The following is a 114,346-nucleotide window of genomic DNA, read 5'->3' as shown; positions in this document are numbered from 1 at the left end:
GTTGCTTCTCCTCATCGTCCCGCGCCCACAGCCGTCCCTGGATGTGCCCGCCGAGCGCCTTGATGGCGCACGCGGTGACGATGCCCTCGGGGCTGCCGCCGATCCCGACGCACATGTCGGTGCGGGCGTTGAAGCGCGCCGCGTTGATCCCGCCGGCGACGTCGCCGTCGCTCATCAGGCGGGTGCCGGCGCCGGCCTCGCGGATCTCGTCGATGAGCGTCGCGTGCCGCGGGCGATTGAGCACCGACACCACGAGCTCGTCGACGGGCTTGTCGAGCGCCTGCGCGAGCCGGCGGATGTTCTCCCCGATCGGCAGGCGGATGTCGACGACGCCCACGCCTGCCGGGCCGGTCACGAGCTTGTCCATGTAGAACACCGCCGACGCGTCGAGCATCGTCCCGCGGTCGGACACGGCGATGACCGAGAGCGCGTTGTTGCGGCCCTCGGCGGTCAGCGTGGTCCCGTCGATCGGGTCGACGGCGATGTCGCACTGCGGCCCGCGTCCGGTACCGACGTGCTCGCCGTTGAAGAGCATCGGCGCGTTGTCCTTCTCGCCCTCGCCGATCACGATGAGCCCGTCGAAGTTCACGGTGGACAGGAACGCCCGCATCGCGTCGACGGCGGCACCGTCGGCGAGCTCCTTCTTGCCGCGTCCGATGAACGGGACCGAGCGGATCGCCGCGGCCTCCGTGGCCCGGACGAGCTCGAGAGCCAGGTTGCGGTCCGGATGAAGCGGGCTCATGTCTGCAGTCAGGCTCACCATGTCGCCAGCCTACGACCCGCCCCCGGCCCGGACGAGGGCTTCGCCGCCCCGGAGCGCGAAGGATTCGCGATTCTTTCCACAGCGGCAGGAGCGCAGCGCGGGTTTGCACGGCTCCCCCGCTCACCGGGACGACCCCGCTTCGCTAGAGTGACCGTGGCACACCGAACCGCCACGCAACGCCCACTTGAGGAGCTGACATGCCCGTCGCAACCCCCGATCAGTACGCCGAGATGCTGGACCGCGCAAAGGCGGGCGGCTTCGCCTTCCCCGCGATCAACGCCGCGAGCTCGCAGTCGATCAACGCCGTCCTCCAGGGGCTCACCGAGGCCGGATCGGACGGCATCATCCAGGTGACCACGGGTGGCGCGGACTACTTCGCCGGCCACACCGTCAAGGGCCGCGCCCGCGGCGCGATCGCGTTCGCGAAGTTCGCGACCGAGGTCGCCAAGAACTACCCCATCACGGTCGCCCTGCACACCGACCACTGCCCGAAGCCCGCCCTCGAGGACTTCGTCCTGCCGCTGATCGCGGCATCCGAGGAAGAGGTCAAGGCCGGCCGCGAACCGCTCTTCCAGTCGCACATGTGGGACGGCTCGGCCGTGCCGCTCGACGAGAACGTGGCCATCGCGAAGGACCTGCTCCCGCGTCTGAAGGCCATCAACGCCATCCTCGAGGTCGAGATCGGCGTCGTCGGCGGCGAGGAGGACGGTGTCAAGCACGAGGGCTCCAACGACGCGCTCTACACGACGACCGCCGACGTGGCCAAGGCCGTCGAGGCGCTCGGCCTCGGCGACCAGGGCCGCTGGATCGCCGCCCTCACGTTCGGCAACGTGCACGGCGTGTACAAGCCGGGCAACGTCAAGCTCCGCCCGGAGCTGCTCGGCGAGATCCAGGCCGGCATCGCACAGCAGTTCGGCACGGGCGAGAAGCCCCTCGACCTCGTCTTCCACGGCGGCAGCGGCTCGACCTCGGAGGAGATCGCCCTCGCGGTCGCCAACGGCGTCGTGAAGATGAACATCGACACCGACACGCAGTACGCGTTCACGCGCTCGGTCGCCGGCTTCATGTTCCAGAACTACGACGGCGTCCTCAAGGTCGACGGCGAGGTCGGCAACAAGAAGGCCTACGACCCGCGTGCGTGGGGCAAGGTCGCCGAGTCCGCCATGGCCGCCCGCGTTGTCGAGGCGACGCAGCAGCTCGGTTCGGCGGGGCACTCCATCAGCGCCTGATCCGATCCACCTGCGATGCCCCGGCCCGGCGGTCCGGGCATCGTCGTGTGCGGCGCGCTACGGCGCGCGGTAGCCGTCCAGGATGCCGGGCGCGTCCTCCGGCCGGTGCTCCACGATGATCTCGTCGCCCGCCTGGACCATGCCGCCCTTCACGACACGCAGGTAGGGTCCCGGTCGCCGCGCGTCGAAGAAGCGCTTCACCCAGCCGCGCTGCTCCGCTCCGCCCATCCATCGGGCGAAGGTCTGGCACGGGGTGCGCGGCATCGTGACCTCGACGCGAACGATATCGCCGATCCGCCAGATCTCGCCGATGCGGGCGGCGTTCACGTCGATGCCGGCGGTGCGCAGGTTCTCTCCGAAGAAGCCCGGCGGGACGTCGCGGCCGAGTTCCCGCTCCCAGTACTCGGCGTCCTCCTGCGCGTACGCGTACAGCGCCTTGTCCCGTCCCCCATGGTGCTTGCGGTTCGCCTGCACGTCGGTGCGGACGCCGTAGGGCCCGATCCGCACCGCGGTCGCCATGGGGCGCTTGTCGATCGCGGTCACGCCCGCGGTCCCGCTGTCGGGCCGCAGCTGGTGCACGGCGCACACGGCGAGCAGTTGTGCCATGCCGTCAGTATCTCGTCACGCCGAGCACATCGCGCGGGTAGAGCGCGTAGCGGACGCCATCCACGGTCAGAGCGAGGTGCAGGTGCGGTCCCGTCGAGCAGCCCGTCGAGCCGACGGCGCCGATCTTCTGGCCCGCCTTGACGATCTGACCCGACGTCACGGAGAACGAGCTCAGGTGGGAGTAGGTCTGCTTGAAGACCGTGCCGTCGATCACCGTCTCGATGATGACGTCCTTCTGCCTCGTGTTGTTCGGGGCCCAGGCCGGGCAACCCGACGTGATCCACACCTCCCGCGTCGTGACCTTTCCGCCGCGCATGGCGTAGATGGCGGTGCCGGAGGCAGCGGGGAAATCGTCGCCGCTGTGCCCGGCGTACGTCGTCATCGTGGCGGAGGGGCGCAGAGGGTACGCCCAGCCGTTGCGGGCGGGGACACCGGCGGCGGGCGCCGACGCGTCGGAGAAGACGGCGAGCCGCGACTCATCCCAGGCGACGAGGCCGTCGATCTCGGACAGCGTCAGGGTCCCCTCGTCCGTGAGCGTGAGGGCGCTGACCGCACGACCCGCCGTGCCGCTGGTCCAGACGGTCTTCATCTCGCCGTCGTAGAGCGCGAGCGCGCCGCCCTCCTGCAGGGCGAACATCGGCGAGAGCGTTCCGGTGGTCCGCGAGGTGCGCAGCGGCGTCGTCCCGTCGGAGAGCACGACGTTGCCGTCTCCCAGCAGGCCGAAGCGGTATCGGCCGTTCGGCGAGGTGAGGTACACACCCGGGCGCATCGAGGTCCCGGGGCGGAGCGTGTCGCCGATCGCCCACGAGACGGACTTCGCGGTGGCGGTCCGCTTGACGGTGAGATAGCCCGACTTCGTCCCCGTCACGGTCGCGGTGATCGAGCGTCCGGCCGCCCACGGCGGAACCGTGAAGCTCTTGGCGGTCGCGCCCGCGACCGCGTTGCCGTCGACCCGCCACTGCACCTTGAGGGTGACCGGTCCCGGCGTCCACGTGCCGGTCGCGAGCGTCAGGACACGGCCCGCGGCCGGGGTGCCGTTGATGACGGGGGTGGGCGAGGCAGTGAAGGGGAACTTCACGTCCGCCGCCGCGCTCGTCTTGGCGACGGTGGTGTAGCCCGTCTTCCGCCCGGTCACCCGCACGGAGATCTTGTGTGCGGCGTCGGCCTTCACGAGCGTGTAGGTCGAGGCGGTGGCCCCGACGATGGAGGTGCCGTCGCGCAGCCACTGGTACGCGAGGGTGACCGGTGTCGGACCCCAGGTACCGGGCCGCGCCGTGAGCTTGGTTCCGACGGTCGCGATGCCGGCGAAGCTCACGTCGGTGGGCACCGTGAGAACGCGGGGAACCGAGACGGCGACACTCTTTCGGGTGATGGTCGTGTACCCGGTCTTGACGCCCTTCGTGCGGACGGACACCTTCTGCCCGCCGTCGGCCTTGACCAGCGTGTAGGTGCGCGCGGTCGCCCCGGCGATCGCCGCGGACCCGCGGTACCACTGGTAGCTCAGCGTCACGGGCGCCGGGCCCCACGTGCCGGGGACGGCCGTGAGCGTCTTGCCCACCGCGACCGTGCCGGTGATGGTCGGCGAGGGCTTCGACGTGTACGGGCGGCCGATCGTGACGGCGGTGGTCGTCTTCGCGACGGCGCCGTAGCCGGGCTTCGTGCCGGTCACGCGCACCGACACCTTCTGACCGAGATCGGCGGCGACCGGGACGTACGTGGTCTTCGTGGCTCCGGGGATCGCCGCGGTGCCGCGCAGCCACTGATAGGCCAGCGTCACGGGGCTCGGACCCCAGGCGCCGGGCGTGACGGTCAGCGTGGCGCCCATCGACGGCTCGCCGGAGAGCTTCGGCGCGATGGTCGTGAGGGTCGCCGCCGCGATCTTCGCGGTCGCGGCCGACGTCGCGGTGACGCTCGCGTACCCCGAGCGCGTGCCCGTGACGGCCACGGTGACGGTCTTCCCGACGGCGGCCGCCGTCACCACCCAGGTGGCCTTGGTCGCGCCGGCCACGGCGACGCCGTTGACGCGCCACTGGTAGGCGAAGGTCGGGGTCGGTGTCCAGGTGCCGGGCTTGGCGGTGAGCGTCGCGCCGAAGCGGGCGGTCCCGGTGACGGTGGGCGTCCCGGCGACGAGCCGCGCCGGGGTGGGCGTCGGCGTCGGCGTCGGCGTCGGCGTCGGCGTCGGCGTCGGCGTCGGCGTGACGGTCGGCGTCGGCGAGACCGTCACGGTCGGCGTGGGCGTCGGAGTCGTCGCCGCGACGGCGGGGACGACGGCGGAGATCGCGGTGGCCAGCGCCACGCCGAGGGCGCCCACCGTCCAGACGGTGCGGCGGAAGGCGCTGCGGGACACGGGGGTGCCTCCTCGGGGGGGAAGGTGCGCGACCGGGGGGCGACGCGCAGCGTCACGCTAGCACCCGACGCAGCGTCGGGGCAAAGGTCTCGGATCTAGCCTCCGAGGCCGGCGAAGTGCGACGCGATCGCGGGATCGCCCAGCAGCGGCACCGTCAGGACGGCGCTCACCGCCAGGAAGGTGATGATCGCGCCGACGAGCGGGATCCACCAGGTGAGCCGGCGGCGAGCCAGCGAGCGCCACGACAGCAGCGCCGTCACGACCCAGCCGACGACGAAGACGACGGCGCCGATGGCGCCGAACTGGGCGCCCTGAGCCGTGTTCGTGAACGGCTCCTCGACGCCCGCCATCTCCATCCAGGCCTCCGCGAAGCCCGCGAAGTCCAGCAGCTGCGGCACCGCCGTGATCACGGTCACGAGGCCGTATGCGAGAAGGGCGATCGTGATGATGCGGTCCGCCGTGCGCGAGGGGCGCGCGGCGGTCGTGGTCGCGGGCGCGGCGGGCGGGTGCGGGACGTACGGGGCCGGAGCCGCCGGCGGAGTGTGCGGCGACCCGGCGTCGGGCGCCGGCTGGAGGATGCGGGCACGCTGCTCCTCAGGGGTGGCGTACTCGCCGTACTGAGGACGCGGGCGCGACTCCTCCGGCGTGCTCACGCCGAGGCCTCTCCCTCGGGCGACGCCGCGGCACGGCCGCCGAGGGCGCGCTCGTCGCGGCGCCCGGAGGAGTCCTGACGCAGCTCCTTCGGCAGGGAGAACAGCAGGTCCTCCTCCGCGGTGCGCACCTGCTCGACGTCGCGATAGCCGGCCCCGGCGAGCTCGTCGAGCACCTCGCGCACGAGGACCTCGGGAACCGAGGCGCCCGATGTCACCCCGACCGTCTCGACGCCGTCGAGCCAGGACTGCTGGATCTCGTGCGCGTAGTCGACGCGGTACGCCGCGTGCGCGCCGTACTCGAGGGCGACCTCGACGAGCCGGACGCTGTTGGACGAGTTGGCCGAGCCGACGACGATCACGAGATCGGCATCCTTCGCGACCTTCTTGATCGCGACCTGGCGGTTCTGCGTCGCGTAGCAGATGTCGTCCGACGGCGGATCCTGCAGCTGCGGGAAGCGCTCGCGGAGCCGGCGGACCGTCTCCATCGTCTCGTCGACGGAGAGCGTGGTCTGCGAGAGCCACACGACCTTCGACGGATCCTTCACCTCGACGACGTCGGCGTGGTCGGGCGAGTTGACGACCGTGATGTGCTCGGGCGCCTCACCGGCCGTGCCCTCGACCTCTTCGTGGCCCTCGTGCCCGATCAGCAGGATCTCGAAGTCGTCCCGGGCGAAGCGGACGGCCTCGCGGTGCACCTTCGTCACGAGCGGGCAGGTCGCGTCGATGGCCTGGAGTCCGCGGTCGGCGGCCGCCGTCACGACGGCGGGCGACACCCCGTGCGCACTGAAGACGACGTGCGCGCCCGGCGGCACCTCATCCACCTCCTCGACGAAGATGGCGCCCTGCGCCTCGAGCTCCGTCACGACGTGGATGTTGTGGACGATCTGCTTGCGCACGTACACGGGGGCGCCGAAGCGCTCGAGCGCCTTCTCGACGGCGATCACCGCCCGGTCCACGCCCGCGCAGTAGCCGCGCGGTGCGGCGAGCAGGATCTTCTTGTGTCCGTTGACGGGGTTATCCTGGAGCCGCCCGCGCGGCCCCGGGATGCGGGGCAAAGGCAGACGGACGGCGGTTGTGCTCACACGTCGAGTCTACGGATGCCGTCCTGTGCGCGGGCCGAAGGGTGCTCATGACGACGTTCGAGGCTGCCGCCGGGGAGACCCCGCCGCCGGATGCCGTGCACCCGCGCGACTCCTCGCCCCAGACACCCACCTCGATCTCGCGGCTCGGCGAGACCGTCCGCGACTTCGTGCAGCGCTGGGGCGCCGTGTGGGTCGAGGGCGAGATCACGGCGTGGAACAAGCGCGGCGGGCACGTCTTCGGCCGCCTGAAGGACGCGGCGGGAGATGCCTCGATCTCGTTCCGGCTCTGGTCCTCGACGCTGCAGCGCCTCCCCGACGACCTCGCCGTCGGGGACCGGGTCGTCGCGTGCGTCAAGGGCGACTACTACGTCAAGAGCGGGGAGTTCAGCTACACCGTCTCCGCGATGCGGCACACGGGTCTCGGCGATCAGTTGGAGCGGCTGGAGCGGCTGCGCGCGACGCTCCGCGCGGAAGGGCTGTTCGATCCCGCCCGCAAGCGCCCTCTCCCCTTCCTCCCCCACGTCATCGGGCTCATCACGGGTGAGCGCAGCGACGCCGAGAAGGACGTGCACCGCAACGCCGAGCTGCGCTGGCCGCAGGTGCGCTTCCGCACGATCCACGCGGCCGTCCAGGGCGACCGGTGCGTCCCGGAGACGATCGCGGCCCTCGCCGCGCTGGATGCCGACCCCGACGTCGACGTCATCGTCATCGCGCGCGGCGGCGGCGACCCGCAGACGCTCCTCGGGTTCAGCGACGAGCGGCTGCTCCGTGCGGTGGCCGGCGCATCCACCCCCATCGTGTCGGCCATCGGCCACGAGAACGACCACCCCCTCCTCGACGACGTGGCCGACGTCCGCGCCTCGACCCCGACCGACGCCGCGAAGCGCGTCGTGCCGGACGTCTCGGAGCAGCGCGCGCTCGTGCAGCAGCTGCGCAGTCGCGCGCGCACGCGCCTGACGCAGCGCATCTCGCACGACATCGCCCAGCTCAAGCAGTTGCGGTCCCGCCCGGTCCTCCGCGACCCGGAGTCGATGCTGTCCGCCCGCGCGCAGGAGGTGTGGACGCTGCTGAGCCGCGGCCGCGACCAGTCGCGGCGGCGGATGGACGCCGCGACCCGGACCACCGCCGAGCTCCGCGCATCGCTGCGCGCCCTGTCTCCGGGCGCGACCCTCGCCCGCGGCTACGCCATCGCGCACATCGGCGACGGCGTCATCCTGCGCGACGCCGCGCAGGCGCCGGCCGGCGCACCGGTCGTCGTGACGGTCGCGCGCGGGTCGTTCGCCGCGCGATCGGAGGGCGAGGTGGCCGAGTCGGCGGCGCCCGACCTCCTCGACGACGCTGTCGACGAGGCCGCGGCGAGGCCGCTCTAGGATGGATGACATGACCAGCGAAGGCGCCGCCGACGTCTCGAACCTCACGTTCGAGCAGGCCCGCGACGAGCTCGTGCGCGTCGTGGCCGAGCTCGAGCAGGGCGCCCCGACCCTCGAGGAGTCCCTCCTGCTCTGGACGCGCGGCGAAGCCCTCGCGGCCCGGTGCGAGGAGTGGCTGCGCGGCGCCAAGCGCCGGCTGGACGAGTCCCGCCCCGCCGCCGACGCGGTGTCGTGATGCCCACGACGCCGCGCATCGTCGCCGAGTTGGGACGGCCCGAGACGCCCCAGGAGACCGCCGATCGGAAGGCCGCGTCCTCGCAGGCCTACCGCTCCAGCAAGACCTTCCGGAACCTCGTCACCGCTCTGCTGGTCACCCTCGCCGTCGTCGCCGTCATCGTGCTCGCGGTCCCGCGCGGGTCGCTCGCCGAGCCGGAGCCCGTCGACGTCGCCGCCGCCGCGGCAGAGGCTCAGGAGCGCATCGACCACCGCCTCATCGTCCCGGAGGTGCCGTCGGACTGGCGCGCCAACTCGGCACGCCTGGAGGGCAGCACATGGCGCGTCGTGTACGCGCCGCAGCAGGGCTTCGTGCGCATCGCGCAGGGCATCGGCGTCGACGACGGCTGGGTGTCGCAGACCCTCGGCGGCTTCGCCCCGTCCGGCGATGTCGCGATCGACGACCTCGACTGGGAGGTCTACGAGATCCCGGCGGCCGCCCGTGCCGACAACATCTCGTACGCCCTGGCCACCCGCGCGGGCGGCGACACGATCCTCATTTACGGAGCCATGGATGCCGACACGGCGGCCGTCGCCGCGGAGGGCATCGCCGACCAGGTCCGCCGACTGCAGGAGGAGACACCGTGAGCGATCGCCCCACCCCCGCCCAGGTCTGGGCCGAGATGCAGCGCGGCAACGCACGCTTCGTCGCCGGTGAACCCCGGCACCCGCGCCAGGACGTCGAACGCCGCAACGAGCTCGCGCACACGCAGACGCCCCGTGCCGCGCTCTTCGGCTGCGCGGACTCGCGCCTCGCGGCCGAGATCATCTTCGACAAGGGTCTCGGCGACCTCTTCGTCATCCGCAACGCCGGCCAGGTCATCTCCGACTCGGTCGTCGGCAGCCTCGAGTACGCCGTCGCGGTGCTGGACGTGCCCCTCATCATCGTGCTCGGCCACGACGAGTGCGGCGCCGTCCGTGCCGCGATCGACTCCACCTCGCTGGACTCCCCCGCCCTGCCCGCCGCGATCTGGCGCCAGATCGCGCCGATCGTGCCGGCCGTCCGCCGCGTGCTGCGCGCCGGCGCCGACACGGGCGTCACGACGTCCTCGGTGGACGCCGAGGAGGTCGGCCGCGAGCACCTCCGCGACACCGTGACGGAGCTGCTGCACACCTCCGAGCTCATCAGCACCGCCGTCGCCGCCGGGCGACTCGGCATCGTCGGGGCCAACTACCGGCTCGGCGAGGGCACCGCCGTGCCCGACGTGATGGTCGGCATCGCCGACTGAGTCGTCTGACCCGCCTTTCTTCACCCCACCCAGGAAACGAGGACGTGACCGCCATGGCCGACATCGAGTACCGCATCGAGCACGACACGATGGGAGAGGTGCGCGTTCCGAAGGATGCGCTCTACGCCGCGCAGACGCAGCGCGCCGTCGAGAACTTCCCCATCTCGGGCAAGGGCCTGGAGTCGACGCAGATCGCGGCACTCGCGCGCATCAAGAAGGCCGCGGCCCTCGCGAACAAGGAACTCGGCACCCTCGACGGCGCCATCGCGGATGCCATCGCGTCCGCCGCCGACGACGTGATCACGGGCCGCTACGACGCGCACTTCCCCGTCGACACCTACCAGACCGGCTCCGGCACGTCGTCGAACATGAACATGAACGAGGTCCTCGCGAACCTCGCGACGCAGAAGCTCGGCGCACCCGTGCACCCGAACGACCACGTCAACGCGTCGCAGTCCTCCAACGACGTGTTCCCGACGTCGGTCCACATCGCCGTGACGCAGGCCCTCATCGACGACCTCATCCCGGCGCTCGACCACCTCGCGGTGGCCCTGGAGGCCAAGGCGGAGCTGTGGAAGGACGCCGTCAAGTCGGGCCGCACGCACCTCATGGACGCCACCCCCGTCACGCTCGGGCAGGAGTTCGGCGGCTACGCGCGCCAGATGCGCCTCGGCATCGAGCGCGTGCAGTCCGTGCTCCCCCGGGTCGGTGAGGTGCCGCTGGGCGGCACGGCCGTCGGCACCGGCATCAACACGCCGCTCGGGTTCCCGCAGAAGGTCATCGCGCTGCTCGCGTCCGAGACCGAACTGCCGATCACCGAGGCGAAGGACCACTTCGAGGCGCAGGCCAACCGCGACGGCCTCGTCGAGGCGTCCGGGGCGCTCCGCACGATCGCGGTCTCGCTCACCAAGATCAACAACGACATCCGCTGGATGGGCTCGGGACCGAACACGGGCCTCGGCGAGCTGCACATCCCCGACCTGCAGCCGGGCTCCTCGATCATGCCGGGCAAGGTCAACCCCGTCGTCCCCGAGGCCACGCTCATGGTCTGCGCGCGCGTGATCGGCAACGACGCGACGGTGGCGTGGGCGGGCGCCTCCGGCTCGTTCGAGCTCAACGTCGCGATCCCCGTCATGGGCACGGCGCTCCTGGAATCGATCCGTCTGCTCTCCAACGCGATGCGCGTCCTCGCCGACAAGACCGTCGACGGGCTCGAGGCGAACCTCGAGCGCAGCGCCGCGTACGCGGGCATGTCGCCGTCGATCGTGACGCCCCTGAACAAGCTGATCGGCTACGAGGCGGCCGCGAAGATCGCCAAGCACTCGGTCGCCCGAGGCATCACGGTGCGCGAGGCGGTCATCGATCTCGGGTACCTCGAACGGGGCGAACTGACCGAGGCTCAGCTCGATGAGAAGCTGGATCTGCTCTCGATGACCCACCCTGGTTGATAATCAAGGTGTGAACCGCTCACCGGCGGACGATTCCCGTCGCTCCCGCACCCTCGGCCTGGTCCTCGCCGTCGTGTGCGCCGGCTACGCCGTGGCCGCGCTCGGCGTCGGGATCGTGCACGCGGTCATCGAGCAGCCGATCACCTGGACGGCCGTCGCGGTCTACTCGCTCATCGCCGCGCTCAGCGTGCTGGTGACCGGGATCGTCGGCTGGACGGTGTTCGCCGGCGACCCCGCCGACACGGGCAGCGGCGACTCGGCGGAGTCCTTCTTCGACGCCCAGCGGCGACTCCTCGACGATGTCCGGCACGAGCTGAAGACGCCCATCACGATCGTGCGCGGACACCTCGAGGTCATGGACCCCACCGACACCGAGGACGTCGCCGCCATCCGGGAGATCGGCATCGCGGAGCTGGACCGGATGACCCGCCTCATCGGCGACATCGACCTGCTCGCCGACGTCGAGATGGACCGCCTGCCGATGGGGGACGTCGACGTCGCCGGTCTCACGCAGCGCGTGTCGGAGCTCGTGGGGGTCATCCCCGGCCACACCTGGAGCATCGAGAACACGGCCGACGCCGTCATCCGGGGCAACTCCGACCGCCTGTTGCAGGCCTGGCTGCAGCTGGCCGACAACGCCGCCAAGTACACGCCGGCGGGCGCCGCCATCGAGGTCGGCAGCGCCGTCAACGCCGGCGGTGCGCAGCTGTGGGTCCGCGATCACGGCCCCGGCATCCCGCCCGCGATGCGCCACCGCATCTTCCGCCGCTTCGACCGCGGGACGGGAAAGCGGGCGGTCGGCGGCTCGGGGCTGGGGCTGGCGATCGTCGACGCGATCGCGAAGGCGCACGGCGGCCACTGCGCCGTCTCGGACACCCCCGGTGGCGGAGCCACCTTCACCCTCGAGGTCCCCATGGGCACCCGCGCGGCTCTGCCGACGCCTGTGCGCGCCGGGGACGTCGTCATGCAGAGAGAGGCCACCGGATGACCCGCATCCTCGTCGTCGACGACGAACCGCACATCGTCTCGCTCGTCACGCGCGGCCTCCACGTCGAGGGGTACGAGACCGTCACCGCCGACGACGGTCAGGCGGCACTGGACCGCGCGCTCGAGGGCGACATCGACCTCATCGTGCTGGATGTCGGCCTCCCGAGCCTCGACGGGTTCGAGGTGCTGCGGCACCTTCGCGCCCGAGGCAGCGGCATCCCGGTGATCATGCTGACGGCGCGCAGCGCGACCCGCGACGCCATCGAGGGGCTGGATGCCGGCGCGAGCGACTACGTGCCGAAGCCGTTCGCGGTGGCCGAGCTCCTGGCCCGCGTGCGCTCCCGGCTCCGCGAGCGCACGTCCACGACCGCTCCGGTCATCCTCACGCGCGGCACCGTGACGCTCGACATCCTCGGGCGGCACGCGAGCGTCGCGGGTCGCGAGGTCGACCTGTCGGCCCGCGAGTTCGCCCTCGCGGAGCAGTTCCTCCGCCATCCCGGCGAGGTGCTCACCCGCGAGGTCCTGCTGAGCCGCGTGTGGGGGCTCGACTTCGACCCGGGCTCGAATGTCGTGGACGTCTACGTGCGGTATCTGCGCTCCAAGCTCGGCGCCGACAACATCGTCACGGTGCGCGGCGAAGGGTATCGCTGGGACTGAACGCGAAGATCCCCGGGGCCTCGCCCCGGGGATCCCGCGTCGCCGGACCGATCAGCTGAGCTCGGCCGCCTCCAGGAGCTCGGTGACGAGCGCCGCGATCGCCGAGCGCTCGGACCGCATCAGCGTCACGTGTCCGAACAGGCCGTGGCCCTTGAGCGTCTCGATGACCGAGGCGATGCCGTCGTGCCGGCCGACGCGCAGGTTGTCGCGCTGACCGACGTCGTGGGTGAGGACGACGCGCGAGTTCTGTCCGATGCGGCTCAGGACCGTCAGCAGCACGTTGCGCTCGAGCGACTGCGCCTCGTCGACGATGACGAACGCATCGTGCAGCGAGCGTCCGCGGATGTGGGTCAGCGGGAGCACCTCGAGCAGCCCGCGCTCGACGACCTCCTCGACCACGTTGCCCGAGACGACGGAGCCGAGCGTGTCGAAGATCGCCTGTCCCCAGGGGTTCATCTTCTCCTGCGCGTCGCCGGGGAGGTAGCCGAGCTCCTGCCCGCCGACGGCGAACAGGGGCCGGAACACGATGATCTTCCGCTGCTGCTGGCGTTCGAGCACCGCCTCGAGCCCCGCGCACAGCGCGAGGGCCGACTTGCCGGTGCCGGCGCGCCCGCCGAGGGAGACGATGCCGACCTCGGGGTCCAGCAGCAGGTCGATCGCGATCCGCTGCTCGGCGGAGCGGCCGTGCAGGCCGAAGACGTCGCGGTCACCGCGGACGAGCCGGTACTCCCCGCCGCCGGTCACGCGGCCCAGGGCCGATCCCCGCTCGGAGTGGATGACGAGACCCGTGTTGACCGGCAGTCCGACGACGTCGGCGCTGGAGGCCACCTCGCTCTCGTAGAGGTCGCTGACGTCATCGCCGGACACGTCGATCGCGGCGATGCCGGTCCAGCCGGAGTCGACGGCCTGCTCGGCCAGATACTCCTCCGCGTGCAGGCCGAGCGAAGCGGCCTTCACACGCATCGGGAGGTCCTTCGAGACCACGGTGACCGACTGCCCCTCCTGGGAGAGGTGCATCGCGACGGACAGGATGCGCGTGTCGTTGTCGCCCAGACGCATGCCGGCGGGCAGGACGGTCGGGTCGGTGTTGGTGAGTTCGACGCGCAGCGTGCCGTCCTCCCCCACGGGGACCGGGAAGTCGAGGCGGCCGTGCTCGACCCGCAGCTCGTCGAGGTGGCGCAGCGCCTGGCGCGCGAAGTACCCGATCTCCGGGTCGTGGCGCTTGCCCTCCAGCTCCGTGATCACCACGACGGGGACCACGACGGAGTGCTCGGCGAAACGGAAGAAGGCCCGGGGATCGCTCAGCAGAACCGAGGTGTCCAGCACGTACGTGCGGAGATCCTGGTCCGAGGCGGCTTGTCCGTGATCGGACGCGCCTTCCTGAGTGACACGGTGCTGCTTCTCTGGTGCTCGTGTGGTCACAACCCACTCCCGCCCCGGGTGGTTCACCCGGCAGTCACGAGTCGACCATTGGCCACGAGTCGTGGAGCGGCCGACCCGACCGGGCACCGTGCCCGATGTGATGAACGTACGTCCGGGGTGCGACGCTCAGCGCAACCGACACGCCGCGCCGTATTGCGGGCCGGTTAACTTCCGGAGACGACGACGTCGGTGGTGCCGGAGGTCGCCGCCTCCAGCGACATGCGCCCGGCGGAGGCTTCGGCCAGCGCGTCGCCCAGCAGCACGAATGTGTCGGCTCCCGTGCCGATGTGGGGCGAGAGGCGTATCGTGCCGCCGCGCGCCGTCGCCGTGACTCCGTGATTGGCCAGCGCCGCGGCGAGATGACCCGCCTCGGCGGGCTCGGGAGCCAGCGCGACGATGCCGGCGTGGCGCTCGCGGTCGGTCAGCACGGGCACGCCGTAGCGGTCAGCGAGCGTCATGACATCCCGCGCGCGCTCGCGCAGCTGCGCGGCGATCGCGGCGACGCCGGCGGCCTGGATCTCGCGCAGCGCGGTCGCGAGGCGCGCCGCGGCGAGCGGATCGGCGGGCGAGACGGTATAGGCCGCTGCGGTGCCCACCGGTGCGGGAACCCCGACGCTGGACAGGTCACCGTCCATCCCGCTCACGCCGGAGAGGATCGGCTCGATGCGCTCCCGCGCGCGGTCGGAGAACCAGGCGAAGCCGGTGCCGCGGCCGGCGCGCAGCCACTTGTAGCCGTTCCCGCAGACGACGTCCGCGGCGGTCCAGTCGGCCTCCACGACCCCGAACGCCTGGATCGCGTCGACGATGAGCAGCCGGTCGCCGATGACGTCGCGCACGGCGCCCAGATCGGCGAGGTAGCCGGTGCGGTAGTCGACGAGGCTCAGGGCGACGGCGGTGGTTTCGTCGGTCAGCGCCGCGCGGACCGCATCCGGGGTGACCGGCCCGTCCGGCAGGTCGTGGACGCGGAGCAGGCCGCGGGCGTCCGCCGCGCGGCGCGCCGTGACGGTGAGCGCGGGGAATTCGTGCGGCGCGACCAGGAGCTCCCCCGAGACGCCGAAGAGCGCCTGCATGAGCCCGTACGTCGTGGACGGCTGCAGCGTGACCTCGTCGCCTGCGACGCCCAGCATGGCTGCCAGGAGCTCCCGCGCCTCGCCGATGCGGGATGAGACGAGGTCGATGCCGCCGCGGCGGCCCGTCCCGAGCAGCTCGGCATCGGCCTGCGCCTCGGCGCGGACCGCGGGCGAGAGCGGACCGAAGGACGCCCAGTTGAGATACCCGGACTCCGCGTCGAAGGTCTCGAGGTAGGGCTCCAGGTCGTTCACACCGTCCATTCTGTCACGCGGACGCCGTCGATCAGCTCCCGTAGCGGCGATCCCGGGAGGCATAATCCCTGATCGCACGCAGAAAGTCGACCTTGCGGAGGTCGGGCCCCAGCGCCTCCACGAAGTAGAACTCGGAGTGCGCGGACTGCCACAGGAGGAAGTCGCTGAGGCGCTGCTCCCCCGAGGTGCGGATGACGAGGTCGGGATCGGCCTGGCCGACCGTGTAGAGGTGCTCGCCGATCTGCTCGGGCGTGAGGTTCGCGGCGAGATCCTCGAGCGACCCGCCGTCCTTCTGGTGCTGCGCGAGGATGCTGCGGACGGCATCGACGATCTCGCTGCGCCCGCCGTAGCCGACCGCGAGGTTCACGTGCAGGCCGGTGTTCTCACGGGTGCGCTCCTGCGCCGTGGCGAGCACGCGGGCGAGCTCGGCGGGCAGGATCTCCGCGCGGCCCACGTGCTGCACACGCCAGCCGGGCTCCCGGGAGAGCTCGTCGGCGAGCTCCGCGATGATCTCGATGAGATCCGCGAGCTCCTGGGTGTCGCGTTTGGTGAGGTTGTCGGTCGAGAGGAGGTAGAGCGACACGACGCGGATGCCGAGGTCATCGCACCAGCGGAGGAAGTCGTGCATCTTCGCCGCGCCGGCGCGGTGGCCCTCGGCGACCGTGGGATAGCCGGCTTGCCGGGCCCACCGACGGTTGCCGTCGATCATCATCGCGACGTGGTGGGGCACGGTCTCCGGCGTGAGCGCGCGGCGCAGGCGGGAGCTGTAGAGACGGTAGAGGAATCCCCGTCCGTCTGCAGCGCCTGAGCGTGTCACCCCCCTACGCTATCGCGCCGCCTGCCGTATGTAGTGGCAGGCATACGTCGACGCGTAGAGTCGGGCCGTGACCCCACCTGCATCGGACGCCGGCGCCGAGATGCCGGAGCTGCCGCTCATCGAAGCGGCGGCCGTCGATGCGAACGTCGAGCTGAGACCGACCTGGCGCGGCTGGATCCACGCCGGCACGTTCCCCGTCGCGATCGCCGCCGGCATCGTCCTGGTCCTCCTCGCGGACGGCGTCGCCGCCACGTGGGCCTGCGTCGTGTTCGCCGCGTCCTCGCTGCTCCTGTTCGGCAACTCCGCGCTCTACCATCGCTTCGACTGGCGACCCCGCACGAAGGCGATCCTCAAGCGGATCGACCACGCGAACATCCTGCTGCTGATCGCGGGGACGTACACGCCGCTGTCCGTGCTGGCCCTGCCGCCGGAGAAGGGCAGCCTGCTGCTCATCCTGGTGTGGTCGGGGGCTCTGGCCGGCATCCTCTTCCGCGTCTTCTGGATCGGGGCGCCGCGCTGGCTCTACGTCGCGCTGTACCTGCTGCTCGGCTGGGCCGCGGTCATGTACATGGGCGACCTGCTGCAGGCGAACGTCGCGATGATGGTCCTCGTGATCGTCGGCGGTCTGCTCTACACCGCCGGCGCCGTCGTCTACGCCTTGAAGAAGCCCAACCCGTGGCCCGGCCACTTCGGCTTCCACGAGATCTTCCACGTGTGCACGGTCCTGGCGTTCCTCTGCCACTGGACCGCAAGCCTGCTCATCGCGCTCGACCCGGTCGTCCCGTCGCTCGGCGGCTGACCAGGCGGAGGAGCCGGAACCGTCAGCGGGCGGGGTCGATGTCCTGACCGTCGACGTCGGTGGCACGCTCGGCGTCGCGGGCCTCCGCCCCCGCCTTCTCCTCGGCATCCAGCTGCTCGTTGACGTCGGCGCGGTACCCCGCCCGGCGGATCCGCCGCAGCATGTCGATCAGCAGGAAGACGACGGCGACCGCGAGGACGGCGATGGCGACGAACCCGATGAAACCGGGGGTGACGTCCTCCGGGTCGACGCCCGGAGTCCCCGACGGCGTCGGGGTCGTCGCCAGCCACAACAGCACGTCCATGGGTCCTCGTTCCTCGTCGCAAGCGAATAGCCTGGAATCCCAGCCTAGATCGGATGCCGCATGACCACCGCCGCGATCGACCGCAAGCTCGCCGACCGCTACGGGCGTTCGCGCCCGGGCGCGCGGCGCGCCCGCTGGGTCGTCATCGGGCTGGTCGCCGCGGCGCTCCTCGGCTACATCGCATGGACGACCTGGAGCACTGCGGCCGGCACGGTCGACTACGACACGACCGGCTTCACCGTGCACGACGAGCACCGCGTCAGCGTCACCTTCCAAGTCACCGCGGAACCCGGCACCGCGTTCGCGTGCGCCGTGGAAGCGCGCGACGAGGAGCACGGCGTCGTGGGCTGGCGCGTGATCGAGTACGCCGCAGAGCCGACCCGGACGCGGACCTTCAGCGAGGACGTCCCCACGACGGCCGAGGCGACGACGGGATTGGCGACCTCCTGCTGGATCCCGTAGTCTGAGAGGCACCTTCGCGCCCCGGCTGCCTGCCGGGGCGTTCGGTTTACGCCCCTCGATGCAAGGAGATGACGTGTCCAGCGACAGCACCGCGCCCTTCCTCACCCAGGACGCCTACGACCGGCTCACCGCCGAGCTCGAGCGCCTGTCGACGACGGGCCGCGAGGAGATCGCCAAGCGCATCGAGTCCGCCCGCGAAGAGGGCGACCTCAAGGAGAACGGCGGTTACCACGCGGCCAAGGACGAGCAGGGCAAGCAGGAGGCGCGCATCCGCACGCTCCAGCAGCTGTTGAAGGACGCGAAGGTCGGCGAGGCACCGGAGGCCGGCGGCGTCGTGCAGCCCGGCACCGTCGTCACCGCCGTCGTCGCCGGCGGCGAAGAGGTCTTCCTCCTCGGCAGCCGCGAGATCGCGAGCGTCTCCGACCTCGACGTCTACAGCGAGGCCTCCCCCCTGGGCGCCGCCATCCTCGGCCTCAAGGAGGGCGAGAAGACGACCTACACGGCGCCGAACGGCCGCGAGATCACCGTCGAGGTCGTCAAGGTCGCGACCTACAACGGCGAGTAAGCCTCAGTCGCGCACGACCCGCGGCTCGTAGCCGGCATCCTGCAGGATCGAGATCACCTGCGCGCGGTGCTCCTCGCCCCGCGTCTCGACGCTCAGCTGCAGGATCACCTCGCTGATCTGCATCCCTTGGCCGTGCCGGGTGTGCAGCACCTCGATGACGTTGGCTCCGGCGATCGCGAGCAGCTCCGACACGCGCGCGAGCTGGCCGGGACGATCCGGCAGCGGCACCTGCAGCGTCATGTACCGACCGGATGCCGCCAGTCCGTGCGCGACGACGCGCTGCAGCAGCAGCGGGTCGATGTTGCCGCCGGAGAGGATCGCGACGGTCGGGCCGGTCGCCGTCACCTTGCCGGCGAGGATCGCCGCGACACCCACGGCGCCGGCGGGCTCGACGACCTGCTTGGCGCGCTCGAGGAGCACGAGGATGGCGCGGGCGATGTCGTCGTCGGTGACCGTGACGACCTCGTCGACGAGGTCGCGGATGATGTCGAAGGGGATGTCGCCGGGCCGCGCGACGGCGATGCCGTCGGCGATCGTCGGCGTCGTGGCGACCGTGCGGGGCGTGCCGGCGGCGAGCGAGGACGGGTACGCGGCGGAGTTCTCCGCCTGGACGCCGATCACGCGGACCGTGCGCCCCTGCGCGGCCGCGCGGGCCTTCACAGCGGCCGCGACGCCCGCGATGAGTCCGCCGCCGCCGATCCCCACGACCAGGGTGTCGAGGTCGGGCACCTCGTCCATGAGCTCGAGGCCGAGCGTGCCCTGGCCGATGATGATGTCGCGGTGGTCGTAGGGCGGGATCAGGACCGCGCCGGTCCGCTCGGCGAACTCCGCCGCGAGCCGCAGCGGCGTCTCGACCGTCGCGCCCTCGAGGATCACCTCCGCGCCATACCCGCGGGTCGCGAGGAGCTTCGGCACGGGGACGCCGAGCGGCATGAAGATCGTCGCGGGGATGCCCAGCTTCTGCGCGGCCAGGGCGACCCCCTGCGCGTGGTTGCCGGCCGATGCCGCGACGACGCCGCGCGCCATCTCCTCCGGCGTCAGTCGCGACAGGCGGTAGACCGCGCCGCGGATCTTGAACGATCCTGTTCGCTGCAGGTTCTCGAGCTTGAGGTGCACGGGCGCCCCGAGCACGTCGGAGAGATGCTCGGAATCCTCGAGCGGGGTGTGCACGATGACGCCGCGCAGCAGGGCTGCGGCGTCCTCGAACTCGGCCAGGGTGGGATGGGTCACTTTCTTCGTCTCCGTCACGCGGGACTCCTCCTGCTGCGCGGAACGGTGCTCCAGATGAGGTCGTCCGGCGGCGGCCGCAGGCCCGTCTCCCAGCCGCGGCGCGACAGGTAGATCCAGACGACGTTGAGGAACGCGGCGAGCGGCACCGCGAAGAGGGCGCCGGGGATGCCGGCGATCATGGCGCCGCCCGCGACGACGAGGACGACCGCGAGGGGGTGGACCTTGACGGCCGAACCCATGAGGAGCGGCTGGAGGACATGGCCCTCCAGCTGCTGCACGGCGAGCACGATGATCAGCATCCACAGCGCGATCCACGGCCCGTTGTAGACGAGGGCGAGGAACACCGCGAGCGCGCCGGTGATGACGGCGCCCACGAACGGGATGAACGCGCCGAGGAAGACGAGGACGGCCACGGGGATCGCGAGAGGCACGCCCAGGAGGAAGGCGCCGAGGCCGATGCCGGTCGCATCGATGGTCGCGACGAGCAGCTGCGTGCGGGCGTAGTTGACGACCGTGACCCAGCCCTCACGGCCGGCACCGTCGACCGCGGGTCGGGCGCGCTGCGGGAACAGGCGCACGGTCCAGCGCCAGATCCCGGCGCCGTCGGCGAGGATGCACAGCAGGATGAACAGCGTCAGCAGCGCGCCGGTCACGACGTGGCCGAGGGTCGAGCCGATCGCGAGAGCCCCCGACCACAGGAGCGATGCCTGCTCCTGCACGAGAGTCCAGCCCTGAGCCAGGAGGTCGTCGATCTGCGTGGCCGTCAAGTGCAGCGGCCCCGCGATCAGGTACTGCCGGAAGTCCTCGAGAGCGCCGACGGTGCGGGTCTGGACGCCCGACCACTCCCGCGTGATCTGCCAGACGACGAGCCAGACGAGACCCGTGACGACCGCGAGCGTGCCGAGGACCGTGACGACGATCGCGAGCCAGCGCGGAAAGCGCGCGCGCAGGAGGAATCCGAACGCGGGCCAGACGAGCGCCGTGACCAGGATCGCGACGAGGAGCGGGATGACGAGCAGCTTGAGCTGGATGACGAGCCAGATCGCGACGCCGATCGCGGCGGCGATGAGGAGGAACCGCCAGGAGTAGGCAGACGCGACGCGCAACCCGCGCGGAACGCTGTCCGCGGCGTCGGAGACCACGGCCCGGGGGCGCAGGGCATCGAAGAATCCGCCGCGCGGCTTGTCTTCCTGACCGGTCACCTCGTCAGTCTAGGCGCGCGCACGTTCCTCGTCGGGCATGCGTGACGGACCCCGTCGCTAGGCTGACCGCCGTGACCGCCTCTCTCCGCGCCGCCGACGCGCGCCGCATCTCCGTCGCCGCTCAGGGGTTCGGACGCGCCGTCCCGGCAGCCGTCGGGACGCGTCAGCTCGGTGCGGCGCTCGGCCGCATGGCGACACTGCAGATCGACTCGGTCAACGTCTTCGCGCGCTCGCACTACCTGCCCCTGTTCTCCCGGCTGGGGCCCTACGACCCCGCGGATCTGGACCGCCTGCTCTTCACGCGCCGCGCGCCGTTCACCGAGTTCTGGGCGCACATGGCCTCCTTCATCCCCCGGGAGGACTGGGGGCTGTTCGCCTTCCGCATGGCTGATGCACGAGAGCGGTACGGCGCAGCCGAGGACAGCTTCCTGCAGCGCCACCGGGACATCGCCCTGTGGGTGCGCGCCGAGCTCGCCGACCGCGGGCCGCTGCGCCCGGCGGAGTTCGACCACGACCTGCGGCGGGTCACCCGCGGGCCGTGGTGGGACTGGGATGTCGTGAAGGAGACGCTGGAGATCCTCTGGCTCTGCGGGGAGGTCGCCATCGCGGGGCGACGCGGCTTCGAGCGGACCTACGCCCTCGCCGAGCAGGTCATCCCGGAGACGGCCCGCACCCCGGTGCCGCGCGCCGACGCGATGCGCGAGCTCACCCGGCGGGCCGCCCGGGCGTACGGTGTCGCGACGGCCGCCGATCTCGCCGACTACTGGCGGATCCGCGACCGTCCCGCGCTGACGGCGGCGATCGGCGACCTCGTGGACGGTGGGGAGCTCGAACCCGTGACCGTGGAGGGCTGGACGTCGGCGGGGCGGCCGCTGCCGGCCTGGCGCCACCGCGACGCCGTGCGGCCCCGCCGCATCGACGCGACGGCGGTGCTGACGCCCTTCGACCCGCTCGTGTGGTTCCGCGACCGCGCTTCGCGGCTGTTCGGGTTCGACTACCGCATCGAGATCTACACGCCGGCCGCGAAACGGCGGTACGGCTACTACTCCCTGCCGGTGCTCATCGACGATGACGTCGTGGGACGCGTCGATCTGAAGGCCGACCGGGCCGCCTCCCGCCTGCTCGTGCAGTCGGCGTGGTGGGAGCATTCGCATCCGCCGGAGACCGCCGAGCGGCTCGCCGCGCATCTGCGGTCGGCGGCCGCGTGGCAGGGGCTGGAGACGGTCTCGGTGGGCCGCTGGGGCGATGCCGCGGACGAGCTGGCGGGGGCGCTCGGCGCAGACCGGCACGAGCGGGTCGCGACCGGCTGAGGCGTCAGCGGCCGACAACCTCGACCCCGAGCCAGCGCGCGAGCTCGGCGATCTCGGCATCCACGGCGTCGGAGGTGGCCGTGTCGAAGGGGAGATCCTCGTGCAGGGCGTTGACGCGGAGGACGCCGGCCTTGAGGTCGGTCTTCGCGTCGAGCTTCCCGACGAACCGGTCGCCGTGCAGGATCGGGAGGGCGAAGTAGCCCCAGCGGCGCTGCGCCGCCGGCTTGTACATCTCCAGGATGTACTCGTAGCCGAAGACGGCCTGCAGGCGCTCGCGGTCGAAGACGAGGGCGTCCATCGGCGAGAGCAGGGCGGTGCGCGGGGCGAAGCCGTCGAGGCGCTCGAGCGCCGCGGCATCCACACGCCATGTGCCGTCGACGCCGTCGACGACGGCCTCCTCCCCCACCGTCGACGGATCGATGTCCTCCGCCGCCGCGACGAGCGCCTTCGCGCGTGCGATGCCGAGCGCGCCGAGCCGGCGCTCGACGCGCTCGCGCACGGCATCCGCGGGATCGACGTCGGGGAGGTCGGCCGGATACACCCGTTCGGCGAGGTCGAACACCCGGCCCTTCGCATCGCGCGACGATACCGCGACCTCCCCGTTCGCGACGAGGATCTCGAGCATCTGCGAGCTGTTGCGGCTGTGGGTCCAGCCGGTCGAGCGCCACGAGACCTGAGCGGTGTCCGGGATCTGCGCGGCGCGCAGCGGGCCCTCGTCACGGAGCCGCGCGAGCACGTCCTGCCGGAACGTCTCGTTCGCGCGCAGCCACTCACGCGGCTCTGCGTAGCGCGGCGACGCCGCCATCTCGTGCCGCAGGAGCGGCAGGTCGCTCATGACACGATAGGCGCCCCGCCACTCGAACACATCACGGTCGACCTCGACGGCGCGGGCGAGGTCGGCGTGCTGGTACGGCCAGCCGAGGCGGCTCCACAGGATGTGGTCGGCGCTCGGCGCGATCGCCGCCGCCGGGTCGATGTTGACGGCCGTCAGGGCGTAGATCGTCTCGACGATCCCCGCGGGACGGTGATCGTCGAGCAGCTGCGCCGCGACGGCGACGCGGCGCGCATCGGCCGCGGAGAGCTGCAGCATCCTGACCCGAGCGCTACCGGGCCGGTCTCAGAACTGGATGCGCGGCGGCTCGGCGATCGCGGCCCCGTCGACGACCTCGAAGAACTCGCGCTCGGAGAAGCCGAGGTTGCGGGCGAAGAGATTGTTCGGGAAGACCTTGATCTTCGTGTTCAGCTCGCGGACGCCGCCGTTGTAGAACCGGCGGGAGGCCTGGATCTTGTCCTCCGTGTCGACGACCGACTGCTGGAGCTGGAGGAAGTTCTGGCTGGCCTGCAGCTGCGGGTACGCCTCGGCGACCGCAAACAGCGACTTCAGCGCCTGCTGCATGTGACCCTCCGCGACGCCCGCGTCGGCGGGCGAACCGGCGGTGAGGGTCTCCGCACGAGCGCGCGTCACGTTCTCGAAGACGGCCTTCTCATGCGCCGCGTACCCCTTGACCGCCTCGATGAGGTTCGGCAGCAGGTCGGCGCGACGTTTCAGCTGGACGGTGATGTCGCTCCACGCCTCATCCACCCGCACATTGAGCGCGACCAGCGAGTTGTACGTGGCCCACAGGTAGATCCCGACGATCACGATCAGACCGACGACGATCAATACCGGGATCAGCCATTCCATAGCACTCCCATCGATATGTTGTTCATCCTATCCACGGTGACGACAGGCGACCCACCCCGCTCGGGTACTCCCAGCCGTTACCCACCGAGTACGCGCGAGAGGTAGGCGTTGCGGAAGAGGCGGTCGGGGTCGAGGCGGTCGCGCAGCGCCACGAAGTCGTCGAATCGGGGGTAGCGCTCCCGGAGCGCGGCGGCGTCGAGAGTGTGCATCTTCCCCCAGTGCGGGCGCCCGTCGTGGGCGAGCATCACCTCTTCGACGGCCGCGAAGTACCGGGCCGGATCGGCCTTCGCGTAGCGGTGGACGGCGATGTAGCCGGACTCCCGGCCGTGCGCCGTGGACAGCCACAGGTCGTCGGGCGCGGCCGTGCGCACCTCGACGGGGAACTCGATCCGCCAGCCGCTCTCGGTGATGACCCGCTGCACGGCGCGGAAGGCGTCGGGCAGCCGCTCGAGCGGGACGGCGTACTCCATCTCGCGGAACCGCACGCCGCGCGAGGTCGCGAAGACGCGGTGCGAGCGGTCGGAGAAGGTGCGGTTCCCCCAGACCGACGCGGAGACCCGGTTGATCGTGGGGATGAGCGGGGGCACGACGTGTCCCAGTGAGCAGACGGCCTGGTGGAGCGTGTTGCCGAGCAGGCTGTCGTCGATCCACGCGCGGACGGGGTGCTGCGGGGCCACCGGCTCGTCGCCGGCCAGGCGTGTGTTGGTCTTGGTGAGCGCGGCATCCGTGTGCGGGAACCAGTAGAACTCGAAGTGATCGGCAGCGGCGGCCCGCGCGCGGAGGCCGCCCAGGACCTCGGCCATCGGCTCCGGTCGCTCGACGGCGCGCAGGCCGAACGCGGGGACGCACTGGAGGGTGACGTCCACGAGCACACCCAGAGCGCCGAGGCTCAAGGCGACGGCCGGGAGGAGGTCGCTGTTCTCGTCCTCCGAGACGGTGAGCAGCTCCCCGTCGGCGGTGACGAGGGTCGCCGCCACGACCTGCGTGGCGATGCCGCCGAAGCCGAGGCCCGTGCCGTGCGTCCCCGTCGAGATCGCGCCGGAGATGGACTGGCGGTCGATGTCGCCGAGGTTCGGCATCGCGAGCCCGTACGGCTTCAGCAGCGCGGGGATGCGGTGCAGGCGCGTGCCGGCGAGGAGGCGCACGCGGGAGCGCTCACGGTCGACGTGGATGAGACCCGAGAGGTCCGCGAGGTCGAGCAGCACTCCGGGCGCCACCGCGATGCCGCTGAAGCTGTGCCCCGCGCCGACCGCCTTGACCGACAGTCCGCGCACCGCGGCGGCGTGCACCGAGCGGCGCACGGCGGCCACGGTCGTGGGGAACTCCACGAGCACCGGGCGGACCCGTTCGGTGCGCCCCCAGTTCTCCCACATGCCGCCGGGTCGTGTCACAGGAAGCTCTTCCCTTCGCCTCGATACGTGGGCACGTCGCCGACGACCGCATCGCCGGCGACCAGGTGGAAGCGATCGACGCGCTCGGCGAGCTCGCCGCTCTTGGCGTGGCGGAACCAGACGCGGTCGCCGGCGGAGAGGGATCGCGCGGCCTCGCCGCGGAGCGGTGTCTGCACCTCTCCGGCGCCCTCACGACCCAGTGTCTGCAGGCCCTGCGGCCACGCCGGCAGCGGCTGGCGGGAGGCGAGCGGTGGGCCGGAGGCGATCCACCCGCCGCCGAGGACCGTGACGATGTCGGGTGCGGGCTTGCGGACGACCTCGAGGGCGAAGGCCGCCGCCGGCGCCGGGCTGAATGCGCGGTAGCCGTCGAAGAGATGGCCCGCGAGGAGGCCGCTGCCGGCCGTCGTCTCGGTGACGGCGAGGTCGGATGCCGTCGTCTCGAGCGAGCCGGTGCCGCCGCCGTTGACGAACTCGAGCGGAGCGATGTCGCGCAGCGCCGCGACGATCTCGCCGCGGCGGTGGCCGAGCTCGTGGCCGGAGCGCCGCTGCATCCATCGCACGACGGTGTCGCCCGAGCCGGCGGCATCCGGCTGGCCGGCGATCTGCGCCTCGTACATCATGAGCCCGACCAGCGCGAAGCCGTCGCGCCGGACGATCGCGCGGGCGAGGCGCTGCACCTCGGCGACCTCGTGCACGGGCGAGCGGCGTACGCCGATGTGCCCGAGGACCGGGGCGCGCCAGGACGCGTCCACGTCGATCGCCACCCGGAGGGCGGGACGCCGCGCCGGCGGGACGACGGCATCGATCAGGTCGAGCTGGGCGAGGTCGTCGACCATGAGTGTGATGCGCTCCGCCGCCACGTGGTCGGCGGCCAGTGCGGCGATCGCCGCGCGGTCGACGCTCGGGTAGCCGAGCACGACGTCGTCGTGGGACTCGGCGAGCCAGAGCGCCTCGGGCAGGGTGAAGGCGAGGATGCCGCGGTAGCCGGAGAGGGCGAGCGTCGCGTCGAGCACGTCGCGCACGCGGATCGACTTGCTCGCGACCCTGATCGGCACGCCGCTGGAACGGACCACGAGGTCGAGGGCGTTGTAGCGGAGCGCGTCCAGATCGATCGTCGCGATGGGTCCCGAGAGGTCGGCGATCGCGGCCGATCGGGCCGCCCAGTAGGTCGCGGGCTCGCGCCACGGCTCGGTGCCGGCGGGTCGGCCGAGGAGGTCGAGGCTCATGGGCGGGCGGGCTCCGTGACGTGGCGGTGGGCGGCGGGTTGGGACCCGGTCCGACGCACGGTGGTTCCCGGTGTCGATCGAGTCCGTGCGGCCACATTACCGCCCGCGCCGGACCGCGCGACGCGACGCATATGCACGGCGCGTGCATCCCGGCAGGGCGGGCACGGGCCGGTATCGTCGCACACGTGGACCAGACCGACCCCCCGCGACCTCAGGAGCCCTCGACCGAAACGGCCGTGTGCGTCGTCCTCGGGTACGACTGAACCCTGGCCGCGCGCCTGCCGTTCAGCTGCCGGGGCGCACGAGAAGCGAGTCGCCGACCGTCTCGGCATCCATGTCTCGGTCTACCTCGAGCGCGGGGTCGATGATCTCGACGGATGTTCCATCAGGTCCGGTGCCGCGCATGCCGAGGCCGCCGCACGCCACCACGCCCATCACGGCGGGTCCGAGAAAGCGGAGGCGATGTCGCATGCCGCGAGCATAGCGACAGCCCGTGCCCCCACTGGGACTCGAACCCAGACTGAAGCGATTTTAAGTCGCCTGCCTCTGCCGTTGGGCTATGGGGGCGTGGCCGGCGTCGCCGCCGGTCACGCCCCCACGCTAGCCGGTCAGCCGGCGGACTTCGCCGCGGCGGGAGTCTTCGCGGCGGCCTTCTTCGCCGGTGCCTTCTTCTCGGGCGCGGCGGGAGCCACAGCCTCCGGAGCGGCCGGACGCGGGCGTGCGGCGAACTCCTCGAAGACGTAGCGCGGGTTCTGCACCGTCTGCAGCGACACGTTGTCGCGCGTCAGCCAGAAGTTCTGCCACCAGTCGCCCACGACGCGGAACTTGCGCTCCCACGACGGCATCGCCATGCCGTGGTAGCCGCGGTGCGCGACCCACGCGACGAAGCCCTTGAGCGCGAGCTTGCCAGACTGGAAGACGCCGTTGTAGAGCCCGAGGCCGGCGACGGCACCGAGGTTCTTGTGGACGTACTCGCGGGGCAGCTCGTCGCGGAGGACCGCGGTGAGGTTCTTCGCGAGCAGCTTCGCCTGACGCACGGCGTGCTGTGCGTTCGGGACGCAGTAGCCGCCGACCCCGCCACCGGTGAGGTCGGGGACGGCGGAGACGTCGCCGGCCGCCCAGGCGCCCTCGACGATCTCCTCCGGCGTGCCGACACGGAGGTCGGCGCGGGTGCGGATGCGGCCGCGCTCCTCGACGGGCAGGTCGCTGCCGCGGACGACGGTGGGGTTGGCCATGACGCCCGCGGTCCAGATGATGAGATCGGTGGGCAGCACCTCGCCGGTGGAGAGCTCGACGTTGCCGTCGACGGCGCCGGTGACCTGGGTGTCCAGGTGCACGTAGGCACCGCGCTTGGCGAGGTCCTTGAGCACCCACTCGCTGGTCTTCAGCGAGACCTCGGGCATGATGCGGCTCATCGCCTCGATGAGGTGGAAGTGCGTGTCCTCGAAACGGAGCTGCGGGTAGTCCTTCAGCAGCGAGGATGCCAGTGCGCGGACCTCCGCGAACACCTCGATGCCGGCGAAGCCGCCGCCGACGACGACGACGGTGAGCAGGCGGTCGCGCTGCGGTCCGGGAGGCAGGTTGGAGGCGCGCTCGAAGTTCGTGAGGATGCGGTCGCGGATCGCGACGGCCTCCTCGATCGTCTTCAGCCCGATCGCGTTGTCGGCGATGCCGGGGATCGGGAAGGTGCGTGAGACGGCGCCGGCCGTGACGACGATCTGGTCGTACGGCTCCTCCCAGGAGTCGCCGACCTCGGGCGTGATCGTGGCGACGCGGTTCGCGTGATCGATCCCGGTGATCTTGGCCGTGACGACCCGGGTCTTCTTCAGGTGGCGGCGCAGCCCCACGATGACGTGACGCGCCTCGATCTCACCCGCGGCCACCTCCGGGAGGAAGGGCTGGTAGGTCATGTACGGGAGCGGGTCGACGATCGTGACCTCGGCTTCGCCCTTGCGGAGGTGCTTCTCGAGCTTCCACGCGGTGTAGAAGCCCGCGTAGCCGCCTCCGACGATGAGGATCTTGGGCACAGTGCTAGTCACAGTCGGAAGAACTCCTTGTATCAACGGCTCGGCGTACGCGACTCGCGCGCCGATCTGATGCGTCGGACAGCAGCGGTGACGCCGAGCGCCACCATTATAGCCGCCAGGGTTCCGGCGACGAGCGGGACAGTCCCGTAGCGGAGGGTCTCCGGGCTCGGCAGCAGGGGCGAGCCGGGCCGGGCCGCGGGATCTGCGACGGGCAGCGGCGGGATCTCCACGGGGGCGACGGTGGGTGTCGGCAGCGGCGTCGCCTCCGCCCGCCGGTACACCCGGATCCACTCCTGAAGGCTCCCCATCGGGTTGGCGCTCACGGCCGTGACGGGCGTCTTGACGGCGGCCGCGGCGTCGATGAGGCCGTAGCCGTACAGCGCGTTCGGGACGCTCGTGACCCCCGGCACGCGCTTGGCGGTGCGGATGAGCCGGTTGATGACGTTCGCCGCGTCGAGGTCGGGGTGCGCCGAGCGGACGAGCGCGGCGATCCCCGCGACGATGGGCGCCGCGCCGCTCGTGCCGTTCCAGAGCACCATCTGGCCGTCCGCGGAGACGCCGAGGAGCTCCTCGCTCGGCGCCGAGATGCCGATCGTGATGCCCTGCGTCGAGGCCTCGCGACTGGCCCTGCCGGCCTTGTCGACGCCGGCGACGGTGAGGACCCCGGGGATGGTCGCGGGCGCCCCGACGATGTCGGTGCCGCTGCCCTTGTTCCCGGCGGCGACGACCACGACCACGTCGTGCTCGAACGCGTACAGGAACGCGTCATCCCAGCTCTCGTCCCAGTCCAGCGTGTTGGTCGTGAACGACAGGTTGATGATGTCGGCCCCATGGTCGACGGCCCAGCGCATCGCGTCGGCGACCTGGTCGACGAAGGGGACGGATGCCGACGCGCCGAAGCCGATCGACAGCGACAGGAGGCTCGCCTCCGGAGCGACGCCGATCATGCCGGCGTCCGCGCTCGTGCCGCGTCCCGCGGCGAGGGATGCCACCCAGCTGCCGTGGTTCGCGTCGACGGCGCCGACGGGTGTCCGTCCGTCGGGCGAGCCGACCCCGGAGAAGTCCTTGCCGCCGGCGACGGCGCCGGCGAACTCGACGGGAGTCCGGCCGATCCCGGTGTCGATGACGGCGATCGTGACGCCCTTGCCCTTGGCGGTCTTCCAGGCCTCGCGCACACCGTAGTCGTCGAGCCAGTACTCGGCGGCGCGGGTCGGGTCGGTGTCGGCGGCGGGGGCCGCGGGCGCCTCGTCCACGGGCGCCGCGGTGGCCGCGGTCGATCCGACGGCACCGGCACTCAGTGCGAGCGTCACGACGAAGGCGGCCGCGAGCCGCGCGAGGCGCGCCGTCACGTCGCCGTCCGCGGGTTCGCGCACGTGCACCGCTCGCGGGACCAGTCGCCGCGTGCGAGGGCACGGTCGCCGATCGGGTTGACGCCGGGACCGGCGGCCAGGGCGTGCCCGGCGAGGGCGTGCAGGCACTTCACGCGGGTCGGCATGCCGCCGGCCGAGATGCCGGCGATCTCCTCGACCTCGCCGTAGGCCGCCCGGTCGGCCAGGTACGCGGCGTGCGCGGCGGCGTACTCGGCCTGCAGGTCGTCGTCGGCGGCGAGCTCGTCGGCGAGTTCGCGCATGACCTGCGTGGCCTCCAGCGCCGACATCGCCGCGGTCGCGCCGGGGTGGGTCAGGTAGTAGAAGGTGGGGAACGGCGTGCCGTCGGGAAGACGCGGTTCCGTGGCCACGACGGTCGGGTTGCCGCACACGCAGCGGGCCGCGACGCCGACGACGCCGCGCATGGGCCGGCCGAGCTGCTCGCGCATGACGTCGAGGTCGGCGGGTGTCGCAGGCGTCAGGTGTGGCACCCGTCCAGGGTACCGGCCGTCACCTGGCCGGACGCTGGGTCGGGCGGCCGCCGGGCGCGGTCCGGCTGTGCCGGGGTCAGTCCTCGACGGCGACGGAGCGGGCCAGGCCCGCGTTCGCGACGGAGCGCACGAACTGCGTCATCCAGTCGGTCGTCGTCTCTTCGACGTCCTCGCTCACGGGCGCCTGCTCGGGCGGGATGGTGCCCTGCGGGAGGTCGTCGTCGACGAGGTAGACCACCTCGCCGGGCTTGACGTAGTACAGGCGCTCGCGCGCCTGCGACGTGATGTAGGCGGGATCCGCCCAGCGGTCGCGCTCGGCCTCGAGGGCCACGACCTGCTCCTCGCTCAGCCGCACGCTCTCCTGCAGCGCGGCGATCTGCTGCCGCTGGTCGAGGTACGTGCCGATGGTCGGCACGAGCGCGAACGCGGCCAGCACGACGAGGCCCAGCATGATGCCGGAGAAGGCCGAGAGGCGCACTCCCCCGACCCAGTCGCGCACGTCGACCGTGCGGCGGGAAGGGGAAGGGGGAGCCGTCGTCTTGACCACGGCTCCCCCTCTCCTCGATCTGTCAGGCCTTGTAGCGCGGGAAGGCGGCGCGGCCGATGAACTCCGCCGCGTCACCCAGCTCCTCTTCGATGCGCAGAAGCTGATTGTATTTCGCGACGCGCTCGCTGCGAGCGGGCGCGCCGCTCTTGATCTGACCCGAGTTGACGGCGACCGCGAGGTCGGCGATCGTCGTGTCCTCGGTCTCTCCGGAGCGGTGCGAGAGCATCGTCGTGTAACCCGAGCGGTGCGCGAGATCGATCGCGTCGAGCGTCTCGGACAGCGTGCCGATCTGGTTCACCTTGACCAGCAGTGAGTTGGCGGCGCCGAGCTCGATGCCCTTCGCGAGGCGCTCCGGGTTCGTGACGAACAGGTCGTCGCCGACGAGCTGCACGCGCTTGCCGAGCTTCTCGGTCAGCGCGGTCCAGTTCTCCCAGTCGTCCTCGGCGAGCGCGTCCTCGATCGTGACGATCGGGAACGAGTCGACGAGGTCGATGTAGTAGTCGATGAGCTGGTCGGCGTTCCAGTCCTTCTTGTCGAGGCGGTACACGCCGTCCTTGAAGAACTCCGTCGCCGCGACGTCCAGGCCCAGGGCGATGTCGGCGCCCGGCGCGAAGCCGGCCTTCTCGATCGCCTTGACGAGGAACTCGAGGCCCTCGCGGTTGCTGGGGAGGTCGGGTGCGAAGCCGCCCTCGTCGCCGAGGCCGGTCGCGTAGCCCGCGGCCTTGAGCTCGCCCTTGAGGACCTGGTAGACCTCGGCGCCCCAGCGCAGCGCCTCGGAGAAGTTCGCCGCGCCGATGGGGGCCAGGAAGAACTCCTGCATGTCGATGCCGTTGTCGGCGTGCTCGCCGCCGTTGATGACGTTGAACAGCGGAACGGGCAGGACGTGCGCGTTGGGGCCGCCCAGGTAGCGGAACAGCGGCAGGTCGGCGCTGTCCGCGGCGGCCTTCGCGACGGCGAGGGAGACGCCGAGGATGGCATTCGCGCCGGTGCGCGACTTGTTCTCGGTGCCGTCGGTCTCGATGAGGATCTCGTCGATGATGCGCTGCTCGGCGGCATCCACGCCTTCGATGGCGGGGCCGAGCTCGTCGATGACGGCGGCGACGGCCTTCAGGACGCCCTTGCCTCCGTATCGGCTCTTGTCGCCGTCGCGAAGCTCATACGCTTCGAACGCTCCGGTTGATGCGCCGGAGGGGACAGCCGCACGCTGGACGATTCCGTCGTCGAGCAGCACCTCCACTTCGACGGTCGGGTTGCCACGCGAATCCAGGATCTCGCGTGCGCCTACAGCCTCGATCAGTGCCACAGGGGTACTCCTTGCTTGTGGAGGATGGATCACGGAGCGTCGTCGGTCCGCGTTCGAGTCTAGTGATGCCGGTGGCGGGGCCGCAGGGCACCGGCCGGATCAAAGGACGAGCGCGACGGCGACGCCGTCCCAGCCCTTCGCGTCGAGCGTCTGCAGCGCCGTCGCATCGAACCGCGGGTCGGTCCCCAGCATCCGGAGCCCCGCACGGACCCCGACGATCTGCGGGTCGTCGTCGCCGGCGTCTGCGATCCGGCCCGACCGCACGACGTTGTCGACGATGACGACGGTGCCCGGGCGGCCGAGACGCGCGGCCCAGTCCAGGTAGATCGTGTTGGACTCCTTGTCGGCGTCGATGAAGACCAAGTCGAAGGGCTCCTCCCCCACGAGGGTGGGGAGGACGTCGGCGCCCCGCCCGACCCTGATCTCGACGCGGGCGCCGACGCCGGCGCGGTCGAGGTTCTCCCTGGCGAGGGACGCGTTCCGCGGCTCGGCCTCGATCGTGACGACGCGGCCGTCTTCCGGGAGGGCGCGGGCCAGCCAGATCGTCGAGTAGGCGCCGAGGGTGCCGATCTCGAGCACACGGCGGGCGCCGGCGATGCGGGCGAGGAGGTGCAGGAGCTTTCCGTTCACGGGGGCGACCTCGATGGCGGGCAGATCGGCCGCGTTCTGCCGCCGCACGGCCTCTTCGAGGGCGGGGTCGTGGCCGACGAGCGTGTCGGCGAGGTAGCGGTCGACGGCGCGCCACGTGTCGCGGTGGGGCAGCGGATCGGTCATACGCCCAGCCAACCGCACGCTCGCGTCGCGCGCCAGGTGCGGGCGGGATTGTCGGGTGCGGACAAGCGACGTGCGCCCGGCCGGGCGGCCCGGCACACTGACCGGATGCGTGTGACCCCGCGCCGACTCGCCGTCGGCATGAGCCTCTGGTTCCCGAACCTCTTCAGCGGCATCCGCGTCAAGGAGTTCTCCGCCGACTGGACGAGCGCTCGCGTCGAGCTGCACGTCAATCCGGTGACCCGCAACTTCGTCGGCACCGCGTTCGGCGGGTCGCTGTCGGCGATGACCGATCCGTACTTCTTCATGCTCGTGATGCACCAGCTGGGCCGGGACTACGTCGTGTGGGACACGCGCGGCGAGATCGAGTTCCTGACGCCGGGGCGCGGCGTCCTGACGGCGGACTTCGAGGTCTCGCGGGAGAAGGCCGAGGAGTTGCGCGAGCGCGCCCGCGGCGGTGCGAAGGTGCTGGAGTGGTTCGAGACCGAGATCACCGACCGGTCCGGCACCGTCGTCGCGCGCGTCCGCCGCGAGGTGTACGTGCGTGAGAAGCGACGCGTGACGCAGGCGCGCGGCTGAGCGTCAGCCTCCGAGGTCGGCGACCGTGGTCGCGATGCGGCGCTCCCGGGTCTCCGGCCGCTTGGCCTCGGTGACGGCGCGGGCCAGCTCTTTGCGCTGCGAGGGCGGCAGCGCGTCGAACGCGGCGCGGACGCCGGCGGCGGCCAGCGCCGCCGCCAGGTCGTCGGGCAGCTCCACGGCGCGCTCGGCGGCATCCAGTTCGATGGTCGCCTCGACCTCGTCGCCGATCGCGACGCCGAGCTGATCGCGTGCGGCCTTCGAAAGCCCGATGAGGTTGCGCCCGCCCATGACCGCCAGCCGGAGGCGGGCCGAGCGGTCGCCGATCGCGACGAGGACGGCGGCGCGCTTCCCGCCCCCGAGCTCCGCGACCTGCGCATCGGTGAGCTCGATGGCGGTGGCGGGGCCGTTCGCGGGCAGGACGGTGCGGACGTGAAGCGACATGACGACGATCATGCCCGACCTGGCGAGCGCTCGGAAGGCGCCGGAGCGGGTGAGGTCAGGACAGGGGCTTGAGCTCCAGCCCGGCGCGCGACGCGCCGGCGGTGACGGCGGCGAACGAGGTGTAGCCGTCGGATGCGGCGCGCTCGAGCAGCGCCTTGAGGTTCTTGGTGCGCTGTTCGAGGCGCACGCGTGCGCCCTCGGCGACGAAGGCGGCCTTCAGCGCGATGAGCTCGGCGACCGGGACGTCGCGGTCGTGCACGAGGACGACGGCAGCCGCATCCACGCCCGCGGGATCCGGGACGAGGTCGACGATCCGCTCGAACCCGATCGAGAAGCCGACGGCGGGCACGTCCTGGCCGAGGAACCGGCCGATCATGCCGTCGTAGCGGCCTCCGCCGCCGAGCGAGGACTCGACGGACGGGTGCGCGAGTTCGAAGATCGTGCCGGTGTAGTACCCCATGCCGCGGACGAGGAACGGGTCGAAGAGGAGCGGGATGTCGCCCGCCCCGCCGCGCGCGGCGGCGACCGCCTCGCCGATGCCCACGAGGTGCGCCACGACGTCGTCGGCCGCTCCCTCGGGCAGGGCCTTGCGGATCTGCCCTTCCCCGTAGGGCCGGAACTCCCGCGTCTGCGGGCGGCGGAGGAAGGCCGCGAATGCGGCGACGGCGTCCGCGGTCGCGCCGCGGTCGGTGAGTTCGGCGATGACCCCGTCGGGGCCGATCTTGTCGAGCTTGTCGATCGTGATGAGGACGCCGGGGCGCTCGTCGGCGGTGAAGCCGAAGCCGTCCAGCATCCCGTCGAGGATGCGGCGGTCGTTGATCCGGATGCTGCCGCCTTCCAGGCCCAGCGCGTCGAGGGTGTCGAGGCTCGCGACGATGAGCTCGGCCTCGGCGCGTGCCGTGGCGTCACCGATGATGTCGATGTCGCACTGCACGAACTGGCGGTAGCGACCCTTCTGCGGCCGCTCGGCGCGCCAAACCGGCGCGATCTGGATCGAGCGGAAGACGGTGGGCAGGTCGCCCCGATGGGTCGCGTAGAAGCGCGCGAGGGGCACCGTGAGGTCGTACCGGAGTCCCAGGTCGCTGAGGGCTGCCGGATCCTCGGCGGCGGCGCGGATGCCGTCCGCGTCGAGGCCGCGGCGCAGCAGAGTGAACGCGAGCTTCTCGTTGTCGCCGCCGATGCCGGCGTGCAGCTTCGCGTAGTCCTCCACGACGGGCGTCTCGATCTCGTCGAACCCGTGCGCGCGGTAGCGCTCACGGATGACGGCGAGGACGCGCTCGCGGCGGGCCTTGTCGGCGGGGAGGAAGTCGCGCATGCCGCGCGGCGGGTTCACGGATGCCACACGACGATTCTCTCAGGTGGCGGTCGCCTCACGCGCCCGCGTCCCGTCAGGGGCCTGTGCCCAGCTCGGTCGCGCGGATCTCCGCCTCCAGCACGCGGAGGCGCTCGCGCAGGGCGCGCTCGGCATCCCAGCCCTGCGCCCGCGCGGCCCCGACGAGGGCGAGAAGCCGGTCGCCGAGCTCTGCCTCATCGCGCGGCGGTGGCGTGTCAGCGGAGGCGTCGTCGACGCCGGCCTGCGCGGCCTTGCCGAGGAGCTTCTGCGCGAGCGCGAGCGACGGCATGTGCCCGGAGACGCCGTCCAGGACGCTCGTGCGCGCGCTCTTCTCCGCGGCCTTGGCCGCGTTCCAGTGCACGAGCACCTCCTCCGGGGTCCGGGCGACCGCGTCGCCGAACACGTGCGGGTGCCGGCGCACCATCTTCTCGGTGAGGCCGCGCGCGACGTCGTCGATGTCGAACGGGTCGTCGGCGTCGCGGGAGGCGATCTCGGCGTGGAACAGCACCTGCCAGAGGAGGTCGCCGAGCTCTTCGCGGAGCTCTGAGCGCGTGCCGACCTCGACGGCGTCGATGAGCTCGGCCGCCTCTTCCACGAGGTAGGGCACGAGCGCGCGGTGGTCGATCTGCTGGGTCCAGACGCAGCGGTCGCGGACGGAGCGCATCGTCTCGGCGGCGGCCCGCAGCGGATCGGCGGTGGCCTCGGTCATGCGGCGGCTCCTTGGGGTCTCAGGCGGCGGGGGGCTCAGACGGCGGCGGCGCTCAGGCGACGATGGTACGCGGCCCGCCAGGCCACGAGGGCGGACGAGGCCACGACGGCGACCGCGGATCCCGCGAGGACGCCGAGCGTCGCGTGGTCGCGGACGACGGCGTCCGCCGGGAAGGCGAGGTTCGCGAGCAGCAGCGACACCGTGAACCCGATGCCGCCGAGCGCCGCCGCGGCGGCGAGGTCGCCGAGCGCGAGCCGCCCCGAGGGACTGCCGAACAGTCGCTGCGCGAGTGCGCCGCCCGCGACGATCCCGACGAGCTTGCCGACCGGCAGCGCGACCGCGACACCCCAGAACGCCGGCGACACCGCGCCGCCGACGGCCGGGATCGCGACGAGGGCGGCCGAGAGCGCGAAGAGCGGCAGCACCAGGCCGTTCACGAGCGGCTCGAGCGCGTGGCGGGCCCGCACCGCCGATCCCTGCGCCATCGCGAGCCCCAGCAGAACGCCGGCGATCGTCGCGTGCACGCCGGAGGCGAGGACGAAGAGCCAGGTGGCGATGGCGAGGACGCCGATGACGACCCAGAACGCCGGCGTCATCCTGTCGTCGCGCACGCGGGTGAGGACGGCGACGGCCGCCGTCGTGACGAGCGCGCCGAGGAGCCAGCCGGCCTGCACGTCGTGGGCGAACAGGACGGCGATGAGGAGGATGCCGATGAGGTCGTCGAGGATCGCCAGCGCCAGGAGGAAGACCCGGACGGCGCTCGGGAGGCCCCGACCGAAGACGGCCAGCACCCCGAGCGCGAACGCGACGTCCGTCGCCGTGGGGATCGGCCACCCGGCGGCCTGGTCCCCCGCCCCGCTCACGCCCACGATCGTCAGGTAGACCGCGACCGGGACGAGGACGCCGCCGAGGGCCGCGACGGCGGGCTGCGCGGCCCGGCGGATGCCCGCCAGCTCCCCCTGCGTGAGTTCGTACTGCAGTTCGACGGACACCGTGAAGAAGAACACGGCCAGCAGGCCGTCGGAGATCCAGTGTCCGACCGACAGGTCCAGGGGCGTCCCGGGGATGCCGAGGTGGGCGTTCTGGACGGCGAACGCCGCGTCGGCGAGCGGGCCGTTCGCAAGGACCAGTCCCGCCACGGCGGCGGCCAGAAGGAGGATGGCGGGGAAGCGGGCGGAGCGCAGCAGCGACATGCGAGCCTTTCGGGGGTCGGCGGACGAGCGCCGACCAGACTTCCCGGCTCACCTGCCCGCGAGTGTAACCGGTCACTCCGGAGCGCGCGGGGCCGTTAGCGTTGAAGGATGCGAGAACCCACGCGCACCGAGGCCATCGACCTGGTCGGCCGCGCCGACGCCGAGCAGGAGCTTCCCGAGCGGATGCGGGCCGACGTCCGCCTGCTCGGCGGCCTCCTCGGGCAGGTGCTGCGCGAGAGCGGGTCGCCGGGCCTGTACGACGACGTCGAACGGTTGCGCCTCGCGACGATCGCGGCGTACACCGACGAGTCGCCGGAGGCCTACGCCCGCGCGGCGGAGATCGCCGAGTCGTTCACGGTCGAGCGCGCCGACGAGGTCGCCCGTGCCTTCACGGTGTACTTCCACCTCGTGAACCTCGCCGAGGAGTTCCAGCGGGTCCGCGTCCTGCGCGAGCGCGACGGGCGGCCCGACAAGGAGGACGCCACCGACTCCGTCGCGGCGGCGTTCGTGCGCCTGGCCGCGGAGGTCGGCGACGACACGGCGCTCCGCCGCCTGCAGACCCTCCGCTTCCACCCCGTCTTCACGGCGCACCCGACCGAGGCTCGGCGCCGCGCCGTCTCGACGAGCATCCGCCGGCTCGCGGGACTCCTCCGCGAGTACGACGCGTCGCTGCGCGGCGGGGCGGACGAGCGCCGCGCCGGCCGCCGGATGCTGGAGGAGATCGACATCCTCTGGCGCACGGCGCCGCTCCGCGCAGAGAAGCCGTCGCCGACCGACGAGGTGCGCGCCATCATGGCGGTGTTCGACGAGACGCTGTACACCGCGGTGCCGCACGTGTACCGCCGCGTCGACGACGCTCTGCAGGGCCCCGCCGCGGGCGGGCGGGCGCCGGTCGTGCGCCCCTTCGTGCGACTCGGGACGTGGGTCGGCGGCGACCGCGACGGCAACCCGTTCGTGACGGCCGCCGTCACGAAGAAGGCCGCCGCCATCGCCTCCGAGCACATCCTGCGAGGCCTCGAGCGCACGGCCGACACGGTCGCCCGCGCACTGACGGTCTCGGCCGAGACGACACCGCCGAGCGCAGGGCTCACCGCGCTCTGGCAGCGGCTCGCGGCCGCCGACGAGGAGGGCGCCGCCGACGCGCTCAAGCGGGCCGCCGCGGAGCCGCACAAGCGCGTCCTCATGCTCCTCGCCCGGCGGATCGCGGCCACCCGGGCGCGCGACGCGGACCTCGCCTACCGCGACCCGGCCGACCTCCTCGCAGATCTGCGGACCGTCCAGGCCTCCCTCGTCTCCGGCGGCGCCCCGCGGCAGGCCTACGGCGGACTGCAGCAGCTGCTCTGGCAGGTCGAGACCTTCGGGTTCCACCTCGCCGAGCTGGAGGTGCGTCAGCACTCGGCCGTGCACGAGAAAGTGCTCGCCGAGTGCGAAGCCGGCGGCGCGCTCAGCGCGCAGGCCGAGGAGGTGCTGGAGGTCTTCCGCACGATCGCGCAGATCCAGAAACGCTACGGGCCCGGCGCCGCCGGTCGCTACATCGTCTCGTTCACCCGCACCGCCGCCGATCTCGCCGCCGTGCACGCGCTCGCGCGGCACGCCGTCGGCTCGGCCGGCCGGATGCCGGTACTCGACGTCATCCCGCTGTTCGAGACGTTCGCCGACCTCCAGGCCGCACCCGAGGTGCTCGCCGAGATCGTGGAGCACCCCGACTTCGCCGCCCGGCTGGCGGCGACCGACCGGCGCCTCGAGGTCATGCTCGGCTACTCCGACTCGTCGAAGGACGTCGGCCCGGTCGCAGCGAACCTCGCCCTGTACGAGGCGCAGGCGAAGATCGCCGCGTGGGCGCAGGAGAACGACATCGCCCTCACCCTCTTCCACGGCCGTGGCGGCGCCCTCGGTCGCGGCGGCGGGCCCGCGAACTCCGCGATCCTCGCCCAGCCCCCGCACTCCGTCGACGGCCGGTTCAAGCTCACCGAGCAGGGCGAGGTCATCTTCGCCCGGTACGGCGACCCCGCCATCGCGATGCGGCACATCGACCAGGTCGCCGCGGCGACCCTGCTGGCATCCGCCCCCTCGATCGAGAACCGCAACCGCGCCGCCGCAGAGCGGTACGCGGACGTGGCCGCGACGATGGACACGGCGTCGCGGGAGCGCTTCTTCTCGCTCGTGAAGGCGCCCGGCTTCGCGCCGTGGTTCGCCACCGTGACGCCCATGGAGGAGATCGGGCTGCTCGCTCTCGGCTCCCGTCCCGCCCGCCGCGGCCTGTCCGTGGAGTCGCTGGAGGACCTGCGGGCGATCCCGTGGGTGTTCGCGTGGTCGCAGGCTCGCATCAACCTCGCCGGCTGGTTCGGACTCGGCTCGGCGCTGGAGGCCGTCGGAGACGAGGAGCTGCTGCGCCGCGCCTACGAGGAATGGCCCCTCTTCCGGACCGTCATCGACAACGTCGGGATGAGCCTGGCCAAGGCCGACCAGCGCATCGCGCGGCGCTACCTGGACCTCGGCGACCGCGCGGACCTCGCCGATCTCGTCATGACGGAGATGGCGCTCACCCGCGACTGGGTCGTGCGGATCGCCGGCGGCGGAGACCTGCTGGCGAACAAGCCGGTGCTGCAGCGGGCCGTGAAGATGCGCGATCCGTACGTCGACGCCCTCTCGCTCCTGCAGCTGCGCGCCCTGCGGGCCCTGCGGACCGCGCCCGAGGGACAGGACGTGCAGGGCTGGCAGCGCCTGCTGCTCCTGTCCGTCAGCGGCGTCGCGGCGGGACTGCAGAACACGGGCTGATCAGCCGTCCTTCCGGGCGCGCCGGGGTTATCGTGTGCGCATGGACGGGAAGACAGCGGTATCCGCGGAGGTCTGCCCCTCGTGCGGCTCCTTCGACGTGCGGGCGATCGAGCCCCGGTGGTTCCAGGTCGACGTCGACCGGCGCTCCGAGCTCGACCGAGGGTGGGCGGAGCACATCGACTTCGCGTGCCGCGACTGCGGCCTCAGCTGGACCTGACCGGCGTCAGTCCACGCGCCGGTCGTCGGCGTGGCGCGCGAGCGACGAGCCGTAACGCTCGGTGAGCTGCATCATGAGGTCGGGCGTTTCGCGGTCCAGGCCGAAGACGTAGCCGGGGAAGTCCAAGTCGTGCTGCAGCTCCCAGATCTCGTCGTGCCGGTCCGGTGAGAGCAGCTGGGCGGGGTCCCCCACCGCGACCCAGCCGATCGGCACGACCGTCTCGGGGGGCAGCACCGTGCGGAGGTGCACGACCGCGTTGATGCGCACCTCGCAGCGCTCCCCCACGCGCGCCCCGTTGAACACGCGCGTCCCGGTCGCGAGGAACACCTCGTCGGAGATCGTCGCGCCGGAGATGCTCGCCATGGGCCCGACGAGCACGTGCGAACCGATGCGCACAGCGTTGACGGACGTCGCACGGATGAGGGCGTTCTCCATCACGATGACGTTCTCGCCCAGGATGACGGGGCCGCCCTCGGCCGTGATCACCGCGCCGTGGAGGACCTGGCATCCCGGGCCGATCGTGACATCGCCGGAGATGACGGCCGTGGGCGCCACCACGGCGTCCGGATGGATGCGGGGCTGCGCCCCGAGATGCTCGAATCGCATGGCGGCTCCCTCGCGTCCCCGCCAGCGTAGCCGCCTGTCATCCGGACGGAAGGCCGCACGACCGGGATTAAAGTTGAAGGGGCCGCTCGCGCCCACCCCCTCCCGGCAGAAAGCTCCACTGTGCCTCACACCTCTGCGCCTGAATCCTCCGCGCCTGAAACGCTCATCGCCCTGCCCGACTCCGTGCGCCCCGTCTTCGACGCGGTCGTGGCCCGCAACCCGCACGAGCCCGAGTTCCAGCAGGCGGTGCACGAGGTCCTGCACTCCATCACGCCGGTGCTCGAGGCGCACCCGCAGTTCGTGGACGGCGGCATCCTCGAGCGCATCGTGGAGCCCGAGCGGCAGATCATGTTCCGCGTGCCGTGGGTCGACGACGCCGGGAAGCTGCAGGTCAACCGCGGCTACCGCATCCAGTTCTCCTCGGTCCTCGGCCCCTACAAGGGCGGTCTCCGTTTCCACCCGTCGGTCAACCTCTCGATCATCAAGTTCCTCGGCTTCGAGCAGATCTTCAAGAACGCGCTCACCGGCCAGGGCATCGGCGGGGCGAAGGGCGGCAGCGATTTCGACCCGCACGGCCGCTCCGCCGGCGAGGTCATGCGGTTCTGCCAGTCGTTCATGAACGAGCTGTACCGCCACCTCGGCGAACACACCGATGTGCCCGCCGGTGACATCGGGGTCGGGGCGCGCGAGATCGGCTACCTGTTCGGCCAGTACCGCAAGATCACCAACCGGCACGAGTCCGGCATGTTCACCGGCAAGGGGATCCAGTGGGGCGGCGCCGAGGTGCGCACCGAGGCGACCGGCTACGGCGCCGTCTTCTTCGCGCAGGAGATGCTCGCGGTGCACGGCGAGCGCCTCGACGGCAAGCGCGTCGCGGTGTCCGGCTCGGGCAACGTCGCGATCTACGCGATCGCGAAGGCCCGCCAGCTCGGCGCGACGCCTGTCACGGCATCCGACTCGTCCGGCTACATCGTCGACGACGCCGGCATCGACCTGGATCTCCTCCGTCACCTGAAGGAGACGCAGCGCGCCCGGATCTCCGCGTACGTCACCCACCGCCCGCACGCGCGCTTCGTCGAGGGCGCCCGCCCCTGGGAGGTGCCGGTCGACATCGCCCTCCCGTCCGCGACGCAGAACGAGCTCGACGAGCACGACGCGCGCGCCCTCATCGCCGGTGGCGTCCGCGCCGTCGCCGAGGGCGCCAACATGCCCTCGACGCCGGCCGCCGTCGCGGCCCTGCAGGCTGCCGGCGTGCTGTTCGGACCGGGCAAGGCGGCCAACGCCGGCGGCGTCGCGACCTCTGCGCTGGAGATGAGCCAGAACGCGTCGCGGCAGCGCTGGGGCTTCGAGGACAGCGAGGGGAAGCTGCACGCCATCATGCGGGACGTCCACCGCGCCGCCTTCCAGGCCGCCGAGCGCTACGGCGCACCCGGCGACTACGTCGTGGGCGCGAACTCGGCCGGTTTCGAGCGCGTGGCACACGCCATGCTCGCGCAGGGCGTGATCTGAGGCGCGGGGTGACAGCGTGACAGCGACGCCCGCTCCGGCCGGCTCCCCCGCCAAGGTCTCCACCCTCACCCTGTCGACGTTCGTCGTCGGCTCGATGGTCGGTGCCGGCGTCTTCTCGCTGCCCGGCCAGTTCGCGGCCTCGGCGGGTGTCGCGGGGTCCCTGCTCGCCTGGGCGCTCGCCGGGACGGGAACGCTCATGCTGGCGCTGGTCTTCCAGCGCCTCGCCGTGCAGGCGCCGCACCTGGACGCCGGCGTGTTCGCGTACGCGAAGGCGGGCTTCGGCGACTACCTGGGGTTCGTCTCGGCCTTCGGATACTGGGCGAGCGCGGTCGCCGGCAACGTCTTCTACTGGGTGTTCGTCACGACCACGCTCGGCGCCGTCTTCCCCGCCCTCGGCGAGGGCGACACCCCGGCGGCGATCCTCGTGGCGTCTGCCGGCCTGTGGCTCTTCTACGGGCTCATCCGGCGCGGGGTGACGCAGGCGGCGGCGCTGAACCGCGTCGTGACGATCGCGAAGGTCGCCCCGATCGTGCTCTTCGTCGTGCTGTGCCTGTTCGCGTTCGACCCGGCCGTCTTCGCCGGGAACTGGACGGGCGGCGTGGATGGCCCGCCGCTGTGGGACCAGGTCACCTCGACGCTGCTCGTGACCGTCTTCGTGTTCATCGGGATCGAGGGCGCGAGCGTCTACTCCCGCCACGCCCGGCGCCGCCGCGACGTGGGGCGCGCGACGCTCCTGGGGTTCGTGAGCGTCCTCGCCGTCTTCGCGTCCGTGACGCTCGTGTCCTACGGCGTGCTGCCGCGCGCCGAGATCGCGGCGCTGCGCCAGCCGTCGATGGCCGCGATCCTCGAGGAGGCGGTCGGTCCGTGGGGCGCCGTGTTCGTCGGGGTGGCCCTCATCGTCGCGGTGCTGGGCGCCTACCTCGCGTGGACGCTCATGGCCGCCGAGGTGCTGCTCGTCGCCGCCCGCGCGGGCGTGCTCCCCCGCCCGCTGCGCCGCGCCGACGCGAAGGACGTCCCGGTCGGGGCCCTCACGATCACGACGGCGCTCGCGCAGCTGATGCTGATCGTCGTCCTGTTCTCCGACAACGCGTTCGACATCGCCCTGGACCTCACGGGCGCGCTCATCCTCATCCCGTATCTGCTGTCCGCGGCGTTCGGCCTCAAGCTCGCGCTCACCACCCCGGGTCCGCTCCGCCTCGGCGCCGTCGTCGTCTCGGCGCTCGCGACGGCGTATACGGCGTTCCTGCTCCTCGCCGCCGGGGCGACCTACGTCCTGCTCTCGCTCATCGTCCTGGTGCCGGCGACGGCGCTGTTCGCGGCGGCCAAGCGGGAGCGCGACGAGCGGGTCTTCACGCCGGCCGAGTGGGTCGTCTTCGCCGTCGCGGTCGCCGGGGCCGTCACCGCCGCCGTGCTGCTGGCGACCGGCGCCATCGGTCTCTGAGGCTCAGGCGCCCGTCGTCGCGTCCGCGGCCGGCTGCTCCGCGACCGGAAGCGGGAACAGCTGGTCCAGCAGCTGCGCCGTCCACGCGATGAGGTCGGTGTCCACGACGCTCTCCCCGCCCGCCGTCGGCAGGGGCACGATCATGGCGTCTCCGCCGGAGAGGATCTTCGCCTTCGGGTGCAGCCGCTGCATCCGCACCCGGAGCGAGTCCGGGAGGTGCGCGGGCGCGATCCGCAGGTTCGGTCCCATCGCGACGACGTCCGTGAGGCCCGAGCGGGCGGCGCGACGCCGCAGGCGGGCGACGGCGATGAGGCCCTCGACCTCTCGCGGGAGGTCGCCGTAGCGGTCGACGAGCTCCTCGACGACGAGGTCGATGGTCTCGTCCTTCGCGGTGGCCGACGCCGCCCCGGAGAGCTTCTGATACGCCTCCAGTCGCAGCCGCTCGCTGTCGATGTACGACTCCGGGATACGCGCGTCCACGGGCAGCTCGAGCCGCAGCTCGGCGGGACCCTCGGTCTCCTCGCCGCGGAAGGTGGAGACGGCCTCGCCGATCATCCGCAGGTACAGGTCGAAGCCCACGCCCGCGATGTGGCCGGCCTGCTCGGCGCCGAGCATGTTGCCGGCGCCGCGGATCTCGAGGTCCTTGAGCGCCACCTGCATCCCGCTGCCCAGGTCGTTGTTGACCGCGATGGTCTCCAGGCGGTCGGAGGCCGTCTCGCTCAGCGGCTTCATCTCGTCATAGAGGAAGTACGCGTACGCGCGCTCGCGGGCACGCCCCACGCGGCCGCGCAGCTGGTGCAGCTGGCTCAGCCCGTACTTGTCGGCCCGGTCGATGATGATGGTGTTCGCGTTCGCGATGTCCAGGCCCGTCTCGATGATGGTCGTCGAGACCAGCACGTCGGCGCGGCGCTCCCAGAAGTCGTCGACGACCTGCTCGAGCGCGTGCTCGCCCATCCGGCCGTGTGCCACGGCGATGCGCGCTTCGGGGACGAGTTCGGCCAGCTGCGCCGCGACGCGCTGGATCGACTGCACCCGGTTGTGCACGTAGAAGATCTGCCCCTCGCGCAGCAGTTCGCGGCGGATCGCCGCGGCGACCTGCTTGTCGCTGCGCGGGCCGACGTACGTGAGGATCGGATGCCGGTCCTCCGGCGGCGTCTGCAGCGAGGACATCTCCCGGATGCCGGTGACCGCCATCTCGAGCGTCCGCGGGATGGGCGTCGCGCTCATCGCGAGGATGTCGACGTTCATCTTCAGCTTCTTCAGCTTGTCCTTGTGCTCGACCCCGAAGCGCTGCTCCTCGTCGATGATCATGAGGCCGAGGTCCTTGAAGATCACCTGGTCGGTCAGGATGCGGTGGGTGCCGATGACCATGTCGACGGTGCCGTCGAGGAGGCCGTCGAGGGTATCGCGCGCCTCCTTGTCGGTCTGGAAGCGCGACAGGGCACGCACCTTCACGGGGAACCCCGCGAACCGCTCCGTGAACGTCTCGATGTGCTGCTTGACGAGCAGGGTCGTCGGGACGAGCATCGCGACCTGCTTGCCGTCCTGGATCGCCTTGAACGCGGCGCGGACCGCGACCTCCGTCTTGCCGAACCCGACGTCGCCGGAGAGCAGGCGGTCCATCGGGATCGGGCGCTCCATGTCGGCCTTGATCTCGTCGATCGTCTGCAGCTGGTCCGGCGTCTCCGCGAAGGGGAACGCCTCCTCCAGCTCTCGCTGCCACGGAGTGTCCGGGCCGAAGGCGTGCCCCTTCGCGGCCATGCGCGCCGAGTAGAGCTTCACGAGCTCGACGGCGATGTCGCGCACGGCGCGGCGGGCCTTGCCCTTGGCGGCCGCCCAGTCGCTGCCGCCCATCTTGGAGAGGGTCGGAGCCTCACCGCCGACGTAGCGCGAGAGCAGGTCGAGCTGGTCGGTGGGGACGAAGAGCTTGTCGCCGGGATACCCGCGCTTGGACGGCGCATACTCCAGCACGAGGTACTCACGCGTGGTCTTCACCGCGTTCCGCCCGCCCGTGGAGACCTCCCGCTGCACGAGCTCGACGAACCGTCCGATGCCGTGCGTCGTGTGCACGACGAAGTCGCCGGCCTTCAGCTGCAGCGGATCGACGACGTTCCGGCGGCGCGACGCGAGCTTCTTCACGACGCGCGAGTCCGAGCCGATCGTGCGCCCGTAGAAGTCGCTCTCCGTGAAGACGGCGAGCTTCGCTTCGGGAGCCTGGAAGCCGTTCTCCAAGGTCGCGACGACGGCGACCGCGATGCCCGGCGGCGGCTCCTGATCGACCCGCTCGACGGTCCGGGCCGCGATGCCGCGCTCGGCGAGGACGTCGCGCGCGCGGTCGACGAGGCCCGTGCCGGAGGCGACGACGACGACCCGCCACCCGTCCGCGAGCAGCGCCCCGATGTGTCCGGACGCCCCGTCGACGTTGCCGTGGAAGGAGGGCACGACCGACCCGACGACGAGCACAGCGCCGTCCGGCGCGTCGGCGACACCGTCTGCGGAGATCTCGGCCGCCCCGGAGTCGAACGTGCTGAAGGTCCACCACACGCCGCCGCGGGCGGCGGAGGCCTCGCGGAGGGCGGGCAGCGTGAGGAAGTCGCCCTCGCCGAGATCGACGGGCGTGTCGGCGCCCGCGGTCGCCGCGCTCCACGCCGCCTCGAGGAATTCGCGATTGGTCTCTGTGAGCGTCACGGCGCGCGCGACGGCGCGCTCCGGATCGACGAGGCCGACGGCGGTGCGGGCGGGCAGGTAGTCCACGAGCGGGACGACGGCGTCGGCCAGGGCCGTGAGGAGCGATTCCATGCCCTCGACCGGGATGCCCTCGGACATCTTCTCCAGCATGCCGCGCAGTCCCGGGAAGCGGCCCTGCAGGTCGGCCGCGCGGCGACGGACTTCCGGGGTCAGCAGCAGCTCGCGGCTCGCCGTGAGGACGACGTCCGTGATCGCGCCGGGGAGGGAGCGCTGGTCGGCGACGGAGAATGCGCGGATCTGATCGATCTCGTCGCCGAAGAACTCCACCCGGTAGGGGTGGTCGGCGACCGGCGGGAAGACGTCGAGGATGCCGCCGCGCACGGCGAACTCGCCGCGCCGGGAGACCATGTCGACACGGTGGTAGGCCAACTCGACGAGACGCCGGATGACGGCATCCAGGTCATGACCGCGCCCGCCGACCGCGAGTTCGACGACGCCGGCCCGGTCGAGCCCGGAGGCGAGCGGCTGGGTCGCGGAGCGCACCGAGGCCGTCACGATGAGGGGGACGGTGCCGTCCCAGGCGGCGACGCGGCGGAGGACCTCGAGGCGCTGTCCGACCGTCTCGGCGCTGGGGCTCAGCCGCTCGTGCGGGAGCGTCTCCCACGCCGGGAAGTGCAGGACGAGCGCGCCGGGGACGAGGCACTCCAGCGCCGTGCCCACGCTCTCGGCCCGGCGGCCGGTCGGGGCGATCACGAGGAGCGAGGCCGGCAGGCCGGCGGCGCGGCGTCGTTCGAGGAGGCCCGCGAGCACGGGGGCGTCCAGGCCCGGGGTGAGCGAGAACTCGCCGTCGACGACGGCTTCGCCCATCGCATCCCGGAAGGACTCCGCCTGCTCGAGGGCGCGCACGATCCCGGGAACTGTCACCGGACGAGTCTAAGCCCGGCCGCCGACACGGGCGTCTCAGGCGCGGGGAGCGTGGTGCTTCTGCTGCGCGGCGACGAGGCCTTCGTCGATCAGCTGCTCGACGGCATCGGCGGCGTCGGCCAGCACGAGCGGCAGCTCCTTGCGCTCCGTGCCCCCGAACGCGTCGAGGACCCAATCGGCGGGGGCCTGCCGGCCGGGCGGGCGGCCGATCCCGACGCGCACCCGGGGGAAGTCCGCCGTGCCGAGCGCCTTCTCGATGTCGCGGACGCCGTTGTGACCGCCGTGGCCGCCCCCGACCTTGAGCTTGAGCGAATCGAAGGGGATGTCGAGCTCGTCGTGGATGACGACGACGCGCTCGGCGGGGATGCCGTAGAAGGCGGCGAGAGCGGAGACCGGCCCGCCGGAGACGTTCATGAAGGAGTTGGGCTTGGCGAGGACGATCTTCGCGGCGCCGGGACGCAGCCACGTCTCGGCGACCCGCGCGTTCGCCTTGTGGGCACGCAGGGTCTCCGAGCGTCGCGCGGCGAGCTCGTCCACGACGAGCTGCCCCACGTTGTGCCGGGTCATCTCGTAGCGCGCTCCGGGGTTGCCCAGTCCCACGACAAGCCAGGTGTCGGCCATGGCGCCCTCTCCCTTCGACGACGGAGCCCGCCGCCACCAGTATCGGTGGAGACGGGCCCCGGGACGTGCGGTGCGGATTACTCGGAGGCCGCTTCGGCGGACTCGGCCCCGGACTCCTCGCCGGCGGCGGCGGAGGCGGCGTCGGCGGCCTCGTCGTCGGCGGTCGGGGCGGCCGGAGTGGTGATCGCCACGATGAGGGTCTCGCCGTCGGTGACGAGCGCGGAGCCCTTGGGCAGCTTGAGGTCGGCGGCCGTGATGTGCGCGCCCTCCTCGAGGCCCTCGACGTCGACCTCGATGTTCTGCGGGATGTGCGTGGCCTCGACCTCGAGCAGCACCGTGGTGTTGTCGAGGTTGACGATCGTGCCGGCGAAGGACTCACCCGTGACGACGATGGGCACGTCGACCTGGATCTTCTCGCCCTTCTTCACGACGAGCAGGTCGATGTGCTCGATGATCTGGTGCACCGGGTCCTTCTGCACGTCCTTCACGAGCGTGAGCTGCTGCGTGCCGTCGACCTCGAGCTCGAGCACGGCGTTCGCGCGGCGGATGAGCAGCGCGACCTGGTGGCCGGGCAGGGCGACGTGGACGGGCGTGGTCCCGTGTCCGTAGATGACGGCGGGGATCTTGCCGGCGGCGCGGAGGCGACGGGCGTAGCCCTTGCCGAAGCTGTCACGCAGCTCGGCGATGACCTTGGTGTCGGTCTCAGTCGACATGGTTGTTCTCCTTGTGGGGCCCTCGCGGCCCAGATGTGGTCTGTGTCTCGACTCGAACGCATGCGCGTGAGGAAAGCCGCGAAGCCTGCATCACCGCGTCGATCACGGATGCGTGTGCACCCCTCGCCGAAGTTGTCCCTCAGTCTATCAGCGCGCCCGATACGATGAGGACGTCAGATCGGACGACGGAGGAGACCCATGGAATACGGCTGGATGTCGCACGCGCTCGGCTGGATCATCGGCCTCATGACCGTCGTCGCGACCGTCGGCGCCGCCGGCGCCCTGTGGTCGATGGGACGCACCTCCTACCGCAAGGACTGAGGCCCGTCACCGCCGAGGCGGCGCTTGAGCAGCGACGCCGCACGCTCCACCACCGACACGAGGTCGGCATCGTTCGCGATCCGCACGCCCGGCTCGTCCGCCGCGAGCGGCTCGAGCACGGCGAGCTGCGAGTCCAGGAGCGCCGGCGGCATGAAGTGGTCACGCCGCGACATGCGCTGCGCGAGCTCGGCCACCGGTACGACGAGTTCGACGAACACGGCATCGGGCGCGGCCGCCCGAATGCGGTCCCGGTAGACGCGACGCAGCGCCGAGCAGGCGACGACGAGGTGCGGCTCGCGGGCGAGCACGATGCCGACGATGTCGAGCCAGGGTTCCCGGTCGGCATCCGTCAGCGGAGCTCCGGCGGCCATCTTCGCGACGTTCGCCGCGGGGTGCAGGTCGTCGCCGTCCACGAAACGCGCGCGCACCTGAGCGGCCAACGCTGCTCCGACGAGCGACTTGCCCGAGCCGCTGGGCCCCATCACGACGATCCGCATGACCGCATCCTGTCATGCGGCGGCGGACGATCCGGGAGCACCGGTACGCTGAAACGGTCCCCCGCACACCTCGAGGAGTCCCACAGTGCCCGAAGCAAGCGCGAACATCGGAGTCGTCGGACTCGCCGTCATGGGTTCGAATCTGGCCCGCAACCTCGCCAGCCGTGAGGGGAACACCGTCGCGGTGTTCAACCGGTCGCGGTCCAAGACGGATGAGCTGGTCACCGCGCATCCGGAGGCCGGGTTCGTGCCGGCGTTCTCCTACGAGGAGTTCGCGGCGTCGCTGGTGAAGCCGCGGACGGCGATCATCATGGTCAAAGCCGGGGCCGGGACGGATGCGGTGATCGACGCGCTGACGGGGGTGTTCGAGCCGGGTGACATCATCGTGGACGGCGGGAACGCGCTGTTCACCGACACGATCCGCCGGGAGAAGACGGTCCGGGAGACCGGGATCAACTTCGTCGGCGCCGGGATCTCCGGCGGTGAGGAGGGCGCCCTCCTGGGCCCCTCGATCATGCCCGGCGGGTCGGATGAGTCCTGGGTCACCCTCGGCCCGATCCTGAAATCCATCGCGGCGGTCGCGGAGGGCGAACCGTGCGTCACGCACGTCGGACACGACGGGGCCGGGCACTTCGTGAAGATGGTGCACAACGGCATCGAGTACGCCGACATGCAGCTCATCGCCGAGGCCTACGACCTGATCCGCCGCGGGACCGGCAAGACCCCCGCCGAGATCGCGGACGTGTTCGCGGAATGGAACACCGGGGAGCTGGAGTCCTACCTGATCGAGATCACCGCCGAGGTGCTCCGCCAGGTCGACGCCGACACCGGCCTGCCGCTGGTCGACGTGATCCTGGACCAGGCCGGCGCGAAGGGCACCGGCGCGTGGACCGTGCAGACCGCCCTGAACCTCGGCACCCCCGTCTCCGGCATCGCCGAAGCCGTCTTCGCCCGCTCCCTCTCCTCGCACCCCGAACAGCGTCAGGTGTCGCTGGGCCTGCCCGGCGCCGAAGAGGACCTCGAGGTCGAGGACGCGGACGCGTTCATCGAAGACGTCCGCCTCGCCCTCTACGCGTCGAAGATCGTCGCCTACTCCCAGGGGTTCGATGAGATCCGCGCCGGCGCCGCCGAATACGACTGGAGCATCGACCTCGGCGCGATCGCGAAGATCTGGCGCGGCGGCTGCATCATCCGCGCCCAGTTCCTGAACCGCATCTCCGACGCCTACAACGCCGACGCGACTCTGCCGGTACTGCTGACCGCACCGTACTTCGTCGATGCGCTCTCCCGCGCCCAGAGCGCCTGGCGGAACATCGTCGCCACCGCCGCGACCGCCGGCATCCCCGCCCCCGCGTTCTCCTCCTCCCTCGCCTACTACGACGGACTCCGCGCCGACCGCCTCCCCGCCGCCCTCATCCAAGGACAGCGCGACTTCTTCGGCGCCCACACCTACAAGCGCACCGACAGAGAAGGGACCTTCCACACCCTCTGGTCCGGCGACCGCACCGAGATCGAGGCCGAGGACACCCACTGACGGTGAGCCTGCAGGCGCGCACGGTCATCGCGCGCCTGCTGCTCGCACCGCTGTCGATCGCCTACCTCGCAGTCGTCGGGTGGCTGTCGGGTTCGCCGTGAGCGCCGCCATCGAGCTCTGTCAGCTCTGGCTCCTGCCGTCGCGCTACCCCGACGCGCGGGATCTCCTGGCGAACACGACCGGCGCCGTGCTGGGCGCGGCCGTCATGGTCCTCCTGTGGTTCCTGCTCACGAGCGCCCCCGCCCGCCGTCGCCGCTGAGCGGCACCGATCGGCCGGCTGGGAGCCCGTTGGCTCAGAGCCAGTTGCGCTTCTTGAAGACGACGTACAGCCCGACGCTTGCACCCACCATGAGCGCCACGGCGAACGGATAGCCCCAGGGCTGGTCGAGTTCGGGCATGAAGCGGAAGTTCATGCCGTAGACCCCGGCGATGAGCGTCGGGGCGAACCCGATGGCCGCCCACGACGAGACCTTCTTGACCTGGTCGTTCTGCTCGAGGCCGACCCGCGTCATCTCGCGCATCTGCTCGTTGCGACGCTGCTCCACGAGCGTCGCGTGGATGGTGAGCGCGCTGTCCAGGGTGCCGCGGAACGCCGCGACGCGCGCGTCGATGTAGCGGGCGCGGTCGGCGACCTCCGCGAACGGCGCGACGGACGGGACGCCCTGCTTCTTCGCGACGATCCGCTCCACACGCTCGATGATCTCGGCGAGCGGGGCCGTCGCATGGTGCAGGTCGATCACTTCGCGCTGCAGCGCGAAGATGCGGCGCGAGACCTCCTCCTCCTCACCGAAGAGCTCCTCCTCGATCTCGTCGATGTCGTGCTCGATGCCGTCCATGACGTCGCGGTAGCCGCGCGTGACGTATTCGCACACGGCCCACAGGACCGCATACGGGCCGCGCGTGACGATGTCGGGGTACTGCTCGAGGAGCGTGCGCATGCGCTCCAGGTCGACGGCCGGGTGCGCGGAGACCGCGATCACGAGGTGGTCGCCGACCACGACATCCACCTCGTGGCACTGCACCGTCTCCGTCCGGTCGGTGTATTCCGCCGGCTGCATGACCAGGAACAGGCGATCGCCGAAGTGGTCGAGTTTGGAGCGCTGGTGCGTGCGGGTCATCTCGGCGATGCCGAGGCGGTCCAGGCCCAGCTGCTCGCCGAGCGCCACGACCTCCTCGGGAGTCGGACCCTGGAGCCCCACCCACAGCATCCCGTCCTGCTCCTCGGCGAGGGCGAGGCCCTCGGCCGGGGAGATCCCCTCCCGGACCCGCTCGCCGCGAACATAGACCACGGTGCGCGCTGTCGCCATCGTCACACCCTACGCTCGCGGCGGCCCTCCTCCGATCCGCGGGTCAGCGCGTGATGTCGGTGAGTCTCCCGCGGTCCAGACGCAGCCGCCGGCGCGCACGCCCGGCGACAGCGGAATCGTGGGTCACGATGACGAGGGTGAGACCCTCCGCGCTCAGCTGATCGAGGACCGTCAGGATCTCGTCGCGCATCGATTCATCGAGGTTGCCGGTGGGCTCGTCTGCCAGCAGGACGCGCGGCCGCTTCGCGATGGCGCGGGCGATCGCGACGCGCTGCTGCTGTCCGCCGGACAGCTCGCCCGGGCGGTGGTCGGCGCGGTCGGCGAGTCCGACCCGGGCAAGGGCCTCCGTGACGCGCTCCTCCCGCTCTGACCGCTCGAGGCGCAGCGGCTCGAGACCCATGTCGACGTTCTCGGCGGCAGTGAGGGTCGGCATGAGGTTGAACCCCTGGAAGACGAAGCCGATCTCCGCGGCGCGCACGGCGCCGAGCGCGGCCGGTCGCGCGGCGGCGAGGTCGGTCCCTCCGATGAGGACGTGCCCGGCGGTCGGTGTGTCGAGCGCACCGAGCAGCTGCAGGAGCGTGGACTTCCCGCCGCCGGTCGGACCCTGGATCGCGACGAAGTCGCCCTGAGCGATCTCCACGTCCACGCCGGTCAGCGCGTGCACGACGCGGCCCTTCGCGCGATAGGTCTTCGTGACGCCGGTGAGCCGGTAGGCGGGCGCGGCGCCGGAGGTGTCGATGCCGGTGTCGATGCCGGTGCCGATGGTGGGGTCGATGGTGGTCATGGTGCGGTTCCTTCTTCCGGATGCGAGGGGTCAGGCGATCGCGCGGAGCGCTTCGGCGGGACGCAGGCGCGCCGCGCGCCAGCCGCCGACGGCGCAGGCGACGAGGCCGCCGGCCACCGCGAGGGCCAGGGCGGCGAGGATGATGCCGACCGAGAGCGGGGCGGAGAGGACGATGTCGGTCGCCGTCTGCACGAGCGACGCGCCGCCCGGCATCGCGCCGCCGCGGCCGCCGGCTCCGCCCGGGACTGCCGTCGCGGCGGTGGGCGCCGAGGAGATCGTCGGCGCGACGATGTTGATGGCCACGACGCCGATGAGACCCAGGACGACGCCGGCCGCGCCGCCGATGAGCGATTGCACGACGGACTCCCCCGCGATCTGGCCGACCACGCGGCGGTCCGACCAGCCGATCGCCTTCAGGGTGCCGATCTCCCGCGTCCGTCGGGTGATGCCGGACAGGGTGAGCAGCACGGCGAGGGCGACCGCGACGGCGAGCACGATGACGGAGAGCCAGGTGCCGAGGCTCGTGATCAGGGCGCCGGCACTGGCGAGCGACCCCGACACGGTGGCGGCGAGGTCGGACTGGGAGCTGACCGTCGCGTCCGGCAGGGCCTCCTCGAGCGCCGTCTGCACGCCGGCGATGTCATCCGAGGAGGTGGCCTGCAGGTAGATCGTGGAGATGACGTCACCGGCGCCGGAGAGCTCCTGCGCGACATCGAGGGGCAGGTAGACGTCGGCCGCCGTATCGGCCGACGAGGTCGCCGAGGTGACGGTGCCGACGATCTCGATGTCGGTGCCCGCGACGTCGATCGTGTCGCCGACGGCGAGCTCGGCCGAGGCCGCATAGGTCGCGTCGAGGACGGCCACGTCCTGTCCGTCGTCGCCGGCATCCAGCATCCGCCCGTCGGCCACCGTCACGGCGGACAGCGGTCCGACCACGGTCGTCGAGGCGTCGACGCCGAGGACGCGGAACGACTCGATGCCGAACGATCCGCCGCCGAAGCCGCCGCCGCCCTCCGCGCGCGGCTGGGCACCGTCGGCGGGAGCCTCCCCGGCCTCCTCGCCGTCGGCTGGTCGCTGCGGGAGCTCACCGGAGAAGGTGGAGTTCGTGAGGCTGAGCGCGCCCGCGACGGCGGCGACGCCGTCGACCCCCGCGGCCGTGTCGAGCGTCGCGGCGTCCAGCGTGCTGCGGCCGACGTCCGTGCTCAACCGCGACTGGCTGAGGTTCGTCGTGCCGTCCTCCGCCGTCGCGCCGGCATCCTCGTCGAAGTCGAACTGCGGGCCGCCGCGGCCGCCCTCGCCGGGCTCCGCCTGCGCACCCGTGACGGTGAGGTCGGTGCCGACGCCGTACACCGACTCCAGCGCCTGGGTCTGCGCATCGCGCACGCCCGCCGACAGGGCGTTGACGATGATGACGAGCGCGATCGCGATCGCCAGTCCCGTCGCGACGATCGCGGTCTGCTTCTTCCGGCCGGACAGCTCACGGCGCAGATACGTCCAGTACATGGGTCTCCTTCCCGGCGCACCACACGCCGGCGATCCGACGGTAGGGAGGTCGATCATGCGATCACCCAGCGTCGTTCATGAGATCGCTATGCGAATCCCCGTCCGGCGGTCGCGCGATTCACAGACAGCGCATAGCGGACGCCATAGGAACCGCATAGGAAGGTGGTCACAATGGTGGACATGACGACCGCCGCCCCCGCCCTCCGCCGTGCCGACGGCTCCGCTCTCCGCGTCCTCGTGGTCGATGACGAGCAGATGCTCACCGACCTGCTCTCGATGGCCCTGCGCATGGAGGGCTGGGATGTCCGCACGGCCGGCTCCGGCTTCGATGCGCTCGCCGCGGCGCGGGACTTCGACCCGGATGCCGTCGTGCTGGACATCATGATGCCGGACCTGGACGGCATGGCGGTGCTGCAGCGGCTGCGCCACTCCGGCAACGACGTGCCGGTGCTGTTCCTCACCGCGAAGGACGCCGTCGCCGACCGGGTCGCGGGGCTCACGGCAGGCGGCGACGACTACGTCACGAAGCCGTTCAGCCTCGAGGAGGTCGTCGCGCGGCTCCGCGGGCTCATGCGTCGTGCCGGCAGTGCGACGGCGGGCGGGGCGGACCCCATGCTCCGGGTCGGCGACCTCTCCCTCAACGAGGACTCGCACGAGGTCGAGCGCGCCGGGACCGAGATCGAGCTGACCGCCACGGAGTTCGAGCTCCTCCGCTTCCTCATGCGCAACCAGCGCCGCGTCGTCTCGAAGGCGCAGATCCTCGACCGCGTCTGGAATTACGACTTCGGCGGCCGGTCGAGCGTCGTCGAGCTGTACATCTCGTATCTGCGCAAGAAGCTGGATGCCGGGCGGGAGCCGCTCATCCACACGGTCCGCGGCGTCGGCTACATGATCAAAGCGCCGCAGTGACAGATGCAGTGACGGTTCCGGTGAGCGAGCGCGCGGCGATGCTGCGGCGGCCCTGGAGCCTGCAGGCCCGCCTCATGGCGACGGTGATCGGCATCGTCGCCCTCATTCTCGTGGGCAGCGCGGTCGCGATCGGCGCGGGAGTCGGCGACGCCCTGTCGAAGTCGCTCAACGCCAACCTGGAGGCCACGACCCGGCAGCTGCAGCTGTTCGAGCCCGGACCCATGCAGAACGTGCGCGACGCCGACGACGTGCTCTCCACGGGCCGCCAGACGGCCGGCTATCTGCTGCTCGTCGACTCCCCGTTCGACGGGGTGTCCGCGGCGGTCGTCGACGAGGACCTCGACGTCACGCCCCTCACCGCGGCCCAGACGGCGGCGCTGACCCGGGATGCCGCCGGGCGGGGGCTGTCCACCGTCACCGTGCAGGGGCTCGGGAGCTACCGCGTCACCCCCTTCAAGGCCGGCACGGTGACCGGCATCGCCGGCCTGCCGCTGTCCGAACTCGAGTCGACGATCGCGGAGATCCTGACCACGATCCTCCTCGTCACGATCGGCGGCCTGCTGCTGCTCGGTGTCGCGGTCGCCCTCGTCATCCGCCGCTCCCTCGCCCCCCTGCGCGCCGTCGCCGACACCGCGACGCGCGTCGCCGCCCTGCCGCTGGCCGAGGGCGATGTCACGATCGCCGAACGGGTGCCCGCGGAGGAGGCGGACGATCGCACCGAGATCGGGCGGGTGGGTGCGGCCCTGAACACGCTGCTGGACCACGTCGGCACGTCACTGACGGCCCGTCAGCGCAACGAGGAGCGGATGCGGGCGTTCGTCGCGGACGCGAGCCACGAGCTGCGCACGCCGCTCGCTTCCATCCGCGGTTACTCCGAGCTGTCGCTGCGCGGCATCCGGCAGAGCCGGGAGACCACCGGGGAGAGCCGCGCACTGGCCGAGGCGACGGCGCAGAATACCGAACAGGCGCTCGAGCGCATCCAGGCGCAGTCGCTGCGGATGACGGCGCTCGTGGAGGACCTGCTGCTTCTCGCGCGCCTGGACGAGGGCAAGGAGCTCGTCTACGGCGCCGTCGACCTCACCCGCCTGGCCGTGGAATCGGTCACCGATGCCCGCGCCGCCGGACCCGACCACGCGTGGGCGCTCGAGGTCGACGATGCGCCCGTCGTCGTCGCGGGCGACGCGTCGCGCCTGCACCAGGTGAGCGCGAACCTGCTCGCGAACGCCCGCGTCCACACGCCGCCGGGGACGCACGTCACGATGAGCGTGACGGTCGAGGAGGGCAGCGCCGTGCTGCGCGTGCAGGACGACGGCCCCGGCATCGATCCGGCGATCGCCGGCGGGCTGTTCGAGCGCTTCGCGCGGGCGGACGTGTCGCGGGCGCGCCAGACCGGCGGGACGGGCCTCGGACTCTCGATCGCGAAGGCGATCGTGGAGGCCCACCACGGCACGATCACGGTCGACAGCCGCCCGGGCTCGACGACCTTCGAGGTGCGCCTGCCGGCTCGCCCCGCCGATCCGGCGGCCTGATCCCGGTCAGTAGCCGGAGAAGGCGTCGGACGTGATCGACCGGGCCTTCTCCAGCGCCGGCGCGAGGTCGGCGATGAGGGCGGGCGGCCCGGAGATGTAGGCGTGCCGTGCCGCGATGTCGGGCACGACCTGCAGGAGGCCGTCGGCGTCGAGCCGCACGCCCTTCGCCCATCGCCAGTGGGCCGGGAGGTCCGCGGGCTCGGTGCGTGTGAACACGATGACCGGAACCCCGGAGGCCTCGAGGTCGTCGCGGAACGCGAGCTCCTCGGCATCCGATGCGACGTACACGAAGACGATGTCGCGGTCCTCCTGCGCGAGCCGGGTGTGCCGCAGCTGCGACACGAACGGCGTGACGCCGATACCGGCTGCGACCATCAGCACGGGCGCGCCGGTGCGCTGCGGCAGCACGAAGTCGCCCCAGACACCCGTCACCGCGAGCGACTCCCCCGCACCGACGGCCGCGAGGGCCTTCTTGTAACTGGACTGCGATCCTTCCCGCAGCGCGATCTTGACGAGTGGCAGCTCGTCCGGCGACGAGACGATGCTGAACTCGCGCCGCGTGCCGCGGGAGTCCGGATGCGGATGCGGCACCTCCAGCTCGAGGTACTGACCCGGCGCGAACCGCAGACCGCGCCGGGCCTGGAACGTCAGTTCGCGGACGGTCGGGGTCAGCGCGCGGCGCTCGACGAGCGTCAGCCGGACCGCCGAGCGGAAGGCGAACGCGAAGGCGACGAGGTTCCCGACGAGGAGCGCGCGTTCCTGCCCCAGCGTGACGGCCCCGATCGCGATCGGCCAGCCCGCGAGGACCCCGACGACGGCCGCGACGAGGAACTGCTGGCGGCGGCGCGGCGGCAGCGTGAGGGGCTCGGACAGCATGAACGCGCCGAGGAAGAGGAACGGCGAGGACCAGAGGATCTGCCAGAACACGGTGCCGAGATCGAACGCGAGCCCGGCCTGCTGGAACTGCACCGATGCCCGCATGACGGCCACGGCGACCGCGACGACGAGGAACACCGCGATGACCCTGATCTTCTCGGTCCGCAGGAGCACGATCAGCCCGAGGACGATCACGGGCGCCGCGAGGAACGGCGACCCCACCCACCACGACGAGGCGCCGAGCGCGGGGAGCCAGACGCTCAGCACGGTGAGGAACGCGGCCCCCACGGCGGCGGGGTTGAAGATGTGCCGGCCCTGCCACGCGAGCACGTACTTCGACGCGGACGCCACGACTCCGGCGACGGCGATCCCGACGAGCTCCCAGGGCGCGAGCGTCGGGCGCAGCACGAACAGGAGGATGAGGACGGTGATGAGCGAGGACTCCCACCGCCAGGCGCGGCCCAGGAGGCGGTGCGCGACGGCGTCGGTGGCGGCGCACGCGGCGCCCAGCACGAGCCACGTCACGACGAGCTCGAGCGGGGTCGGCGCGAGCACGTCGAAGAAGGTCAGGACGAAGGCGATGGCCCCGAGCGCGGCCAGCGCGAACACGACGAGGCGGTACATCGACAGGCGCCCGACGATCGCGAACGCACGGTTCCACAGGGCTGTCAGTCCGCTCATGACTCCACGCTATCGGCCCCCAGGAACAGGTCGGCGCGGCATCCCGGAGACCATTCGACGCACCCGTCGGTCATCATCCGCACCCAGGAGACGTGGTGCGCGGCGGCGAACGCCGGCCCGCCGTCGAAGAACAGCGCCGTCGCGGCGGCGTCCGCGACCATGGTCGTCGCCGCGACGGCCCAGGTCGCCGCGATCGTCCGGACGGGCTCCCCCGTCCGCGCATCCAGCACGTGATGCAGCCCGTCGCCCCACGCGCGCCGGTTCAGGGCCGACGCGCACAGCGCGGCATCCGTCACCTCCCACACCCCGATCGCCCGCGACGTGTCGTACGGATGCTCCAACGCGATGCGCTGCGTCATCCCCCGCACGATGAGGTCGCCGCCGCCGTCGACGACGACGGGGCCGTTCACGGCCGCCGCGACGAGGTCGACGAGGCGGCCCTTCCCGAGCGCCCCGACGTCGATGACGGCCGGTGCCGTGAGCGTGAGCCTCCCGGCGTCCCACGCGAGGCGATCCGCCCAGTCGGCGGGCGCGGCCTCGGCGCCGGTGTCGACGAGGCCGTACGCCGGGTCGTAGCCGCGTCGCGCGAGCGGCCCACCCACGAGCGGGTTCACGGCCCCGGCGGTCGCCGCCGAGAGCGCTGTGAAGAGGTCGAGCATCGCGGCACCGTCGCGGGGCAGCGGCACGGCGCCCGCGCCGCGGGCGAGGGCCGTCACGAGCGAGTCGGCGCGAAAGCGCGACCAGGCGCGGTCGAAGTCCTCGACGATCCCGCGCACCGCGGTGCGGACGTCCGGACCCAGCACGTGCGGCGTCTGCACCTGCCAGCGCGTGCCGATCGCCTCGAACTCCCACGGGGGCGAGGCGCCGCGCGTCATGCCGCCGCGTCGTCCCGGATCGCCGCCAGCGCGTCGTTGAAGCCGCCACTGGTGAGGGACGAGCCGGCGACGCGGTCGACGGAGACCTCGTCGATGTCCTTGCCGACGACCTCGCCGGAGATGCCCCCGATGAACTCGGACTGGTACCGCTCGGACTCGGGGTTCTGCGGATCGCCGGTCACCTGGACGTCGGTGATGACGTCGCCCTCGAGGGTGACGGTGACCGAGATGGTCTCGACCGTGCCCCCGCCGTCGAGGTAGGACCCGTCCGCGGAGTACGTGCCGTCGGCGTAGCCGGCCGCTCCCGCACTGCCGGTCTGCAGCGGAGCGCTCTCGGCCTCGTCCGGGTCGGCGGTGGCCGCGGGGGTCGTGGTGCCGGCGCACCCGGCGAGGGCGGCCATGCCGGCGACGGACGCCGCGGCGGCGAAGCCGGCGCGGCGGGAAAGCGAGGTGGTGCGGATCATGGCGGTCCTCCTGGGGTCGCTGGACGATCTCGGTCTCCGCGGGGGGATGCGGTTCCGGCATCCTCACCGACCAACCTATGCTCCCGCTCCGAATGCGGATGCATGGATCCTTCCGTTCCGCGCCGCCGCACCCATTTGAGCGCCTCGACGACCAGGAAGATCACGATCGACAGCGCGAGCGGGAGGAGCCAGTCCTGCGCGGCGAGGGGCCGGGATTCGAAGAGGGTGTTCATGAACGGGACGTACGTGTAGATCAGCTGCAGCACGATGAGCGCGAGCGCCGACCACCAGATGACCGGGTTGCCGCGGAGCACCTGCGGAGTGAGGCTCGAGCGCGACAGGAAGCGGCAGTTGAAGAGGAAGGCGAGCTGCCCGAGCGCGAGCATCGTCACGGCCTCGGTGCGGGCGTAGGCGATGTCGTGGCCGGCCGCGACGACGAGCCCGAAGATCGCGAGCGTCGCCCCGCCGATGAGGAGCGACACCGTGAGCACGAAGCCGAGCTCCCGCATCGAGATGATCGAGCCCCCGGGGCGGCGGGGCGGCCGGGTCATGATGCCCGCTTCGGCGGGCTCGTAGGCGAGCGCGAGCGACAGCGTCACGGCCGTGACCATGTTGACCCACAGCACCTGCACGGGGGTCAGCGGAAGGGTCAGGCCGAAGACGACGGCGATGAGGATGACGAGGGACTGGGCGCCGTTGGTGGGGAGGATGAAGACGACGGACTTCCGGAGGTTGTCGTAGATGCGCCGGCCCTCGCGGATGGCGCTGCGGATCGTCGCGAAGTTGTCGTCGGCCAGGACGATCTCGGCCGCCTCCTTCGTCGCCTCGGTGCCCTTGATGCCCATCGCCACCCCGACGTCGGCGCGGGTGAGGGCGGGGGCGTCGTTGACGCCGTCGCCCGTCATCGCGACGACCTCGCCGTGGGACTGGAGGGCACGGACGATGCGGATCTTGTGCTCGGGGCTCGTCCGCGCGTACACGTCGACGTCCCGGACGACCTCCTTGAGCTGCTCCTGGCTGAGCGCCTCGAGCTCGCCGCCCGTGAGGACCCGGACGTCGCCCTCCCCGCCGACGAGACCCATCTCCCGACTGATCGCGAGGGCCGTGCCGGCGTGGTCGCCGGTGATCATCTTCACGCGGATGCCGGCGGCGTGGCAGTCGGAGATGGCCTCGATGGCCTCCGGCCGCGGCGGGTCGAGGATGCCCCAGAGGCCCAGGAACTCCAGATCCTCGAGGTCGTCCATCGCGACGTGCGCCGCACGCGTGGGCTTGCGGGCGCCCGCGAGGACGCGGAGGCCCTGCGCGCTCAGCTCGTCGACGGCGTGCTCCCAGAACGCGCGGTCGAGGGGGACGGAGCCGTCGGCGCCGCGCTGCGTCAGCGATCGATCCAGCAGCCGGTCCGGCGCCCCCTTCACGAGGATGGCCCGCGCCCCGTCCGGCGACTCGTTCAGTGTCGCCATGAACTTGTGCTCCGAGTCGAACGGGACGACGCCGATGCGGCGCGTGCCCTCGGCCGTCGCGCCGCCCTTGATCGCGACGACCTTCAGGGCCCCCTCGGTGGGCTCGCCCACGAGCATCCATCCTTCGGGTCCGTCGACGATGTGCGCGTCGTTGCAGAGCGTTCCGGCGGCCAGGAGCGCCGCGAGGTCGGCGCCGGACGCGCGCGCCCCGCCGTCCTCGGCGAGGATCTCCCCCTCCGGCTGATAGCCCAGTCCGCTCGTGCGGTACCTCCCGAGCGGGGTGACGAGGCGGCGCACCGTCATCTCGTTCTTGGTGAGTGTGCCGGTCTTGTCCGAGCAGACGGTCGTGACCGAGCCGAGGGTCTCGACGGCGGGGAGCTTGCGCGTGATCGCGCGACGCCGGGCCATCTGCTGGACGCCGATGGCGAGGGTGATCGTCACGAGCGCCGGGAGGCCCTCCGGGATCGCGGCGACCGCGAAGCCGATGGTCGCCGACGTGAGCTCCCCCAGCTCCATCCCGTGCAGGTACTTGCCGATCAGCAGCATGACGACGGCCATGCCGAGGATGACGAGGGTCAGGACCTTCCCGAAGGCGGCGAGCTGTTTGGTCAGCGGGGTCGCGAGACTGCCGGCGTCGCCGACGAGGGCCTGGATCTTCCCGATCTCCGTGCCGGCGCCGGTCCCCGTCACGATGCCGCGGCCCTGCCCGCCCGAGACGATCGTTCCGGAGAAGGCCATCGACGTGCGGTCGCCGACTCCTGCGGTCTCCGCGACCGGCTCGACCTGCTTCGACGACGGCACCGACTCGCCCGTGAGCGCGGCCTCGTCGACCCGCAGCTGGTGCGCCTGCGTGAGACGCAGATCGGCCGGGACCTTGTCACCGGGCGCGAGCCGGACGATGTCGCCCGGAACGAGCTCGGCGGCCGGGATCGTGGTCCACCCGCCGTCGCGGCGGACGCTCGCGTCGGCCGACAGCATCCCGCGGATCCCGGCGAGCGCCTTCTCGGCGCGCCCCTCCTGCACGAAGCCGATCACGGCGTTGATGATCGCGACGGACATGATGACCCAGAAGTCGAGCCAGTCGCCCATGATCGCCTTGATGGCGGCGGCGGCCAACAGGATGTAGATCAGCGTGTCGTTGAAGTGCGTGAGGAAGCGCAGCCAGGCGGGCGTCCGGGCCGGTTCCGGGAGGACGTTCCGGCCGACCGCTGCCAGGCGCGCAGCGGCATCGTCGGCGGCGAGTCCGCTCCCGTCCGCCCGCAGCGTGGCGTGGACGTCGGCGATCTCGAGGGCGTGGGCTCCGGTGACGGAGAGGGCGGTGGGGGCAGGGGCCGTGGCCATGCCCGGAGTCTAGGACCGGCTACGCGGCGCCGTCGAACATGCTGGTGACCGAGCCGTCCTCGAAGACCTCCTTGATCGCGCGTGCCAGCAGCGGCGCGATGGGAAGGATCGTGAGGCCAGGGAAGACCTTCTCGGCCGGGATCGGCACGGTGTCGGTGACGACGACTTCGTCGATCGCCTCGTCCTGCAGGCGCGCCACGGCCGGGTCGCTGAAGATCGCGTGGGTCGCCGCGACGATGACGCGGTCGGCGCCGTTGGCCTTGAGCGCCTGCGCCGCCTTCACGATGGTCCCGCCGGTGTCGATCATGTCGTCCACGAGCAGGCACACGCGGCCGCGCACGTCGCCGACGATCTCGTTGACGGTGACCTGATTGGCGACGTTCGGGTCGCGCCGCTTGTGGATGATCGCGAGCGGCGCGTCGAGGCTGTCCGACCAGGTGTCGGCCACGCGGACGCGGCCGGTGTCGGGCGAGACCACGGTGAGCTTGGCGCGGTCGGCCGCGGACAGGTTCTTCTGGAAGTACTCCAGGAGCACCGGCTTGGCGAAGAGGTGGTCGACGGGGCCGTCGAAGAAGCCCTGGATCTGGGCGGCGTGCAGGTCGACGCTCATGACGCGGTCGGCGCCGGCGGTGCGCAGCAGATCGGCGACGAGGCGGGCGCTGATCGGCTCGCGGCCGCGGCCCTTCTTGTCCTGGCGCGAGTACGGGTAGTACGGGGCGACGACGGTGATGCGCTTGGCGGACGCGCGCTTGGCGGCGTCGAGCATGATGAGCGTCTCCATGAGCCACTCGTTGACCGGGGGGCCGAACGACTGGATGAGGAAGAAGTCGCAGCCGCGGATGGAGACCTCGAACCGGGTCAGGATCTCCCCGGAGGCGAAGGTGCGGTGCTCCGTGGGGACCAGTTCCGTGCCCAGTGCGTCCGCGACGGCCAGCGAGAGCGCTTCGTGCGAGCGGCCCGTCGCGACGACGAGGCGCTTCTTGGTCTTGGCGACGAGGCCGGGGGCGATACCGCGCTCCACGTCGAGATCAACCTTGTTCTTCTTGCGCGACATCGTCCGCTTCCTGTGCTGACCGAGCCCGGGCCGCCGCGTCCGCAGCGCCGGTCCCTTGTCGGTGGTTCTCGACCCACCCCTCGACATTGCGCTGAGGGGCGACGCTCAAAGCGAGCGCACCGGGCGGGACGTCCTTGCGGATGACCGCGCCGGCGCCTGTCTTCGCGCCATCTCCGATCCTAACGGGCGCCACGAACACGTTGTGCGAGCCGGAATGCACCTCGTCGCCGATCTCGGTGCGGTGCTTGGCGACATCGTCGTAGTTCGCGGTGATGGCACCGGCGCCGAGGTTCACCCCGCGGCCGATGGTCGTGTCGCCGATGTAGCTGAGGTGCGGGACCTTGCTGCCCTCGCCGATGATCGCGTTCTTCGTCTCCACGAACGTGCCGATCTTGCCGCCCTCGGCCAGCTGCGTCCCGGGACGCAGGTGCGCGAAGGGTCCGACCGTGGCCCGCGGTCCGATCACCGCGAGCGTCGCATCGGTGCGCCGCACGGTCGCCCCCTCGCCGACCTCGCAGTCCACGAGGCTCGTGTCGGGTCCGATGACGGCGCCGGCGGCGACGACGGTGGCCCGGAGGATGTGGGTGTTGGGGAGCACGGTCACGTCGGGGGCGAGCGTCGCGGTCACATCGATCCACGTCGTCGCGGGGTCCTGGATCGTGACGCCCTCGAGCTGCCACCGGCGGACGGTGCGGGCGTTGAGGATGCGGCCGGCTTCGGCCAGCTGCGCGCGGTCGTTGACACCGAGGGTCAGCGAGACGTCGGGGGCGACGGATGCCGCGACGGCGAGCGCGTCGCGGCGGAGAAGGCCGATGACGTCGGTGAGGTACTTCTCGCCCTGCGCGTTGTCGGTCGTGAGGCGGGCCAGCTGGGTGCGCAGCGCCGCCGCCTGGAAGACGTAGACGCCGGCGTTGATCTCCCGGGTCGCGGCCTCGGCGTCGGAGGCGTCCTTCTGCTCGACGATGCGGTCCACGCCGCCGTCGGCATCGCGGATGACGCGGCCGTACCCGGTGGGGTCCTCCAGCACGGCGCTCATGAGCGTCGCCGCCGCGGCGAGTCCGCGGTGACCGCGCAGGAAGGCGCCGAGCGTATCGGCATCCAGGAGCGGCACGTCGCCACTGAGGACCAGGACGTCGCCGGCGAAGTCGGGGAGGCGGTCCAGCGCCACCTCGACGGCGCGGCCCGTGCCGGGGATCTCGTCCTGGTCGACGACCACGACCTCCGGCGAGACGCCGAGGACGGCGTCGGCCACCTGGTCGCGCTCGTGGCGCACGACGACGATGACGTGGGCGGGGCCGAGGTCGCGCGCCGTGTCGAGCACGTGCCCGATGAGCGGGCGCCCGCCGATCCGATGCAGCACCTTCGGCAGGGCGGACTTCATCCGTGTGCCCTGGCCTGCGGCCAGGATCACGACAGCGAGCGAGTCGTCGAGTTTGTTGTCGGTCATGCTCCGCCGCCAGGACTCGAACCTGAACCTCACAGCTCCAAAGGCTGTCGTGCTGCCATTACACCACGGCGGACCACGGCACCGGATCGCGCCGGGACCGCCTGTCAAGTCTGCCATGCAGGGGGCGCGGTGCCGGATGCCGCGGACGGCATCCGGCACCTGCGCCTACCTGGTGACCTTGACGGTCAGCGGTGCGCTGGAGGTGGTCCCCGCGGCGTTGCGGAACTCGACGCGGTACACGTGGCTGCCCTTCGTCGCGCCGGTGACGGCGAGCGTCGCCTTCTGCGCGCCGGGGGTCCGGGCCGTGAGGGCCCCCTCGGACACGAGCGCGCCGTCGGCGTAGAACCGGTAGGAGGTCGCATTGGTCCCCCACCACATGTTCGCCGTCACGGTGTAGGTGCCGTCCCCGTCATGGTTGTCGTGGCTGAGCACGGGGGTGCCGGGGTTCGCCGCCGTGACGGTCACCGTCAGCGGCGCCAGCGTCGTCTCGCCCTTCGTGTTGGCGAGGACGGCGGTGTACCGGTAGGTGCCGTTGCCGCGACCGGAGATCGGGATCGACGCGGTCTGCGCCTTCAGCCCGCCGTAGGTCAGCGGCACGGCCGCGACGAACACGCCGTTCTCGTAGAGGCGCACCGAGGAGGCGTTCTGCCCCCACCACAGGTTCATGGTGATGCGGTAGTCCCCGTCCAGGAGCCCGGTGTCCCAGCCGTTGTCGTGCGAGAGGACGCCCTTGGCGGGCACCGCGGTCGCCGTGTCGGCGTCCTTCCGCACGAGACCCGCCCGCACCTCGGCGAGGAGCGCCGTGGCGGCTGCGACGAGCGGGGCGCTCGGCCAGTCGGCCGCCACGACGATGCGCGCCTTCTCGAGCGCTGCCGGGACGGGCTCGTACGACCAGTCCGTGTAGTCGCCGGCGCGCAGCGCCGCGAGGGCGTCCACAGCCGTGGCGAGGTCGGCGGTCGCGACGCGGTCGCCGGCACGGGTGAGGCGCACCTGATCGACCGTGCCCCACGCGCCGGCGGACAGCGTGCCGCGGACGGCGACGGTGAGGATGCCGTCGGATCCGACCGTGACGGCGGGCGTCGTGCCCGTCCGCCAGGCCTGCCAGCCGTCGAGCGCGAGCGGCGCCGTGACCGCACCGGCGGCGGTGGTCGCCGCGACCGTGAGCCGGTCGGCGGCGGACTCGCCGTCGCCCTGCGCGGTCGCGGAGAGCGTGTACGTGCCGGGCGTGACGCCGGTGATCCGCTGCGTGACAGCGAACGTGTACGCGGCGTCGCTCCAGAAGCTGACGGCGCGCGACCCCGCCGCGGCGTCGGCGCTGGCCCCGATCGATGCCCCCGTGCCGGTGATCTCCCACATCGACGTGTCGGAGGCCTCGAAGCCGGGGTTTCGGACCCACTGGCGCGGCGTGACGGTCACGGTGGCGCGGGCGGCGAGGCCGTCCTCGGTCGTGCCGCTGAGGACGTAGTCGCCGGCCCCGGGGATCCAGTCCACGGCACCGGACCACTCGACGCCCTGCTCCTCGACGGCGCCGTTCCAGCGGCGCACGTCGACGGTGGCGGGGAGGTCGATCGGGTCGCCTTCCACCGCGGTCACGGCGACGGGCAGCACCACGGGTGCGGGCTCCTCGCCGAGCAGTTCCAGCGCATCGAGGGCCGACTCGAGGCGCGTGAGCGCCGCGGCCACCTTGTCGGCGGCCGGCGCCGCCGAGGCCAGCACGACGTCGGCGATCTCGAGGGCGTCGTCGAGCCCCGCGAGCGAGGCCGGCGTGATGATGCTGCGATCCAGGGCTTCGGCCCGGTCGACCGCGGCCTGCAGCGCCGAGGTGTCCGCCGGCGCGGCGGCAGCGCGCGCCAGCACGACGTCGTCGAGCGTGCCCCAGGCACCGGCGGGGAGGCTGGCGGTGACGGTCACCGTGACGGTGCCGCCGGCGGGGACGGTCACGGCTCCGGTGGTCCCGGTGAACCAGTTGCGCCAGCCGTTGAGTTCGAGCGGCGCGGTGGCGGTCGCACCGCCGGTCACGGCCGCGCTCAGCCGCAGCGTGCTCGCGGCGTTCTCGCCGTCACCCTGTGCGGACACGGACGCCGTGTACGACCCCGCCGTCAGAGCGGTCACCCGCTGCGAGAGGGTGTAGGTGTACGCCGCACCGGAGTAGAAGTGCGCCGACCGGGTGCCGGAGCGCGGGTCGTCGGTCGCCCGCAGCGTGAGCCCCGAACCCGTGCGGGTCCACATCGACACGTCCGCGTCCTCGAAACCGGGGTTGCGGACGTGGTTGACCGCACGGACCGTCACGGTCGCCGCCGTGGCGTGTCCGGATGCGGTCTCACCGGAGATCTCGTACACGCCGGGCCCGGAGATGTACTCGGCGGCTTCCGACCAGGTCACGGCCTCCTGCTCGGTCGAGCCGTCGTTGTAGGTGATCCGGACGGTCGCCGGCAGGACGACGGGGGCACCGTCGGTGAGGCCGACCGCGGGGTTCTCGACGGCCGTCACCTCACGGGGCGCGACGGCGCCGGTACGGGCGTAGGCGAACACGTTGAGCGATTCGAGCGGGGTGCCGTCGTAGGCGAAGAGGGCCTGGTTCTCCCAGGCGGAGCCGCCGTACCACTCACCCGCGTCGTCGGGGTCGTACTCGTCGGCGTAGCTGGAGGCCCAGCCGGAGCCGAACTCCTCCCAGAGGAGCTTGTTCTGCTCGAGCTGGGAGGGCGGACCGACCGGAAGCCACGCGGGCTCCCAGTAGAAGACGCCGATGCCGGCGTCGCCGACGTCGGCGACGGCCTGGATGACGTCGCGGACGGCCGTGGCCTGGCCCTGGACGCTCACGGGGTACTGGGTGGCCTCACTGGGCAGGTCGATCGTGTTGCCGTGGCCGTCGCCCTCCTCGAAGGTCCGCGCCCACGAGGTCTCGGCGACCATGACCTTCTTGCCGTAGGTGGATGCCACCTGCGACAGCACGCTCGTGAGGTTCGCGCGCGTGCCGTGCCAGTACGGGTAGTACGACGACGCGAAGACGTCGTAGTCGACGCCGTACGTCTGCAGGCCGGCCGCGTAGCCCGCGTAGCGTCCGGTCGTCTCGGGGTTCGTGAAGTGCACCGCGACGAGGGCATCGGGGAAGACGTCGCGGACGGCGGCGGAGCCGGCGGAGAAGATCTGCGCCATGTTGGCGAAGCCCGTGACCCCGGCCACGCCGTTGTTGGTCTCGTTGCCGACCTGCACCATCCGGACATCGACCTCGGCAGCGGCGAACTGCTCGAGCGCGTCGGTCGTGAACGCGCCGACGGCGGCGGCCTTGGCCGGGACGGAGAGGTCGGCCCACGCCTTCGGCGCCTTCTGCTTGCCGGGATCGGCCCAGAAGTCGGAGTAGTGGAAGTCGACGAGGACGCGCAGGCCCGCGGCGGTGGCGCGCTGCCCGATCTCCACGGCACGTTCCACGTCGACGTCACCGCCGCCGTAGCCGTTGCCGTCCGCGTCGAACGGATCGTTCCAGACGCGGACGCGGACGTCGGTGATGCCGTGGTCGGCGAGCACGTCGAACAGGTCGGCCGGCTCCCCCGCGTCATCCCGGAAGACGACACCCGACTCCTCCAGCGACAGCACCGAGGACACGTCGACGCCGTTGATGAAGTCGGCGGGAAGGTTCTCGACCTTCTGCACGACGATGCCGGCTTCGACCGGTCCGTCTTCTGCCGCCACGGCCGGTGCCGCGAGGGCTCCGAGTCCGAGGGCCAGGGCGGCCGTGGCCGCCGTCATCCGCCATGTCCGTGGTGCGCGCATGCGTGTGGATCCCCTTCGATCTCGCGGGGCGACGACACCGTCCAGCCCGCCTGTTACCGGTCACAGTAACAGGCGGCGGCGCCGAGGTCCATGCCCGTTCGCGATAATGACCGAGTGACCAGCGAGCATGACGAAGTCGACCGGATCGTCGACGCGTGGGGACGGCAGCGCCCCGATCTCGACTTCTCCCCGCTCGAGGTCCTCTCCCGCGTGGACCGGCTCTCCCGGCATCTCGACCGCGCGCGCCGGGAGGCGTTCCGTCGCAGCGAGCTGGAGCCGTGGGAGTGGGACGTGCTCTCGGCGCTCCGTCGCGCCGGCGAGCCGTACCAGCTGAGCCCCAAGCAGCTCCTGCAGCAGACGCTCGTCTCCAGCGGCACGATGACGAACCGGATCGACCGGCTCGTGGGCCGGCGGCTCGTGCGCCGGGAGGCCGACCCGGGCGACGGGCGCAGCATCCTCGTGACGCTCACGGAAGAAGGCCGCACACGCGTGGATGCCGCGATCACGCGCCTCGTCGACGCCGAGGCCCTGCTGCTCGGTGTGCTGTCCCGCTCCGACAGCGACCGCCTCGCGGGGCTGCTGCGCAAGCTGAGTCTCAGCTTCGACACCTGAGCGCCCTCTACGCTGGGAGGGACATGGCGCATCTTCTGGGGGCCGAGGCCCTGCACCTCGAGTATCCGACCCGCGTCGTCTTCGACTCCGTCTCGCTGGGCGTGGACGAGGGCGACCGCATCGGGGTCGTCGGCCGCAACGGCGACGGCAAGTCCAGCCTCCTGAAGATGCTGGCGGGCCTGCAGTCGCCGGACAGCGGCCGCGTCACGGTGCGCGGCGGGGTCACCGTCGGGGTCCTCGACCAGGCCGAGACGCTCTCCGACGACGACACCGTCGGCAACGCGATCGTCGGCGACACCCCCGAGCACGAGTGGGCCGGCGACGCGCGGGTGCGCGAGGTCATCACGGGGCTCGTCGGCGACCTGCCGTGGGACGCCGTCCTCTCCTCGCTCTCCGGCGGTCAGCGGCGCCGCGTGGCGCTGGCGCGCCTCCTGACCGGCGACTGGGATGTGCTGTTCCTCGACGAGCCGACGAACCACCTCGACGTCGAGGGCATCGCGTGGCTCGCCGAGCATCTGAAGCGACGGTGGAGCGCGACAGCGGGCGGGCTCCTCGTCGTCACCCACGACCGGTGGTTCCTCGACGAGGTGTGCACCGCGACGTGGGAGGTGCACGACCGGCTCGTCGAGCCGTTCGAGGGCGGGTACGCCGCGTACATCCTGCAGCGCGTCGAGCGCGACCGGCAGGCGGCGACCATCGAAGCGCGCCGGCAGAACATCGCCCGCAAGGAGCTCGCGTGGCTGCGGCGCGGCGCGCCGGCCCGCACGTCGAAGCCGAAGTTCCGCATCGACGCGGCCAACGCGCTCATCGCGGATGTGCCGGAGATCCGCGATCGGGTGTCGCTGCAGTCGCTCGCCGTCTCGCGCCTCGGCAAGGACGTCGTCGATCTGCTCGACGTCGGCGTCTCCTACGGGGAGCGGATGGTGCTGCGGGATGTGGAGTGGCGGATCGCGCCCGGCGAGCGCACCGGCATCCTGGGCGTCAACGGCGCCGGGAAGTCGACGCTCCTAGGACTCATCTCCGGCGCTGTCGAGGCGACGGCCGGCCGCGTGAAGCGCGGCAAGACCGTCAAGGTCGCGACGCTCACGCAGCGGATGGACGAGCTCGACGAGCACATGGCCGACCCCGTCCGGATCGTCATCTCGCGGCTGCGCACGAGCTACACCATCGGCACCGGCTCCAAGGCGCAGGACCTCACCCCCGGCCAGCTGCTGGAGCGGATGGGGTTCTCGTCGGAGCAGCTGTCGACGCCCGTGAAGGATCTGTCCGGTGGTCAGAAGCGGCGCCTCCAACTGCTGCTGATCCTCCTCGACCAGCCGAACGTCCTCATCCTCGACGAGCCGACCAACGACCTCGACACCGACATGCTCGGCGCGATCGAGGATCTCCTGGACTCCTGGGCCGGGACGCTCCTCGTCGTCTCGCACGACCGGTACTTCCTCGAGCGCGTCACCGACCAGCAGTTCGCGATCCTCGAGGGGCGCCTTCGTCACCTCCCCGGCGGAGTCGACGAGTACCTCCGGCTGCGCCGCGCGCAGGACAGCGTCGCGCCGGCCGCCTCGGGCGCCTCGACGTCCTCCGCGCCGGGCCTGTCCGGCGCGGACCGGCGGGCGGCGGAGAAGGAGCAGTCCGCGCTCGAGCGCCGGATCGCCCGGCTGCAGGGCGAGATCGGGACGCTGGACGTCGAGATCGCCTCGAGTCAGGATGCGCCGTACGAGCGCCTCACCGCCCTGTACGGGCGACGGGACGACCTCACCGAGGAGATCGGCCGCCTCGAGGACGAGTGGCTGAAGCTCGGCGACCGCCTGGAGGCCTGAGCCTCCGTACCGGCGATTCGGAACCGGCGATTCAGTACCAGAGGTTGAGACGCGGTGTGACGTGCCACGACAGCAGGCGCGCCGCACCGGCATCCGCCCCCCGCACGCGCCCCGCGCGGGCGAGGGTCAGCAGGGACACGCCGCCGAGGCACGCGGCGGACAGCTCCGCGATGCCGAGCGAGACGCGTGCGACGCCGTCCGGCGCGTCGTCCACCCGCGTGACCGTGCCGCGGCCCTCGCCGTCCGCCGCGAGGAGGAACCGGCCGGCGGCGAGGCCGAGAGGGTCGTCGACGTCCAGCACGACGGACCCGACGGTGTCGTAGCGGCGCGCGCCCAGGACGGCGGGGACGTCGAGGATCCGGACGTACTGGTGATCGCGGACCGTGACGGTCGCGGCACGGCGGTCGTCGATCATCCACAGCACCGGCTCATCCGTCCCGGCGAGATCGACGTGCACCTCGCCGATGAGGTCGAGCTCGAGGACGAACCGCCACAGCGCCGCGTACGCGTCGGCGCCGTCGGCAAGGAGACGGGTGACCTCCGCGGTGCCCTTCGTGAAGTCGTCGTCGTTGGAGCGGATGCGGTACGACACGACGCCTCGGCTCTCGCCGTCGCCGTCCGTATAGCGCACGCAGCGCACGTCGCCGCCGTGGCTCGAGTCGGGGGCCGTGCCGGTGAAGCGGTCCTCGTGGCCCGGTGGCAGTGTGATCTCTCCGGGAGCCTGCAGGCGCGTGCGCTCGTGGAGCTGGGTGAAGAGCTCCTTCGCGTCGGCGCGGGAGACGAAGTCGACCCGCCCCTCCGGGCGCGGCCCGATCCAGTTCGCCCGCTTGGCGTCCACTACCAGCGATGCGCTCTCCGCCGCGACGCCGAAGCCGTACCGCCCGTACAGGGGAGACTCCGAGACGGTGAGCATCGCGGCGGGGACGCCCTGTGCGGCGGCCGTGCGGAGCTCGCCCTCCAGGAGCGCCCGGGCGATGCCGCGACGGCGGTGCGTCGGCGAGACCGTCACGGCGCTGATCGCCCACGACGGCACCGCGGTCTCCCCGGGGAGCGCGAGGTCGCCGATCCAGGACGCGAGCGTCGCGACCGGCCCCGCGAGCGCGCCGTCCGGAGCGGCGTCGTCGAACACGCCGGTGAGACGCTTGTCGACGTTGCGGGTCCGGCCCGCCGCGAGCTGCGCCTCCGTGCGCTCGCCGTCCTGGAATCCGCGCGCGACGGACTGGAGCCAGCCGTCGACCTCGTCTCCGGCGACGGTGCGATACGAGAGGCCGCGGCTGTGCAGCGCGTCGCGGGCCGCGGCGTCGACGGGAGCGTCCCGCCAGGTCGGGAGAGGGACTTCGTTCATGTGAAGGAGACCACCTTCGCTCCGGGGACGGGACCGTGGACATGGAGGACGTCGTGGCCGACCGCGATGAGGTCGGCACGCAGGTCGCGGGCTGCGGCATCCGAGCCCGCGAGGAAGGCGACCGTCGGGCCCGACCCGGAGACGATCCCGGCGAGCCCGCCGTAGGCGATGCCGGTCTCGATCAGCGCGCTGAGCCCGGGGCGCAGGTGGCATGCGGCGACCTGGAGGTCGTTGCGGACGGCCGCGGCCAGGGCGATCGGGTCGCCCGCGCGGAGCGCCTGCAGGACGGCGGGGTCGACGGCGGGTGTGCCGCGGCGCGGCGTGATGTCCGGCTGGGCGCGCAGGCGATCGAGTTCGCCGTAGACGGTCGGCGTGGACAGCCCTTCCGCGTTCGTCACGAGGACCCAGTCGAACCGTCCCCGCGCGAGCGCCGGGGCGAGCTCGTCGCCGCGGCCCGTGCCGACGGCGGTGCCGCCCAGCAGCGAGAACGGCACGTCGGCGCCGAGACGCGCGGCGAGCTCGTGCAGGCGTGCGGAGGACAGCCCGCCGTCCCACAGGGCGTCGCACGCGACGAGCGCCGCGGCCGCGTCGGCGGACCCGCCGCCCATGCCGCCGGCGACCGGCACGCCCTTGCGGAGTTCGAGGTGCACTCCGCCGGGCTGCTCCAGCTCACGGGCGATCAGCCGCGCGGCGCGGACCGCGAGGTTCCGGTCGTCCAGCGGCACGTCGCCCACGTCGACGGCGCCCGTGACCGTGACGCGGAAATCGTCGGCCGGCGTGGCGATGACGTCCTCGTAGGCCGAGACCGCCTGATACACCGACGCGACGTCGTGGTAGCCGTCGTCCTGCACGTCGCCGACTTCGAAGAAGACGTTGAGCTTGCCGGGCGCGCGGACGTGCACGCGGTCGCGGATGCCGAGGAGGCTCACGCGGTCGCCGAGTCCGCCCAGAGGTCGACCTCGATGCTGTCGGAGAGCGCGTCGATGCGCTCGAGCTCCTCCGTGTCGAACGCCGGGCCGTTCAGGGCCGCGAGGTTCTCGTCCAGCTGCGCCGGACGCGACGCGCCGATGAGGGCCGAGGTGACCACCGGGTCGCGGAGCACCCACTGGATGGCCATCTGCGCGAGGCTCTGCCCGCGCTCCTTCGCGATGACGTCGAGGCTGCGCAGCGCCGACAGACCGTGCTCGCTGAGCCGGCCGCCGGGGAGGGAGGACCGCTGCTGGGCGCGGTCGGCGGTCCCGTCGCCGAGGTACTTGTCCGTGAGGAGCCCCTGGGCGAGCGGGGTGAACGCGATCGCGCCCATCCCCTCCTGGCGGAGCACGCCGGTCAGGCCGTCTTCGACCCAGCGGTTGAGGATCGAGTACGCCGGCTGGTGGATGACGAGTGGCGTGCCGAGGGAGCGAGCGGCCGCTTTCGCCGCGGCCGTGCGCTCGGCGCTGTAGGACGAGATGCCGACGTAGAGCGCCTTGCCCTGGCGGACGAGGGTGTCGAGCGCCCCGATGGTCTCCTCGATCGGGGTGACGTCGTCGACGCGGTGCGAGTAGAAGATGTCGACGTAGTCCAGGCTCATCCGCTGCAGCGACTGGTCGGCGCTCGCGAGCAGGTACTTGCGCGAGCCCTGCGTCCCGTAGGGGCCCGGCCACATGTCCCAGCCGGCCTTGGACGAGATGATCAGCTCGTCGCGGTACGGGGCGAAGTCCTCCCGCATCATGCGGCCGAAGTTCGTCTCCGCAGACCCGTACGGCGGGCCGTAGTTGTTGGCCAGGTCGAAGTGGGTCACTCCGCGATCGAAGGCGTGCCGCAGCAGCGAACGCTGAGCGTCGAAGGGGATGTTGTCGCCGAAGTTCCACCACAGGCCCAGCGAGATGGGCGGCAGGTACAGGCCGCTGTCGCCCACCTGGCGGAACGAGGCTCCCAGGTAGCGGTCATCGGCGGCGGTGTAAGGTCTGTGCAGGTCTCCTCCCCGCGAAGGCGGGAAGCGGTCGTCATCGGTCACCGTCCCAGCGTATCCGCCGTCTCCCGCGCGTGTCCCGGAAACGTCACCGTAACCCGCGGTTCCTAGTGTGAACCCGAAACATCGAACGGAGGCATCCATGGCGCGTCTTTCCGCCCTTCCCACCCAGCCCGACCGCTGGGCCGCCCTGCTGGAGCGCGACGACATCGTGCTGGACCGCGGCATGCTGCACCTCTCGCACGAGGACGTCACTCCGGATCAGGCGCGCACCGCCGATCTGCTGCTGATCGCCGATGCCTTCGACGACGCCGGCGTCGCCCACCTCCTCATCCGGCACTCCTCCGACGTGCCCGCCCTCGTCGTCGACCTCGCCGACCGCGACCGTGCGCTGACCGCACTCGCGGCGCGCGGCGCCGGCGAGCCCCTGTACGTCAAGCCGGCGACCGGCTCGGCGGTGCCCGCGGTGGAGTTCGCGAGCACCGCGACCGGTCCGTCGGCGATCCGCGTGTTCCGTCCGCGCGTCGCGCGCACCGGCGGTCTCCGCTACGGCGCGGCGTATGCGGCGCGCGTGGAATTCTGGCGCTTCGGCGAGGAGCTCATCGAGGCCCCGCACGCCAATGCCCTCACCCGTCGGGCGTTCCCGGCCGAGGACCTGTCCGGCGCGACGGTGGAGCGCTACGGCCGCACGTGGCGCACGGTCAGCGGGATGTTCGACGCGCACCCCGGCGAGTTCACGGGCGAGATCGACATGGTCTTCTCGTGGGTCGATGGATCGTCGACCGACTTCCAGCGCCAGCGCGCGGCCCAGCTGTCCGAGTACGTCGTCGGCGAGGGCGATGCCGGCCCCGCGCGCTACCGTCACGTCGACGAGCTGCGCTATGCCCTCCGCAGCGTCTACATGTACGCCCCGTGGGTGCGGCGCATCTTCATCGCGACCGACTCCCCCGCGCCTGCCTGGCTGTTGGACCACCCGCGCGTCACGATCGTGCGCAGCGAGGAGTTCTTCGCCGATCCGTCGGTGCTGCCGACGCACAACTCGCACGCGGTCGAGGCGCAGCTGCACCGCATCGAGGGGCTCTCCGAGCACTTCCTGTACTCGAACGACGACATGTTCTTCGGGCGTCCCGTCTCCCCGGAGCTCTTCTTCTCCCCCGCCGGCATCTCGTCGTTCGTCGAGTGCGACGTGCGCATCGGCACGGGTCCGACGCGCGTCGCGCGCAGCGGGCACGACAACGCGCTGCGGGTGAACCGTGCGCTCCTGCAGGAGCGGTTCGGCCGGACGATCGTCCGCGACCTCGAGCACTGCGCGGCGCCGCTGCGGCGGAGCGTCATGTTCGAGCTCGAGCGGGAGTTCCCGGACGAGGTCGCCCGCACCGCCGCGGCCCGCTTCCGGTCGGCGACCGACGTGTCGGTGACCAACTGCCTGTACCACTACTACGCGCAGGCCACCGGGCGCGCGCTCGCCTCGACGGCGCCGCGTGTGCGGTACTACCAGACGACGGCGGCCGCGTCGCTCGGCCGGATGGAGCGCCTCGCGACCCGCAAGGACGTCGACATGTTCTGCCTCAACGACGGCGGCGAGACCGAGGTGCCCGAGAAGGTGCGTGTGCGGGCCGTCACGTCGCTGCTGGAGCGCCTCTTCCCGGCGCGACCCCCGTGGGAGGCTGCGGAGATCAGCGCAGGACGGTCAGCGGCTCGGTCGGCGGAGCAACCCGCGACGCGGTGAGCGACGTCTCGATGCCGGCGGCCTGAAGGCGCCGGAGCGCCTCGCCGGCGTCGATGTGCTCGAGGGGCCGCGGCGCGTCGATCGGCACGACCGAGTGCACGATCGTGTCGTCGTAGACGTGGACGAGGTTGAACGCCTGCGAACCGTCCTGCGGCCGCGACCCGCCGACGGGGACAGTGAGGTCCTGCGCGTAGCAGGTGGACGAGGCGACCGAGACGGGGATGCCGGCGAAGGTCGCGAACGTCGAGTAGTGCAGGTGGCCGGCGATGATGGCGCGCACGTCGGTGCCGCGGACGACCTCGGCGAGGCTCGCCTGCGCGCGGAGCTCGACGCTCGCCGCGAGGGGCAGCACGCTGGGGATCGGCGGGTGGTGCATCGCGAGGATGGTGCCGAGGGGCGCCGGGGTCGCGAGCACGTCGCGGAGCCAGGCCCGCTGTGCGGGCGTGACCTCGCCGTGATGGTGGCCCGGGACGCTCGTGTCGAGCGTGACGACGCGGAGGCCGTCCAGCTCGTCGACCCGGTCGACGGGACGGAGCGGGTCGCCGCGTCCGTCTTCGTCGAGCAGGCGCGCGCGGAACGCGGCCCGGTCGTCGTGGTTGCCCATGACCCAGAGCAGGCGCGCGCCGAGGCGTTCGGCGAACGGCTCGACGAGTGCGCGCAGCACGCGGTATGCGGCCGGCTCGCCGAGGTCGGCGAGGTCGCCGGTGAACACGACCGCGTCGGGGCGGAGACCCGACGCTTCGATGCCGTCGAGGGCTCTGGTCAGGCTGGCCGCCCCATCGACACTGTCGAACAGGTGGGGGATGCCCGCCCGCAGATGGGTGTCGCTGATATGCAGCAGGATGCGTTCGGCAGCCGGGTGCTCGGCGCGGCGCATGGGTTCCCTTCCCGTCGGGACGGATCGGGCGGGCCGATCCGCGGTCGCGCCAATGTTACCGGGATGTTTCCTGAACACGTGGTGAACGCCACGCGGCGCGTGCAATACGCGTGAAGTCGTCGATGCCGAGCTCCTCGCCCCGCGCCGTCGGCGCGACGCCCGCGGCCTCCAGCACGGTGACGGCCTCGGCGGCGCTGCCGCCGAGGACGGCGGCCAGTGCCTGCCGCAGCATCTTGCGGCGCTGCTGGAAGGCGGCATCCACGATGCGGAAGGTCGCGAGCCGCTCCTCCTCGGTCCCGCGGGACGTCGTGTCGCGCTCGAAGCCGACGAGGACGCTGTCGACGTTCGGGACCGGCCAGAACACCTGCCGCGACACGGTGCCCGCGAGGCGCCAGCGGCCGTACCAGGCGGCCTTCGCGCTCGGTGCGCCGTAGACCTTGGATCCGGGCGGGGCGGCGAGTCGCTCGCCGACCTCGGCCTGGACCATGACGACGCCGCGCTGGAGGTGCGGGAAGGTCTCCATGAAGTGCAGCAGAACGGGGACGCTGACGTTGTAGGGCAGGTTGGCCACGAGGACGTTCGGGTCGCCGGGCAGTTCGGTGACGCGGAGCGCGTCGGCGTCGACGACCGTCAGCGCGCCGTCGGGGACGCCGTGCGCGGCGGCGGTGTCGGGCAGACGCGCGGCGAGGCGGTGGTCGATCTCGACGGCCGTCACGGTGGCGCCGGTCTCCAGGATGGCGAGGGTGAGCGAGCCGAGGCCGGGGCCGACCTCGACGACGCGGTCGGCGTCGGTGACGCGAGCCGTGTGCACGATCTTGCGGACGGTGTTGGCGTCCACGACGAAGTTCTGGCCGAGCTTCTTCGTGGGGGTCACGTCGAGGTCGGCGGCGAGCGAGCGGATCTCGGTGGCGCCGAGGAGCGTGACGGGCATGCCTCAACAGTACCGAGGGCGGTGTCCGGAGATGGCGGGCGCGGCGGGTCGGGCGGGCACTGCCGGCGCGGCGGGCGGGCGCGGCGGGTCGTGCGGGCGCGGCCGGCGTGGCCGGCGCGCGCTTCCTGATCAGGCCGCGACGTAGTCGAATCTGCGCCGGGCGCCGAGGCGGGGCGTCTGGGCGGCGTCGATCCACGGAGGCGGGATGAACCACACCCGCGCCGCGATGCCGGCACCGTCGATGCGGATGGTCCAGCCGCTGTCATGGATCCGGTGATGGCACGACGTGCACAGCAGGATCCCGTTGGACAGATCGGTCGGACCCCGGTCGCGTTTCCACCAGTCGAGGTGATGCACCTTGCAGTGCGACGGTGGGGCGCCGCAGCCGGCGCAGCCGCCGTCCCGCTCGCCGAGTGCGAGCCGCTGAGCGGGCGTGAACAGCCGCTTCTGCCGACCCCAGTCGAGGATCTCGCTGTCACCGCCGAGGACGCAGGGGATGATCCCGGTGTCGGCGGCCATCCGACGGGCGGTGCCGACCGAGACCGGGGTGGTCATCCCGTCGATGAGCGCGTATCCGGTGCCGCTCTCTAGGTCGTCGAGGCTGAGGCGGACCACGACGGTCGCGCCCTGCACCGGCACATCCCGATCCGCGCAGCCGAGCAGATGCTCGCAGATGAGCGCGAGGGCTTCGGCGTGCAGCTGCGGGATCGTCGGACGAGGCGCGTCGACCACATCGTCGACGAAGAGCGCATCCGCGGGGGCGTCTTCCGACTGTCCGGACTCCCCCATGCCCGATCTCGCAGCCGCGGCATCCCGCTGCGCGGCGAGCCGGGCGGTGACGTATCCCTCGAGGGCGGCTTTGATCGGGGCGCCGCGCTCGGGACCGAACACCGCGGTGAGGTGCAGCATCCCGTCGGAGTCCTCGCGCATCCGCAGTGACTCCTTCGCCCGCAGTTCGTCTTCCCGGAGCGCGACGCCGTCGGGGTCGAGGTATGCCTCGGCACGGGCGAGCACTTTCGAGAGCGCATCCAGCGTGAGTCCGGGCGCCTGACCGATGAGTGTCTGCTCCGCGGCGTCCGTCGCGGTCCGACCGGCCGTCGTGACGACCCGGTCGAGCATCCGGATGATCGCCGACGCTGCCGGCATCCCGATGACGCCTGCCTCCACCGCTTCACCGACGTGCGGATGCCTCGCGGGCGCGTGCTCGCCCGTCAGGAGCACGCGGGGCGCGGTCGCCTCGCCGACCTCCACGAGCCGTGCCGCCTCGCCGTTCGCGATGCCCAGCTCGCTCGCCAGCAGCACGTTGGCATTGCGGAAGCCCTGCTTCCTCGCGAGCGAGTCCGCGCCCAGTTCGGGACGGGACTGCCGGGCGATCTCCGCCGCCACCCGCACGGTGGCCGCGTCGGCGAGCCGCCGCACTTTGCCCAGCGCGTCGTTGAGCGCGACGAGCCGGCCCGCCTCCGTGCCCTCGACATGCTCCCCCGGCCACAGCCCGCACACCGCGGCCACTGCGGCGGTGAGGTCGTCGAGGGTGGTGGACATGACGAAATTCTAGCGGTTTTCTTCGAACATAGCTACGAAGCAAGAATGAGACTATTCTCACTCTGATCCGGTTTTTACCTGTGTATAACTGCTCCATACGAAGCGTCGATGTCGGCGCCACGTGCTACCAACATTCGTATGTTCATCACCCTGCAGCAGCAGCCGCCGCCGTCGGCAGTGCCCCGACGATCCGCCCGAGGGCCGCCTCGTCGTGCGCGGCGGTGAGGAACCACGCCTCGAACGAGGACGGCGGCAACGACACCCCCGCATCCAGCATCGCGTGGAAGAACCGCCCGTAGGCCGCCGCATCCTGCTTCACTGCGGTGGCATAGTCCGGGACGCCGCCCACGACCGCTTCCCCGAAGAACACGCTGAAGAGCGTCCCGGCCCACTGCACGACGTGCGGCACGCCGGCAGCGGTCAGCGCCTCCGAGGTAGCCTCGGCGACCACGTGCGCGGCCGCGTCGATCCGGCGGTAGACGTCCGCATCGGCGAGGCGCAGGGTCGCGAGTCCCGCCGCGACGGCGACGGGGTTTCCGGACAGCGTCCCCGCCTGGTAGACGGGGCCGGTGGGGGCGAGGAGGTCCATGATGTCGGCGCGACCGCCGACCGCGGCGACGGGAAGTCCCCCGCCGATGACCTTGCCGAAGGTGACGAGGTCGGGCGTGACATCCTCGCCCGCCGCGGACAGGACGCCCGCGTAGCCGGATGCCGAGGCCCGGAAGCCCGTGAGCACCTCGTCGCTGATGAGGAGCGCGCCGTCGCGGTGCGCGATCTCGGCGAGGAACGCCGTGAAGCCCGGCGCCGGCGGCACGACGCCCATGTTGGCGCCGGCGGCCTCCGTGATGATCGCGGCGATCCGGCCGGGGTGCGCCGCGAAGACCGCTTCGACGGCGGCGCGGTCGTTGTAGCCGATCACGAGGGTCTGGGCGGCGATGGCCTCGGGGACGCCCGCCGATCCGGGCAGCGCAAGGGTCGCCAGGCCCGAACCCGCCTGAGCCAGCAGGCCGTCGGAGTGCCCGTGGTAGTGGCCGGCGAACTTCACGAGCAGGTCGCGGCCGGTCGCGCCGCGGGCGAGGCGGATGGCGGTCATCGTGGCCTCGGTGCCGGTGGAGACGAGGCGGAGCTTCTGCACGCCGGGCACGCGGTCGCGGATCAGCTCGGCGAGCTCGGTCTCGGCGGGCGTCGGCGCGCCGAAGGACAGTCCCCGGCGGGCCGCTTCGATGACGGCGTCGACGACGACGGGATGCGCGTGCCCGACGAGGGCCGGACCCCAGCTGGCGACGAGGTCGACGTACTCGCGCCCCTCGACGTCGGTGACGTACGGGCCGGAGGCCGACACGAGGAACCGGGGCGTGCCGCCGACGGAGCCGTACGCGCGGACCGGCGAGTCGACGCCGCCGGGGATGACCGCCTGCGCGCGGGCGAAGGAATCGTCGTTGCCGGTCATGCGAGGTCCTTCCCGTCCTGCAGCCACCCGGCCGCCTCGATGGCCCAGTAGGTGAGGATGGCGTCGGCGCCGGCCCGGCGGATGCCGAGCAGGGACTCGCCGATGGCACGGTCGCGGTCGATGAGCCCCGCGGCGGCGGCGGTCTCGATGAGCGCGTACTCCCCCGAGACCTGGTACGCCCACACCGGGACGCTCGAGACGTCCGCGACGCGGGCGAGGATGTCGAGGTAGGGGCCCGCGGGCTTGACCATGACGATGTCGGCGCCCTCGTCGATGTCGGCGAGCGCCTCCTCGATACCCTCGCGGGCGTTCGCAGGCGACATCTGGTACGTGCGGCGATCGCCCTGCAGGGTCGATTCGACGGCATCCCGGAACGGCCCGTAGAACGCCGAGGCGTATTTCGCGGAGTAGGCGAGGATCACGACGTGCGCGAAGCCCGCCTCGTCGAGCGCGGCGCGCACGGCGGCGACCTGGCCGTCCATCATTCCGGACAGGCCGAGGATGTCGGCGCCGGCTCGGGCCTGAGCCACCGCCATGCGGCCGTACACCTCGATGGTCGCGTCGTTGTCGACGGACCCGTCGCCCGCGAGCACGCCGCAGTGGCCGTGGTCGGTGAATTCGTCCAGGCACAGATCGGCCTGCACCGTGAGGCGACCGGCCGCGGCTCCCTGCGCGACCGCGATGGCGCGGTTCAGGATGCCGTCCGGGTCGACGGCGCCGGAGCCGACGGCGTCGCGGGACGCGGGCACGCCGAACAGCATGATGCCGCCGATCCCGGCGGCGGCGGCCTGCTCGACGACGGCGGGGAGGGCGTCGAGCGGATGCTGGCTGACGCCGGGCATGCTCGCGATGGGCTGCGTCGCGGTGAGCCCCTCCTTGACGAAGACGGGCAGCACGAGCTGCGACGGCACGAGCGCATGCTCGGCGGCGAGACGGCGCAGCGCCGGGGTCGCGCGGAGCCGGCGGAGCCGGCGGGTGGGGAAGGCGGTCACGGGGTCTCCTGACGCGTGGGGGTGCGGATGTCGGCGTCGTCGAGCTCGGCGATCAGCGCGTCGACGCTCTGGGTGAGGGCGGTGTAGCCGACCGTGAAGCCGAGGGCGATGGCATCGCGTGTCGTGCCGGGACCGATCGTCGCGACGACGGTCGTGGGGGGCAGCGTACCCACCTGGCGACGCAGCTCGCGGCCGACGCTGAGCGAGGTGAGCAGGACGACGTCGATCCGGCCGGCACGGAGGTCGTCGGCGACGGCGGGCGCGAGGTCGATGCCGACCGTGCGGTAGCCGATGCAGACGTCGACGGCGTATCCCTGCAGTTCGAGCTCGTCGCTGATCACGGCCTGCGCGAGGTCCGAGCGCAGGACCAGGCAGCGGCCCGTGCCGGCCGGAGTTCGTCCGGCGACCCACTGCGTGATCATGGTGGCGGCCGAGGACGTCCCGACGGGGACGAACTCGACGTCGAAGCCCGCGTCGGCGACGGCGCGCGCCGTCGCGCGCCCGACGGCGGCGATGCGGGTCGCGGCGGGGATGCGGACCCCGTGGGTCACGAGCTGCTCGACGCTCGCGGCGCTCGTGACGAAGAGCCAGGCGTACTCCCCCGCGGCGAGCGCCGCGAACGCGCGGTCGCGCGCGTCGGCGTCGCGGGGCGGGGCCGACGCGATGAGCGGCGCGATGACGCCCTCGGCACCGCGGCGGACGAGGTCGGCGCGCACGCGCTCCCCCCAGGCGCCGCCGCGCGGCACGAGGACGCGGGCTCCGGCGAGGCTCATCGAGCCGTCCCGGGCAGGTCGGCGAAGTCGGCGGCACCGCCGGCGAGGAGCTCGGCGACGACGTCGCCGGCCACCGCGGCGCGGCCCTCGTGCGTCGCGGCGTCATCGCGTGCGATGCGCCGCTCGGCGCGCACGGACCGCGTGCCGTCGGGTGCGTGCACGTCGGCGACGAGGGTCACGTCGTCCTCCACGCGGACCGCGTCGATCGCGACCGGCGCGGCGCAGCCGGCCTCGAGGCGGCGGAGGACGGCGCGCTCGAGCAGAGCGCACAGCTCCGCATCGGCGTCGTTGACGGCGCGGACGGCGCGGCCGATCTCGCCGTCCGCGTCCCGGTCGCGCACCTCGACGGCGAGCGCCCCCTGCGCGGCGGACGTGGGCCAGTCCAGGAGCTCGGTGATCGCGGCGTCGCGTCCGATGCGGCGAAGACCCGCCTCGGCGAGGACGACGGCATCCAGCTCGCCGTCCGTGACCTTCCGCAGCCGGCTGTCGACATTCCCGCGGATGTCGCGGACGTCCAGGTCGGGGTGGCGCGCGAGCAGCTGCGCGACGCGGCGCGGCGAACCCGTGCCGACGCGCGCGGCGACCGGCAGCGTCTCCAGGGTCAGCCCGTCGCGCGCGCACAGCGCGTCGCGCTGCGGAGCGCGGGCGGGGACCGCTCCGACCACGATGCCGGGGAACGGCGCCGTCGGCAGATCCTTCATGGAGTGCACGAGCAGGTCGCACTCGCCGCGCAGCAGGGCGTCGCGGAGCGCCGTCGCGAACACGCCGGTCCCGCCCATCTGCGCGAGCGACCCGGTCAGCACATCGCCCTCACTCGTGATGCGGACCAGTTCGACGGTCATGCCGGTCGCGGCGGTGATGGCATCGGCGACGAGCTGGGACTGGGTCGTCGCGAGCAGGCTCGCGCGTGTGCCGAGTCGCAGGACCGTCGCCGCTGTCACGGCGCCACCCCGGCGAGGGCCGGCTGGAAGCCCAGCCGCTTGTTCTCGCAGCATCCCGGACGGCACACGTCGTACCAGGGACCGAGATCCGTCGCGTGCGGCCGCTCGGCGGCGGGCGTCGCGTGCAGGCGCTCCTCGATGAGATCGACGAGGCCGCCCACGTAGGCCGGATGCGTGCTGGGCGTCGCCGTCCGCAGCGCGACGAGCCCGAGTTCCCCCGCGGTCTCGAGCGCCTCGGTGTCGAGGTCCCAGAGCACCTCCATATGATCGCTCACGAACCCGAGCGGCACGATGAGCACGGCGCGGCGCCCGCGGCCGGGCAGCTCCTGCATCGCGTCGTTGATGTCGGGCTCGAGCCACGGCACGGAGGGCGGGCCGGAGCGGCTTTGGTAGACGATCTGCCAGGCGCTCCCGATGCCGAGCTGCGCCATGATCTCCGTGGCGACCGCGGTGTGCTGGGCGACGTAGGCGCCGCCGGGGCCGAAGCCGCGCTCGGGCGGGCCGGAGCGGTCGGCGTCGGCGGTGGGGATCGAGTGCGTCGAGAAGAGGATCTCCAGGTCGCGGTCAAGATCCGTGATCCCGCGCTCCGCGAGCTCGGCGAGCGCCGAGCGGATGCCGTCGACGAAGGGGGCGACGAAGCCCGGGTGGTCGAAGAACTGGCGCACCTTGTCGATCTGCACCTGTCCGGACAGCCCCGTCGCCGCGACGGCGTCGGCCAGGTCTTCGCGGTACTGCCGGCACGAGGAATACGAGCTGTAGGCGCTCGTCGCGATCGCGAGAAGCGTCGTGTGACCCTCGCCATGGGCCGCCGTCAGAGCGTCGGTGACGTACGGCATCCAGTTGCGGTTGCCCCAGTACACCGGCAGGTCGAGACCCCGCGCGGACAGCTCGGCATCCAGCGCGGCCTTCAGCTCGCGGTTGTGCTCGTTGATCGGCGAGACGCCGCCGAAGTGCCGGTAGTGGTGGGCGACCTCCTCGAGACGCTCGTCCGGGATGCCGCGACCCGCCGTGACGTTGCGGAGGAACGGGATGACGTCGTCCTGACCCTCGGGCCCGCCGAAGCCGAGCAGCAGGACGCCGTCGTAGGCTACCGGCCGCGTCGCGTAGGCATCCCCGCCGCACGTCGCCGCGGTCGCACCGGGCACGACGCAGCCGGGCGCGCACTCGGCGTGCGCCGCGCGCGGAGGCTTGGGCCGGAACGCCTCGGCGGTCATGACAGCACCTCGGCGAGCTCGGCGACCTCGATGCGGCGGCCGGTGTAGAACGGCACCTCTTCGCGCACGTGCCGGCGCGCGTCGGTGGCGCGGAGGTCGCGCATCATGTCGACGAGGCTGATGAGCTCGTCGCTCTCCAGCGGCAGCAGCCACTCGAAGTCGCTCAGCCCGAAGGTCGACACGGTGTTGGCGACGACGTCTGTGAAGCGCGCGCCCTTCCGGCCGTGCTCGGCGAGCATGCGCGAGCGCTCCTCCTCGGGGAGCAGATACCACTCGTAGCTGCGGACGAACGGGTACAGGCACAGCCACCCGCGGGGGTGCTCGCCGCGGAGGTAGCCGGGCACGTGGCGCTTGTTGAACTCCGCCTCGCGGTGCACCCCCATCGCGCTCCAGATGTTCTCGAACGCGGCGAGGACGGATGTCCGGCGGAGGGCGCGGAGGGCGCGCTGCAGCGCGACGGGGTCCTCCCCGTGCAGCCACACCATGAGGTCGGCGTCGGCGCGCATGCCGGTGACGTCGTAGAGGCCGCGGAGGGTCACGCCGTCGGCGGGGAGCGCGCCGGCCACGGCGGCGAGCCCGTCGAGGTCGGCGGGCGTCGGCGCAGCGCCGCGCGGGCGGGGGCCGGCGAGGATCGCGAAGAGGGTGTAGCCGAGCGCGGTGTCGTCGGACATGGAGTGCTCCTTCAGGCGGTGGCGGGGTGGGACGTGCGGGCGACGAGCGCGCGGGCGAGCTCGCGGGCGTGCGGGATGACGGAGGCGAGCCCCGTCCCGGCGACGGTGGCGCCGGCGAGGTGGATGCCGGCGGGCGCGGCCGCGCGGGCGGCGGCGCGCCACGCGGCGGCCTCGGCGGTGGCCGACGTGACGGCGTCGCTCCAGCGTGTCTGGGTGAGCGCGCGGACGTCGCCGGTCCGGATGCGGGCGCCGGTGAGGCGCCGCAGCTCCGCGGCGACGGCGGCAGGGGTGTCGAGCCCGGGCGCGTCGGCGTCGCGCGCCGAGAGCCGCACGACGTGCGTGTGCGGCGGAAGGGCGCGGGCGGCCCAGTCCCACTTGGCGTCGACGTGGGTGAGCGCCTTGGCCGCGCCCCGCGCACCCGGCGCGACGATGACGCCCGACCCTACGGGGCGGGCGTCGAGGGCGCCGGAGACGACCTCGGCCGTGACGAGACGGACGGCGCCGCCGACGGGGGCGGCGACGTCCACATGGAGCAGGGCACCGGCGGCGGCGGGTCCCGTCGCGACGACGACGTGCGCGGCGCGCAGCGTCTCTCCGGCCAGGACGACGTCGAAGCCCTCCGCCGCGGTGCGCAGCGCCTGCACCGGCGCGTCCGTGCGGATGACCGCGCCGGCCGCCTCCGCGGCGGTGCGCAGTGCTGCCGCGAGGCGCCACATGCCGCCGTCGATGCCGCGGACGGCGGAGCCCGCCCGTGCGGCCGGCGCGACGGCCTCGGCGGCGGCGGTCAGCGATCCGCGGCGAGCGAACTCGGCCCAGAGCGACGGGTGCACGGCGGAGAGGCGGACGGCGGACGCGGGCTGCGAGTAGACGCTCTGGCAGAGCGGGTCGACGAGGCGTTCGGCGAGGCGTCGCCCGTACCGGGCAGCGGCGAGGTCGAACAGCGACGGCTCCGCACCGGAGGGCAGCCCGGCCGGCAGGTCGCGTTCGCGCGCCGCGCGGCGCGCGGCGGCACGGCCGATGACCCGCACGACGTCGGATGCCGCGGGCTCGGCGGGCATCCCGACGACGGCGCGGCGGGGCAGCGGCAGCCGGCGGACCCGACCGAACGGCGCCGGCAGGACGAGGTACGCCCCTTCCGGCCGCGGCTCGACGATCGTGAGCGGCAGCGCGGCCCCGGTGCCGAGGTCGGCGACGAGGTCGGCGACACCGCTCGAGCGGATCGCGAACGACTCGGCCCCGAGGTCGAGGTCGACGCCCGCGACACAGCCGCGGCGCAGCATCCCCCCGGTGTCGTCGCCGCTCTCGCAGACGATGACACGGCGGCCGGCGCGCGCGACCTCCCACGCGATCACGAGGCCGGCGACGCCGCCGCCGACGACGACCACATCGGCGGCGGGAGCCGTGACAGGGTTCATCGTCAGGCGGCCTGCCCCTCGTGGACCATCCGCACCACCGACGAGATGGCGTCGGGATCGGCATCCATCGGCACGCCGTGGCCGAGGTTGAAGACGTGCGCGCGGGCGAGGCGCCCCTCGGCGAGGATCCGCTCCACCGCGGCGCGGCGCACCGGCTCGGGGGCGAACAGCAGTGCCGGGTCGAGGTTGCCCTGGAGCGTCAGATCGCGGCCGATGCGGCGTCGGGCCTCGTCGAGCGGCACGCGGTAGTCGACGCCGAGCGCGTCGATGTCGAGCGTCGCCATATCGGCGAGGATCTCGCCGGTGCCGACGCCGAAGTGCACGAGCGGGATGTGGTCGACGCCCTCCGGCACGGGCAGCGCCCGCACGGCGTCGAGGGCCGCGGCGGAGGCGGGGAGGACGGCGTTGCGGTAGTCGGAGGGTGCGAGGCCCCCGGCCCACGAGTCGAACAGCTGGGCGGCGCTCGCGCCGGCGGAGACCTGGAGGGCGAGGAACTGCCCGGTGACCTCCGCGAGCCACATGGTGAGGGCCTCCCATGCGGCGGGGTCCTCGTGGATGAGGCGACGCGCGGCCATGTGGTCCTTGGACGGACCCCCCTCGACGAGGTAGGCGGCGAGGGTGAACGGCGCGCCGGCGAAGCCGATGAGCGGAATCGCCTCCCCGCGCTCGGCGGACAGGTCGCCGAGCATCGCGGTCGTCCGGCCGACGGCATCCGCGATGGCCTCGCCGCGCTCGCGCACGCCGGCCGGGTCGATGCGCACCGCGGCGGCGATGTCGGCGGCGGTGCGCAGCGGCCGGGAGAACACCGGACCCCGCCCGGGTGCGATCTCGACCTCGATCCCGAGGAGCGCGAGCGGCACGATGATGTCGCTGAAGAAGATGGCGGCGTCGACGCCGTGGCGGCGCACGGGCTGCATCGTGATCTCGCTCGCGAGCGCCGGGTCGAGGCAGGCCTCGAGCATCGTGCCCTGCGAGCGGAGCGCGCGGTATTCCGGGAGCGATCGCCCCGCCTGGCGCATGAACCAGACCGGGGTCACGTCGGGACGGTCGCCGAGCAGAGCGCGCACGAGGCGGGACTGGGCCGTGCCGTGTGCGGAGAGGGGGTGCGTGGACGTGGAGATGGTGACGCTCCTCGAATCAGTTAATCGTTATACTATCGGGTGATCCGAGGGGGTTCCCGCACCGTGCTCGTCTGCCTGTCCGCGCATCAGCGCACCACGCCGTTCGAATCGCTCGAGCGCCTGTCGCTCATCGGCGACGATCTCGCGGTGCGCCTGCGCGACGCCCACGACTCCATCCGCGGCGCCGTCGTCCTCGCGACGTGCAACCGCTTCGAGGCGTACTTCGACCTGCACGACGACCCGGACCTCCCCTCCCCCATCCCGGCGATGGATGCCGCGATGGAGCAGATCTCCGATCTCGCCGATCTGCCCTACCGCGACGTCCGCCAGTCCGTCGACTTCGCGCACGGCAACCGCGTCGCGCAGCACCTCTTCTCCGTCGCCGCGGGTCTGGACTCCGTCGCCGTCGGCGAGGACGAGATCGCCGGGCAGGTGAAGCGGGCCCTCGACGCGGCCCGCGCGCAGGGCTCCACGACGACCTCGCTCGAGCACCTGTTCCAGCGCGCGACCGAAACCTCCCGCGCGGTGAAGAACGGCACGCGGCTCGGCGAGTCGGGCCGCTCCCTCGTCCGCCTCGCGGTCGACCTCGTGTCCTCGCGCCTCGAGTGGGCGACGGCGCGCGTGCTGCTCGTGGGCACGGGCCGCTACGCCGCCGCGGCCCTCGCCGCCCTGCGCGCGGCCGGGGCAGAGGACATCCGCGTGCACTCCCGGTCGGGCCGCAAGCGCTTCGCCCGTCAGGAGCACCTCATCGCCGTCCCCCTCGAGGAGTACGAGGCCGAGGCCGCCGCGGCGGATCTCATCGTCACGTGCACCTCGACGACCCATGCGTTCGCCCTCGAAGCGGGCACGCACGCCGCGGCGCGCGGCGACGCCGCCGGCCCGCAGATCATCATCGACCTCGGCCTCCCCCGCAACGTCGACCCCCGGATCGCCGACCTGCCCGGCATCGAGCTGCTCGACCTCGACACCATCCGGGTGCACGCGCCCGTCGACGAGTTCGCGCTCATCGGCGAGGCGCGCGAGATCGTCCACAACGCGTCCCAGCGGCACGCTGCCGCGCGCCGCGTGCACGAGGTCTCCCCCGAGGTCGTCCGGATGCGCGCCTACGTGCAGGGGCTCCTCGAGGAAGAACTGACCCGCACGCGCCGCAGCGACGCGGCCGCCGAGGTCGAGGCGGCCCTCCGGCACTTCTCCGGCGTCGTGCTGCACCACCTCATCGCCCAAGGCCACACGCTCGCCGCCACCGGGTCCGGCACGGCGTGGGCCGAGTCGGTCCGGACCGTCTTCCCCGACCGCGCATCCGGTGACGAGGCCGAAGGGACGCCCGGACAGTGAGCCGCATGGTGACCCTGAAGGACATCGCCCTCAGGGCGGGTGTCTCCACGGCCGCCATCAGCCAAGCCCTCAACGATCGGGGCAATCTCCGTCCGGAGACGCGCGACCGCATCAAGGCCGTCGCCGCCGAACTCGGCTACGTCCCGAACAAGTACGCCGCGGCCCTGCGCAGCGGACGGACGATGTCGGTCGGCTTCGTCATGGCGGAGGACGCCGACGACGACTCCGCCAAGCGCTGGGCGCTGCACCGGACCCGCCAGCTCAATGCCCTGGTCCGGGCGTCGGCCGCGCACGGATTCACCGTGACGGTCCTCCCCGAGTCCCGCCCCGACCTCCTGGCCGGCGCGCACATCGACGTGCTGTACTTCCCCGACGCGCACGGCACGCACGCCGTGCTGCGCGAGGCCGTGGCCCGCGGCATCCCCGTCGTCGCGAACGACCTGCTCATCGACACCGACCGAGGGCTCAGCATCCGCACCGGCTACGACGCCGCCGTGCGGGCGGGGCTCGATCTCCTCGCCGCGACCGGCGCGGAGCGGATCGCGTTCCTCGTCGACGAGGGCGGGCATCCCCGCGACGAGATCGGCGAGACCGCCTACCGCGCCTGGATGACGGTGCGCGGGCTCGATGTGCGGGTCGGCCGCGTCGACGCCGGGCGGCGTTCGCTGAACCGTCGCCTGCGCGAGGTCGTCGACGCCGGGGCGGACGCCGTCTTCGCCTTCTGCGAGGAGGGCCCGGAGATCTACCTGCAGCTCGAGGCCACGTCCCTCGTGATCCCGCGCGACATCCAGCTCATCGCGCTGTGCACGACGGAGTGCGCGCTGAACACCCGGCTCGGCGTGACGCACGTGTGCGTGCACCCCGAGCGGGCGGCCGAGGAGGTCTTCGAGACGCTGGGCCGGATCGGCGGCCTCGTCGGGACCACGGTCATCGACCTGCCGTGGGAGCTCGTCCGCGGGTCGACGACCCGCTGAGCACCCGACCGGCCCTACTCTCAGGGGCATGGATCGCACCCGCGTGCCGGCGACGGTCGCCCTCGTCATCGTCGCGGGCGCGCTAGGCGGATGCGCCGCGGAGGCCGGCATGGGTCTGCCGACGCTCACCCCGGGAGATCGCGACACCGTGCTCGTCCAGGCGCCGCGCGGCACGGCATCCGTGACGGGTGCGCTGTCCGTCGCCGGGAACGGGTGCTTCCACTGGGCGCAGCCGGGGAGCCCCGCCGACGGCGCCTGGGTGGTGTGGCCGGACGACGCGCGCCAGGACGGTGCGGAGGTCGTGCTCGACGGAGGCGACCGGATCGGCGACGGGGACGGTGTGCGCGGGGAGGGCGGGATCGTGACGCTCGACGACCTTCCGGAGGGCGCCGAGGAGCAGTCGTACTTCGGGTCGTTCGGCCGCTTCTGCGATGCGGACGAGCGCGGCGTGCTGGTGCTCGTGACGGTCGCGGCTCAGAACGAGCCGTAGACCTCGAGCGTGTTCGCCGCGAGACGCGCGGAGAACTCCTCCACGTCGAGGTCGAGCTCGGCGGCGATGAAGCGCACCGTGACCGGGACGAGGTACGGCGCGTTGGGGCGGCCGCGGTGCGGCACGGGGGTCAGGAACGGGGCGTCCGTCTCGACGAGGATGCGCTCGAGCGGTGTCACGGCGAGGGCGTCGCGGAGGTTCTGCGCGTTCTTGAACGTGATGTTGCCGGCGAAGCTCAGCCAGTAGCCGCGTTCCGCGGTGTACCGCGCCATGGCCTCGTCGCCGGAGAAGCAGTGGAACACGGTGCGCGCCGGCGCGCCGACCCGCTCGAGGGTCTCCAGGACCGCGTCGTGCGCGTCGCGGTCGTGGATCTGCATCGCGATGTCGTGCTTCTTCGCGAGGGCGATGTGGGCTTCGAACGCCTCGAATTGCGCAGGGCGGCCGGCCTCGTCGGTGCGGAAGAAGTCGAGCCCCGTCTCCCCGATCGCGCGAACGCGCGGCTGCCCGGCCAACTCGTCGATGGCCTCGATCGCCTGCTGCAGCATGCCGTTCTCGGCATATGCCGGCGCTTCGTTGGGGTGGATGGCCACGGCGGCCAGCACGCGCGGGTGGGTCGCGGCGGCCCACGCCGACCAGCGGCTCGACTCGATGTCGCCGCCGGCCTGCACGACGCCGAGCACACCGACGGCGGCGGCGCGGTCGAGCTGCTCGTCCAGACTCAGCCCCTCCTCGCCGTCCTCGATCTCGAGGTGGGCGTGGTTGTCGTAGACCGGGATGCGGAGCGGCTCGGGCGGGGCCGGATAGCTGACGTCGCGCGACCCCTTCTCGCGCTGGCGCACGTACTGACTGGGGTCGGAGTCCTCGCCGGGCACGGTCATCCGCTCAGGCCTTCCGCGCGTCAGGCGCTCTGCTCGACGCGCGGGAACAGCGGCGCGAGGGCGGTCACGGTGGCACCGGGCTGCAGGCGGCCCCATGTCCCGGCCTCACGGAGCAGCTGGTCGGCGAGCGGCTCGGCCGCGCCGAGCGCCGTCCAGAGCTTCTGCGTGGCGTCGGGCATGACCGGCGAGAGCAGCACGGCGAGGGCGCGGAGTCCCTCGGCGGCCGTGTAGAGGACGGTGCCGAGTCGCGCGCGCTGCGCGTCGTCCTTCGCGAGCGCCCACGGCTCGTTGTCGGTGATGTAGGCGTTGAGGGCGTCCACGATCGTCCAGATCGCGGTGATGGCCTCGTCCGGACGGAAGCGGTCGATCGCGGCATCGGCGGCGGTGGCGGCATCCGCGACGACCTGCTGGATGCGGCGGTCGTTGTCGTTCTGGTCCCCCGGGGCCGGGACGACGCCGTCGAAGTAGCGCGCGATCATCGCCGTCGTGCGCGATGCCAGGTTGCCGAAGCCGTTGGCGAGCTCCGCCTGGTAGCGGGCGGACAGATCCTCCCAGGAGAACGAGCCGTCGTGCCCGAACGGGATCGCGGAGAGGAAGTAGAACCGGTACGCGTCGGAGCCGAAGACGTCGGTGATCTCGGTCGGCGCGATGCCGGTGAGCTTGGACTTGGACATCTTCTCGCCGCCGACGAGGAGCCAGCCGTGCGCGAAGACACCTCGCGGCACGTCGAGGCCGAGTGCCATGAGCATGGCGGGCCAGATGACGGCGTGGAAGCGGAGGATGTCCTTGCCGACGACGTGGTACGCCGGCCAGCGGCGCGCGAACTGCTCGGGGTCGGTGCCGTAGCCGACGGCCGTGGCGTAGTTCAGGAGCGCGTCGACCCACACGTAGATGACGTGCGACGTGTCCCACGGCAGGGGAATGCCCCAGTCGAACGCGGAGCGCGAGATGGACAGGTCCTTCAGGCCGCTCTTGACGAAGGAGACGACTTCGTTGCGCGCCGAGTCGGGGCGCACGAAGTCGGGCTCGGTGCGGTACAGCTCGAGGAGGCGGTCCTGGAACTCGCTGAGCTTGAAGAAGTAGTTCTTCTCCTGCAGCAGCTCGAGCGGCTTGGAGTGGATGGCGCAGACCTTGAGGCCTTCGAACGCCCCCGTGCCGTCGACGATCTCGGACTCGGGCTTGAACTCCTCGCAGCCGACGCAGTACAGGGCCTCGTACTCGCCCGCGTAGATGTAGCCGCGGTCGTAGAGCGCCTGGACGAACTGCTGGACGCGCTCCTCGTGGCGCGGCTGGGTCGTGCGGATGAAGTCGTCGTTGGCGACGTCGAGGGTCTCCAGCAGCGGGAACCAGGACTCCTCGACGAGCTTGTCGACCCACGCCTGCGGCGTCACCCCGTTGGCGGCGGCGGCGCGCAGCATCTTCTGACCGTGCTCGTCGGTGCCCGTCAGCATCCAGGTGTCGTCGCCGGCCTGCCGGTGCCAGCGCGCGAGCGCGTCGACGGCGACCGTCGTGTACCCGTGTCCGATGTGGGGCAGGTCGGAGGGGTAGTAGATCGGCGTGGTGATGTAGAACGAGCGGCCGGAAGTCACCCGTCGATTCTAGGCGGGGCGCCGTCTCCCCCAGGGTCAGATGACAGCCGGCCGCTCGGGTGCCCCGCCACCGGCCCCCGCTTCTTCGTGACCCGTCCCGGAGCCGCGTCTCCGTTCTCCGACACGCCCCGGAGCCGTGTCACAGGATCTGCGGCTCGGCTCGCACACCATCCGCGCGATGCGTGACTCGCCCTCGAGCCGTGTCACAGCAGCGGTGGGTGCGGGCGCGGGCCACCCGCTCGTCGTGTGACACGCCGCGGTCCGACGCGGTGGCGGACGTCCCGCCGCGCGCGACGTGCGGTCAGGCGCTCTCGCGCACCACGAGGGTCGTCGGCAGCACGACCGACTCGCGCGGCGTGCCGCTGATGACATCCAGCACCATGTCGACCATCGTGCTGGAGATGTCGGCCCAGGGCTGGCGCATCGTCGTCAGCGGAGGGTCGTGCGTCTCGGCGAGACCGGAGTCGTCGAAGCCGGCGACGGCGATGTCCTCCGGCACGCGCTTGCCGGCGCGGCGGATCGCCGCGATCGCGCCGACGGCCATGACGTCGGATGCCGCGAAGACGGCGTCGATGTCGGGGGCGCGCTCCAGCAGGCGCGTCATCGCCGCAGCGCCGGCCTCGCTCGAGTAGACGTCCTGCTCCACGAGGTCCGAATCGAACCGGTCGCCGAGCTCGTCGCGGAAGCCGATGAGCCGGTAGCGGCCGCCGGGGGTGTCGTCGGGGCCCGTGATCACGGCGATCCGCTCGTAGCCGCGCCCCATGAGGTAGCGGGTCATCTCGCGCGCCGACCGCTCTTCGTCCACCGACACCGTCGGTACGTGTGCGCGATCGCCGAGCGGCACGCCGCTGCAGACGGTCGGGACGCCCGCAGCGATGAGCGACGCGAGCAGCGGATTGGACTCGTGCGAGGAGATGAGCAGGACGCCGTCGACGTGGCCGGCCCGGACGTAGTGCTCGATGCTCGCCCGCTGCGCGGCCGTGTCGGCCACGAGCAGCACGAGCGTCATCGAGCGCTCCGCGAGCGTCTCCGTCGCGCCGCGCAGCAGCAGCGCGAACGTCGGGTCGTTGAAGAGGAGGTGATGCGGCTCGGTCAGGAGGAACGCGACCGAGTTGGCGCGCCCCGTGGCGAGGCTCCGCGCCGCGTGGCTGACCGTGTAGCCGGTGCGGTGGATCGCGTCCTCGACGGCGACGCGCGCCTCCGGCGACACCCAGTGCCCGCCGTTGATGACGCGGGAGACGGTCCCGTGCGAGACCCCGGCGACGCGCGCGACGTCGCGGATCGTCGGCTTTCTCACGCTGTCGGGGGATGCCACGATCGCGACTCTACCCCTCGGCATCCGCCGCACCGCGGTAGACGCGCGCCGACGGTGGGACCGGTCACAGTTCGATAACGAGACCTCGAGCCGGATGTTTCGTGCACGTAAACTGTGCGGCGAGGCTGTGACCGGTCACAGCCCTGAGATACCCGAGACTCCCGAGGACCCGAAGCAATGACCGCTCCCACCTGGCCGAAGCTCGACGCGATCGCGTTCGGCGGCGACTACACACCGGAGCAGTGGTCCCGCGAGACGTGGCGTGAGGATGTCGCGCTCATGCGCGAGTCGGGCGTCAACCTCGTCAGCATCGGGATCTTCGCGTGGGCGCTCATCGAGACCAGCGAGGGCGTCTTCGACTGGACGTGGCTCGACGAGGTCGTGGAGCTGCTGCACGCGAACGGGATCGCCGTCGACATGGGGACGCCGACGGCGTCGCCCCCGGCGTGGTTCTTCGCGAACCACCCCGATGCGCGCGTCATCACGCGCGACGGCGTCACGATGGGCTTCGGTGCGCGGGGCATGGCGTCGCACTCGTCCCCCGCCTACCGGGACGCGTCGGTCCGGATCGCGACCGAACTCGCCCGGCGCTACGGCTCCCACCCGGCCGTCGTCCTCTGGCACGTGCACAACGAGTACGGCGTCCCCGTCGGCGAGGACTACTCCCCGAACGCCGTCCGCGCGTGGCGCCTCTGGCTGCAGGAGCGCTACGGCTCCCTCGATGCGCTCAACACCGCGTGGGGCACGGCCTTCTGGGGCCAGCACTACGGCGACTGGGAGCACGTCGGCGCCCCCGCCGCCGCGCCGAGCGTCGTCAACCCGGCGCAGCGCCTCGATTTCGCGCGCTTCACCGACCACCAGCTGCGTGCGTGCTACATCGCCGAGCGCGACGCGATCCGCGCGCACAGCGACCGCCCCATCACGACGAACTTCATGGCCAATCAGCACAACGGCTGCGATCTGTGGGCCTGGGCCCGCGAGGTGGACGTCGTCTCGGACGACCACTACCTCTGGGCCGCCGACGAGGAGGGCGAGATCGGCCTCGCGATCGCGGCCGACCTGACCCGCTCGGTCGGCGGCGGCAAGCCCTGGATCCTCATGGAGCACTCCACCTCGGCCGTGAACTGGCAGCCGCGCAACGTCGCCAAACGTCCCGGCGAGATGGCGCGCAACTCGCTCTCGCACGTCGGGCGCGGCGCCGACGGCATCCTCTTCTTCCAGTGGCGGGCCTCCCGCTCCGGTGCGGAGAAGTTCCATTCCGCGATGCTCCCCCACGCCGGGACGACCTCGCGCGTCTGGCGCGAGGTCGTCGACCTCGGCGACAAGCTCGCGAAGCTGAACGCCGTCCGCGGCTCCCGCGTGCAGGCCGACGTCGCGATCCTGTGGGACTTCGAGTCGTTCTGGGCGCAGGGCCTGGAGTGGCGACCCTCCGAGGACGTCGACCACGGCGAGCGCATCCGCGCCTTCTATGAGCGCCTCTGGCGCGACGGCATCACCGCCGACTTCGCGCTGCCCGGACACGACCTCTCCGGCTACAAGCTCGTGCTCGCCCCCGCGCAGTATCTGCTGCGCACGGCGGATGCCGACAACCTCAACCGGTATGTGGAGCAGGGCGGCACGCTCGTCGTGTCCTTCTTCTCCGCCGTCGTCGACGAGAACGACGCCGTGCACGTCGGGGGCTTCGCCGCTCCCCTCGAGCCGGCCCTGGGGCTCCGCATCGAGGAGCATCTCCCGCTCCGCGAAGAGAGCACGTGCACCGTCGACTTCGCCGGTCGGCCGCTCACCGCGGACGTCTGGCAGGAGGACCTCGTCCTCGCCGGAGCCGAGGCCCGCGGCGTGTACCTCGACGGTCCCGCCGCCGGCGAACCGGCCATCACCCGTCACCGCCACGGGAACGGCACCGGCTGGTACATCAGCACCCGCCCGGATGCCGACGGTCTCGCGGCCGTCATGTCCGAGATCTACGCCGACGCCGGGGTCGCCCCCGCCGGGCTCCCGGCCGGCGTCGAGGTCATCCGCCGTGCGGGCGAGGACGCCGACTACGTCGTGGCGATCAATCACTCGGCCGTGACCGTTTCGTTGTCTGTTTCGGGTGAGGATCTGCTGACGCAGACCGCAACCGACGGCATGCTGGTGTTGGCGGGCGGCGACGTCGCCGTCATCCGCTCGCCGCACACAGCAGATCGGGGTGGTCAGCGCTGACACTCCACACCACCACACCGTGTGCGGGCACCCTCCCGCGCACATCGCACTGAGAAACACCCGTTGCGGTCGACTGGCCGCAGCAACCACCATCGGTCGTAAGGGCGCGACCTCGCATGAGGCCCCGCAGGATCGACCACCCTATGGAAGGAAAATCCATGCGCAAGTTGGGAACCGGAGTCGCGGCACTCGCCGCGACCACCATCCTCCTCGCCGGCTGCGCCGGCGGCGGCAACACCCCGGCTCCGTCGGAGACCGACGCCGGACCCATCGACGCCAGCGGCGTGACGCTGACGATCTGGACCGACGAGAACCGCAAGCCCGCCATCGAGGCCGCGGCGGCGACGTTCGAGGAGGAGACCGGCGCAACCGTCGAGCTCGTCCAGAAGAACTTCGAGGACATCCGCACCGACTTCACCAACCAGGTTCCGACCGGTGAAGGCCCCGACATCACGATCGGCGCGCACGACTGGCTCGGCAGCCTCGTCGAGGCGGGCGTCGTCTCGACGCTCGACATCGGCGACAAGGCGAGCGAGTTCGAGCAGGTCGCCCTCGACGCCTTCGCGTACGACGGCCAGCTCTACGCGCTGCCGTACTCCCTCGAGACCATCGCGCTCGTCCAGAACACCGACCTCGTCGGCGAGGACGCGCCCGCGACGTGGGACGACATGGTCGCCGCCGGCGAGGCGTCCGACGCCGAGCGTCCGTTCGTGATCAACACGGGCGGTCAGACCGGTGACGCGTACACGATGTACGGGTTCCAGACCTCCTTCGGTGCTCCCGTGTTCGTCCAGGACGACTCCGGCAGCTACACGGCCGAGGTCGGCATGGGCGGCGAGACCGGTCAGGCCTTCGCGACCTGGCTCGGCGAGAAGGGCGAGAAGGGCACCGGCAACGTGTCGACCACGGTCGACTACGACACCAACAACGAGCTCTTCGCCTCCGGCAAGGCCGCCTACACGATCCAGGGTCCCTGGGCCATCGAGGCGCTCACCGCGCAGGGCGCGAACATCAAGGTCAACCCCATCCCGTCCGCGGGTGGCGAGACCGCCGCACCGTTCGTCGGCGTGCAGGGCTTCTACCTGAGCTCCGAGAGCGAGAACGCCCTCGTCGCGCAGGAGTTCCTGGTGAACTACCTCGCCACCGAGGACGCGCAGCGCGCGCTCTACGAGGCCGACCCCCGCATCCCCGCGTGGTCGACCGTCGCCGAAGAGGTCTCGGCCGACCCGGTGATCGCCGGGTTCGTCGCGTCGTCGCAGAACGGCGTCCCGATGCCGAACATCCCGCAGATGGGTTCGGTCTGGGACCTGTGGAACGCCGCTCAGGTGCAGATCATCAAGGGCGCCGACCCCGTGTCGACGTGGGACAAGATGGTCGCCGACCTCGAGGCCGCGATCGGCTGATCCCCGTCCGGGGGCGGGTGGCTCGCGCCGCCCGCCCCCGGGCACCATTCGCCTCGTCGAAGGAGATGAAACATGTCGGTCCCGCAGGGCACGCTCGCCGCTGACACCACGCCGCCGAAGGTGCCGCTGTCACCGGCACCCACGAAGGAACCCCACGGCCGCGATTGGCGCGGCCTCGGCTGGGGCTTCCTCGTCAAGCTCGCCATCATGGCGTTCATCAACGCCTTCGGCCTCCTGGGCATCTTCGCCGCGTTCCAGGCCGAGTCCTGGCTCATCTTCGCCGCGGCGGTCCTCATCCTGGTGGCGGCCGACATCGTCTACTTCACCAAGCGCGCGCTGCCCCTCAAGTACCTGCTGCCGGGGCTCACGTTCCTGCTGATCTTCCAGGTCTTCATCTTCGCCTACACGGCCTACATCGCCTTCACGAACTACGGAGCCGGACACGTCGGCTCGCAGGAGCAGGCCGTCAGCGCCGCGCTCAGCCAGGGCGAGCGTCGCGTCGAGGGCTCCCCGTCGTACCCGCTGACCGTCGTCGAGCAGAACGGCGAACTCGGGTTCGCGATCGTCGAGGACGGCGAGATCAAGGCCGGAACCGCCGATCAGCCCCTGCAGGTCGTCGGGGACGCCCCCGGATCCGGCGCCGCCACCGAGGTGCCCGGCTGGAACGTCGTCCCCCGCAACACCCTGATCAGCGACCGGGACATGCAGCAGACGGTCGTCGAGCTGCGCGTCCCCATCTCGGATGACCCGAACGACGGCTCGATCCGCACCCGCGAGGGCACGACGGGCGCCGTCTACCTCTCCACGATGCAGTGGGACCCCGAGGCGCAGACCATCACCGACACCGCGACCGGGACCGTCTACTCCGCGACACCGGACGGGCTGTTCGCGGCCGAGGACGGCACGACGCTCGCCACCGGCTGGACCGTCAACGTCGGCTTCGCCAACTTCGCCCGCCTCTTCACCGACCCGGATCTCTTCCAGCCGCTCGGCATCGTGACGCTGTGGACCTTCGTCTGGGCGATCCTCTCCGTCGCGATCCCGTTCGCGATGGGCCTCGTCTTCGCGATCATCTTCAACGACGAGCGGGTCAAGGGCCGGAAGATCCTGCGGACCTTGTTCATCCTCCCGTACGCCTTCCCGGCGTTCATGTCCGCCCTGCTGTTCCGGGGCATGTTCAACTCCGAGTTCGGCGTCATCAACGAGTTCTTCTTCGGCGGGGCGAACATCGACTGGCTCGGTGATCCGTGGCTCGCGAGGCTCGCGGTGCTGTTCGTCAACGTGTGGCTGACCTACCCGTACTACTTCCTCGTCTGCACGGGCGCCATCCAGGCGCTCCCCGCCGACGCGCTGGAGGCCGCGTCGATCGACGGCGCCGGGCGGTTCCGGCAGCTGCGGGCCATCATCCTGCCCCTCGTGCTCGTCGCCACCGCGCCGCTGCTGATCTCGTCGTTCGCGTTCAGCTTCAACAACTTCACGATCATCTACATGTTCAACAACGGTGGTCCCGCGATACCCGGAGCCCCGTACGCCCTCGGCGCCACCGACATCCTGATCTCCGCGATCTGGGACATCTCCGGCGTCTCCGGCGGCAAGGCCGACTACGGTCTCGCCTCCGCGCTGTCGATCCTCGTGTTCATCGTCGTCGGCGTCATCTCCGCCCTGGCCTTCCGCCAGACCAAGAAGCTCGAGGAGTACCAGTGATGTCCGCTCCCACCCAGACCACCACCCCGACCCAGACCGCGACCGCGCGCGGCACCGCACCGGACCGCACGTCCGCGCGTCGCCGCCGCTGGCTCGCCGAGGTCGGCTGGAAGTACATCATCGCCGCGGGCCTGCTGTTCTACTCGATGTTCCCGCTGGTGTACGTGCTGTCGGCGTCGTTCAACCCCGGCGGCAGCCTCGCGGCGAGCAACGCGCTGTTCCGCGTCTTCGACGTGGGCAACTACACCGCCCTGGCCGGCACGCGGTACTGGACCTGGTACGGCAACACGCTCATCGTCGGCGTCGCCGCGGCGATCGGCGCCGTGCTGATGGGCGCCGCAGCCGCGTACGCGTTCTCCCGGTTCCGGTTCAAGGGCCGCCGGCTCGGCCTCACGAGCCTGCTCATCGTCCAGATGTTCCCGCAGGCGCTCGCGTTCGTCGCGATCTTCCTCATGCTGCTCGCGATGGGCGAGGTCTTCCCCGCCCTGGGGCTCAACTCGAAGATCGCGCTGATCTGCGTCTACCTCGGCGGCGCGCTGGGCGTGAACACGTTCCTCATGTACGGGTTCTTCAACACGATCCCGATGGAGCTGGACGAGTCGGCGAAGATCGACGGCGCGACGCACGCCCAGATCTTCTGGACGATCATCATGCCCCTCGTGACCCCGATCCTCGCGGTCGTGGGCCTCCTGGCGTTCATCGCCTCGTTCGGGGACTACATCATCTCGAAGATCATCCTGGTGTCCGAGGACAACTGGACGCTCGCGGTCGGGATGTTCCAGTGGGTCTCGAATCAGCTCTCCAGCAACTGGGGCCTCTTCGCCGCCGGCGCGATCCTCGCTGCCATCCCGGTGCTGACGCTGTTCCTGACGCTGCAGCGCTACATCATCGGCGGCCTGACCGCCGGCTCCGTCAAGGGCTGAGCGCGCTCGTCAGGGTGTCGCTGACCGGGCGGCGAGAGCCGCCTGGTACAGCGCGCGCGAGGACAGTCCGGTCTGCGCCGAGACCTCCGCGGCGGCGTCCTTGAGACGGATGCCGTCGGCGACGAGCCGCTGCACTTCGGCGACGGCGTCCTCGGCGGAGACCTCGCGCGCCGGCGCACCGGCGACGACCACGACGATCTCGCCGCGGACACCGGCCTCGGCCCAGGTCGCGAGATCGCCGAGCGGACCGCGCACGACCTCTTCGTGGAGCTTCGTGAGCTCACGGCAGACGGCGGCGGGCCGATCGGCGCCGAACGCGCCCGCCATCGCGGCCAGGCTCTCCGCGATGCGCGACGGCGCTTCGAAGAAGACCATGGTCCTCCGCTCGGCGGACAGCTGCGCGAGCGTCGATCGCCGGTCCCCCGACTTGCGCGGCAGGAAGCCCTCGAACGTGAACCGGTCGGTGGGAAGCCCCGCGACGGCGAGCGCGGTCACGACGGCGCTCGGCCCGGGGATCACGGTCACTCCGACGCCCTGCGAGACGGCCTCGACGACGAGCGCATATCCGGGGTCGCTCACCGTCGGCATCCCGGCGTCGCTCAGGACGAGGAGATCCTCCTCACGGGCTCGCTCGACGAGGTCGGCGGCCCGCTGGCGCTCGTTGTGCTCGTGGAGGGCGACGAGCCGGGGCCGGTTGTCGATGCCGAGCGCCTGCAGCAGACGCTGCGCCGTGCGGGTGTCCTCCGCGGCGATGACGGTCGCGGCTTCGAGCGCCGCGACGAGGCGGGGGGAGGCATCCCCCAGGTTGCCGATGGGCGTCGCGGCGAGGATGATCACCCGCCCCAGCATAGGCTGGTCGACGTGACGACGACGGTCGAGGCCCTGCTGCCGACGGCACCCCCGACACCCTACGAGCGGTGGCGCGGTCGGCTGTCCGCCGACCCACGGCTGCGCCGGCTCACCAGGTGGCTCGCGCCGGCCCTCGTGACGCTGCTCGCGGCCGTCCTGCGCCTCGCGAACCTGGGACACCCGCACGCGCTCGTCTTCGACGAGACCTACTACGTCAAGGACGCCTGGTCGCAGTGGATCCTGGGGTACGCCGCGACGTGGCCGGAGGATGCGAACGCGCTGTTCCTCGCCGGGCAGACCGACATCTTCGGGACGGACCCCAGCTTCGTCGTGCACCCGCCCCTCGGGAAGTACCTCATCGGCGCCGGGATGGCGCTGTTCGGCGCCGACTCGTCGTTCGGCTGGCGGATCGCGGCGGCGCTCACCGGCACGGCGTGCGTGCTCGTGCTCTACTTCCTCGCCAAGGCCCTCGTCCCGTCTGTGGTCTTCGCGACGATCGCCGCGGGCCTCCTGGCGATCGACGGACAGGCGATCGTCCTCAGCCGCGTCGCGCTGCTGGACATCTTCCTGGCGTTCTTCGTCCTCCTGGCGGTCTGGTTCACGGTCCTCGACCGCCGCTCGCACCTCGACCGCCTCGCCGACGCGGTGCGCGCGCGCACCGGCGACGGGTCGTCGCCGAACTGGGGACCGCTCCGCTGGAACCGCCCCTGGCTGATCGCTGCGGGCGCGGCGGCGGGCGCCGCGTGCGCGGTCAAGTGGTCGGGCGTCTGGGTGCTCGCGGCGGTCGGCATCTACGCCGTCGTGACCGACGCGCTCGAGCGGCGACGGCTCGGCATCGGGTTCTGGCCGATGGACGCGATCCGCCAGGGCGCGGCATCCTTCGTCCTGCTCGTGCCGGTCGCGTTCGTCGTCTATCTCTCCTCGTGGGCGGGCTGGCTGCTCAGCGACGGCGGGTACGACCGCCACGCCGCCGACGCGCAGCCGGCGACGGGCCTGTGGGGCTGGGTGCCGCTGTCGCTGCAGAGCCTGTGGCGCTACCACGAGACGATCTACACCGCGATGGCCGGGATGGCGACGCCGCACAGCTACATGTCGCCCGCGTGGGCGTGGCCGTTCCTGTGGCGGCCCACCGCGATGTACACCGGCAGCGTGCCGGACGGCCAGGACGGCTGCGCGAGCGCGCAGGGCTGCCTGCAGATCCTCTACTCGATGCCGAATCCGCTGCTCTGGTACGCGGGCGTCGCCGCGACCGTGTGGATCGGCTACCGCTTCGTCGCGCTCCGCGACTGGCGGTACGCCGTCCTGCTCACCGCGATCGCGGCGACCTGGCTGCCCTGGCTGCTCTTCCCGGAGCGCACGGTTTTCCAGTTCTACACGATCGTGCTGCTGCCGTTCGTGCTGCTCGCGCTCACGTTCGCACTCCGCGACATCGCCGGCCCCGCGCACGCCTCAGCGACGCGGCGGCTCGCCGGGCAGCGGGTGGTCCTCGTCGTCCTGACAGTCGCCGTGCTGCTGTCGGTGTTCTGGTACCCGCTGTGGTCGGCCACGCAGGTCCCGTACGAGTTCTACCGCCTGCACAACTGGATGCCGGGCTGGGTCTAGTTGACCTCGTCGGGGTGCGCGGAGACCCGCCCGCCCCGCTCGAGCGCCGTGATGGCGGCCTGCTCGTCGCCCGTGAGCGCGAAGTCGAACACGTCGAGGTTCTCCCGGATGCGCTCGGGCGTGCTCGACTTCGGGAACACGATGACGCCCTGCTGCAGGTGCCAGCGCAGCACGACCTGCGCGGGCGTCTTCCCGTGCGCGACGGCCGCGGCGGCGACGGGCGCCTCGTCGAAGAGCGGGTACTTGCCCTGGCCGAGCGGCCCCCACGATTCGATGAGGATGCCGTGGTCGGCGGCGAAACGGGTCACCTCGCGCTGCTGGTACGCGGGGTGCAGTTCGATCTGGTCGACGGCGGGCGTAACGCCCGTGGCCGCGATGATCTTCTCGAGGTGCTCCGGCAGGTGGTTGGAGACGCCGATGCTCGTGGCCTTGCCGGCATCCCGGATCTCGACCATGCGCTCCCACGCGTTGACGTAGGTGCCGTTGCGGGGCGCGGGCCAGTGCACGAGGTACAGGTCGACGCGGTCGAGGCCGAGCTTGCCCAGGCTCTCGTCGATCGCCGCGTGCGGCGCGTCACCGGCCTGGCGGTCGTTCCACAGCTTCGTCGTGATGAAGAGCTCCTCGCGCGGGATGCCGCTGGCGGCGATCGCGCGGCCGACGCCCTCCTCGTTGCCGTAGATGGCGGCGGTGTCGATGTGGCGGTACCCGGCGGCGAGGGCCTCCGCGACGATCCGCTCGGTCTCGGCGGGGTCGACCTTGAAGACGCCGAACCCGAGCTGGGGGATGGTGTGGCCGTCGTTGAGCGTGAGAGCGGGAATCGTCATGGGTCCAGCCTAAGGAACCCGACCTGACCCCGGACCGTCATACGATGGAACGCTATGCCCGCGCCGGAACCCCGCATCCACTACCCGCCGGAGCTGCCCGTCAGCGCCGCGCGGGAGGAGATCGCGCGCGCCATCGCGGAGAACCAGGTCGTCATCGTGGCCGGCGCGACCGGGTCGGGCAAGACGACGCAGCTCCCCAAGATCTGCCTCGAGCTCGGCCGGCAGTCGATCGCGCACACCCAGCCCCGCCGCATCGCGGCCCGGACGATCGCGGAGCGGATCGCGCAGGAGCTCGACGTGCCGCTCGGCTCCACCGTGGGGTTCAAGGTGCGCTTCACCGATCAGGTCTCCGCCGACACGAAGGTCGCGCTCCTGACCGACGGCATCCTCCTGAACGAGATCCACCGCGACCGGCTGCTGCGCCGCTACGACACGATCATCATCGACGAGGCGCACGAGCGGTCGCTCAACGTCGACTTCCTGCTCGGCTACCTCATCCGGATCCTCCCGGAGCGCCCCGACCTGAAGGTCATCGTGACGTCGGCGACGATCGACCCGGAGAGCTTCGCGCGCCACTTCGCGGGAGCGGACGAGACGCCCGCCCCCGTCATCGAGGTCTCCGGACGCACGTACCCCGTCGAGATCCGCTACCGCGCGCACGACGAGACCGACGACGAGGTGGATGCGCTCCTGGGCGCGCTCGGGGAGCTCGACCGCGAAGCCGACGGCGACGTGCTCGTCTTCCTGCCCGGCGAGGCGGAGATCCGCGACGCGACGGATGCCGTCCGCGGCCGGTACGCGAAGGACGCCCGCCCCACCGAGGTGCTGCCTCTGTTCGGCCGGCTCTCCGCCGCCGAGCAGCACCGCGTGTTCGAGCCGTCCCGCGTCCGCGGTGTCCGGCGCCGCATCATCCTGGCCACGAACGTGGCCGAGACGAGCCTCACGGTCCCCGGCATCCGGTACGTCGTCGACGCCGGCACCGCCCGCATCTCGCGGTACAGCGCGCGCTCGAAGATCCAGCGGCTGCCGATCGAGGCGATCTCGCAGGCGTCCGCGCAGCAGCGGTCCGGCCGCGCGGGGCGCACCTCCCCCGGCATCGCGATCCGGTTGTACTCGGAGGAGGACTTCACGGCCCGGCCGGAGTTCACCGAGCCGGAGATCCTGCGGACGTCCCTGGCATCCGTCATCCTGCAGATGCTCGCCCTCGGCTTCGGCGACATCTCGGAGTTCCCGTTCCTGACGCCTCCGGACTCCCGCGGCGTGAAAGCGGCGCTCGAGCTCCTCACCGAACTGCAGGCCATCACCGGCGGGTCCACCCCGAAGCTCACGAAGACGGGCCGCGAGATCGCGCGGCTCCCCATCGATCCGCGGTTCGCCCGGATGCTGCTGGAGGCGCGGCGCCTGCACGTCACCCCCGACGTCCTCGCGATCGTCGCCGGGCTCTCGATCCAGGACGTCCGCGAGCGCCCCGAGGAGCGCCGCGAGGAGGCGGACCGCCTGCACGCGCGGTTCACCGACCCGACGAGCGACTTCCTGACGCTGCTCAACCTCTGGAACCACCTGCAGGAGCAGCAGTCCGAGCTCGGTTCGAGCGCATTCCGGCGCCTGTGCCGTGCGGAGCACCTGAACTACGTGCGGGTGCGGGAGTGGTTCGACGTGCACCGTCAGCTGCGGCAGCTCACCGGCGAGCGGCGGGGCGAGCGCCAGGGCGAGGGACCGGCCGCCCGCACGGCCACGGCCGAGGGCGCCGCCGCCGATCCCGCCGCCGTGCATCGCGCCATCCTGTCCGGGCTGCTCTCGCACATCGGCATCCTCGACACGCGCAGCCCCGGGAAGAGCGGCGGCGCGAAGCCCGACAAGGGGCGACGGCCGATGGCCGAGTATCGGGGCGCGCGGGGCGCGAAGTTCGCGATCTTCCCCGGATCGGGGCTGCGGAAAGCGTCGCCGGATGCCGTCATGGCGGCCGAGCTCGTGGAGACCTCGCGCCTGTTCGCCCGGACGGTCGCGGCGATCGACCCGGCCTGGGCCGAAGAGCTCGCGGGCGACCTCGCGCACCGCAGCATCAGCGATCCGCACTGGTCGAAGGATGCCGGTGCCGCCGTCGCGGCGGAGAAGGTCACGCTCTTCGGGGTGGAGATCATCCCGCGAAGGCGCGTGCAGCTCGCGCGGATCGACCACGAACTCGCCCGCGAGCTGTTCCTGCGGCACGCCCTCGTCGACGGCGAGTGGAACACGCATCACCTGGACAAGAAGCTCACGGCCTTCGAGCGCCGGAACCTCGAGCTCCGGCGGAACCTGGAGAAGGTCGAGGAGCGCGAGCGCCGCCGCGACATCCTCGTCGGCGACGAGTCCGTGTACGCGTTCTACGCCGCGCGGGTGCCTCGCGACGTCTTCGACGTCCGCTCGTTCGAGACGTGGTGGCGGGAGACCTCGGCACGCACCCCGCGGCTTCTGGACATGACCGCCGCCGACCTCATCGACGACGCCTCGCGCGCCGACGAGCGCGACTTCCCGACGCGCTGGACGCAGGGCGATCAGGTGCTCTCCCTCGCCTACCGGTTCGAGCCCGGGGCACCCGACGACGGCGTCAGCGTCGTCGTGCCGCTCGCCCTCCTCGCGCAGCTGCGCCCGGACGGCTTCGACTGGCAGGTGCCGGGGCTCCGCGGCGAGCTCATCGCGGCGCTGCTGCGCGCACTCCCCAAGGCGATCCGCCGCCACGTGGTCCCCGCGGCGGACTGGGCCGCGACGCTCGGCGACGCCCTCGTCGGCGCCGGCCCGGAGTCCCACGAAGGGCTGCCGCCGACGAGCCTCCTCGACGCCCTGGCCGCCCGTATCCAGCCGGTCGCGAACCAGCGGGTCTCGGCCGCCGACTTCGACCTGTCCCGCGTCCCCCCGCACCTGCTCGTCTCGTTCCGCGCGGTCGACCAGCGCGGGCGCGCCGTCGGGTCGGGGCGGGACCTCCGCGCGCTGCAGGACCGCCTCGCGGGCCGCGCCCGGGAGTCGGTCGCTCGCTCGCTCAGCACCCCCGCGCGCCCGGCGCACCCGTCGCCCGCCGCCGGGTCGCCGGCCGCCGCCGCGCCGCTCGAGCGGTCCGGCCTGACGACGTGGGACGTCGGCGACCTCCCCGCCGTCGTCGACACGAAGGTGGCCGGGGGCGTCGTCCGCGGCTACCCCGCGCTCGTCGACGAGGGCGCCGGCGTCGCCCTGCGCATCGAGGCGACCGCGGAGCGCGCCGCGCGGCTCTCGCACGCCGGAGTCCGGCGCCTCCTGCTGCTGGCCGTCCCGTCCCCCGCCGCCTATGTGCTCGAGCACCTGACCGCCGCGGAGAAGCTCGCCCTCGCGACATCCCCCTACCCATCCGCGAAGGCGCTCATCGAGGATGCCCGCGTCGCGGTCGCCGACGCCGTCCTCGCCGGGACCGAGGTCCGCACGACCGCGGCGTTCGAGGCCGCCCGCGACCGCCTCTCGGCGTCCATCGTCGACGACCTCTTCCAGACCGTGTCGCTGGCCGCCCGCATCCTCACCCTGCAGCGCGAGATCGACCGCGCCATCCGCGCGCAGAACTCGATGACGCTCCTCTCCGCCCTCGGCGACGTCAAGGCGCAGGTCGCGGGGCTCCTCCACCCCGGGTTCCTGTCCCGCACGGGCACGGTTCGGCTCGCACATCTGCCGCGCTATCTGCAAGGGGCGCTCGAGCGCGTCCGCGGGCTCGGCGACAACCCCGGCCGCGACCGGCAGCGGCAGACCGAGTACGAGCGCGCGGCGGCCCTCTACACGGATGCCGGCGGCACGATCCCGCTCGACGCCGAGGCCCCCGCGACCCTCCACACGGCGCGCTGGCTCCTCGAGGAGTACCGTGTGAGCCTGTTCGCGCAGCAGCTCGGCACGGCGCAGCCGGTGTCCATCCAGCGCATCACGAAAGCCCTGTCCGGCAAGGACTGACGACCGAGAGGACCCGCCATGGCGACGGCGATCACCTACACCGCGTTCGGAGGACCCGAGGTCCTCACCCCCACCGAGATCCAGGTCAAGGCGCCCGGCGCCGATCAGGTCGCGGTGCGCATCGAAGCGGCGGGCGTGAACCCGCTGGACCACAAGCTGCGCTCCGGCGCCCGCCCGTCCGGCCCCATCACCGACCCGCGGCGGGTCGGCAGCGACGGCGCCGGCGTCGTCACGGCCGTCGGCGAGGATGTCGAGGGCTTCCGCGCGGGCGACGAGGTCGTCGTCTTCGGCGCGGCCGGCGTCTACGCCTCCGACATCGTCGTCCCCTCCTCCCGCCTCGCGCCGCGGCCGCCGCAGGTGTCTGCGGCGGAGGGCGCGGCGCTCGGCGTCCCCGTCGGAACGGCGTACCAGACGCTGCGCTCCCTCGACGTGCGCGCGGGCGACACGCTGCTCGTGCACGGCGGGTCGGGCTCGGTGGGCCAGGCGATCATCCAGCTCGCGGTCCTCTGGGGTGCGACGGTCCTCGCGACCTGCAGCGCACGCCGCGCGGAGCGGGTGAGCGCCCTCGGCGCCGTCGCCGTCCGCTACGACGACCCGGACGGTGGCACGCTCGCCGACCGCGTGCGCGCGGCGGCGCCGGGCGGTGTCACGGCGGTCATCGACATCGCCGGCACCGACGAGGCCCTCCAGACCTCGCTCGACCTGGTCACGGACCGCCACCGCATCGCGACGCTCGTCCGCGGGAAGGATGCCGCGGGTCTCGGCATCCGCGCCTTCATGGGCGGGAGCCCCCGTCCCCTGAACGCGCAGGAGCTGGCGTGGCGGGCCGAGGCGATCCCCGTGGTGCTGCACCTCATGGCCGCCGGGCGCTTCACGGTCGAGCTCGGCCCGCAGCTGCCGCTGGCGGACGCCGCCGAGGCGCATCGCCTCGTCGAGGCTGGGACGGACGGCAAGGTCGTCCTGCTCCCCTGACGCCTAGCCCGCGGTCAGCGCACCGACGACGCCGGTGACGACCATGTAGAGGCCGACGGCGCCGCCGATGATCCACATCGTGATGCGGGCGGTCGAGGGACCGCCGGGCGACGAGTCGTCGCCCGGCCGGCCCCCGCCGAGTCCCAAGGACTCCTTCGCCACGTCAGTGACCTGCGCGGCGCTTGTTGTAGACATCGAACGCGACCGCCAGCAGGAGCACGAGGCCCTTGACGGCCTGCTGCCACTCGATGCCGATGCCCATGATCGACATGCCGTTGTTCAGGACACCGATGATGAGACCACCGATGATCGCGCCGCCGATGGTGCCGACACCGCCCTGGACCGCCGCGCCGCCGATGAACGCGGCCGAGATGGCCTCGAGTTCGAAGCCGTCACCGGCCTTGGGCCCTGCGAGGTTCAGTCGCGCCGTGAAGATGAGCCCGGCGAGGGCGGCGAGGACGCCCATGTTCACGAACAGCCAGAAGTCGACCCGGCGGGTCTTGATGCCGGACAGCTCCGCGGCGTGGCGGTTGCCGCCGATCGCGTAGATGTGGCGTCCGAACACGGTCCGGTTCATGACCACGCCGTAGACCATCACGAGCGCCGCCAGGATGATCAGCGTCACCGGGATGCCCTTGTACGACGCCAGCGCCCACGTGAACCAACCGATGACGAGCGCGACGAGCGCGAGCTTGACGACGAACCAGATCGTGGGGTCGACGTCCTGCTTGTACTTCTGGCGGGCCAGGCGGGTCCGCACCTGCTGCACGACGAGCGCGACGACGGCGACGGCGCCGATGACGAGGGTGAAGACGTCCGGATTGGTCTCCCCGAAGATCCCGGTGAGGAACCCGTTGCCGAGCGCTCGGTACTCCGTCGGGAACGAGCCGATGTTCGCGTTGCCGAGGACGACCAGCGCGAGTCCGCGGAAGATGAGCATGCCGGCCAGCGTCACGATGAACGCCGGGATGCCGACATAGGCGACCCAGAACCCCTGCCAGGCGCCCACCAGCGCCCCGATCAGCAGGGACAGGATGATCGCGAGCCACCAGGGCATCCCCATCTTCACGGCGAGGACACCGGAGACCGCGCCGATGAAGGCGGCGACCGATCCGACGGACAGGTCGATGTGGCCGGCGATGATGATCATCACCATGCCGATCGCGAGGACGAGGATGTACCCGTTCTGCACGATCAGGTTCGAGATGTTCTGCGGGCGCAGCAGGATGCCGTCGGTCAGGATCGCGAACAGCGCGACGACGGCGATGAGGGCGATGAAGATGCCGTTCTTGCCGAGGTCGGACAGGACGGTGGTCAACCAGCGGGTGAACTTGTTCTCCGTGGGGTTGATTCCGCCGCCCGCGGCGGTCTCGGGGGTGAGGGTGTCGTTCGACATATGCGTCTCCTGCCCCTCAGCGGGGCTTCTCCATGGTCATGAGCTTCAGGACGGTCTCGGGGGTGGCCTCGCTGATCGGCAGCTCGCCGGTGATGCGGCCCTCCGACAGCGCGTACACGCGGTCGGAGATGCCGAGCAGCTCGGGCAGCTCGGAGGAGATCACGATGATCCCCTTGCCGGCCGCGGCGAGCTTGTTGATGATCGTGTAGATCTCGTACTTGGCGCCGACGTCGATGCCGCGGGTCGGCTCGTCGAGGATCAGGACCTCGGGATCCGCGTAGATCCACTTCGACAGGACGACCTTCTGCTGGTTGCCGCCGGAGAGCTTGCCCGTGGGCACCAGGACGTTCGGCGCCTTGATGTTCATGCTCTGGCGGTACTCGTTGGCAACCTTGAACTCCTCGTTGTCGTCGACGAGTCCGGCCCTCTCGAGCTTCTTCAGCGACGCCATCGAGATGTTGCGCTTGATGTCCTCGATGAGGTTCAAGCCGTAGGTCTTGCGGTCCTCCGTCGCGTAGGCGAGTCCGTTCTCGATCGCCTCGGCGACCGTGCGCGTCTTGATCTCCTTGCCGCGCAGGTACACCTTGCCGGAGATCCGGGAGCCGTAGCTGTGGCCGAACAGACTCATCGCGAACTCGGTCCGCCCGGCGCCCATGAGGCCCGCGATGCCGACGATCTCGCCCGCGCGGACGGTGAGGGAGACGTTGTCGACCATGACGCGGGTCGGGTCCTGCGGATGGTGCGCGGTCCAGTCCTCGACGCGCAGCAGCTCCTCGCCGATCTGCGGCTCGTGATCCGGGTAGCGGTGCTCGAGGTCGCGGCCCACCATGTCCTTGATGATCCGGTCTTCCGTCACATCGGCCTTGGCGATGGTCTCGATCGTCTTGCCGTCTCGGATGACGGTGACCGTGTCGGCGACCTTCTTGATCTCGTTGAGCTTGTGGCTGATGATGATCGACGTGATCCCCTGCTCGCGCAGGCTCAGGATCAGGTCGAGCAGGTGATCGGAGTCCTCGTCGTTCAGGGCCGCGGTCGGCTCGTCGAGGATGAGGAGCTTGACCTCCTTCGACAGGGCCTTCGCGATCTCCACGAGCTGCTGCTTGCCGACGCCGATCTGGTTGACCTTCGTCGTCGGGTTCTCCCGGAGGCCGACGCGCTGGAGCAGCTTGCCCGCCTCGAAGTTGGTCTTGTTCCAGTCGATGAGGCCGTTCGCGGCCTTGCGCTCGTTGTTGAGGAAGATGTTCTCGGCGATCGACATGTACGGGCTGAGAGCCAGCTCCTGGTGGATGATGACGATGCCGCGCGCTTCGCTGTCGCGCAGGTTCTTGAATTCGACGGTGTCGCCGGCGTAGACGATCTCGCCGTCATACGTGCCGTGCGGGTAGACGCCGGACAGCACCTTCATGAGCGTGGACTTGCCGGCGCCGTTCTCGCCGCAGATCGCGTGGATCTCGCCGCGCTCGACTTCGAAGTTGACGTTGGACAGCGCCTTCACGCCCGGGAACGTCTTGGTGATGCCGCGCATCTCGAGGATGATCTCGGTCACGATCTCCGACTTCCTTGTGGGGACTTGAGGGGAGGTTACTGGGTACGTCGGCGGCGAGGCGATGCGCCCCGCCGCCGACGCGGATGTTCAGCGAACGGGTCGGCTCAGAGACCGAGCTCCGCAGCCGTCCAGTAGCCGGTGTCGACCAGCGCCGACTCGACGTTGTCCTTCACGACCGGCACGGGGGCCAGCAGGTAGGACGGCACGACCTTGACGTCGTTGTCGTACGTCTCGGTGTCGTTGACCTCGGGCTCGTCGCCGTTGAGGACGTCGACCGCCATGCCGGCCGCGACCTTGGCCAGCTCGCGCGTGTCCTTGAAGATGGTCGCGAACTGCTCGCCGGAGAGGATCGCCTTGACCGAGTCGACCTCGGCGTCCTGGCCGGAGATGATCGGCCAGTCCTCGCCGACGCTGTAGCCGGCGTCGGTGAGCGCGCCGATGATGCCGCGCGAGATGCCGTCGTAGGGCGAGAGCACCGCGTCGACCTTGGAGCCGTCGGAGTAGTTCGCGGTGATCAGGTTCTCCATGCGGCTCTGCGCCTCTTCGCCGTCCCAGCGGAGCGTGGCGGCCTGCTCGATGTCGGTCTGACCCGACTTCACGACGAGCGTGCCGTCATCGATGAACGGCTTGAAGACGTCCATCGCCCCGTTGAAGAAGAAGAACGCGTTGTTGTCGTCCAGCGAGCCGGCGAACAGCTCGACGTTGAACGGACCCGCGGGGGCGTCCGGCAGCGCGTTGCCCTCGAGGTCGGTCAGGCCGAGGCCGTTGAGCACGGTCCAGGCCTGCTGGTTGCCGACGAGCTCGTTGTCGAACGTCGCGTAGTAGTCGACGTTCTCGGTGCCCTTGATGAGGCGGTCGTAGGCGATCACCGGGATGTCGCTGTCGGCCGCGGTCTGGAGCACCTCGGACAGGGTCGTGCCGTCGATCGATGCCACGATGAGCGCTTCCGCGCCCTTTGTGATCATGTTCTCGATCTGCGAGACCTGCGTGGGGATGTCGTCCTCTGCGTACTGCAGGTCGACCTTGTAGCCCTGCTCCTCGAGCGCGGCCTTGACGGCGTTGCCGTCCTGGATCCAGCGCTCGGAGCTCTTGGTGGGCATGGCGACGCCGATGAGTCCGCCGTCACCCTCCCCCTCGGAGCCGGTACCGCTCGTGCCGCCTGCGCAGGCGGTGAGGGCGAGTGCGCCGGCCGCGAGGCCTGCGACGAGAATTCGCTTCAACTTCACTGTGAGTCCTTCCCTGGACATCGATGTCTTGGTGTTCGGTTTTCAGGTGTGACCGCGCCCGAGTTATCGGGCTACCGGCGGTCGTCGGTGGTTTGGCCGTAGACGTTCTGGTAACGGCTGAAGAGGCTGTCGATGGCCTCCTGCGGAATGGGCAGGAGTTCCCCGCCCTGTCGGGCGATGTGCACCGTACGCGCGACGTCCTCGAGCATGACGGCCGCCTTGACGGCATCCTTCGCCGTCGCGCCGATCGTGAACGGCCCGTGGTTCTGCATCAGCACGGCGCGCGAGCGGTGGCCGGAGAGCGTCTCCACGATCCCCCGTCCGATCGAGTCGTCGCCGATGATCGCGAACGGGCCGACCGGGATCGGTCCGCCGAACTCGTCGGCCATCGCGGTGATGACGCAGGGGATCTCCTCGCCGCGTGCCGCCCAGGCGACCGCGTAGTCGGAGTGCGTGTGCACGACGCCGCCCACCTCGGGCATGTGCCGGTACACGTAGGCGTGCGCGGCGGTGTCGCTGGAGGGCGCCCGGTCGCTGCCGGGCGTGCCGTCGACGACGTTGCCGTCCAGGTCGCAGAGGATCATGTTCTCCGGCGCGAGGTCGTCGTAGGACACCCCGGACGGCTTGATCACGAAGAGGTCGGCGCCGGGAACGCGACCCGAGACGTTGCCGCCGGTCCAGACGACGAGGCCGGAGCGCACGAGCTCGGCGTGCAGCGATGCGACATCGGCGCGCACACGGGCGACGGCGACCTCGGTCTTCACGCCGCTGACGTACCGTTCCGCGTCCATGCTCGACACCACTGT

Annotated in this window: 100 protein-coding genes and 2 tRNA genes (1 of these 102 only partly in view); 35 read left to right on the top strand and 67 right to left on the bottom strand. The window is 71.8% G+C overall.

What is annotated here, in order from left to right:
• A protein-coding gene (gene glpX, locus QZL85_RS01615) for a class II fructose-bisphosphatase (protein ID WP_295572791.1) crosses the window boundary here: on the bottom strand, window positions 1-763 show its 5' portion. It extends 230 nt beyond the left edge of the window; 763 of the gene's 993 nt are visible here — the first part of the coding sequence; it begins with the start codon at window positions 761-763; its stop codon lies beyond the left edge, outside the window.
• 197 nt (window positions 764-960) lie between these two features.
• On the opposite strand from glpX, the gene fbaA reads away from it, so the two are divergent.
• A complete protein-coding gene (gene fbaA, locus QZL85_RS01610) occupies window positions 961-1,992 on the top strand; it encodes a class II fructose-bisphosphate aldolase (protein WP_295572788.1) in 1,032 nt (343 codons plus the stop codon).
• A gap of 57 nt (window positions 1,993-2,049) precedes the next feature.
• On the opposite strand, the gene QZL85_RS01605 is transcribed toward fbaA, so the two are convergent.
• The 4 genes from QZL85_RS01605 to QZL85_RS01590 form a co-directional block, all read right to left on the bottom strand.
• Window positions 2,050-2,598, bottom strand: a complete 549-nt coding sequence (locus QZL85_RS01605; protein ID WP_295572786.1) for an MOSC domain-containing protein — start codon at window positions 2,596-2,598, stop codon at window positions 2,050-2,052.
• A gap of 4 nt (window positions 2,599-2,602) precedes the next feature.
• Window positions 2,603-4,945 (bottom strand): peptidoglycan DD-metalloendopeptidase family protein, encoded by a 2,343-nt coding sequence (locus tag QZL85_RS01600; protein WP_295572784.1) that lies wholly within the window; start codon window positions 4,943-4,945, stop codon window positions 2,603-2,605.
• Window positions 4,946-5,040: 95 nt separating this feature from the next.
• Window positions 5,041-5,598 (bottom strand): DUF6264 family protein, encoded by a 558-nt coding sequence (locus QZL85_RS01595; protein WP_295572781.1) that lies wholly within the window; start codon window positions 5,596-5,598, stop codon window positions 5,041-5,043.
• Window positions 5,595-6,653 carry a 4-hydroxy-3-methylbut-2-enyl diphosphate reductase gene (locus tag QZL85_RS01590; RefSeq protein WP_366208641.1) on the bottom strand — a complete coding sequence of 353 codons (1,059 nt, stop codon included), beginning with the start codon at window positions 6,651-6,653 and terminating at the stop codon, window positions 5,595-5,597. Before QZL85_RS01590 ends, QZL85_RS01595 begins: the two co-directional genes overlap by 4 nt.
• A 74-nt stretch (window positions 6,654-6,727) precedes the next feature.
• On the opposite strand from QZL85_RS01590, the gene xseA reads away from it, so the two are divergent.
• The 7 genes from xseA to QZL85_RS01555 are packed head-to-tail and all read left to right on the top strand — an operon-like array spanning window position 6,728 to window position 12,644.
• Window positions 6,728-8,050, top strand: a complete 1,323-nt coding sequence (xseA, locus tag QZL85_RS01585; RefSeq protein WP_295572777.1) for an exodeoxyribonuclease VII large subunit — start codon at window positions 6,728-6,730, stop codon at window positions 8,048-8,050.
• Between the two features lie 10 nt (window positions 8,051-8,060).
• On the top strand, window positions 8,061-8,285 hold the full coding sequence (locus QZL85_RS01580) for an exodeoxyribonuclease VII small subunit (protein ID WP_295572775.1): 225 nt from the start codon (window positions 8,061-8,063) through the stop codon (window positions 8,283-8,285).
• Window positions 8,285-8,911, top strand: a complete 627-nt coding sequence (locus QZL85_RS01575) for a DUF4245 family protein (protein ID WP_295572772.1) — start codon at window positions 8,285-8,287, stop codon at window positions 8,909-8,911. Before QZL85_RS01580 ends, QZL85_RS01575 begins: the two co-directional genes overlap by 1 nt.
• 35 nt (window positions 8,912-8,946) lie before the next feature.
• Window positions 8,947-9,552 (top strand): carbonic anhydrase, encoded by a 606-nt coding sequence (locus QZL85_RS01570; RefSeq protein ID WP_295573912.1) that lies wholly within the window; start codon window positions 8,947-8,949, stop codon window positions 9,550-9,552.
• Window positions 9,553-9,605: 53 nt separating this feature from the next.
• The gene (locus tag QZL85_RS01565; protein ID WP_295573910.1) at window positions 9,606-11,000 is read left to right on the top strand and encodes an aspartate ammonia-lyase; all 1,395 of its coding nucleotides are present in this window, start codon (window positions 9,606-9,608) and stop codon (window positions 10,998-11,000) included.
• A gap of 10 nt (window positions 11,001-11,010) precedes the next feature.
• Window positions 11,011-11,988 carry a cell wall metabolism sensor histidine kinase WalK gene (locus QZL85_RS01560; RefSeq protein WP_295572770.1) on the top strand — a complete coding sequence of 326 codons (978 nt, stop codon included), beginning with the start codon at window positions 11,011-11,013 and terminating at the stop codon, window positions 11,986-11,988.
• Window positions 11,985-12,644 carry a response regulator transcription factor gene (locus QZL85_RS01555; protein WP_295572769.1) on the top strand — a complete coding sequence of 220 codons (660 nt, stop codon included), beginning with the start codon at window positions 11,985-11,987 and terminating at the stop codon, window positions 12,642-12,644. The genes QZL85_RS01560 and QZL85_RS01555 overlap by 4 nt, the downstream gene beginning before the upstream one ends.
• A 51-nt stretch (window positions 12,645-12,695) precedes the next feature.
• On the opposite strand, the gene QZL85_RS01550 is transcribed toward QZL85_RS01555, so the two are convergent.
• The 3 genes from QZL85_RS01550 to QZL85_RS01540 form a co-directional block, all read right to left on the bottom strand.
• The gene (locus QZL85_RS01550) at window positions 12,696-13,970 is read right to left on the bottom strand and encodes a PhoH family protein (protein ID WP_295572767.1); all 1,275 of its coding nucleotides are present in this window, start codon (window positions 13,968-13,970) and stop codon (window positions 12,696-12,698) included.
• A gap of 260 nt (window positions 13,971-14,230) precedes the next feature.
• Window positions 14,231-15,397 carry an aminotransferase class V-fold PLP-dependent enzyme gene (locus QZL85_RS01545; protein WP_295572764.1) on the bottom strand — a complete coding sequence of 389 codons (1,167 nt, stop codon included), beginning with the start codon at window positions 15,395-15,397 and terminating at the stop codon, window positions 14,231-14,233.
• 22 nt (window positions 15,398-15,419) lie between these two features.
• Window positions 15,420-16,205: an isoprenyl transferase gene (locus tag QZL85_RS01540; RefSeq protein WP_295572762.1), complete on the bottom strand. Its 786-nt coding sequence runs from the start codon at window positions 16,203-16,205 to the stop codon at window positions 15,420-15,422.
• Window positions 16,206-16,305: 100 nt separating this feature from the next.
• Here QZL85_RS01540 and QZL85_RS01535 point away from each other — a divergent pair, with 100 nt between their 5' ends.
• Complete coding sequence (locus QZL85_RS01535; protein WP_295573907.1) at window positions 16,306-17,004, top strand: hemolysin III family protein; 699 nt, start codon at window positions 16,306-16,308, stop codon at window positions 17,002-17,004.
• Between the two features lie 22 nt (window positions 17,005-17,026).
• Here the strand turns inward: QZL85_RS01535 and QZL85_RS01530 are convergent, their stop codons facing one another.
• On the bottom strand, window positions 17,027-17,308 hold the full coding sequence (locus tag QZL85_RS01530) for a hypothetical protein (RefSeq protein ID WP_295572759.1): 282 nt from the start codon (window positions 17,306-17,308) through the stop codon (window positions 17,027-17,029).
• A gap of 60 nt (window positions 17,309-17,368) precedes the next feature.
• On the opposite strand from QZL85_RS01530, the gene QZL85_RS01525 reads away from it, so the two are divergent.
• Both QZL85_RS01525 and greA read left to right on the top strand, forming a co-directional pair.
• Complete coding sequence (locus QZL85_RS01525) at window positions 17,369-17,770, top strand: DUF4307 domain-containing protein (protein ID WP_295572756.1); 402 nt, start codon at window positions 17,369-17,371, stop codon at window positions 17,768-17,770.
• A 73-nt stretch (window positions 17,771-17,843) separates the two neighbouring features.
• Entirely contained in the window at window positions 17,844-18,335 is a 492-nt protein-coding gene (gene greA / locus QZL85_RS01520) for a transcription elongation factor GreA (RefSeq protein ID WP_295572754.1), read from the top strand.
• Window positions 18,336-18,338: 3 nt separating this feature from the next.
• Here greA and ilvA read toward each other — a convergent pair whose 3' ends face one another.
• Window positions 18,339-19,583: a threonine ammonia-lyase gene (gene ilvA, locus QZL85_RS01515; protein WP_295572751.1), complete on the bottom strand. Its 1,245-nt coding sequence runs from the start codon at window positions 19,581-19,583 to the stop codon at window positions 18,339-18,341.
• Window positions 19,580-20,767, bottom strand: a complete 1,188-nt coding sequence (locus QZL85_RS01510; protein WP_295572749.1) for an AI-2E family transporter — start codon at window positions 20,765-20,767, stop codon at window positions 19,580-19,582. Before QZL85_RS01510 ends, ilvA begins: the two co-directional genes overlap by 4 nt.
• A gap of 71 nt (window positions 20,768-20,838) precedes the next feature.
• On the opposite strand from QZL85_RS01510, the gene QZL85_RS01505 reads away from it, so the two are divergent.
• Window positions 20,839-22,077, top strand: coding sequence for a winged helix-turn-helix domain-containing protein (locus QZL85_RS01505; protein ID WP_295572747.1), 1,239 nt, complete (start codon window positions 20,839-20,841; stop codon window positions 22,075-22,077).
• Window positions 22,078-22,081: 4 nt separating this feature from the next.
• On the opposite strand, the gene QZL85_RS01500 is transcribed toward QZL85_RS01505, so the two are convergent.
• From QZL85_RS01500 to QZL85_RS01445, 12 genes are all read right to left on the bottom strand, one after another.
• Window positions 22,082-23,167, bottom strand: a complete 1,086-nt coding sequence (locus QZL85_RS01500) for a DNA glycosylase AlkZ-like family protein (protein ID WP_295572744.1) — start codon at window positions 23,165-23,167, stop codon at window positions 22,082-22,084.
• Between the two features lie 27 nt (window positions 23,168-23,194).
• On the bottom strand, window positions 23,195-23,761 hold the full coding sequence (locus QZL85_RS01495; RefSeq protein ID WP_295572741.1) for a LemA family protein: 567 nt from the start codon (window positions 23,759-23,761) through the stop codon (window positions 23,195-23,197).
• A gap of 77 nt (window positions 23,762-23,838) precedes the next feature.
• Window positions 23,839-25,152, bottom strand: coding sequence for a D-arabinono-1,4-lactone oxidase (locus QZL85_RS01490; protein WP_295572738.1), 1,314 nt, complete (start codon window positions 25,150-25,152; stop codon window positions 23,839-23,841).
• Window positions 25,149-26,378, bottom strand: coding sequence for an alanine racemase (locus QZL85_RS01485; RefSeq protein WP_295572735.1), 1,230 nt, complete (start codon window positions 26,376-26,378; stop codon window positions 25,149-25,151). Before QZL85_RS01485 ends, QZL85_RS01490 begins: the two co-directional genes overlap by 4 nt.
• A 285-nt stretch (window positions 26,379-26,663) precedes the next feature.
• On the bottom strand, window positions 26,664-26,849 hold the full coding sequence (locus QZL85_RS01480) for a hypothetical protein (RefSeq protein WP_295572731.1): 186 nt from the start codon (window positions 26,847-26,849) through the stop codon (window positions 26,664-26,666).
• Window positions 26,850-26,872: 23 nt separating this feature from the next.
• Window positions 26,873-26,945 (bottom strand) — tRNA-Leu (locus QZL85_RS01475).
• A 41-nt stretch (window positions 26,946-26,986) separates the two neighbouring features.
• Window positions 26,987-28,405, bottom strand: coding sequence for an NAD(P)/FAD-dependent oxidoreductase (locus QZL85_RS01470; protein ID WP_295573904.1), 1,419 nt, complete (start codon window positions 28,403-28,405; stop codon window positions 26,987-26,989).
• Between the two features lie 32 nt (window positions 28,406-28,437).
• Window positions 28,438-29,778 (bottom strand): S8 family serine peptidase, encoded by a 1,341-nt coding sequence (locus QZL85_RS01465; protein ID WP_295572728.1) that lies wholly within the window; start codon window positions 29,776-29,778, stop codon window positions 28,438-28,440.
• Window positions 29,751-30,221 (bottom strand): DUF501 domain-containing protein, encoded by a 471-nt coding sequence (locus QZL85_RS01460; RefSeq protein ID WP_295573903.1) that lies wholly within the window; start codon window positions 30,219-30,221, stop codon window positions 29,751-29,753. Before QZL85_RS01460 ends, QZL85_RS01465 begins: the two co-directional genes overlap by 28 nt.
• A gap of 118 nt (window positions 30,222-30,339) precedes the next feature.
• Window positions 30,340-30,810, bottom strand: a complete 471-nt coding sequence (locus QZL85_RS01455) for a septum formation initiator family protein (protein WP_295572726.1) — start codon at window positions 30,808-30,810, stop codon at window positions 30,340-30,342.
• A gap of 22 nt (window positions 30,811-30,832) precedes the next feature.
• Window positions 30,833-32,113, bottom strand: coding sequence for a phosphopyruvate hydratase (gene eno / locus QZL85_RS01450; RefSeq protein WP_295572724.1), 1,281 nt, complete (start codon window positions 32,111-32,113; stop codon window positions 30,833-30,835).
• 99 nt (window positions 32,114-32,212) lie between these two features.
• Window positions 32,213-32,887 carry an O-methyltransferase gene (locus QZL85_RS01445; RefSeq protein WP_295572722.1) on the bottom strand — a complete coding sequence of 225 codons (675 nt, stop codon included), beginning with the start codon at window positions 32,885-32,887 and terminating at the stop codon, window positions 32,213-32,215.
• 105 nt (window positions 32,888-32,992) lie between these two features.
• Here QZL85_RS01445 and QZL85_RS01440 point away from each other — a divergent pair, with 105 nt between their 5' ends.
• Entirely contained in the window at window positions 32,993-33,463 is a 471-nt protein-coding gene (locus QZL85_RS01440) for a DUF4442 domain-containing protein (RefSeq protein ID WP_295572721.1), read from the top strand.
• A gap of 3 nt (window positions 33,464-33,466) precedes the next feature.
• Here the strand turns inward: QZL85_RS01440 and QZL85_RS01435 are convergent, their stop codons facing one another.
• The 4 genes from QZL85_RS01435 to QZL85_RS01420 all read right to left on the bottom strand — a co-directional run bounded on the left by QZL85_RS01435 (window position 33,467) and on the right by QZL85_RS01420 (window position 37,139).
• Entirely contained in the window at window positions 33,467-33,904 is a 438-nt protein-coding gene (locus QZL85_RS01435; RefSeq protein ID WP_295572719.1) for a YdeI/OmpD-associated family protein, read from the bottom strand.
• Between the two features lie 55 nt (window positions 33,905-33,959).
• Entirely contained in the window at window positions 33,960-35,219 is a 1,260-nt protein-coding gene (gene hisS / locus QZL85_RS01430) for a histidine--tRNA ligase (protein WP_295573900.1), read from the bottom strand.
• 73 nt (window positions 35,220-35,292) lie between these two features.
• Complete coding sequence (locus tag QZL85_RS01425; protein WP_295572716.1) at window positions 35,293-35,946, bottom strand: MazG family protein; 654 nt, start codon at window positions 35,944-35,946, stop codon at window positions 35,293-35,295.
• 35 nt (window positions 35,947-35,981) lie between these two features.
• Complete coding sequence (locus QZL85_RS01420) at window positions 35,982-37,139, bottom strand: Na+/H+ antiporter NhaA (protein ID WP_295572713.1); 1,158 nt, start codon at window positions 37,137-37,139, stop codon at window positions 35,982-35,984.
• 108 nt (window positions 37,140-37,247) lie between these two features.
• Between QZL85_RS01420 and QZL85_RS01415 the strand changes: the two genes are divergently transcribed.
• Together QZL85_RS01415 and QZL85_RS01410 are read left to right on the top strand one after the other, a co-directional pair.
• On the top strand, window positions 37,248-39,917 hold the full coding sequence (locus QZL85_RS01415; protein ID WP_295572710.1) for a phosphoenolpyruvate carboxylase: 2,670 nt from the start codon (window positions 37,248-37,250) through the stop codon (window positions 39,915-39,917).
• Window positions 39,918-39,957: 40 nt separating this feature from the next.
• Window positions 39,958-40,134: a hypothetical protein gene (locus QZL85_RS01410; RefSeq protein WP_295572707.1), complete on the top strand. Its 177-nt coding sequence runs from the start codon at window positions 39,958-39,960 to the stop codon at window positions 40,132-40,134.
• A gap of 6 nt (window positions 40,135-40,140) precedes the next feature.
• On the opposite strand, the gene QZL85_RS01405 is transcribed toward QZL85_RS01410, so the two are convergent.
• Window positions 40,141-40,740 carry a gamma carbonic anhydrase family protein gene (locus tag QZL85_RS01405; protein WP_295572705.1) on the bottom strand — a complete coding sequence of 200 codons (600 nt, stop codon included), beginning with the start codon at window positions 40,738-40,740 and terminating at the stop codon, window positions 40,141-40,143.
• A 171-nt stretch (window positions 40,741-40,911) separates the two neighbouring features.
• Between QZL85_RS01405 and gdhA the strand changes: the two genes are divergently transcribed.
• Both gdhA and QZL85_RS01395 read left to right on the top strand, forming a co-directional pair.
• A complete protein-coding gene (gdhA, locus tag QZL85_RS01400; protein ID WP_295573897.1) occupies window positions 40,912-42,249 on the top strand; it encodes an NADP-specific glutamate dehydrogenase in 1,338 nt (445 codons plus the stop codon).
• Between the two features lie 16 nt (window positions 42,250-42,265).
• Complete coding sequence (locus tag QZL85_RS01395; RefSeq protein ID WP_295572703.1) at window positions 42,266-43,690, top strand: basic amino acid/polyamine antiporter; 1,425 nt, start codon at window positions 42,266-42,268, stop codon at window positions 43,688-43,690.
• 3 nt (window positions 43,691-43,693) lie between these two features.
• Here the strand turns inward: QZL85_RS01395 and mfd are convergent, their stop codons facing one another.
• From mfd to QZL85_RS01380, 3 genes are all read right to left on the bottom strand, one after another.
• A complete protein-coding gene (mfd, locus tag QZL85_RS01390) occupies window positions 43,694-47,302 on the bottom strand; it encodes a transcription-repair coupling factor (protein ID WP_295572701.1) in 3,609 nt (1,202 codons plus the stop codon).
• A gap of 36 nt (window positions 47,303-47,338) precedes the next feature.
• Window positions 47,339-47,923: an aminoacyl-tRNA hydrolase gene (pth, locus tag QZL85_RS01385; RefSeq protein WP_295572697.1), complete on the bottom strand. Its 585-nt coding sequence runs from the start codon at window positions 47,921-47,923 to the stop codon at window positions 47,339-47,341.
• Between the two features lie 77 nt (window positions 47,924-48,000).
• The gene (locus tag QZL85_RS01380) at window positions 48,001-48,636 is read right to left on the bottom strand and encodes a 50S ribosomal protein L25/general stress protein Ctc (protein ID WP_295572694.1); all 636 of its coding nucleotides are present in this window, start codon (window positions 48,634-48,636) and stop codon (window positions 48,001-48,003) included.
• Window positions 48,637-48,834: 198 nt separating this feature from the next.
• On the opposite strand from QZL85_RS01380, the gene QZL85_RS01375 reads away from it, so the two are divergent.
• Complete coding sequence (locus tag QZL85_RS01375; protein WP_295572692.1) at window positions 48,835-48,957, top strand: hypothetical protein; 123 nt, start codon at window positions 48,835-48,837, stop codon at window positions 48,955-48,957.
• Here QZL85_RS01375 and QZL85_RS01370 read toward each other — a convergent pair.
• Window positions 48,942-49,454, bottom strand: coding sequence for a gluconokinase (locus QZL85_RS01370; RefSeq protein ID WP_295572689.1), 513 nt, complete (start codon window positions 49,452-49,454; stop codon window positions 48,942-48,944). The two genes, QZL85_RS01375 and QZL85_RS01370, sit on opposite strands and share 16 nt — an antisense overlap.
• Window positions 49,455-49,539: 85 nt before the next feature.
• On the opposite strand from QZL85_RS01370, the gene gndA reads away from it, so the two are divergent.
• Both gndA and QZL85_RS01360 read left to right on the top strand, forming a co-directional pair.
• Complete coding sequence (gene gndA / locus QZL85_RS01365) at window positions 49,540-50,988, top strand: NADP-dependent phosphogluconate dehydrogenase (RefSeq protein ID WP_295572687.1); 1,449 nt, start codon at window positions 49,540-49,542, stop codon at window positions 50,986-50,988.
• 97 nt (window positions 50,989-51,085) lie between these two features.
• Window positions 51,086-51,247 carry a VanZ family protein gene (locus QZL85_RS01360; RefSeq protein WP_295572684.1) on the top strand — a complete coding sequence of 54 codons (162 nt, stop codon included), beginning with the start codon at window positions 51,086-51,088 and terminating at the stop codon, window positions 51,245-51,247.
• Between the two features lie 34 nt (window positions 51,248-51,281).
• Here the strand turns inward: QZL85_RS01360 and QZL85_RS01355 are convergent, their stop codons facing one another.
• The 3 genes from QZL85_RS01355 to QZL85_RS01345 are packed head-to-tail and all read right to left on the bottom strand — an operon-like array spanning window position 51,282 to window position 54,582.
• Complete coding sequence (locus QZL85_RS01355; RefSeq protein ID WP_295572681.1) at window positions 51,282-52,295, bottom strand: CorA family divalent cation transporter; 1,014 nt, start codon at window positions 52,293-52,295, stop codon at window positions 51,282-51,284.
• A 43-nt stretch (window positions 52,296-52,338) separates the two neighbouring features.
• Complete coding sequence (locus QZL85_RS01350) at window positions 52,339-53,079, bottom strand: ABC transporter ATP-binding protein (RefSeq protein ID WP_295572678.1); 741 nt, start codon at window positions 53,077-53,079, stop codon at window positions 52,339-52,341.
• A 30-nt stretch (window positions 53,080-53,109) separates the two neighbouring features.
• Window positions 53,110-54,582 carry an ABC transporter permease gene (locus tag QZL85_RS01345; protein ID WP_295572676.1) on the bottom strand — a complete coding sequence of 491 codons (1,473 nt, stop codon included), beginning with the start codon at window positions 54,580-54,582 and terminating at the stop codon, window positions 53,110-53,112.
• Between the two features lie 180 nt (window positions 54,583-54,762).
• Here QZL85_RS01345 and QZL85_RS01340 point away from each other — a divergent pair, with 180 nt between their 5' ends.
• Together QZL85_RS01340 and QZL85_RS01335 are read left to right on the top strand one after the other, a co-directional pair.
• Window positions 54,763-55,491, top strand: a complete 729-nt coding sequence (locus QZL85_RS01340) for a response regulator transcription factor (protein ID WP_295572674.1) — start codon at window positions 54,763-54,765, stop codon at window positions 55,489-55,491.
• Window positions 55,488-57,020: a cell wall metabolism sensor histidine kinase WalK gene (locus QZL85_RS01335; protein WP_366208635.1), complete on the top strand. Its 1,533-nt coding sequence runs from the start codon at window positions 55,488-55,490 to the stop codon at window positions 57,018-57,020. The genes QZL85_RS01340 and QZL85_RS01335 overlap by 4 nt, the downstream gene beginning before the upstream one ends.
• A 6-nt stretch (window positions 57,021-57,026) precedes the next feature.
• Here the strand turns inward: QZL85_RS01335 and QZL85_RS01330 are convergent, their stop codons facing one another.
• The 8 genes from QZL85_RS01330 to QZL85_RS01295 all read right to left on the bottom strand — a co-directional run bounded on the left by QZL85_RS01330 (window position 57,027) and on the right by QZL85_RS01295 (window position 68,989).
• Window positions 57,027-58,577: an FAD-dependent oxidoreductase gene (locus tag QZL85_RS01330; protein ID WP_295572672.1), complete on the bottom strand. Its 1,551-nt coding sequence runs from the start codon at window positions 58,575-58,577 to the stop codon at window positions 57,027-57,029.
• Window positions 58,574-59,452, bottom strand: coding sequence for an FAD:protein FMN transferase (locus QZL85_RS01325; RefSeq protein WP_295572671.1), 879 nt, complete (start codon window positions 59,450-59,452; stop codon window positions 58,574-58,576). Before QZL85_RS01325 ends, QZL85_RS01330 begins: the two co-directional genes overlap by 4 nt.
• On the bottom strand, window positions 59,449-59,916 hold the full coding sequence (locus QZL85_RS01320) for an FMN-binding protein (RefSeq protein WP_295572668.1): 468 nt from the start codon (window positions 59,914-59,916) through the stop codon (window positions 59,449-59,451). The genes QZL85_RS01325 and QZL85_RS01320 overlap by 4 nt, the downstream gene beginning before the upstream one ends.
• A complete protein-coding gene (locus QZL85_RS01315) occupies window positions 59,913-62,717 on the bottom strand; it encodes an HAD-IC family P-type ATPase (protein ID WP_295572665.1) in 2,805 nt (934 codons plus the stop codon). Before QZL85_RS01315 ends, QZL85_RS01320 begins: the two co-directional genes overlap by 4 nt.
• A 19-nt stretch (window positions 62,718-62,736) precedes the next feature.
• Entirely contained in the window at window positions 62,737-63,771 is a 1,035-nt protein-coding gene (locus QZL85_RS01310; protein ID WP_295572662.1) for a ribose-phosphate diphosphokinase, read from the bottom strand.
• Window positions 63,746-65,218 carry a bifunctional UDP-N-acetylglucosamine diphosphorylase/glucosamine-1-phosphate N-acetyltransferase GlmU gene (gene glmU / locus QZL85_RS01305; protein WP_295572660.1) on the bottom strand — a complete coding sequence of 491 codons (1,473 nt, stop codon included), beginning with the start codon at window positions 65,216-65,218 and terminating at the stop codon, window positions 63,746-63,748. The genes QZL85_RS01310 and glmU overlap by 26 nt, the downstream gene beginning before the upstream one ends.
• A gap of 1 nt (window position 65,219) precedes the next feature.
• A tRNA-Gln gene (locus QZL85_RS01300) sits at window positions 65,220-65,291 on the bottom strand.
• Window positions 65,292-65,383: 92 nt separating this feature from the next.
• Window positions 65,384-68,989, bottom strand: a complete 3,606-nt coding sequence (locus QZL85_RS01295; protein WP_295572657.1) for a glycosyl hydrolase 53 family protein — start codon at window positions 68,987-68,989, stop codon at window positions 65,384-65,386.
• Window positions 68,990-69,103: 114 nt separating this feature from the next.
• Between QZL85_RS01295 and QZL85_RS01290 the strand changes: the two genes are divergently transcribed.
• Both QZL85_RS01290 and QZL85_RS01285 read left to right on the top strand, forming a co-directional pair.
• A complete protein-coding gene (locus tag QZL85_RS01290) occupies window positions 69,104-69,601 on the top strand; it encodes a MarR family winged helix-turn-helix transcriptional regulator (protein WP_295572654.1) in 498 nt (165 codons plus the stop codon).
• Between the two features lie 23 nt (window positions 69,602-69,624).
• A complete protein-coding gene (locus QZL85_RS01285; protein ID WP_295572651.1) occupies window positions 69,625-71,418 on the top strand; it encodes an ABC-F family ATP-binding cassette domain-containing protein in 1,794 nt (597 codons plus the stop codon).
• 31 nt (window positions 71,419-71,449) lie between these two features.
• On the opposite strand, the gene QZL85_RS01280 is transcribed toward QZL85_RS01285, so the two are convergent.
• The 3 genes from QZL85_RS01280 to QZL85_RS01270 are packed head-to-tail and all read right to left on the bottom strand — an operon-like array spanning window position 71,450 to window position 74,759.
• Entirely contained in the window at window positions 71,450-72,763 is a 1,314-nt protein-coding gene (locus QZL85_RS01280) for a GNAT family N-acetyltransferase (RefSeq protein ID WP_295572648.1), read from the bottom strand.
• Window positions 72,760-73,692, bottom strand: coding sequence for a 4-(cytidine 5'-diphospho)-2-C-methyl-D-erythritol kinase (locus QZL85_RS01275; RefSeq protein ID WP_295572645.1), 933 nt, complete (start codon window positions 73,690-73,692; stop codon window positions 72,760-72,762). Before QZL85_RS01275 ends, QZL85_RS01280 begins: the two co-directional genes overlap by 4 nt.
• Window positions 73,689-74,759, bottom strand: coding sequence for an aldo/keto reductase (locus QZL85_RS01270; RefSeq protein ID WP_295572643.1), 1,071 nt, complete (start codon window positions 74,757-74,759; stop codon window positions 73,689-73,691). The genes QZL85_RS01275 and QZL85_RS01270 overlap by 4 nt, the downstream gene beginning before the upstream one ends.
• Window positions 74,760-74,856: 97 nt before the next feature.
• Between QZL85_RS01270 and QZL85_RS01265 the strand changes: the two genes are divergently transcribed.
• Window positions 74,857-76,443, top strand: a complete 1,587-nt coding sequence (locus QZL85_RS01265; RefSeq protein ID WP_295572641.1) for a stealth conserved region 3 domain-containing protein — start codon at window positions 74,857-74,859, stop codon at window positions 76,441-76,443.
• Here the strand turns inward: QZL85_RS01265 and QZL85_RS01260 are convergent.
• The 11 genes from QZL85_RS01260 to hemE all read right to left on the bottom strand — a co-directional run bounded on the left by QZL85_RS01260 (window position 76,391) and on the right by hemE (window position 88,370).
• A complete protein-coding gene (locus QZL85_RS01260; RefSeq protein WP_295572640.1) occupies window positions 76,391-77,320 on the bottom strand; it encodes a phosphodiesterase in 930 nt (309 codons plus the stop codon). The two genes, QZL85_RS01265 and QZL85_RS01260, sit on opposite strands and share 53 nt — an antisense overlap.
• Before the next feature lie 55 nt (window positions 77,321-77,375).
• Window positions 77,376-78,251: a 16S rRNA (adenine(1518)-N(6)/adenine(1519)-N(6))-dimethyltransferase RsmA gene (gene rsmA / locus QZL85_RS01255; protein ID WP_295572638.1), complete on the bottom strand. Its 876-nt coding sequence runs from the start codon at window positions 78,249-78,251 to the stop codon at window positions 77,376-77,378.
• Window positions 78,252-78,380: 129 nt separating this feature from the next.
• A complete protein-coding gene (locus tag QZL85_RS01250) occupies window positions 78,381-79,793 on the bottom strand; it encodes an HNH endonuclease signature motif containing protein (RefSeq protein ID WP_295572636.1) in 1,413 nt (470 codons plus the stop codon).
• A 145-nt stretch (window positions 79,794-79,938) separates the two neighbouring features.
• Window positions 79,939-81,243 (bottom strand): glutamate-1-semialdehyde 2,1-aminomutase, encoded by a 1,305-nt coding sequence (gene hemL, locus QZL85_RS01245; RefSeq protein WP_295572633.1) that lies wholly within the window; start codon window positions 81,241-81,243, stop codon window positions 79,939-79,941.
• Complete coding sequence (gene hemB / locus QZL85_RS01240; RefSeq protein ID WP_295572630.1) at window positions 81,240-82,235, bottom strand: porphobilinogen synthase; 996 nt, start codon at window positions 82,233-82,235, stop codon at window positions 81,240-81,242. Before hemB ends, hemL begins: the two co-directional genes overlap by 4 nt.
• Entirely contained in the window at window positions 82,232-83,008 is a 777-nt protein-coding gene (locus QZL85_RS01235) for a uroporphyrinogen-III synthase (RefSeq protein WP_295572628.1), read from the bottom strand. Before QZL85_RS01235 ends, hemB begins: the two co-directional genes overlap by 4 nt.
• Window positions 83,005-83,949: a hydroxymethylbilane synthase gene (gene hemC / locus QZL85_RS01230; RefSeq protein ID WP_295572625.1), complete on the bottom strand. Its 945-nt coding sequence runs from the start codon at window positions 83,947-83,949 to the stop codon at window positions 83,005-83,007. The genes QZL85_RS01235 and hemC overlap by 4 nt, the downstream gene beginning before the upstream one ends.
• On the bottom strand, window positions 83,946-85,163 hold the full coding sequence (locus QZL85_RS01225; protein WP_295572622.1) for a ferrochelatase: 1,218 nt from the start codon (window positions 85,161-85,163) through the stop codon (window positions 83,946-83,948). Before QZL85_RS01225 ends, hemC begins: the two co-directional genes overlap by 4 nt.
• Complete coding sequence (gene hemQ, locus QZL85_RS01220; protein ID WP_295572620.1) at window positions 85,160-85,834, bottom strand: hydrogen peroxide-dependent heme synthase; 675 nt, start codon at window positions 85,832-85,834, stop codon at window positions 85,160-85,162. Before hemQ ends, QZL85_RS01225 begins: the two co-directional genes overlap by 4 nt.
• Before the next feature lie 11 nt (window positions 85,835-85,845).
• Window positions 85,846-87,249 (bottom strand): NAD(P)/FAD-dependent oxidoreductase, encoded by a 1,404-nt coding sequence (locus QZL85_RS01215; RefSeq protein ID WP_295572618.1) that lies wholly within the window; start codon window positions 87,247-87,249, stop codon window positions 85,846-85,848.
• Between the two features lie 2 nt (window positions 87,250-87,251).
• On the bottom strand, window positions 87,252-88,370 hold the full coding sequence (hemE, locus tag QZL85_RS01210; RefSeq protein ID WP_295573894.1) for a uroporphyrinogen decarboxylase: 1,119 nt from the start codon (window positions 88,368-88,370) through the stop codon (window positions 87,252-87,254).
• 39 nt (window positions 88,371-88,409) lie between these two features.
• Between hemE and QZL85_RS01205 the strand changes: the two genes are divergently transcribed.
• The 3 genes from QZL85_RS01205 to QZL85_RS01195 are packed head-to-tail and all read left to right on the top strand — an operon-like array spanning window position 88,410 to window position 91,169.
• Complete coding sequence (locus QZL85_RS01205) at window positions 88,410-89,705, top strand: glutamyl-tRNA reductase (protein ID WP_295572616.1); 1,296 nt, start codon at window positions 88,410-88,412, stop codon at window positions 89,703-89,705.
• Window positions 89,706-89,710: 5 nt separating this feature from the next.
• Entirely contained in the window at window positions 89,711-90,679 is a 969-nt protein-coding gene (locus tag QZL85_RS01200; protein ID WP_295572613.1) for a LacI family DNA-binding transcriptional regulator, read from the top strand.
• 28 nt (window positions 90,680-90,707) lie between these two features.
• Entirely contained in the window at window positions 90,708-91,169 is a 462-nt protein-coding gene (locus QZL85_RS01195; RefSeq protein WP_295572610.1) for a hypothetical protein, read from the top strand.
• Here QZL85_RS01195 and QZL85_RS01190 read toward each other — a convergent pair.
• From QZL85_RS01190 to QZL85_RS01180, 3 genes are all read right to left on the bottom strand, one after another.
• Entirely contained in the window at window positions 91,154-92,047 is an 894-nt protein-coding gene (locus QZL85_RS01190; RefSeq protein WP_295572608.1) for a TatD family hydrolase, read from the bottom strand. The genes QZL85_RS01195 and QZL85_RS01190 overlap by 16 nt on opposite strands.
• A gap of 20 nt (window positions 92,048-92,067) precedes the next feature.
• Complete coding sequence (metG, locus tag QZL85_RS01185) at window positions 92,068-93,636, bottom strand: methionine--tRNA ligase (protein ID WP_295572605.1); 1,569 nt, start codon at window positions 93,634-93,636, stop codon at window positions 92,068-92,070.
• Between the two features lie 301 nt (window positions 93,637-93,937).
• Window positions 93,938-94,975, bottom strand: a complete 1,038-nt coding sequence (locus QZL85_RS01180; RefSeq protein ID WP_295572603.1) for a LacI family DNA-binding transcriptional regulator — start codon at window positions 94,973-94,975, stop codon at window positions 93,938-93,940.
• Between the two features lie 153 nt (window positions 94,976-95,128).
• Between QZL85_RS01180 and QZL85_RS01175 the strand changes: the two genes are divergently transcribed.
• From QZL85_RS01175 to QZL85_RS01160, 4 genes are all read left to right on the top strand, one after another.
• Window positions 95,129-97,153 (top strand): beta-galactosidase, encoded by a 2,025-nt coding sequence (locus QZL85_RS01175; RefSeq protein ID WP_295572602.1) that lies wholly within the window; start codon window positions 95,129-95,131, stop codon window positions 97,151-97,153.
• A 158-nt stretch (window positions 97,154-97,311) separates the two neighbouring features.
• On the top strand, window positions 97,312-98,556 hold the full coding sequence (locus QZL85_RS01170; protein WP_295572600.1) for an extracellular solute-binding protein: 1,245 nt from the start codon (window positions 97,312-97,314) through the stop codon (window positions 98,554-98,556).
• Window positions 98,557-98,628: 72 nt separating this feature from the next.
• Window positions 98,629-100,260, top strand: coding sequence for an ABC transporter permease subunit (locus QZL85_RS01165; RefSeq protein ID WP_295572598.1), 1,632 nt, complete (start codon window positions 98,629-98,631; stop codon window positions 100,258-100,260).
• A complete protein-coding gene (locus tag QZL85_RS01160) occupies window positions 100,260-101,183 on the top strand; it encodes a sugar ABC transporter permease (protein WP_295572596.1) in 924 nt (307 codons plus the stop codon). Before QZL85_RS01165 ends, QZL85_RS01160 begins: the two co-directional genes overlap by 1 nt.
• A gap of 9 nt (window positions 101,184-101,192) precedes the next feature.
• Here the strand turns inward: QZL85_RS01160 and rsmI are convergent, their stop codons facing one another.
• Complete coding sequence (rsmI, locus tag QZL85_RS01155; RefSeq protein WP_295572594.1) at window positions 101,193-102,020, bottom strand: 16S rRNA (cytidine(1402)-2'-O)-methyltransferase; 828 nt, start codon at window positions 102,018-102,020, stop codon at window positions 101,193-101,195.
• A 24-nt stretch (window positions 102,021-102,044) separates the two neighbouring features.
• On the opposite strand from rsmI, the gene QZL85_RS01150 reads away from it, so the two are divergent.
• Window positions 102,045-103,634, top strand: coding sequence for a dolichyl-phosphate-mannose--protein mannosyltransferase (locus tag QZL85_RS01150; protein WP_295572592.1), 1,590 nt, complete (start codon window positions 102,045-102,047; stop codon window positions 103,632-103,634).
• On the opposite strand, the gene QZL85_RS01145 is transcribed toward QZL85_RS01150, so the two are convergent.
• Window positions 103,631-104,458, bottom strand: coding sequence for an aldo/keto reductase (locus QZL85_RS01145; protein WP_295572590.1), 828 nt, complete (start codon window positions 104,456-104,458; stop codon window positions 103,631-103,633). The genes QZL85_RS01150 and QZL85_RS01145 overlap by 4 nt on opposite strands.
• Window positions 104,459-104,512: 54 nt before the next feature.
• Here QZL85_RS01145 and hrpA point away from each other — a divergent pair, with 54 nt between their 5' ends.
• On the top strand, window positions 104,513-108,400 hold the full coding sequence (gene hrpA, locus QZL85_RS01140; RefSeq protein ID WP_295572587.1) for an ATP-dependent RNA helicase HrpA: 3,888 nt from the start codon (window positions 104,513-104,515) through the stop codon (window positions 108,398-108,400).
• Window positions 108,401-108,418: 18 nt separating this feature from the next.
• Window positions 108,419-109,372, top strand: a complete 954-nt coding sequence (locus tag QZL85_RS01135) for an alcohol dehydrogenase catalytic domain-containing protein (RefSeq protein WP_295572585.1) — start codon at window positions 108,419-108,421, stop codon at window positions 109,370-109,372.
• 3 nt (window positions 109,373-109,375) lie between these two features.
• Here the strand turns inward: QZL85_RS01135 and QZL85_RS01130 are convergent, their stop codons facing one another.
• The 5 genes from QZL85_RS01130 to QZL85_RS01110 all read right to left on the bottom strand — a co-directional run bounded on the left by QZL85_RS01130 (window position 109,376) and on the right by QZL85_RS01110 (window position 114,331).
• Window positions 109,376-109,534, bottom strand: a complete 159-nt coding sequence (locus QZL85_RS01130; RefSeq protein WP_295572583.1) for a hypothetical protein — start codon at window positions 109,532-109,534, stop codon at window positions 109,376-109,378.
• Between the two features lies 1 nt (window position 109,535).
• Window positions 109,536-110,768, bottom strand: coding sequence for a multiple monosaccharide ABC transporter permease (mmsB, locus tag QZL85_RS01125; RefSeq protein ID WP_295572581.1), 1,233 nt, complete (start codon window positions 110,766-110,768; stop codon window positions 109,536-109,538).
• Window positions 110,769-110,784: 16 nt separating this feature from the next.
• Window positions 110,785-112,314: a multiple monosaccharide ABC transporter ATP-binding protein gene (gene mmsA, locus QZL85_RS01120; protein WP_295572579.1), complete on the bottom strand. Its 1,530-nt coding sequence runs from the start codon at window positions 112,312-112,314 to the stop codon at window positions 110,785-110,787.
• 104 nt (window positions 112,315-112,418) lie between these two features.
• Entirely contained in the window at window positions 112,419-113,540 is a 1,122-nt protein-coding gene (gene chvE, locus QZL85_RS01115) for a multiple monosaccharide ABC transporter substrate-binding protein (RefSeq protein WP_295572576.1), read from the bottom strand.
• Between the two features lie 71 nt (window positions 113,541-113,611).
• Window positions 113,612-114,331 carry an L-ribulose-5-phosphate 4-epimerase gene (locus tag QZL85_RS01110; RefSeq protein WP_295572575.1) on the bottom strand — a complete coding sequence of 240 codons (720 nt, stop codon included), beginning with the start codon at window positions 114,329-114,331 and terminating at the stop codon, window positions 113,612-113,614.
• Between the last annotated feature and the right edge of the window lie 15 nt (window positions 114,332-114,346).

The organism is uncultured Microbacterium sp. (assembly GCF_900078385.1).
GTDB lineage: Bacteria > Actinomycetota > Actinomycetes > Actinomycetales > Microbacteriaceae > Microbacterium.
This window is presented reverse-complemented; position numbering and strand designations above follow the sequence as displayed.

Bases quoted from the DNA above. Each gene is read 5' to 3' on its own strand.
- fbaA (WP_295572788.1), top strand. From the start codon at position 961: ATGCCCGTCGCAACCCCCGATCAGTACGCCGAGATGCTGGACCGCGCA.
- QZL85_RS01605 (WP_295572786.1), bottom strand. From the start codon at position 2,598: ATGGCACAACTGCTCGCCGTGTGCGCCGTGCACCAGCTGCGGCCCGAC.
- xseA (WP_295572777.1), top strand. From the start codon at position 6,728: ATGACGACGTTCGAGGCTGCCGCCGGGGAGACCCCGCCGCCGGATGCC.
- QZL85_RS01580 (WP_295572775.1), top strand. From the start codon at position 8,061: ATGACCAGCGAAGGCGCCGCCGACGTCTCGAACCTCACGTTCGAGCAG.
- QZL85_RS01575 (WP_295572772.1), top strand. From the start codon at position 8,285: ATGCCCACGACGCCGCGCATCGTCGCCGAGTTGGGACGGCCCGAGACG.
- QZL85_RS01570 (WP_295573912.1), top strand. From the start codon at position 8,947: ATGCAGCGCGGCAACGCACGCTTCGTCGCCGGTGAACCCCGGCACCCG.
- QZL85_RS01565 (WP_295573910.1), top strand. From the start codon at position 9,606: ATGGCCGACATCGAGTACCGCATCGAGCACGACACGATGGGAGAGGTG.
- QZL85_RS01555 (WP_295572769.1), top strand. From the start codon at position 11,985: ATGACCCGCATCCTCGTCGTCGACGACGAACCGCACATCGTCTCGCTC.
- QZL85_RS01545 (WP_295572764.1), bottom strand. From the start codon at position 15,397: ATGGACGGTGTGAACGACCTGGAGCCCTACCTCGAGACCTTCGACGCG.
- QZL85_RS01535 (WP_295573907.1), top strand. From the start codon at position 16,306: ATGCCGGAGCTGCCGCTCATCGAAGCGGCGGCCGTCGATGCGAACGTC.
- QZL85_RS01530 (WP_295572759.1), bottom strand. From the start codon at position 17,308: ATGGACGTGCTGTTGTGGCTGGCGACGACCCCGACGCCGTCGGGGACT.
- QZL85_RS01525 (WP_295572756.1), top strand. From the start codon at position 17,369: ATGACCACCGCCGCGATCGACCGCAAGCTCGCCGACCGCTACGGGCGT.
- QZL85_RS01500 (WP_295572744.1), bottom strand. From the start codon at position 23,167: ATGCTGCAGCTCTCCGCGGCCGATGCGCGCCGCGTCGCCGTCGCGGCG.
- QZL85_RS01495 (WP_295572741.1), bottom strand. From the start codon at position 23,761: ATGGAATGGCTGATCCCGGTATTGATCGTCGTCGGTCTGATCGTGATC.
- QZL85_RS01485 (WP_295572735.1), bottom strand. From the start codon at position 26,378: ATGAGCCTCGACCTCCTCGGCCGACCCGCCGGCACCGAGCCGTGGCGC.
- QZL85_RS01480 (WP_295572731.1), bottom strand. From the start codon at position 26,849: ATGCGACATCGCCTCCGCTTTCTCGGACCCGCCGTGATGGGCGTGGTG.
- QZL85_RS01460 (WP_295573903.1), bottom strand. From the start codon at position 30,221: ATGCGCGAGCAGCTCGGCCGGCCCATGCGCGGCGTCGTCGGCGTCGCG.
- QZL85_RS01445 (WP_295572722.1), bottom strand. From the start codon at position 32,887: ATGACCGATCCGCTGCCCCACCGCGACACGTGGCGCGCCGTCGACCGC.
- QZL85_RS01440 (WP_295572721.1), top strand. From the start codon at position 32,993: ATGCGTGTGACCCCGCGCCGACTCGCCGTCGGCATGAGCCTCTGGTTC.
- QZL85_RS01435 (WP_295572719.1), bottom strand. From the start codon at position 33,904: ATGTCGCTTCACGTCCGCACCGTCCTGCCCGCGAACGGCCCCGCCACC.
- hisS (WP_295573900.1), bottom strand. From the start codon at position 35,219: ATGCGCGACTTCCTCCCCGCCGACAAGGCCCGCCGCGAGCGCGTCCTC.
- QZL85_RS01425 (WP_295572716.1), bottom strand. From the start codon at position 35,946: ATGACCGAGGCCACCGCCGATCCGCTGCGGGCCGCCGCCGAGACGATG.
- QZL85_RS01420 (WP_295572713.1), bottom strand. From the start codon at position 37,139: ATGTCGCTGCTGCGCTCCGCCCGCTTCCCCGCCATCCTCCTTCTGGCC.
- QZL85_RS01415 (WP_295572710.1), top strand. From the start codon at position 37,248: ATGCGAGAACCCACGCGCACCGAGGCCATCGACCTGGTCGGCCGCGCC.
- QZL85_RS01410 (WP_295572707.1), top strand. From the start codon at position 39,958: ATGGACGGGAAGACAGCGGTATCCGCGGAGGTCTGCCCCTCGTGCGGC.
- QZL85_RS01405 (WP_295572705.1), bottom strand. From the start codon at position 40,740: ATGCGATTCGAGCATCTCGGGGCGCAGCCCCGCATCCATCCGGACGCC.
- pth (WP_295572697.1), bottom strand. From the start codon at position 47,923: ATGGCCGACACCTGGCTTGTCGTGGGACTGGGCAACCCCGGAGCGCGC.
- QZL85_RS01380 (WP_295572694.1), bottom strand. From the start codon at position 48,636: ATGTCGACTGAGACCGACACCAAGGTCATCGCCGAGCTGCGTGACAGC.
- QZL85_RS01375 (WP_295572692.1), top strand. From the start codon at position 48,835: ATGGAATACGGCTGGATGTCGCACGCGCTCGGCTGGATCATCGGCCTC.
- QZL85_RS01370 (WP_295572689.1), bottom strand. From the start codon at position 49,454: ATGCGGATCGTCGTGATGGGGCCCAGCGGCTCGGGCAAGTCGCTCGTC.
- QZL85_RS01355 (WP_295572681.1), bottom strand. From the start codon at position 52,295: ATGGCGACAGCGCGCACCGTGGTCTATGTTCGCGGCGAGCGGGTCCGG.
- QZL85_RS01350 (WP_295572678.1), bottom strand. From the start codon at position 53,079: ATGACCACCATCGACCCCACCATCGGCACCGGCATCGACACCGGCATC.
- QZL85_RS01345 (WP_295572676.1), bottom strand. From the start codon at position 54,582: ATGTACTGGACGTATCTGCGCCGTGAGCTGTCCGGCCGGAAGAAGCAG.
- QZL85_RS01340 (WP_295572674.1), top strand. From the start codon at position 54,763: ATGACGACCGCCGCCCCCGCCCTCCGCCGTGCCGACGGCTCCGCTCTC.
- QZL85_RS01330 (WP_295572672.1), bottom strand. From the start codon at position 58,577: ATGAGCGGACTGACAGCCCTGTGGAACCGTGCGTTCGCGATCGTCGGG.
- QZL85_RS01325 (WP_295572671.1), bottom strand. From the start codon at position 59,452: ATGACGCGCGGCGCCTCGCCCCCGTGGGAGTTCGAGGCGATCGGCACG.
- QZL85_RS01320 (WP_295572668.1), bottom strand. From the start codon at position 59,916: ATGATCCGCACCACCTCGCTTTCCCGCCGCGCCGGCTTCGCCGCCGCG.
- QZL85_RS01315 (WP_295572665.1), bottom strand. From the start codon at position 62,717: ATGGCCACGGCCCCTGCCCCCACCGCCCTCTCCGTCACCGGAGCCCAC.
- QZL85_RS01310 (WP_295572662.1), bottom strand. From the start codon at position 63,771: ATGTCGCGCAAGAAGAACAAGGTTGATCTCGACGTGGAGCGCGGTATC.
- glmU (WP_295572660.1), bottom strand. From the start codon at position 65,218: ATGACCGACAACAAACTCGACGACTCGCTCGCTGTCGTGATCCTGGCC.
- QZL85_RS01295 (WP_295572657.1), bottom strand. From the start codon at position 68,989: ATGCGCGCACCACGGACATGGCGGATGACGGCGGCCACGGCCGCCCTG.
- QZL85_RS01285 (WP_295572651.1), top strand. From the start codon at position 69,625: ATGGCGCATCTTCTGGGGGCCGAGGCCCTGCACCTCGAGTATCCGACC.
- QZL85_RS01280 (WP_295572648.1), bottom strand. From the start codon at position 72,763: ATGAACGAAGTCCCTCTCCCGACCTGGCGGGACGCTCCCGTCGACGCC.
- QZL85_RS01265 (WP_295572641.1), top strand. From the start codon at position 74,857: ATGGCGCGTCTTTCCGCCCTTCCCACCCAGCCCGACCGCTGGGCCGCC.
- QZL85_RS01260 (WP_295572640.1), bottom strand. From the start codon at position 77,320: ATGCGCCGCGCCGAGCACCCGGCTGCCGAACGCATCCTGCTGCATATC.
- rsmA (WP_295572638.1), bottom strand. From the start codon at position 78,251: ATGCCCGTCACGCTCCTCGGCGCCACCGAGATCCGCTCGCTCGCCGCC.
- QZL85_RS01250 (WP_295572636.1), bottom strand. From the start codon at position 79,793: ATGTCCACCACCCTCGACGACCTCACCGCCGCAGTGGCCGCGGTGTGC.
- hemL (WP_295572633.1), bottom strand. From the start codon at position 81,243: ATGACCGGCAACGACGATTCCTTCGCCCGCGCGCAGGCGGTCATCCCC.
- QZL85_RS01235 (WP_295572628.1), bottom strand. From the start codon at position 83,008: ATGAGCCTCGCCGGAGCCCGCGTCCTCGTGCCGCGCGGCGGCGCCTGG.
- QZL85_RS01225 (WP_295572622.1), bottom strand. From the start codon at position 85,163: ATGACCGCCGAGGCGTTCCGGCCCAAGCCTCCGCGCGCGGCGCACGCC.
- hemQ (WP_295572620.1), bottom strand. From the start codon at position 85,834: ATGTCCGACGACACCGCGCTCGGCTACACCCTCTTCGCGATCCTCGCC.
- QZL85_RS01215 (WP_295572618.1), bottom strand. From the start codon at position 87,249: ATGAACCCTGTCACGGCTCCCGCCGCCGATGTGGTCGTCGTCGGCGGC.
- QZL85_RS01200 (WP_295572613.1), top strand. From the start codon at position 89,711: ATGGTGACCCTGAAGGACATCGCCCTCAGGGCGGGTGTCTCCACGGCC.
- QZL85_RS01195 (WP_295572610.1), top strand. From the start codon at position 90,708: ATGGATCGCACCCGCGTGCCGGCGACGGTCGCCCTCGTCATCGTCGCG.
- QZL85_RS01190 (WP_295572608.1), bottom strand. From the start codon at position 92,047: ATGACCGTGCCCGGCGAGGACTCCGACCCCAGTCAGTACGTGCGCCAG.
- QZL85_RS01180 (WP_295572603.1), bottom strand. From the start codon at position 94,975: ATGCCGAGGGGTAGAGTCGCGATCGTGGCATCCCCCGACAGCGTGAGA.
- QZL85_RS01175 (WP_295572602.1), top strand. From the start codon at position 95,129: ATGACCGCTCCCACCTGGCCGAAGCTCGACGCGATCGCGTTCGGCGGC.
- QZL85_RS01170 (WP_295572600.1), top strand. From the start codon at position 97,312: ATGCGCAAGTTGGGAACCGGAGTCGCGGCACTCGCCGCGACCACCATC.
- QZL85_RS01165 (WP_295572598.1), top strand. From the start codon at position 98,629: ATGTCGGTCCCGCAGGGCACGCTCGCCGCTGACACCACGCCGCCGAAG.
- QZL85_RS01160 (WP_295572596.1), top strand. From the start codon at position 100,260: ATGTCCGCTCCCACCCAGACCACCACCCCGACCCAGACCGCGACCGCG.
- QZL85_RS01145 (WP_295572590.1), bottom strand. From the start codon at position 104,458: ATGACGATTCCCGCTCTCACGCTCAACGACGGCCACACCATCCCCCAG.
- hrpA (WP_295572587.1), top strand. From the start codon at position 104,513: ATGCCCGCGCCGGAACCCCGCATCCACTACCCGCCGGAGCTGCCCGTC.
- QZL85_RS01135 (WP_295572585.1), top strand. From the start codon at position 108,419: ATGGCGACGGCGATCACCTACACCGCGTTCGGAGGACCCGAGGTCCTC.
- mmsB (WP_295572581.1), bottom strand. From the start codon at position 110,768: ATGTCGAACGACACCCTCACCCCCGAGACCGCCGCGGGCGGCGGAATC.
- QZL85_RS01110 (WP_295572575.1), bottom strand. From the start codon at position 114,331: ATGGACGCGGAACGGTACGTCAGCGGCGTGAAGACCGAGGTCGCCGTC.